At 60.4% G+C, this 113,991-nt stretch carries 110 protein-coding genes, 3 tRNA genes and 1 pseudogene (2 of these 114 cut by a window edge); 85 read left to right on the forward strand and 29 right to left on the reverse strand.

Annotated features, from left to right (window positions below; genetic code table 11):
* Window positions 1-243, reverse strand: the 5' portion of a protein-coding gene (locus tag R3E77_08460) for a DUF2891 domain-containing protein (GenBank protein ID MEZ5499444.1). Its footprint begins 909 nt before the window's first position; 243 of the gene's 1,152 nt are visible here — the first part of the coding sequence; its start codon is at window positions 241-243; its stop codon lies off the left edge, out of view.
* 44 nt (window positions 244-287) lie between these two features.
* Between R3E77_08460 and R3E77_08465 the strand changes: the two genes are divergently transcribed.
* On the forward strand, window positions 288-1,256 hold the full coding sequence (locus R3E77_08465) for an aldo/keto reductase (protein MEZ5499445.1): 969 nt from the start codon (window positions 288-290) through the stop codon (window positions 1,254-1,256).
* 16 nt (window positions 1,257-1,272) lie between these two features.
* Window positions 1,273-3,009, forward strand: coding sequence for a DUF885 domain-containing protein (locus R3E77_08470; GenBank protein MEZ5499446.1), 1,737 nt, complete (start codon window positions 1,273-1,275; stop codon window positions 3,007-3,009).
* An 82-nt stretch (window positions 3,010-3,091) separates the two neighbouring features.
* Here R3E77_08470 and R3E77_08475 read toward each other — a convergent pair whose 3' ends face one another.
* The gene (locus R3E77_08475) at window positions 3,092-3,454 is read right to left on the reverse strand and encodes a hypothetical protein (GenBank protein ID MEZ5499447.1); all 363 of its coding nucleotides are present in this window, start codon (window positions 3,452-3,454) and stop codon (window positions 3,092-3,094) included.
* 400 nt (window positions 3,455-3,854) lie between these two features.
* Here R3E77_08475 and rimP point away from each other — a divergent pair, with 400 nt between their 5' ends.
* The 13 genes from rimP to glgX all read left to right on the forward strand — a co-directional run bounded on the left by rimP (window position 3,855) and on the right by glgX (window position 23,394).
* Entirely contained in the window at window positions 3,855-4,304 is a 450-nt protein-coding gene (gene rimP, locus R3E77_08480) for a ribosome maturation factor RimP (protein ID MEZ5499448.1), read from the forward strand.
* A 28-nt stretch (window positions 4,305-4,332) separates the two neighbouring features.
* Window positions 4,333-5,835, forward strand: coding sequence for a transcription termination factor NusA (gene nusA / locus R3E77_08485; GenBank protein MEZ5499449.1), 1,503 nt, complete (start codon window positions 4,333-4,335; stop codon window positions 5,833-5,835).
* 19 nt (window positions 5,836-5,854) lie between these two features.
* Complete coding sequence (infB, locus tag R3E77_08490; GenBank protein MEZ5499450.1) at window positions 5,855-8,383, forward strand: translation initiation factor IF-2; 2,529 nt, start codon at window positions 5,855-5,857, stop codon at window positions 8,381-8,383.
* A 14-nt stretch (window positions 8,384-8,397) separates the two neighbouring features.
* A complete protein-coding gene (gene rbfA / locus R3E77_08495; GenBank protein MEZ5499451.1) occupies window positions 8,398-8,769 on the forward strand; it encodes a 30S ribosome-binding factor RbfA in 372 nt (123 codons plus the stop codon).
* Between the two features lie 31 nt (window positions 8,770-8,800).
* Window positions 8,801-9,703, forward strand: a complete 903-nt coding sequence (gene truB / locus R3E77_08500) for a tRNA pseudouridine(55) synthase TruB (protein MEZ5499452.1) — start codon at window positions 8,801-8,803, stop codon at window positions 9,701-9,703.
* A 79-nt stretch (window positions 9,704-9,782) separates the two neighbouring features.
* Window positions 9,783-10,052 (forward strand): 30S ribosomal protein S15, encoded by a 270-nt coding sequence (gene rpsO, locus R3E77_08505; GenBank protein MEZ5499453.1) that lies wholly within the window; start codon window positions 9,783-9,785, stop codon window positions 10,050-10,052.
* Between the two features lie 78 nt (window positions 10,053-10,130).
* Entirely contained in the window at window positions 10,131-12,221 is a 2,091-nt protein-coding gene (pnp, locus tag R3E77_08510; protein ID MEZ5499454.1) for a polyribonucleotide nucleotidyltransferase, read from the forward strand.
* Window positions 12,222-12,250: 29 nt separating this feature from the next.
* Window positions 12,251-13,780 carry a 4-alpha-glucanotransferase gene (gene malQ, locus R3E77_08515; GenBank protein ID MEZ5499455.1) on the forward strand — a complete coding sequence of 510 codons (1,530 nt, stop codon included), beginning with the start codon at window positions 12,251-12,253 and terminating at the stop codon, window positions 13,778-13,780.
* Window positions 13,781-13,805: 25 nt separating this feature from the next.
* Window positions 13,806-15,092 carry a glucose-1-phosphate adenylyltransferase gene (glgC, locus tag R3E77_08520; GenBank protein MEZ5499456.1) on the forward strand — a complete coding sequence of 429 codons (1,287 nt, stop codon included), beginning with the start codon at window positions 13,806-13,808 and terminating at the stop codon, window positions 15,090-15,092.
* A 34-nt stretch (window positions 15,093-15,126) separates the two neighbouring features.
* Window positions 15,127-16,674, forward strand: coding sequence for a glycogen/starch synthase (locus R3E77_08525; GenBank protein ID MEZ5499457.1), 1,548 nt, complete (start codon window positions 15,127-15,129; stop codon window positions 16,672-16,674).
* Between the two features lie 22 nt (window positions 16,675-16,696).
* Window positions 16,697-18,844 (forward strand): 1,4-alpha-glucan branching protein GlgB, encoded by a 2,148-nt coding sequence (gene glgB / locus R3E77_08530; GenBank protein MEZ5499458.1) that lies wholly within the window; start codon window positions 16,697-16,699, stop codon window positions 18,842-18,844.
* Window positions 18,845-21,349 (forward strand): glycogen/starch/alpha-glucan phosphorylase, encoded by a 2,505-nt coding sequence (locus tag R3E77_08535; GenBank protein MEZ5499459.1) that lies wholly within the window; start codon window positions 18,845-18,847, stop codon window positions 21,347-21,349.
* A complete protein-coding gene (gene glgX / locus R3E77_08540; protein MEZ5499460.1) occupies window positions 21,346-23,394 on the forward strand; it encodes a glycogen debranching protein GlgX in 2,049 nt (682 codons plus the stop codon). Before R3E77_08535 ends, glgX begins: the two co-directional genes overlap by 4 nt.
* Window positions 23,395-23,402: 8 nt before the next feature.
* On the opposite strand, the gene phaR is transcribed toward glgX, so the two are convergent.
* The 4 genes from phaR to queF all read right to left on the reverse strand — a co-directional run bounded on the left by phaR (window position 23,403) and on the right by queF (window position 26,195).
* The gene (gene phaR, locus R3E77_08545) at window positions 23,403-23,894 is read right to left on the reverse strand and encodes a polyhydroxyalkanoate synthesis repressor PhaR (protein ID MEZ5499461.1); all 492 of its coding nucleotides are present in this window, start codon (window positions 23,892-23,894) and stop codon (window positions 23,403-23,405) included.
* 62 nt (window positions 23,895-23,956) lie between these two features.
* The gene (gene gluQRS, locus R3E77_08550) at window positions 23,957-24,913 is read right to left on the reverse strand and encodes a tRNA glutamyl-Q(34) synthetase GluQRS (GenBank protein ID MEZ5499462.1); all 957 of its coding nucleotides are present in this window, start codon (window positions 24,911-24,913) and stop codon (window positions 23,957-23,959) included.
* Window positions 24,864-25,268 (reverse strand): RNA polymerase-binding protein DksA, encoded by a 405-nt coding sequence (dksA, locus tag R3E77_08555; protein ID MEZ5499463.1) that lies wholly within the window; start codon window positions 25,266-25,268, stop codon window positions 24,864-24,866. Before dksA ends, gluQRS begins: the two co-directional genes overlap by 50 nt.
* 534 nt (window positions 25,269-25,802) lie before the next feature.
* Entirely contained in the window at window positions 25,803-26,195 is a 393-nt protein-coding gene (gene queF / locus R3E77_08560) for a preQ(1) synthase (GenBank protein MEZ5499464.1), read from the reverse strand.
* Between the two features lie 63 nt (window positions 26,196-26,258).
* On the opposite strand from queF, the gene smc reads away from it, so the two are divergent.
* From smc to ligA, 3 genes are read left to right on the forward strand one after another with little or no spacing between them, the layout of a single operon-like run.
* Window positions 26,259-29,762: a chromosome segregation protein SMC gene (smc, locus tag R3E77_08565; protein MEZ5499465.1), complete on the forward strand. Its 3,504-nt coding sequence runs from the start codon at window positions 26,259-26,261 to the stop codon at window positions 29,760-29,762.
* 20 nt (window positions 29,763-29,782) lie between these two features.
* On the forward strand, window positions 29,783-30,673 hold the full coding sequence (locus R3E77_08570; protein MEZ5499466.1) for a cell division protein ZipA C-terminal FtsZ-binding domain-containing protein: 891 nt from the start codon (window positions 29,783-29,785) through the stop codon (window positions 30,671-30,673).
* A complete protein-coding gene (gene ligA / locus R3E77_08575; protein MEZ5499467.1) occupies window positions 30,670-32,685 on the forward strand; it encodes an NAD-dependent DNA ligase LigA in 2,016 nt (671 codons plus the stop codon). The genes R3E77_08570 and ligA overlap by 4 nt, the downstream gene beginning before the upstream one ends.
* Before the next feature lie 35 nt (window positions 32,686-32,720).
* Here the strand turns inward: ligA and R3E77_08580 are convergent, their stop codons facing one another.
* The 3 genes from R3E77_08580 to R3E77_08590 are packed head-to-tail and all read right to left on the reverse strand — an operon-like array spanning window position 32,721 to window position 34,518.
* Window positions 32,721-33,647: a peptidylprolyl isomerase gene (locus R3E77_08580; GenBank protein MEZ5499468.1), complete on the reverse strand. Its 927-nt coding sequence runs from the start codon at window positions 33,645-33,647 to the stop codon at window positions 32,721-32,723.
* A gap of 47 nt (window positions 33,648-33,694) precedes the next feature.
* The gene (locus tag R3E77_08585) at window positions 33,695-33,958 is read right to left on the reverse strand and encodes a BolA family protein (protein MEZ5499469.1); all 264 of its coding nucleotides are present in this window, start codon (window positions 33,956-33,958) and stop codon (window positions 33,695-33,697) included.
* Window positions 33,955-34,518, reverse strand: a complete 564-nt coding sequence (locus tag R3E77_08590; protein MEZ5499470.1) for an inner membrane-spanning protein YciB — start codon at window positions 34,516-34,518, stop codon at window positions 33,955-33,957. The genes R3E77_08585 and R3E77_08590 overlap by 4 nt, the downstream gene beginning before the upstream one ends.
* Window positions 34,519-34,594: 76 nt before the next feature.
* Here R3E77_08590 and R3E77_08595 point away from each other — a divergent pair, with 76 nt between their 5' ends.
* The 5 genes from R3E77_08595 to R3E77_08615 all read left to right on the forward strand — a co-directional run bounded on the left by R3E77_08595 (window position 34,595) and on the right by R3E77_08615 (window position 38,954).
* Entirely contained in the window at window positions 34,595-35,233 is a 639-nt protein-coding gene (locus tag R3E77_08595) for an L-threonylcarbamoyladenylate synthase (GenBank protein ID MEZ5499471.1), read from the forward strand.
* A gap of 65 nt (window positions 35,234-35,298) precedes the next feature.
* On the forward strand, window positions 35,299-36,513 hold the full coding sequence (locus tag R3E77_08600) for a tryptophan--tRNA ligase (protein MEZ5499472.1): 1,215 nt from the start codon (window positions 35,299-35,301) through the stop codon (window positions 36,511-36,513).
* An 11-nt stretch (window positions 36,514-36,524) separates the two neighbouring features.
* Window positions 36,525-37,430 carry a ScpA family protein gene (locus R3E77_08605; GenBank protein ID MEZ5499473.1) on the forward strand — a complete coding sequence of 302 codons (906 nt, stop codon included), beginning with the start codon at window positions 36,525-36,527 and terminating at the stop codon, window positions 37,428-37,430.
* The gene (scpB, locus tag R3E77_08610) at window positions 37,427-38,170 is read left to right on the forward strand and encodes an SMC-Scp complex subunit ScpB (protein ID MEZ5499474.1); all 744 of its coding nucleotides are present in this window, start codon (window positions 37,427-37,429) and stop codon (window positions 38,168-38,170) included. The genes R3E77_08605 and scpB overlap by 4 nt, the downstream gene beginning before the upstream one ends.
* Window positions 38,079-38,954: a S4 domain-containing protein gene (locus tag R3E77_08615; GenBank protein MEZ5499475.1), complete on the forward strand. Its 876-nt coding sequence runs from the start codon at window positions 38,079-38,081 to the stop codon at window positions 38,952-38,954. Before scpB ends, R3E77_08615 begins: the two co-directional genes overlap by 92 nt.
* Here the strand turns inward: R3E77_08615 and R3E77_08620 are convergent.
* Genes R3E77_08620 through ubiG form a run of 4 tightly spaced genes read right to left on the reverse strand, consistent with a single transcriptional unit; the run spans window position 38,878 to window position 42,395 of the window.
* A complete protein-coding gene (locus R3E77_08620; GenBank protein MEZ5499476.1) occupies window positions 38,878-39,681 on the reverse strand; it encodes a YciK family oxidoreductase in 804 nt (267 codons plus the stop codon). The genes R3E77_08615 and R3E77_08620 overlap by 77 nt on opposite strands.
* The gene (gene rmuC / locus R3E77_08625) at window positions 39,674-40,981 is read right to left on the reverse strand and encodes a DNA recombination protein RmuC (GenBank protein MEZ5499477.1); all 1,308 of its coding nucleotides are present in this window, start codon (window positions 40,979-40,981) and stop codon (window positions 39,674-39,676) included. Before rmuC ends, R3E77_08620 begins: the two co-directional genes overlap by 8 nt.
* On the reverse strand, window positions 40,978-41,679 hold the full coding sequence (locus tag R3E77_08630; GenBank protein MEZ5499478.1) for an HAD-IA family hydrolase: 702 nt from the start codon (window positions 41,677-41,679) through the stop codon (window positions 40,978-40,980). Before R3E77_08630 ends, rmuC begins: the two co-directional genes overlap by 4 nt.
* Complete coding sequence (ubiG, locus tag R3E77_08635; GenBank protein ID MEZ5499479.1) at window positions 41,676-42,395, reverse strand: bifunctional 2-polyprenyl-6-hydroxyphenol methylase/3-demethylubiquinol 3-O-methyltransferase UbiG; 720 nt, start codon at window positions 42,393-42,395, stop codon at window positions 41,676-41,678. The genes R3E77_08630 and ubiG overlap by 4 nt, the downstream gene beginning before the upstream one ends.
* A gap of 135 nt (window positions 42,396-42,530) precedes the next feature.
* Here ubiG and gyrA point away from each other — a divergent pair, with 135 nt between their 5' ends.
* The 10 genes from gyrA to galU all read left to right on the forward strand — a co-directional run bounded on the left by gyrA (window position 42,531) and on the right by galU (window position 54,284).
* Complete coding sequence (gene gyrA / locus R3E77_08640; GenBank protein ID MEZ5499480.1) at window positions 42,531-45,158, forward strand: DNA gyrase subunit A; 2,628 nt, start codon at window positions 42,531-42,533, stop codon at window positions 45,156-45,158.
* Between the two features lie 61 nt (window positions 45,159-45,219).
* Window positions 45,220-46,299 (forward strand): 3-phosphoserine/phosphohydroxythreonine transaminase, encoded by a 1,080-nt coding sequence (serC, locus tag R3E77_08645; protein ID MEZ5499481.1) that lies wholly within the window; start codon window positions 45,220-45,222, stop codon window positions 46,297-46,299.
* Between the two features lie 6 nt (window positions 46,300-46,305).
* A complete protein-coding gene (locus tag R3E77_08650) occupies window positions 46,306-47,475 on the forward strand; it encodes a phosphoglycerate dehydrogenase (protein ID MEZ5499482.1) in 1,170 nt (389 codons plus the stop codon).
* Window positions 47,476-47,507: 32 nt separating this feature from the next.
* Entirely contained in the window at window positions 47,508-48,656 is a 1,149-nt protein-coding gene (gene pheA, locus R3E77_08655) for a prephenate dehydratase (GenBank protein MEZ5499483.1), read from the forward strand.
* A complete protein-coding gene (gene aroA, locus R3E77_08660; GenBank protein ID MEZ5499484.1) occupies window positions 48,640-49,980 on the forward strand; it encodes a 3-phosphoshikimate 1-carboxyvinyltransferase in 1,341 nt (446 codons plus the stop codon). The genes pheA and aroA overlap by 17 nt, the downstream gene beginning before the upstream one ends.
* Window positions 49,971-50,663 carry a (d)CMP kinase gene (gene cmk, locus R3E77_08665; protein ID MEZ5499485.1) on the forward strand — a complete coding sequence of 231 codons (693 nt, stop codon included), beginning with the start codon at window positions 49,971-49,973 and terminating at the stop codon, window positions 50,661-50,663. The genes aroA and cmk overlap by 10 nt, the downstream gene beginning before the upstream one ends.
* Window positions 50,664-50,784: 121 nt before the next feature.
* On the forward strand, window positions 50,785-52,461 hold the full coding sequence (gene rpsA / locus R3E77_08670; protein ID MEZ5499486.1) for a 30S ribosomal protein S1: 1,677 nt from the start codon (window positions 50,785-50,787) through the stop codon (window positions 52,459-52,461).
* A 70-nt stretch (window positions 52,462-52,531) separates the two neighbouring features.
* Window positions 52,532-52,852, forward strand: a complete 321-nt coding sequence (locus R3E77_08675) for an integration host factor subunit beta (GenBank protein MEZ5499487.1) — start codon at window positions 52,532-52,534, stop codon at window positions 52,850-52,852.
* A gap of 110 nt (window positions 52,853-52,962) precedes the next feature.
* On the forward strand, window positions 52,963-53,268 hold the full coding sequence (locus R3E77_08680; GenBank protein MEZ5499488.1) for a helix-hairpin-helix domain-containing protein: 306 nt from the start codon (window positions 52,963-52,965) through the stop codon (window positions 53,266-53,268).
* A 116-nt stretch (window positions 53,269-53,384) separates the two neighbouring features.
* Complete coding sequence (gene galU / locus R3E77_08685) at window positions 53,385-54,284, forward strand: UTP--glucose-1-phosphate uridylyltransferase GalU (GenBank protein MEZ5499489.1); 900 nt, start codon at window positions 53,385-53,387, stop codon at window positions 54,282-54,284.
* Here the strand turns inward: galU and R3E77_08690 are convergent.
* Together R3E77_08690 and R3E77_08695 are read right to left on the reverse strand one after the other, a co-directional pair.
* Complete coding sequence (locus R3E77_08690; protein ID MEZ5499490.1) at window positions 54,281-55,045, reverse strand: molybdopterin-binding protein; 765 nt, start codon at window positions 55,043-55,045, stop codon at window positions 54,281-54,283. The two genes, galU and R3E77_08690, sit on opposite strands and share 4 nt — an antisense overlap.
* Window positions 55,042-55,869, reverse strand: a complete 828-nt coding sequence (locus R3E77_08695; GenBank protein ID MEZ5499491.1) for a cytochrome b/b6 domain-containing protein — start codon at window positions 55,867-55,869, stop codon at window positions 55,042-55,044. Before R3E77_08695 ends, R3E77_08690 begins: the two co-directional genes overlap by 4 nt.
* 159 nt (window positions 55,870-56,028) lie before the next feature.
* On the opposite strand from R3E77_08695, the gene R3E77_08700 reads away from it, so the two are divergent.
* From R3E77_08700 to R3E77_08710, 3 genes are read left to right on the forward strand one after another with little or no spacing between them, the layout of a single operon-like run.
* Window positions 56,029-56,556, forward strand: a complete 528-nt coding sequence (locus tag R3E77_08700) for a sigma-70 family RNA polymerase sigma factor (GenBank protein MEZ5499492.1) — start codon at window positions 56,029-56,031, stop codon at window positions 56,554-56,556.
* Between the two features lie 3 nt (window positions 56,557-56,559).
* Entirely contained in the window at window positions 56,560-56,937 is a 378-nt protein-coding gene (locus R3E77_08705; protein MEZ5499493.1) for a hypothetical protein, read from the forward strand.
* Window positions 56,934-57,377 carry a hypothetical protein gene (locus R3E77_08710; protein ID MEZ5499494.1) on the forward strand — a complete coding sequence of 148 codons (444 nt, stop codon included), beginning with the start codon at window positions 56,934-56,936 and terminating at the stop codon, window positions 57,375-57,377. Before R3E77_08705 ends, R3E77_08710 begins: the two co-directional genes overlap by 4 nt.
* A gap of 10 nt (window positions 57,378-57,387) precedes the next feature.
* Here R3E77_08710 and R3E77_08715 read toward each other — a convergent pair.
* Window positions 57,388-57,463: transfer RNA gene (locus R3E77_08715), tRNA-Asn, on the reverse strand.
* A 96-nt stretch (window positions 57,464-57,559) separates the two neighbouring features.
* On the opposite strand from R3E77_08715, the gene uvrB reads away from it, so the two are divergent.
* The 13 genes from uvrB to R3E77_08780 all read left to right on the forward strand — a co-directional run bounded on the left by uvrB (window position 57,560) and on the right by R3E77_08780 (window position 67,712).
* The gene (gene uvrB, locus R3E77_08720) at window positions 57,560-59,602 is read left to right on the forward strand and encodes an excinuclease ABC subunit UvrB (GenBank protein ID MEZ5499495.1); all 2,043 of its coding nucleotides are present in this window, start codon (window positions 57,560-57,562) and stop codon (window positions 59,600-59,602) included.
* Complete coding sequence (locus R3E77_08725; protein ID MEZ5499496.1) at window positions 59,592-59,840, forward strand: hypothetical protein; 249 nt, start codon at window positions 59,592-59,594, stop codon at window positions 59,838-59,840. The genes uvrB and R3E77_08725 overlap by 11 nt, the downstream gene beginning before the upstream one ends.
* Window positions 59,840-60,160 carry a YbjQ family protein gene (locus R3E77_08730; GenBank protein MEZ5499497.1) on the forward strand — a complete coding sequence of 107 codons (321 nt, stop codon included), beginning with the start codon at window positions 59,840-59,842 and terminating at the stop codon, window positions 60,158-60,160. Before R3E77_08725 ends, R3E77_08730 begins: the two co-directional genes overlap by 1 nt.
* A gap of 70 nt (window positions 60,161-60,230) precedes the next feature.
* A tRNA-Val gene (locus tag R3E77_08735) sits at window positions 60,231-60,305 on the forward strand.
* Window positions 60,306-60,325: 20 nt separating this feature from the next.
* Window positions 60,326-62,254: a threonine--tRNA ligase gene (gene thrS, locus R3E77_08740; GenBank protein MEZ5499498.1), complete on the forward strand. Its 1,929-nt coding sequence runs from the start codon at window positions 60,326-60,328 to the stop codon at window positions 62,252-62,254.
* A 3-nt stretch (window positions 62,255-62,257) separates the two neighbouring features.
* Entirely contained in the window at window positions 62,258-62,779 is a 522-nt protein-coding gene (infC, locus tag R3E77_08745) for a translation initiation factor IF-3 (protein ID MEZ5499499.1), read from the forward strand.
* Window positions 62,780-62,869: 90 nt separating this feature from the next.
* A complete protein-coding gene (gene rpmI / locus R3E77_08750) occupies window positions 62,870-63,070 on the forward strand; it encodes a 50S ribosomal protein L35 (GenBank protein ID MEZ5499500.1) in 201 nt (66 codons plus the stop codon).
* 23 nt (window positions 63,071-63,093) lie between these two features.
* The gene (rplT, locus tag R3E77_08755; GenBank protein ID MEZ5499501.1) at window positions 63,094-63,462 is read left to right on the forward strand and encodes a 50S ribosomal protein L20; all 369 of its coding nucleotides are present in this window, start codon (window positions 63,094-63,096) and stop codon (window positions 63,460-63,462) included.
* Window positions 63,463-63,520: 58 nt separating this feature from the next.
* The gene (pheS, locus tag R3E77_08760) at window positions 63,521-64,552 is read left to right on the forward strand and encodes a phenylalanine--tRNA ligase subunit alpha (protein ID MEZ5499502.1); all 1,032 of its coding nucleotides are present in this window, start codon (window positions 63,521-63,523) and stop codon (window positions 64,550-64,552) included.
* Between the two features lie 2 nt (window positions 64,553-64,554).
* On the forward strand, window positions 64,555-66,942 hold the full coding sequence (pheT, locus tag R3E77_08765) for a phenylalanine--tRNA ligase subunit beta (GenBank protein ID MEZ5499503.1): 2,388 nt from the start codon (window positions 64,555-64,557) through the stop codon (window positions 66,940-66,942).
* Between the two features lie 4 nt (window positions 66,943-66,946).
* On the forward strand, window positions 66,947-67,246 hold the full coding sequence (ihfA, locus tag R3E77_08770; protein ID MEZ5499504.1) for an integration host factor subunit alpha: 300 nt from the start codon (window positions 66,947-66,949) through the stop codon (window positions 67,244-67,246).
* Entirely contained in the window at window positions 67,227-67,583 is a 357-nt protein-coding gene (locus tag R3E77_08775; GenBank protein MEZ5499505.1) for a MerR family transcriptional regulator, read from the forward strand. The genes ihfA and R3E77_08775 overlap by 20 nt, the downstream gene beginning before the upstream one ends.
* A gap of 52 nt (window positions 67,584-67,635) precedes the next feature.
* Window positions 67,636-67,712 (forward strand) — tRNA-Pro (locus R3E77_08780).
* A gap of 40 nt (window positions 67,713-67,752) precedes the next feature.
* On the opposite strand, the gene R3E77_08785 is transcribed toward R3E77_08780, so the two are convergent.
* Window positions 67,753-68,328, reverse strand: a complete 576-nt coding sequence (locus R3E77_08785; GenBank protein MEZ5499506.1) for a pyridoxamine 5'-phosphate oxidase family protein — start codon at window positions 68,326-68,328, stop codon at window positions 67,753-67,755.
* A gap of 39 nt (window positions 68,329-68,367) precedes the next feature.
* On the opposite strand from R3E77_08785, the gene R3E77_08790 reads away from it, so the two are divergent.
* The 4 genes from R3E77_08790 to R3E77_08805 all read left to right on the forward strand — a co-directional run bounded on the left by R3E77_08790 (window position 68,368) and on the right by R3E77_08805 (window position 71,868).
* Window positions 68,368-68,634 (forward strand): hypothetical protein, encoded by a 267-nt coding sequence (locus R3E77_08790; GenBank protein MEZ5499507.1) that lies wholly within the window; start codon window positions 68,368-68,370, stop codon window positions 68,632-68,634.
* Window positions 68,635-68,690: 56 nt separating this feature from the next.
* Window positions 68,691-69,653: an ornithine cyclodeaminase family protein gene (locus R3E77_08795; protein ID MEZ5499508.1), complete on the forward strand. Its 963-nt coding sequence runs from the start codon at window positions 68,691-68,693 to the stop codon at window positions 69,651-69,653.
* Entirely contained in the window at window positions 69,650-70,693 is a 1,044-nt protein-coding gene (locus R3E77_08800; protein ID MEZ5499509.1) for a proline racemase family protein, read from the forward strand. Before R3E77_08795 ends, R3E77_08800 begins: the two co-directional genes overlap by 4 nt.
* 77 nt (window positions 70,694-70,770) lie before the next feature.
* Complete coding sequence (locus R3E77_08805) at window positions 70,771-71,868, forward strand: NAD(P)-dependent alcohol dehydrogenase (protein ID MEZ5499510.1); 1,098 nt, start codon at window positions 70,771-70,773, stop codon at window positions 71,866-71,868.
* A gap of 57 nt (window positions 71,869-71,925) precedes the next feature.
* Here the strand turns inward: R3E77_08805 and R3E77_08810 are convergent, their stop codons facing one another.
* The 3 genes from R3E77_08810 to R3E77_08820 are packed head-to-tail and all read right to left on the reverse strand — an operon-like array spanning window position 71,926 to window position 73,429.
* Window positions 71,926-72,306 carry a DUF423 domain-containing protein gene (locus R3E77_08810; GenBank protein MEZ5499511.1) on the reverse strand — a complete coding sequence of 127 codons (381 nt, stop codon included), beginning with the start codon at window positions 72,304-72,306 and terminating at the stop codon, window positions 71,926-71,928.
* Window positions 72,307-72,354: 48 nt separating this feature from the next.
* Entirely contained in the window at window positions 72,355-73,047 is a 693-nt protein-coding gene (locus R3E77_08815) for a protein phosphatase CheZ (protein MEZ5499512.1), read from the reverse strand.
* A gap of 1 nt (window position 73,048) precedes the next feature.
* On the reverse strand, window positions 73,049-73,429 hold the full coding sequence (locus R3E77_08820) for a chemotaxis response regulator CheY (GenBank protein MEZ5499513.1): 381 nt from the start codon (window positions 73,427-73,429) through the stop codon (window positions 73,049-73,051).
* A 232-nt stretch (window positions 73,430-73,661) separates the two neighbouring features.
* Between R3E77_08820 and fliG the strand changes: the two genes are divergently transcribed.
* The 4 genes from fliG to R3E77_08840 all read left to right on the forward strand — a co-directional run bounded on the left by fliG (window position 73,662) and on the right by R3E77_08840 (window position 77,091).
* Window positions 73,662-74,669 (forward strand): flagellar motor switch protein FliG, encoded by a 1,008-nt coding sequence (gene fliG / locus R3E77_08825; protein ID MEZ5499514.1) that lies wholly within the window; start codon window positions 73,662-73,664, stop codon window positions 74,667-74,669.
* 51 nt (window positions 74,670-74,720) lie between these two features.
* Complete coding sequence (gene fliM / locus R3E77_08830) at window positions 74,721-75,734, forward strand: flagellar motor switch protein FliM (protein MEZ5499515.1); 1,014 nt, start codon at window positions 74,721-74,723, stop codon at window positions 75,732-75,734.
* The gene (gene fliN / locus R3E77_08835; protein ID MEZ5499516.1) at window positions 75,731-76,075 is read left to right on the forward strand and encodes a flagellar motor switch protein FliN; all 345 of its coding nucleotides are present in this window, start codon (window positions 75,731-75,733) and stop codon (window positions 76,073-76,075) included. Before fliM ends, fliN begins: the two co-directional genes overlap by 4 nt.
* Window positions 76,076-76,197: 122 nt before the next feature.
* Window positions 76,198-77,091 carry an HDOD domain-containing protein gene (locus R3E77_08840; GenBank protein MEZ5499517.1) on the forward strand — a complete coding sequence of 298 codons (894 nt, stop codon included), beginning with the start codon at window positions 76,198-76,200 and terminating at the stop codon, window positions 77,089-77,091.
* Between the two features lie 13 nt (window positions 77,092-77,104).
* Here R3E77_08840 and R3E77_08845 read toward each other — a convergent pair whose 3' ends face one another.
* Window positions 77,105-78,667: a DUF3612 domain-containing protein gene (locus R3E77_08845; GenBank protein ID MEZ5499518.1), complete on the reverse strand. Its 1,563-nt coding sequence runs from the start codon at window positions 78,665-78,667 to the stop codon at window positions 77,105-77,107.
* Window positions 78,668-78,765: 98 nt separating this feature from the next.
* Here R3E77_08845 and aceA point away from each other — a divergent pair, with 98 nt between their 5' ends.
* The gene (aceA, locus tag R3E77_08850) at window positions 78,766-80,070 is read left to right on the forward strand and encodes an isocitrate lyase (protein MEZ5499519.1); all 1,305 of its coding nucleotides are present in this window, start codon (window positions 78,766-78,768) and stop codon (window positions 80,068-80,070) included.
* 7 nt (window positions 80,071-80,077) lie between these two features.
* On the opposite strand, the gene R3E77_08855 is transcribed toward aceA, so the two are convergent.
* Window positions 80,078-81,103 carry a hypothetical protein gene (locus R3E77_08855; protein ID MEZ5499520.1) on the reverse strand — a complete coding sequence of 342 codons (1,026 nt, stop codon included), beginning with the start codon at window positions 81,101-81,103 and terminating at the stop codon, window positions 80,078-80,080.
* 95 nt (window positions 81,104-81,198) lie between these two features.
* Here R3E77_08855 and R3E77_08860 point away from each other — a divergent pair, with 95 nt between their 5' ends.
* The 5 genes from R3E77_08860 to R3E77_08880 all read left to right on the forward strand — a co-directional run bounded on the left by R3E77_08860 (window position 81,199) and on the right by R3E77_08880 (window position 86,163).
* Complete coding sequence (locus R3E77_08860) at window positions 81,199-81,930, forward strand: ROK family protein (GenBank protein ID MEZ5499521.1); 732 nt, start codon at window positions 81,199-81,201, stop codon at window positions 81,928-81,930.
* Window positions 81,931-82,012: 82 nt separating this feature from the next.
* Window positions 82,013-83,422 carry a 3-isopropylmalate dehydratase large subunit gene (locus tag R3E77_08865; protein MEZ5499522.1) on the forward strand — a complete coding sequence of 470 codons (1,410 nt, stop codon included), beginning with the start codon at window positions 82,013-82,015 and terminating at the stop codon, window positions 83,420-83,422.
* 1 nt (window position 83,423) lies between these two features.
* Window positions 83,424-84,044 carry a 3-isopropylmalate dehydratase small subunit gene (leuD, locus tag R3E77_08870; protein MEZ5499523.1) on the forward strand — a complete coding sequence of 207 codons (621 nt, stop codon included), beginning with the start codon at window positions 83,424-83,426 and terminating at the stop codon, window positions 84,042-84,044.
* Window positions 84,041-84,964: a hydroxymethylglutaryl-CoA lyase gene (locus tag R3E77_08875; GenBank protein ID MEZ5499524.1), complete on the forward strand. Its 924-nt coding sequence runs from the start codon at window positions 84,041-84,043 to the stop codon at window positions 84,962-84,964. The genes leuD and R3E77_08875 overlap by 4 nt, the downstream gene beginning before the upstream one ends.
* Entirely contained in the window at window positions 84,961-86,163 is a 1,203-nt protein-coding gene (locus R3E77_08880) for a CaiB/BaiF CoA-transferase family protein (protein MEZ5499525.1), read from the forward strand. Before R3E77_08875 ends, R3E77_08880 begins: the two co-directional genes overlap by 4 nt.
* A gap of 13 nt (window positions 86,164-86,176) precedes the next feature.
* Here the strand turns inward: R3E77_08880 and fahA are convergent, their stop codons facing one another.
* Entirely contained in the window at window positions 86,177-87,505 is a 1,329-nt protein-coding gene (fahA, locus tag R3E77_08885; GenBank protein MEZ5499526.1) for a fumarylacetoacetase, read from the reverse strand.
* 5 nt (window positions 87,506-87,510) lie between these two features.
* Window positions 87,511-88,068: a YceI family protein gene (locus tag R3E77_08890; protein MEZ5499527.1), complete on the reverse strand. Its 558-nt coding sequence runs from the start codon at window positions 88,066-88,068 to the stop codon at window positions 87,511-87,513.
* A gap of 197 nt (window positions 88,069-88,265) precedes the next feature.
* Between R3E77_08890 and R3E77_08895 the strand changes: the two genes are divergently transcribed.
* The gene (locus R3E77_08895; protein MEZ5499528.1) at window positions 88,266-89,480 is read left to right on the forward strand and encodes a cation:proton antiporter; all 1,215 of its coding nucleotides are present in this window, start codon (window positions 88,266-88,268) and stop codon (window positions 89,478-89,480) included.
* Window positions 89,481-89,517: 37 nt separating this feature from the next.
* A complete protein-coding gene (locus R3E77_08900) occupies window positions 89,518-90,567 on the forward strand; it encodes a potassium channel family protein (GenBank protein ID MEZ5499529.1) in 1,050 nt (349 codons plus the stop codon).
* Here R3E77_08900 and R3E77_08905 read toward each other — a convergent pair.
* The 5 genes from R3E77_08905 to flgA all read right to left on the reverse strand — a co-directional run bounded on the left by R3E77_08905 (window position 90,564) and on the right by flgA (window position 95,044).
* A complete protein-coding gene (locus tag R3E77_08905; protein ID MEZ5499530.1) occupies window positions 90,564-91,490 on the reverse strand; it encodes a mechanosensitive ion channel in 927 nt (308 codons plus the stop codon). The genes R3E77_08900 and R3E77_08905 overlap by 4 nt on opposite strands.
* A gap of 35 nt (window positions 91,491-91,525) precedes the next feature.
* The gene (locus R3E77_08910) at window positions 91,526-93,379 is read right to left on the reverse strand and encodes an SLC13 family permease (GenBank protein ID MEZ5499531.1); all 1,854 of its coding nucleotides are present in this window, start codon (window positions 93,377-93,379) and stop codon (window positions 91,526-91,528) included.
* A gap of 78 nt (window positions 93,380-93,457) precedes the next feature.
* Window positions 93,458-93,937: a flagellar protein FlgN gene (locus R3E77_08915; GenBank protein MEZ5499532.1), complete on the reverse strand. Its 480-nt coding sequence runs from the start codon at window positions 93,935-93,937 to the stop codon at window positions 93,458-93,460.
* 4 nt (window positions 93,938-93,941) lie between these two features.
* Window positions 93,942-94,289, reverse strand: coding sequence for a flagellar biosynthesis anti-sigma factor FlgM (gene flgM / locus R3E77_08920; GenBank protein ID MEZ5499533.1), 348 nt, complete (start codon window positions 94,287-94,289; stop codon window positions 93,942-93,944).
* A 26-nt stretch (window positions 94,290-94,315) separates the two neighbouring features.
* Window positions 94,316-95,044, reverse strand: a complete 729-nt coding sequence (flgA, locus tag R3E77_08925) for a flagellar basal body P-ring formation chaperone FlgA (GenBank protein ID MEZ5499534.1) — start codon at window positions 95,042-95,044, stop codon at window positions 94,316-94,318.
* A gap of 193 nt (window positions 95,045-95,237) precedes the next feature.
* Here flgA and flgB point away from each other — a divergent pair, with 193 nt between their 5' ends.
* The 20 genes and pseudogenes from flgB to fliF all read left to right on the forward strand — a co-directional run.
* Window positions 95,238-95,642 (forward strand): flagellar basal body rod protein FlgB, encoded by a 405-nt coding sequence (gene flgB, locus R3E77_08930; protein ID MEZ5499535.1) that lies wholly within the window; start codon window positions 95,238-95,240, stop codon window positions 95,640-95,642.
* A gap of 22 nt (window positions 95,643-95,664) precedes the next feature.
* On the forward strand, window positions 95,665-96,081 hold the full coding sequence (gene flgC, locus R3E77_08935) for a flagellar basal body rod protein FlgC (protein ID MEZ5499536.1): 417 nt from the start codon (window positions 95,665-95,667) through the stop codon (window positions 96,079-96,081).
* A gap of 20 nt (window positions 96,082-96,101) precedes the next feature.
* On the forward strand, window positions 96,102-96,770 hold the full coding sequence (locus R3E77_08940) for a flagellar hook capping FlgD N-terminal domain-containing protein (protein ID MEZ5499537.1): 669 nt from the start codon (window positions 96,102-96,104) through the stop codon (window positions 96,768-96,770).
* 12 nt (window positions 96,771-96,782) lie between these two features.
* The gene (gene flgE, locus R3E77_08945; GenBank protein ID MEZ5499538.1) at window positions 96,783-98,000 is read left to right on the forward strand and encodes a flagellar hook protein FlgE; all 1,218 of its coding nucleotides are present in this window, start codon (window positions 96,783-96,785) and stop codon (window positions 97,998-98,000) included.
* Window positions 98,001-98,002: 2 nt separating this feature from the next.
* Window positions 98,003-98,743, forward strand: a complete 741-nt coding sequence (locus R3E77_08950) for a flagellar basal body rod protein FlgF (GenBank protein ID MEZ5499539.1) — start codon at window positions 98,003-98,005, stop codon at window positions 98,741-98,743.
* Window positions 98,744-98,766: 23 nt separating this feature from the next.
* Window positions 98,767-99,552 carry a flagellar basal-body rod protein FlgG gene (gene flgG / locus R3E77_08955; GenBank protein MEZ5499540.1) on the forward strand — a complete coding sequence of 262 codons (786 nt, stop codon included), beginning with the start codon at window positions 98,767-98,769 and terminating at the stop codon, window positions 99,550-99,552.
* Window positions 99,553-99,580: 28 nt separating this feature from the next.
* Entirely contained in the window at window positions 99,581-100,255 is a 675-nt protein-coding gene (flgH, locus tag R3E77_08960) for a flagellar basal body L-ring protein FlgH (GenBank protein MEZ5499541.1), read from the forward strand.
* Between the two features lie 8 nt (window positions 100,256-100,263).
* A complete protein-coding gene (locus R3E77_08965) occupies window positions 100,264-101,388 on the forward strand; it encodes a flagellar basal body P-ring protein FlgI (GenBank protein ID MEZ5499542.1) in 1,125 nt (374 codons plus the stop codon).
* Entirely contained in the window at window positions 101,385-102,317 is a 933-nt protein-coding gene (gene flgJ, locus R3E77_08970) for a flagellar assembly peptidoglycan hydrolase FlgJ (protein ID MEZ5499543.1), read from the forward strand. The genes R3E77_08965 and flgJ overlap by 4 nt, the downstream gene beginning before the upstream one ends.
* A 16-nt stretch (window positions 102,318-102,333) precedes the next feature.
* On the forward strand, window positions 102,334-104,217 hold the full coding sequence (gene flgK / locus R3E77_08975; GenBank protein MEZ5499544.1) for a flagellar hook-associated protein FlgK: 1,884 nt from the start codon (window positions 102,334-102,336) through the stop codon (window positions 104,215-104,217).
* Between the two features lie 3 nt (window positions 104,218-104,220).
* Entirely contained in the window at window positions 104,221-105,414 is a 1,194-nt protein-coding gene (gene flgL / locus R3E77_08980) for a flagellar hook-associated protein FlgL (GenBank protein ID MEZ5499545.1), read from the forward strand.
* Between the two features lie 185 nt (window positions 105,415-105,599).
* Complete coding sequence (locus R3E77_08985; GenBank protein ID MEZ5499546.1) at window positions 105,600-106,736, forward strand: flagellin; 1,137 nt, start codon at window positions 105,600-105,602, stop codon at window positions 106,734-106,736.
* Between the two features lie 66 nt (window positions 106,737-106,802).
* Complete coding sequence (locus tag R3E77_08990; protein MEZ5499547.1) at window positions 106,803-107,168, forward strand: flagellar protein FlaG; 366 nt, start codon at window positions 106,803-106,805, stop codon at window positions 107,166-107,168.
* Between the two features lie 4 nt (window positions 107,169-107,172).
* Window positions 107,173-108,546, forward strand: a complete 1,374-nt coding sequence (fliD, locus tag R3E77_08995) for a flagellar filament capping protein FliD (protein MEZ5499548.1) — start codon at window positions 107,173-107,175, stop codon at window positions 108,544-108,546.
* Window positions 108,547-108,601: 55 nt separating this feature from the next.
* Window positions 108,602-109,021, forward strand: coding sequence for a flagellar export chaperone FliS (gene fliS, locus R3E77_09000; protein MEZ5499549.1), 420 nt, complete (start codon window positions 108,602-108,604; stop codon window positions 109,019-109,021).
* A 35-nt stretch (window positions 109,022-109,056) separates the two neighbouring features.
* Entirely contained in the window at window positions 109,057-109,629 is a 573-nt protein-coding gene (locus R3E77_09005; GenBank protein MEZ5499550.1) for a PilZ domain-containing protein, read from the forward strand.
* 236 nt (window positions 109,630-109,865) lie between these two features.
* Window positions 109,866-110,930: pseudogene (locus R3E77_09010) on the forward strand (sigma-54 dependent transcriptional regulator).
* A 112-nt stretch (window positions 110,931-111,042) separates the two neighbouring features.
* The gene (locus R3E77_09015; GenBank protein MEZ5499551.1) at window positions 111,043-112,020 is read left to right on the forward strand and encodes a sigma-54 dependent transcriptional regulator; all 978 of its coding nucleotides are present in this window, start codon (window positions 111,043-111,045) and stop codon (window positions 112,018-112,020) included.
* Between the two features lie 16 nt (window positions 112,021-112,036).
* Window positions 112,037-112,381 (forward strand): flagellar hook-basal body complex protein FliE, encoded by a 345-nt coding sequence (gene fliE, locus R3E77_09020; protein ID MEZ5499552.1) that lies wholly within the window; start codon window positions 112,037-112,039, stop codon window positions 112,379-112,381.
* A 7-nt stretch (window positions 112,382-112,388) separates the two neighbouring features.
* Window positions 112,389-113,991, forward strand: partial view of a flagellar basal-body MS-ring/collar protein FliF gene (gene fliF / locus R3E77_09025; GenBank protein ID MEZ5499553.1) — the 5' portion only. It continues 26 nt past the right edge of the window; the window shows 1,603 of its 1,629 coding nt (coding positions 1-1,603); its start codon is at window positions 112,389-112,391; its stop codon lies off the right edge, out of view.

Raw genomic sequence — 113,991 nt, forward strand, 5'->3', positions numbered from 1 at the left:
GTTGGGGTATTCTGTGTGCACGCACGCAAGCGCGAGGTTCACGAATCGTGCCACCGCCGCCACATCCATGTTTTCGCTGCGCGCCAGGTTCGCAAACAGCGATAATACGAACATGGCGAGCCAAGGCGTCATGCCTCGTGCAAATACGCTGCATGATGACAATTCCATGGCCTTGCTCTCAACCGCGGTTGCGCCGAGCATAGCAAACTGCAATTCGGTCGAGCCCGATTCGCCGAGCGACACCGGGCTGGTTTCGTCTGGAGCGGGGGCGTAGCATGAACCCAATCATGAATACACGCACGACAATAGACCGACGGAGATTCCTCGGCGTGAGTACAGCAGGATTAGCGGCTGCGACGATTGCCATCGGCAGACCGCAGGGCGCCGGGGCTGCGAGCCGGGCCGCGGCGCGGGCTGGCCGAATTTCCTTGGGATCGGACCTCAGCGTTGCACGCATGGGTTATGGCGCGATGCGACTTACCGGGGATGGTATCTGGGGCGAGCCGGCCGATGCGCGCACTTGCCGTACCGTATTGCGCCGGGCGCTTGAACTCGGCGTTGATTTCATAGATACGGCCGATTCCTACGGCCCCTTCGTCAGCGAACGTCTGATTGCAGAGGCCCTGCATCCCTATCCGCGCCATCTTGTGATTGCCACCAAGGGTGGATTACTGCGCCCTGGTGCAAATCGCTGGGTACCCGATTGCAGGCCCGAGCATCTGCGCGAGGCCTGTGAAGGCAGCCTGAAACGACTGAAGGTCGAGCGGATCGATCTATATCAGCTCCACGTGCCGGATTCCAAGGTCCCTTATGAGGACTCGATCGGTGAATTGGCGCGACTGCGGAAGGAAGGAAAGATCCGTCACATCGGCGTATCGAACGTCAACATCGAGCAACTTGCAAAGGCAAGGGCCATCGTGCCCGTGGTTTCGGTCCAGAATCGTTACAACGTGGCGGATCGCGGATCCGACGCGGTTCTGGAGATTTGCGAGCGCGACGGAATTGCATTCATCCCCTGGGCACCACTCGGCAAATCGGGGCGGGATTCGACTGCGGATACAGGCGCCAAGGCAGCGCTCGAGCAGTTGGCCAGCGATCGTGCGATCAGCCTGCCGCAGGCACAGTTGGCATGGTTGTTGTCACGTTCGCCGGTGATGCTGCCGATACCAGGCACATCGTCGCTCGAGCACCTCGAGCAAAACGTAGCCGCCGCGAAGCTGCGGCTGACGGTCGCAGAAATGCGCCGCGTAGGATGAGATAGTGGAGTCGTTGATGGCCAAGAATCGCGGAACGCTGATTTCAATCTTGCTGGTATCCATCATCGCGGCGACTGGCTGCGCGCGCAAAACCGATACCGGCAGCGTGGCGGCGAAACCGCGGGAATCCGCGGAGTGGGAACAATTCAGCCACGATTTCATCGAAGGCTACTTTCGGCACAATCCGGCATTTGCGGTTTACCAGGGTCGTCACGAGTACGACGGCCAGGCTGCCGACTGGACGAACGCAGGGCTTGCAGCCCAGATCGCCTTCCTCAAGGAAAACCTGACACGGGCAAATGCCTTCCGCGCCGACTCGTTGTCGCCAGAGCAGAGATTCGAACGCGACTACCTCGGCCATGTGGCACGCAAGCAACTATTCTGGCTTGAAGATGCGGATGCGCCACACTCAAACGTTTCATGGTATTTCGACGCAGGGCTCGATCCCAATGTCTACATTGCCAGGCCTTATGCCGATCCGGCGACGCGAATGCGCGCGTTCATCAAGTACGCCAGGGCAATCCCGACCGTGCTTGCCCAGATCAAGGCAAATCTTCGCACCCCTATGCCCCTGAGTTTCGTGGACTACGCCGAGCCCGGGTTCCGCGGTTTCGCCAGCTATTACACAGGCGATGCCAAGGCGGCTTTTGCAACGGTTCAGGATCCGGCGCTGCAAAGCGAGTTCGATATGGCCGCGAAAGAGGCGTCCACGGCCATGACCGCCATGGCGGATTGGGTCGCCGCGCAGCGCAAGACGGCGACCCAGGATTTTGCACTGGGGGGCGAGCGGTTCCTGCGCATGCTACGGGAGACCGAGGCCGTCGATACCACGCTCGATGAGCTCGAGCGCATCGGGCGCGCGGATCTTGCGCGCAATCAGGAGGCGCTTGGCGACGCCTGCGCAAAATTTGCGCCCGGCGCCACATTGGGCGCCTGCATGCAGAAAATGAACGATAACAAAGGCGCGGGTGGGCCGGTCGCCGAGGCACGCAGGCAACTTCCCGGACTGCGCCAGTTCCTCGTCGATCATCAAATCGTCTCGATACCGGGCACGGAGGAGGCACTGGTCGAGGAGTCGCCGCCTTACAACCGACAGAACTCCGCCTATATCGACATTCCAGGCCCTTACGAGAAGGGCCTGCCATCGGTCTATTACATTTCGCCGCCCGATCCGACATGGTCGCCCGCCGAACGAGAGGCCTATGTCCCAGGACGCAAGGACCTGCTGTTCACGTCGGTCCATGAAGTCTGGCCGGGCCATTTCCTCAACTTCCTTCATGCCAATCGCGCCAAATCCATTTTTGGGAAAGTGTTCGTCGGCTACGCGTTTGCCGAAGGCTGGGCGCACTACACCGAGGAGATGATGTGGGATGCGGGTCTCGATAACGGCGATCCCGAGACCCACATCGGCCAACTGTCCAATGCCTTGCTGCGCAATTGCCGATTTCTTTCGGCAATCGGTTTGCATGCGCGAGGGATGTCAGCGAGTGAGTCCTTGCAGATGTTCCGCGAAGAGTGTTACCAGGACGAGGGCAATGCGCGACAGCAAGCTGCAAGAGGCACCTACGACCCGGCGTATCTCAACTACACCATGGGCAAGTTGCTGATTCGAAAGTTGCGCGACGACTGGACCGGCGGCGATCGCAGTCGGCTCAAGGAATTTCACGATCAGTTCCTGGGTTATGGCGGGCCGCCCATCCCGTTGGTGCGCGCCGCCATGATGCACGAGGAGCAGCCCCGGGCCGTGTTCTAGGCGCGAGGGTCTGGCCGCCTCAGACAGCCATCGATCAAGCCTTCCCGCCGTCCCGGATGGGACGGCGGGGACGACACTGCGGCTATTTGCCGTCGGTTGAATCGCCGTCGGTAGTGGCATCCGGAGATGCCGCGCCTTCGGGCGTTTTGATGGCATCGAATTCCGATTCGCTCAGATAGCCATCCTGATCGCTGTCGGCCGCGACAAAGGCACCGGCGGTCTTGGCATCGTGCTGGGCCTCAGTGGCCGAGATGCGCCCGTCGTGGTCGGCATCCAGGGTGGCGAATTGGCCGCTTTCCTTCACTTCACCCGCCACCGCGAATGCGGCCGCCGCGCTCGCGGCAATAAGGGCAAGCAATTTGTGCTGTTTCATCATCGCTCTCCTTGTCGATTCCATGTCATCAGGGCTCGCTGCCCAGGCAATGGAAAGCAACTCCCGTGCCATATGTTAAATAGACTGCGATTTCAATGGTTTAGCGGGAAAATGCGAAACAGGGCTACGAAACATGGCGCCATTTCTGTTACGAAACGGCGACTTTTTGCCTGGTTGCCCCCCGCAACCCGGAATTGGTAACCCCAAAAGTCAAATAAAACAGATAGTTACATGTCGGCCGCGGCCGACAATGAGGTGGCCAGCATCATTTGAGTGTTTCCCTCCTTTGGCCTAGAATGCCGGCCGCTGCCGCGCCACCTCGGAGCGGCGGCGTGCGGAACTCAGTGGAGTCATCGCACGATGTGCATGTGTGTACAGCCCCTCCGAGGGGCTTTTTTTATGCGCAGCGACAAATGGGCCATGGGCCCATTTTTTATTTGCGGCGTAGCGGCCGGAGTGCAATGTCCGATCGATGAATGGTCTGCGGGAAAAATTATTTGCCCTGTGCGAGAGCGCGTTGCGCGAGATTGACTATGAGCTGGTCGATCTCGAATACCAGGCAGGACGGCGCCACGCGACTTTGCGCGTTTTCATCGACAACGCGGCGGGGATTCGTGTCGAGGACTGCGAACGCGCGAGTCGGCACCTGTCGGCTCTGCTCGATGTCGAAGACCCTATTTCGATGCCATATTCGCTCGAGGTTTCATCGCCGGGATTCGACCGAGTTTTGCGCAAACCGGCGCATTTCGAGCGATTTGCGGGGTCGAGGGTGCTGGTGCAGCTGTTGACTCCACGCGACGGCCGTCGCCGCTATACCGGCACGCTCGCGCATGTGGATGCCGATGGCGTCCAGTTGCTGGTCGACGGCGAGAACGTCGCCATGCGTTACAACGAGATAGACAAAGCACGGCTCGCGCCGTGACGAGGACAGGTCAATTGAGGGTGCTGTCATGAACAAGGACATCCTGATGGTCGTCGACGCCGTTTCGAACGAAAAGGGCGTTGAAAAAGAAGTCATATTCGAAGCGCTCGAAGCTGCGCTGGCTTCTGCCACGCGCAAGAAGCATGGCGAGGAGTGGGATGTTCGCGTGGCGATCGATCGCAAGACCGGCGACTACGATACATTCCGACGCTGGAAGGTGTTCGCCGATGACTCCAATGAGCTCGAGGAGCCGGTGCGCGAACTGCGGCTGGAAGATGCGCTCGACATGAATCCGAAAGCGGAAGTGGGCGGCTATGTCGAGGAGCCCATGGAGTCGGTCGCCTTTGGGCGCATCGCGGCCCAGCAGGCGAAGCAGGTCATCGTGCAGAAGGTGCGCGAGGCGGAGCGCATCCAGGTTGTCGAGCAATACAAGGACCGGGTCAATACCCTGGTGTCCGGCGTGGTCAAGCGAGTCGACCGCAACGGCATCTATGTCGATCTCGGTGGAAATGCCGAGGGATTCGTCTCGCGCAGCGACATGATTCCGAGGGAAATCGTCAAGCCCCAGGATCGCATCAAGGCCTATTTGCGCGAAGTCAAATCCGAACCGCGCGGACCGCAGTTGTTTCTGACGCGCTCGGCGCCCGAGTTCCTCATCGAACTATTCAAACTCGAAGTTCCGGAGGTCGGGCAGGGTCTCATCAAGATCCTCGGCGCGGCCCGCGATCCGGGCGTGCGGGCGAAGATAGCAGTGCAGAGTGTCGACCCACGCATCGACCCGGTGGGTGCTTGCGTCGGTATGCGCGGTTCGCGCGTGCAGGCGGTTTCGAACGAAGTTGCAGGCGAGCGCGTCGACATCATCCCGTTCAACGAGAACGCCGCACAGTTCGTGATCAACGCGATGTCGCCAGCCGAGGTTCTGTCGATCGTCGTGGACGAGGAGTCGCACAGCATGGATATTGCTGTGGCCGAGGACAAGTTGTCGCAGGCGATCGGTCGGGGTGGCCAGAACATCCGGCTCGCCAGCCAGCTGAGCGGCTGGGATCTCAACGTCATGACCGAGTCCGATGCGGAAGCCAAGAGCGAATCCGAGGCCAAGGAACTCATCGAGAGTTTCATGAAGCAACTCGACGTCGATCAGGACGTCGCGACGATTCTGGTACAGGAGGGGTTCTCGACCATCGAGGAAATTGCCTATGTTCCGCAATCGGAGCTGATTGGCATCGAGGAGTTCGACGAATCGATCGTCAATGAGCTGCGCAACCGTGCGCGTGACGTGCTCCTGACCCAGGCCATCGCGAGCGAGGAAACGCTTGACCAGAATCTTCCAGCCGACGATCTGTTACTGCTCGAGGGCATGCAACCGGACCTTGCGCTCGCACTGGCCCGTCGTGGTGTGCGCACGCGCGAAGAGCTTGCTGAACAGGCGATTGACGATATTTCCGACATTGAAGGACTCAGCTCAGAGCAAGCGGGTTCTCTAATCATGAAGGCGCGCGAGCTGGAGAACTGGTTCGAGGCGGGACGCTAGAACGCTGGAGACTGCGCATATGGCAGAAGTAACGGTTGCACAATTTGCGGAAGTTCTCAAAGTGCCGGTTGACCGGCTGCTTGCGCAACTCGATCAGGCTGGAATCAAGGTGGCCGGACCGGACGCTCAGATCACCGAGGACGCCAAGCTCGAGCTGCTTACGCACCTGCGGCGCAGCCACGGTCTGGCGCCGGAAACGGGCTCAGCCGCTGCGCCGGCACGTATCACGCTCAAGCGACGCACTCAGAGCGAATTGAAGCTTGCGAGCACCCAGGGTCGTGCGCGCACCGTCAACGTCGAAGTGCGGCGCAAGCGCACCTACGTCAAGCGCGACCTGTTGGAGAAGCAGGCTGCCGAACAGCAGGAAGAGATCGAAAAGCAGCGCAAGGCGCAGGAAGATGCGGAGCGCGCTGAACGCGAACGACAGGAGGCCGAACGTCTCGAGCGCGAGCGGATCGATGAAGAAAACCGCCGGCGCATCGAGGAAGAGGCCGCGACCCGTCGGGCGCAGGAGGAAGCGAGACGCGCAGCTGAACAGGCGCCGGTCGAGCCGCCGCCGGCACCGGTGGTCGAGACGCCGCCGCCGGCACGCACCCGTGGCTCCGAACAGCCGCGCGGTCCCGAGCGCGGCCGCAAATCCGCTGCGGCCGGTGATAGCCGCACCAAATACGGCCGCGAACAGCTGCATGTCGCGGGCGATGTCAGTTCCCGCTACAAGAAGAAGAAACGCCAGCGTGATCGTTCGGTCGTTTCCGTCGAGGCCAAGCACGGTTTCGAGATGCCGACCGCTCCGGTCATTCGCGAGGTGGCGGTGCCCGAGACGATCACGGTTGCCGAGCTTGCGCAAAAGATGGCAGTAAAGGCGACGGAAGTCATAAAGGCCATGATGCAAATGGGAGTCATGGCGACGATCAATCAGGCCATCGATCAGGATACCGCGATTCTCGTGGTCGAGGAGATGGGCCACACGGCCAAGGCGCTGAAGGCCGATGAGCTCGAAGAAGATCTCCAGGGCGAGGAAATCAGCGTAGAGGACTGGGAGCCACGTCCTCCGGTGGTCACCGTCATGGGACATGTCGACCATGGCAAGACCTCTTTGCTCGACTATATTCGTCGCGCCAAGGTGGCGGCAGGCGAGGCAGGCGGTATTACCCAGCACATTGGTGCCTACCACGTGGAAACTCCGCGCGGAGTCGTTACCTTCATCGATACGCCGGGTCATGCGGCATTTACCGCAATGCGCGCCCGCGGCGCACAAGCGACGGATATCGTAGTGCTGGTGGTCGCAGCGGATGACGGCGTCATGCCGCAGACCATCGAAGCCATTCAACATGCCAAGGCAGCGGGTGTCCCACTGGTGGTTGCGGTCAACAAGATTGACAAGCCGGATGCTGACTTCGACCGCGTACGCACGGACCTGTCCAAGTACGAGGTCATATCCGAGGAATGGGGTGGTGACACGATATTCGTTCGCGTGTCCGCCAAGACCGGTGAGGGCATAGAGCAGCTGCTGGAATCGCTTCTGCTGCAGGCCGAGGTTCTCGAGTTGAAGGCGCCGCGGACAGGCCTTGCGAGTGGCAGCGTCATCGAGTCCAGCATAGAAAAAGGACGTGGCGCAGTCGCAACGGTCCTGGTGAAGAAAGGCACACTCAAACTCGGCGACCCGATCGTTGCCGGGCAGGAATTCGGTCGGGTCCGCGCCATGTTCAATGAAGTAGGCGACTCGGTAGAGCAGGCGCTGCCATCGATGCCCGTCGCGGTACTTGGCTTGTCGGGTGCGCCGAGCGCTGGCGAGGAACTGCTGGTGGTTGCAAGTGAGCGCAAAGCGCGCGAAGTTGCAATGCACAGGCAGGCGAAGCAGCGCGATGTCAAGCTCGCCAAGCAGACGACCAGTGTCGAGGACGTGTTCTCGCAATTGGGCGATGGCAAGCCCGGCGTCGTCAACATCGTCATCAAGGCGGATGTGCAGGGTAGCTCCGAGGCGCTGTCCGAGGCGATGACCAAACTTGCGCACGACGAGGTACATGCCAAAGTCATCGCGAGTGGCGTGGGTGGCATTACGGCGTCGGACGTGCAGTTGGCGGCTGCATCCAAGGCATTGCTTATCGGTTTCAATGTTCGCGCGGATGCCGCAGCGCGCGATGCACTGAAGGATACCGGAGTCGAAGTCCGCTACTTCAGCGTAATCTACGAAGCGATCGACGACGTCAAACAACGCATGACGGGAATGCTTGCGCCTGAAGTGAAGGAGCAGATCGTCGGCGTCGCCGAGGTTCGCGAAGTGTTCCGGTCAAGCAGTTTTGGCGTGGTCGCCGGTTGTCTGGTGCGCGAAGGGACCGTGCGCCGCAACAACCCGATTCGCGTACTACGGGACAACGTTGTCATATTCGAAGGCGCACTAGAGTCCTTGCGACGCTTCAAGGACGATGTAAACGAGGTTCGAGCTGGTACGGAATGCGGAATCGGCGTGAAGAACTACCAGGACGTTCGCGTTGGAGACCAGATCGAGTGCTTCGCACGCGTCGAGGTCGCCCGCGCTCTCGCCTGAGGCGGGCGTGACCAATGAGCTTTGGACAACAAGGCACGCGCCGCGAGCGCCTGGCGGAGGGTATCAAGCGAGCCCTCGCCGAAAAGCTGGGGCGGGGTCTGAGTGACCCGCGTATCAAGCAGGTGACTCTAACCGCTGTCGATATGGCGCCGGATCTCAAGTCGGCGCGTGTCTACTTCGTGCCATTCGGTGGCCACGAAGACGCGGCGCAGGTGGCGGCGGGCCTGAACAGCGCGGCGGGTCATCTGCGCGGCGAATTGGGCCGCGAAATGCGTATCAAGCACGCGCCGCGTCTGCACTTCGTGGTCGACGAGACTATCGATCGCGCTGACCGGCTTACGCGGCTCATCGCCGCCGCGACAGCGGCTGACCAACACGGTGGTTGACGGCGTATTGCTGCTGGATAAACCGGCGGGCATGTCCTCGGCGGCCGCAGTGGGCCGTGTCCGACATTTGCTTGGCAGGCCCAAGGTGGGTCACGCAGGCACATTGGATCCGCTGGCCACCGGCATGTTGCCATTGTGTGTGGGCGAGGCAACCAAGCTCGTTTCCTACCTGATGCAGGGCCGCAAGGGTTACGAGTTCTGTATTTCGCTGGGCTCACGGACCAGTACAGGGGACAACGAAGGCGAAGTCGTGGCGACTGCGCCGGTGCCGGCGCTCGACATGGATCGCGTGATTTCGGCGCTTCGGTCGTTCGAAGGCGCCGGCACACAAATCCCGCCGATGTATTCAGCGTTGAAGCACGAGGGGCAACGCCTTTACAAACTGGCCCGCGAAGGGCAGGTAATCGAGCGCAAGTCGCGGCCCATCGTCATCGATGCGCTTCAGTTGCGCGAGCTTGGGGCCTCGCATCTGCGCCTGCATGTACTATGCAGCAAAGGGACCTACGTCCGGGTACTCGCCGAAGACATCGCGAGTGCCCTGGGCACGGTGGGGCACTGCAGCTCGCTGCGGCGCAGCTACGTCGAGCCTTTTGCCGAGTCAGACATGATCAAAATCAATGAACTCGAGGATCGCATCGCGCGTGGTGAAGACCCGGGCCTGCTCGCGCCGGACGCGGCGCTCGGGCATCTTCCGGCCGCACTCCTGGCGGCAGAGGCCGCGCGCCGGATCATGCAGGGCCAGCCGATTGCCTGCCCGGCCGATCTCACGAGTAACTGCGATCCCTCGCTGGAGCGGGTCGTGCGGCTGTACGGGGCCGATGGCGGGTTTATAGGGCTTGGCAGCGGGCCCGACGCCGGCGGGCGGTTGCGGCCGCTGCGCCTGATTGCGAGTGCCGCAGGGGACCCAAAAGGCTCTTTTATTTCGCGGACTTAGCTTGAGCCGGCGGTTGGGCGCCTGTAGAATGCGCGCCCGAAAACAAGGGTAGCAATCCATATTCAACGAAGGTTTTGTAATGCCTCTATCAAGCGAAAAGAAAAGCGGGATCGTCGAACAGTTCCGCCGTGGCCCGAAAGACACAGGCTCCGCTGAAGTGCAAATCGCGTTGTTGTCCGAACGGATCAACGGCCTTGGCGAGCACTTTGCCGCGCACAAGCGCGATCACTCCTCCCGCCGCGGCCTCGTCAAGCTGGTTAACCAACGCCGCAAGCTCCTCGACTATTTGAAGAGCACTGAACCACAGCGATATCAGGACATAGTGACGCAGCTTGGGCTGCGCCGCTAACACGGATATCCCAAATAGCCGGCTAGCGGCCCCGCGCCCTGACCGGCTTCTTTCATTCGGAAGTCAAGGAATTCTCGCGTGAGCACGATCAAGAAGCGTTTCGATTACGGATCAGTCCCTGTCACCATTGAGACTGGCGAAATGGCCCGGCAGGCAAATGCATCGGTACTGGTATCGATGGGCGATACCCAGGTATTGGTGACGGCCTGCGTTGCAAAGAAGGCCGTCCCCGGCAGGGATTTCTTCCCGCTGACCGTCAACTATGTCGAGAAGACCTACGCGGCGGGCAAGATACCTGGTGGCTTTTTCAAGCGTGAGGGCCGACCCAGCGAGAAAGAGACCCTGACCTCCCGATTGATCGATCGGCCAATCCGACCGCTGTTCCCGGACGGTTTCTTCAATGACGTGCAGGTTGTCGCAACGGTCCTCTCGCTCGATCCGGATCTCGATGCGGATATTCCCGCAATGCTCGGTGCTTCCGCCTCGCTGGCGTTGTCCGGTGTGCCGTTCAACGGCCCGATCGGCGCCGCGCGAGTCGGGTACAGCGATGGCAAATACCTGTTGAATCCGACGGCCAAGGAGCTTGCGGCCTCGCAACTGCACCTGGTCGTCGCGGGCACCCAGCATGCGGTGCTGATGGTCGAGTCCGAGGCCAAGACGTTGCCGGAAGACGTCATGCTGGGTGCGGTCGTTTTCGGGCACGAACAGATGCAGGCGGCCATCAAGATCATCAACGAGCTGGTCGCGGAAGCTGGCAAGGCCCGCTGGGATTTCAAGCCCGCCAGCGCCGAGGAGTCCCTCGTTACGGCGGTTCGAGCCAAAGCGGAATCGGCGCTGGCCGATGCCTACCGCATCACCGAAAAGCAGGAGCGCTATGCGCGTGTTGGTGAGGTCAAGGCCGCGACGGTTGCAGCCCTTTGTGAAGGTGAAGATGCCAAATGGGCGTCCGATCAGGTTGACGACCAGTTGTTCACCCTCGAGAGCCAGATCGTCCGCCAGCGCATTCTGCGAGGTGAACCACGCATCGACGGTCGCGATACTCGCACTGTACGCCCGATCAGCATTCGCACGGGCGTGCTCCCTCGCACCCATGGTTCGGCGTTGTTCACCCGCGGGGAAACCCAGGCGATGGTGGTCACCACCTTGGGTACCGCCCGCGATGCTCAAATAATCGATGCCCTCGAGGGAGAGCGGCGCGAACCATTCATGCTGCACTACAATTTCCCGCCATTTTCGGTCGGTGAAACCGGCATGATGGGTTCGCCCAAGCGCCGCGAAATTGGTCACGGCAATCTGGCGCGGCGAGGCATCAACGCCGTAATGCCTGACATGGCTACATTTCCATACGTGATTCGAGTCGTTTCGGAAATCCTGGAATCGAACGGTTCGTCATCGATGGCCAGTGTCTGCGGTACGAGCCTGTCGCTGATGGACGCCGGAGTGCCCATCAAAGCGCCGGTTGCAGGCGTCGCCATGGGCCTCGTCCTTGAAGGGAGCAAGTATCAGGTCCTCACGGACATTCTCGGCGATGAAGATCACCTGGGTGACATGGATTTCAAGGTGGCAGGAACGGACAGCGGCGTCACTGCATTGCAGATGGACATCAAGGTCGAAGGTATCACGCCTGAGATCATGAAAGTCGCGCTGGCTCAGGCGCGTGAGGCGCGGCTGCACATATTGGGTGAGATGAACAAGGTCCTGTCGAAGTCGCGCGAAACCATGTCCGAGTTTGCGCCTTCGATCATCACCATCAAGATCGATCCGGAGAAGATCCGCGACGTGATCGGCAAAGGTGGCGCAGTGATTCGTCAGATCACCGAAGAGACCGGCACCACCATAGATATAGAAAACGACGGTACGGTCAAGATAGCCTCGGTCATTGGAGCCGCCGGAAAAGAAGCGCAGCGGCGCATCGAACTGATCACCGCCGATGTCGAAGTTGGCCGCATTTACGAAGGCAAGGTCGCGCGCCTCATGGATTTCGGCGCCTTCGTGACCATACTTCCGGGTCGGGATGGTCTGGTGCATATCTCGCAAATTTCCGAGGAACGCGTCGAGCGCGTGAGCGACAAGTTGCGCGAAGGCGATACGGTGCGTGTCAAGGTTCTGGAGATCGACCGCCAGGGCCGCATTCGCCTCTCAATGCGAAACGTCGACGCCGCAGCCTGACCGCCAGGGCGGCGCCGGGTGTAGCCGCGGTGCGCGACGATTTGACGGCTGCCGGCGCCGGAAGCTTGTTGGCGAGCCGCAAGGCAGGCGTGTGCCTGCATATTTCCTCGTTGCCGGGAGCCGGACCGATCGGCAATATCGGTCAGGACGCCCGCCGCTGGATCGATTTCCTCGCGGCGACCGGAGTGCGCTATTGGCAATTCCTGCCGATCAGTCCTACCGGATACGGCGATTCGCCTTACCAGCCGCTGTCGGTATTCGCCGGTAACCCGCTGTTCATCGACTGGCCAGGTCTGCAGCAGTACGGCCTGCTTCGATCGAGCCGATTCGACCACGAGGCCCCGTGTGCCGCGACGCACTACCCGGAAGCGCAGCGCCGTTGTGAGAGCCTGTCGCGACAAGTCGCCTGCGAGTTTTTCGACCGTGCCGGTGGTGAATTGCAGCAGGAATTCGAGGCGTTTCGCCTGCGCAACCGGGACTGGTTGCATGGCTACGTGCAATTTCGCCATTTGAAGTTGTTGCATGGTGAGCGTGCATGGGACGAATGGGCCCCGGAGTATCGCAATCGCGAAATTGCTCCGTTGCACCGATTCGTCAATCATTATCGCGCCGATCTCGAGCGTATCGAGCTCGAACAGTTCATATTTGCCTGGCAGTGGCGGCAACTGCGCGAACACGCGAAACGCCGTCAGGTGGCGCTGATCGGCGATGCGCCGATCTATCTAGCGCTGGATAGCGCTGACGCCTGGTTGCACCGCGAGTTACTGCAGTTGGACGGCGACGGAAGGCCGACGGCCGTTGCGGGAGTGCCACCCGATTACTTCAGCAGCAGCGGGCAGCTCTGGGGCAACCCGCTTTATGACTGGCCCTATCATTCGGCGAGTGGCTTTGACTGGTGGTGTGCGCGCATCGCGGCGTTGGCCCGGCAGGTTGACTATCTCAGGATGGATCACTTCCGTGGTTTTGTCGGCTATTGGTCGGTACCTGCCGGCGCCGAAACCGCGCGCGAGGGGTGTTGGCGCGAAGGACCGGGTGATGCGTTATTTCGGGCGTTGTCTGCACGTGTCGGCCGCCTGCCGTTGATCGCGGAAGACCTCGGTGTCATTACTGAAGACGTACGTCAGTTGCGCGAGCGGCTCGGTTTGCCCGGTATGGCGGTTCTTCAGTTCCTGCTTGCGGATCCGGAGTGGGACGCCGCTCGGCAGGGCACGGACACGATCTGCTACACAGGCACGCACGACAACGACACGAGCGTGGGATGGTATGAGGATTTGAGCAGAGCCGGGCGTGAGGCGGCGCAGCGCGTGAGCAACCGGCTTGCCCGGTTCGGTGATTCGATGCATGAACCACATTGGTGCATATTGCGCTGCGCACTCGATTCACCAAGTTGCCTGGCGGTGGCACCGATGCAGGACTTCCTCGGTCTGGGATCGGCCGCTAGGCTAAACTACCCCGGTCGGGCCGACGGAAATTGGCAATGGCGGCTCATGGAGGCGCAGCTGACAGACCGGTTGGGACGTCGCATTGCCGAGGAGCTGCGCCAGCGGGGGCGCGCTTGAGCGCTGATCGGAATTTGATGACCAGATGAGCATGATGGCCGAGAAGAACGCCGACAGCCGCTTCGTCAGCCGGCTGGCTCGAAACACACTGGCGCTCGTACTGGCGGGCGGCAAGGGTAGCCGGCTGCAGGAGCTGACCGAGTGGCGGGCGAAGCCAGCGGTACCATTCGGCGGCAAATTTCGCATTATCGATTTTCCCTTATCGAATTGTGTCAATTCCGGAATTCGACGTCTCGGCGTACTTACCCAGTACAAAGCCCATTCCCTGATACGCCATCTCGTGCAGGGATGGAGCAATTTCAGCGTCGACCGTGGCGAGTTCCTGGAAATCCTGCCGGCCTCACAGCGCACGGGCGGCGAGTGGTACCGGGGTACGGCAGATGCGGTGTATCAGAACCTGGATATCATCCGCACGCACGCACCGGAATTCGTGTTGGTGCTCGCCGGCGATCACATCTACAAGATGGACTACGGGCCACTGCTGGCCGCGCATGTCGAGCAACAGGCAGACATGAGTGTCTGTTGCATCGAGGTGCCGCGCTCGGAAGCGGCCGGCGCCTATGGAGTCATGACGGTCGACGACGCGGGTCGAATCATCGGCTTCGAAGAAAAACCGAGGGATCCGCACCCCATTCCTGGGCGACCGGACTTCTGCCTTGCGTCGATGGGCAACTACGTATTCAACACGATGTTCCTGTACGAACAAGTCATCCGCGACGCGGACACGAGCGCGAGCAGCCACGATTTCGGCAAGGACATCATTCCGCATGTCATCGGCAAATATCGAGTCATGTCGTTCCCGTTTCGTGCCGGCGATGCGACCGGCCGGGCCTATTGGCGTGACGTGGGCACGGTCGACGCCTACTACGAGGCCAATCTGGAGCTCACGCGTATCGATCCGGAACTCGACCTCTATGATCTCGAGTGGCCGATCGCCACGCACCAGGCACAGTTGCCGCCAGCCAAATTCGTGCACGATGTTGAAGGTCGACGCGGCATGGCCATCGACTCTATGGTATCCGGTGGCTGCATTGTGTCGGGGTCGGCGGTATTCCGATCATTGCTGTTCTCGAGCTGCCACGTGCACTCTTTCAGCACAATAACCGATTCGGTACTGCTGAACGGCGTCGAGATCGGCGAGCGCTGCAGGATCAATCGCGCAATCATCGATCGCGGCGCCCGGATTCCCCCCGGCAGCGAAATCGGCATCGATCATGCCAGGGATCGAGAGCAGGGGTTCCGGGTATCGCCTGGCGGCGTGGTGCTCGTGACGCCGACCATGCTCGGGCAACAGGTGAATTTTGCGCGCTGAGCATCTTTCGGACAATTCGGCGCACTCGTTACTGATGCTTGCGGCAGAAACCGCTGCTTTTCGGGGAGGCAAGATCGGCGGTGTGGCCGACGTAGTGCACGGCGCATCGCGAGCACTGCATGCACGCGGTTGGCGTGTCGATGTGCTCATACCGGGACACGCAGCGGTGCTCGATCACGTTGGGCAGAGGCGGTCGGAAGGGGTGGTGGCGATCGGCTCGTTTCGACCGACCGAGGTCGCGATCGAGTCGGTCCTGCTGCCCTGCAATAGCGGATCGATTCGCTATTTGCTGCTACGCCATCCCCTGTTCGAAGCGAATGGCATATACAGCGACGACGGTCCGATGAACCCATTTGCGACAGATGCCACGAAGTATGCGCTTTTCTGTCTGGCGGCCGGCGAGGCACTGTGCGACGGAGTGATCGCGCGACCCGAGGTATTGCATTTGCACGACTGGCATGCTGCGGCGTTCCTGGCGTTCCGCGGAATCCTCCCGCGTTGGCGTGGGTTGGCACGGTTGCATACGGTATTCACGATTCACAATCTTGCGATCCAGGGAATTCGTCCTTTTGCCGGCGTGCCGTCGTCGCTGGACAATTGGCTGCCACGGATTCGGTTCGATCGCAGTTCACTGGCCGATCCGAGGTGGCCGGACTGCTTCAATCCGATGGCAGCGGCGATTCGCAAGGCGGACCGTGTGCACACCGTATCGCCGAGTTACGCGCGTGAAATCATCCGGCCCAATAGCGATGGACCTGTGGTCAGCCACGGCGGCGAAGGTCTGGAGGCCGATCTGCAGTCCGCCGATGTCCAGGGGCGCCTGCATGGCATCCTGAATGGCTGCGACTATCCAGCGCGCCTGCCGCGGCGCACTTCCTGGGCAAATTTCCTTCGCATTGCGAACGACGCCGTACGAAGATGGGCGTCGCGTACTCGCGACCTGCGCTCGGCGCACTATTTTGCCGCACAACGCCTGGCAGCGCTTTCTCGAAAGCGGCCGCGGATGATACTCGACAGCGTAGGGCGGCTGGTTGCTCAGAAGGCGGAATTATTCCTGGGTCCCGCCAGCGGCGGCAAAGTGGCGATCCGGGCGTTGCTCGATGCGATGGCAGACAATGAGCTTCTGATCATTCTGGGAAGTGGCGATGTGGAGTTCGAGGCTCGCTTCACGGAATTCGCTGCAACTGAACAGCGCTTGCTGTTCCTGTGTGGTTACGATGAACTCCTGGCCGACGAACTGTATCGTCAGGGTGATCTGTTTCTCATGCCAAGCAGCTTCGAACCCTGCGGAATCAGCCAGATGTTGGCGATGCGTGCCGGACAACCCTGCGTCGCGCACGCGGTAGGGGGTCTTCGCGATACGATAAGCCACGAGGTCACAGGTTGGCTCTTCGACGGCAGCGACCTGACCGACCAGGCGGACAACTTTGTTGCGGCTGTCGCTGCGGCGCGAACCACATTTCACCGAAATCCAGACGGATTTCGCGCCATGCGCCGGGAAGCGGCGCGACAGCGATTTGACTGGGCAAGTACAGCGCAATCCTACGAGCGCCTGCTGTACTCGACACCGACAGTTGCCTGACCAGCTGCTACATAGCGATGCCTTGGAGCAGCTGGTAGCGGGGCGTTGGGCAGACCCCTTCGCGGTTCTCGGTGCGCACCAGACGCCGGTTGGCACGATTGTTCGCAGTTTGCAGCCGGGCGCCGTACAGGTCGATGTGATTTACGGCAATCGGGCGATATCGATGCGCATGGTCCATCCGGCCGGGCTGTTCGAGGCGGCCTGCCAGGGCGACTTGAATGACTATCAGCTCCGGATTCACAAGGCTGGCGGTGAGCAAATCTGCGACGATCCGTACAGGTTCCCATCACCCTTGGGAGAACTCGACCGGTATCTCGCTGCGCAAGGTCGACACTCGCGTTTGCAGGAATTGTTCGGCGCTCGCCCGATGAAGCTCATGGACGTCAGCGGAGTTTATTTTGCCGTATGGGCGCCGAATGCCGGACGTGTCAGCGTGGTCGGCGATTTCAACGACTGGGACGGAAGAGTCCATGTCATGCGCCACCATCCGGGCAGCGGCATATGGGATCTGTTCATTCCTGGGCTGAGCTGCGGTGCGCGATACAAGTTCGAACTGCTTGACAGCGTGATGCAGCTGTTGCCTTTGAAGAGCGATCCGTGGGCACGTTACATCGAGCAGCCGCCGGGCAACGCCTCCATCGTATTCCAGGATGCATACGAGTGGCGCGATGATCAGTGGATGCGGGGGCGGGACAGCAAAAGGCAATTCTTCGCCCCGATGTGCATTTACGAAGTACATCTTGGGTCGTGGGCACGAGTCCCGGAGCAGGACGGGCGTTCCCTTGGCTACGCGGAGCTCGCGCAGCGCTTGATTCCCTACGTGCGCGAACAGGGCTTCAGCCACATCGAGTTGCTGCCAGTGATGGAGCATCCATTCGGCGGTTCATGGGGCTATCAACCTACCGGACTGTTTGCACCAACGAGCCGGTTCGGTACGCCCGATGATTTCCGCAGGTTCGTCGATGCCTGCCATCGGGCGGGTATCGGCGTCATCCTCGATTGGGTACCGGGGCACTTTCCTCATGATGCCCATGGACTGGCACGATTCGACGGTACGGCGCTCTATGAGCACGAAGATCCCCGTCAGGGCCTGCATCCGGATTGGGGTACGGCGATTTACAATTTCGAACGCAACGAAGTCGTGAATTTTCTGCTCGCAAACGCAGCCTTCTGGATCAGTTCGTTTCATATCGATGCATTGCGGGTTGATGCTGTGGCATCGATGCTCTACCTGGACTACTCCCGCAAAGCAGGTGAATGGATACCGAATCGCGACGGGTCGAATCAGAATCTGGCCGCTATTGAATTTCTGCGACGATTGAACTGCGACGTGCATGCACTTGGCGCATTTACGATCGCCGAGGAATCGACGTCATGGCCTGGCGTCAGCCGCCCGGTCGAGAGCGGTGGGCTGGGATTCAGTTTCAAATGGAACATGGGCTGGATGAACGATACGCTGCGCTATGTCCGCGAAGACCCGGTGCATAGAAGGCATCACCACGAATTGCTCACGTTCGGAATGCTCTACGCCTATAGCGAGAACTTCATCCTGCCGGTCTCACATGACGAAGTTGTGCATGGCAAGGGTTCCTTGCTGAGTCGCATGCCAGGAGACGAATGGCAACAATTTGCAAACGTGCGGTCGTATCTCTCCTTCCAGTATGGTTTCCCGGGCAAGAAATTGCTGTTCATGGGTTGCGAATTTGCACAGCGTGCCGAATGGGCACACGATCGGTCGCTTGACTGGCATCTGCTGGCGGACTCGCGACATGCAGGCGTCCAGCGGCTGGTGCGCGATTTGAATCATTTATTGGTAAATCAGCCCGCACTGTATGCTGCGGACCATGAAGCATCCGGCTTTTGCTGGTTGAGCGTGGACGATAGGGACGCGAGCGTGCTCGCGTTTTTGCGCCTCGCCAATGAGGCGATGCCGGTCGTAGTTGCCGTCAATTTCACGCCCGTACCGAGGCGCGATTACCGCATCGGGCTTCCCCGTGCGGGCCAATACCACGAACTGCTCAACAGCGATGCCACGGAATATGGCGGTGGAGGCATCGGCAATCTGGGCTGCGTCCATGCTGAAGCAAGGCCCTGGGCCGGTTTTCCGGCAAGCGCCGCGTTGACCCTGCCGCCGCTCGCAGCGGTCTTTCTCGGTCTGGAGAGTCGCTAGATGGCAAAGTCCGGGAACGATGACGGCGCACGTCCGACGGAACCATATCTGCATCCACCGCCGCCAGCCCGTGATGCCGAGTCGATACGATTGTCGTTCATCCATGCCTACTGCCATGTCCTTGGCCGATATCGCCTGACAGACCGCATGCCGGACGTGTACCAGGCGACCGCAATGGCGGTGCGCGAGCGAATCATGCCCGCGTGGCAGCAGACGCGGATACGTACCGATCGGAAGCCGGTCCGCAGGGCATTCTACTTGTCCCTTGAGTATCTGCTTGGACGTCTGCTGCAATCCACCATGCACAACCTCGATATCGAGGCGGAGTGTGGCGACGCGCTGCACGCATTGGCCATAGAGATGGAAGAGGTGATTGCGGCGGAGCACGACGCTGGACTTGGTAATGGCGGTCTGGGTCGACTTGCTGCCTGCTTCCTTGACAGTTGCGCGTCGCTGGCGCTGCCCGTTTCCGGATACGGTATTCGTTATCGGTATGGAATATTCCGACAAAGAATCAGTGATGGACGCCAGATCGAAGATCCCGACTCGTGGTTGCGCGAAGGATATCCCTGGGAAATTGAGCGGATCGACGAGAGCCTCGTGGTGCAATTTGGCGGATGGACCGAATGCTATGCCGCGCAGGCGGAGACGGAGCCTCTGCGTTACCGATGGGTCGGCACGGAAGATGTATTGGCTGTGCCATTTGACATTCCCGTTCCCGGTTATCGCAATGGCATCGTTAACACGCTCCGACTCTGGTCGGCCATGGCAACCAGCGAATTCAATCTCGATGAATTCAACGCGGGAAGCTATACCGAGTCGGTGGCCGCGAAGAATGCGGCTGAGAACATCACCATGGTTCTCTACCCCAACGCCACGAGCGAGAACGGCAAGGAATTACGACTGCGGCAGCAATATTTCCTGGCCTCAGCGAGCCTGCAGGACGTGCTCCGTGAGTGGTGTCGCCATCATCCCGGTCAATTCGATAAGTTCGACGATTTCCATTGCTTCCAGCTCAATGACACGCATCCTGCGATTGCGGTCGCGGAGCTTATGCGTCTGCTTATGGATGTGCACGGCCTCGGTTGGGACCGAGCCTTTGCCATCACGCAAAAAAGCATGGCCTACACCAACCATACCCTGCTTCCGGAGGCCCTGGAGACCTGGCCTGTTGCGATGTTTCGCAGGCTGCTGCCACGCCTGCTCGACATCATCCTGGAAATCAATGCACGCATGCTCGCACAGATTGCAGACCGTTGGCCCGGTGACGAGGCACGTCAACGGCGGATGTCGCTGGTGGATGAGTCGCACGAGCCGATGCTGCGCATGGCGCATCTTGCAATTGCCGGCAGTTTCTCGGTGAACGGTGTTGCCGAACTGCATTCGCAATTACTGACCGAACGCCTGTTTCGCGATTTTCACGAACTCTGGCCGGAGAGATTCAACAACAAAACCAACGGCGTAACGCCGAGGCGCTGGCTTGGCATAGCCAACCCGGGCCTGTCCGCAGTCATCGATTCGGCCATCGGGCCACAGTGGCGCCGTGATCTGTGCTTGCTGCGCGAGCTTGAGTCGTTCGCTGACGATCCGGGCTTTCGCAAGCTTTGGCGGGACGCGCGGCAGCGGAATAAAACCCGCATGTTGGCGCAGGTAAACCATATCTGCCGTGCGCATATCGATGGCGACATGCTGATCGATGTTCAGGTCAAGCGGATTCACGAATACAAACGCCAGCTCCTGAACGCTCTGCATGCCATCCGGCTCTACGCCAGATTGTGCGCCGGAATGACCATCGGTCCAGCGAGGCGCTGTGTACTGATCGGCGGCAAGGCGGCGCCTGGTTACGTGATGGCCAAGACCATCATCAAACTGATCAACAATGTCGCGACGATCATCAATGGTGATGAGCGTACGAATGCACGACTGCAGATGCATTTTCTTCCGGACTACAACGTGACGATGATGGAAATGCTGGCGCCAGGCGCAGATCTTTCTGTGCAGATTTCGACGGCTGGAAAGGAAGCGTCCGGAACTGGCAACATGAAATTCATGTTGAACGGCGCCATGACAATTGGCACGTTGGATGGGGCGAATGTAGAGATCCTCGAAGCAGTCGGTGCTGATAATTTCTTCCTGTTCGGGCTGACGGTGGAGCAGATTGATGCACTGCGCCCCCACTACGACCCGAATACGATCATATCGGCATCAAGCGATTTCAGCGCCGTGATGCAGATGCTGGAGTCGGGGGTGTTCAATCGCAATGAGCCCGGTATTTTTGATTCCGTAGTGGCAAGTATTCGCGATCCGCACGACCCCTGGATGACCGCGGCCGATTTCGAGAGCTTTTCCGACGCACAGGATGCAGTTTCCGCTGCCTTCGTCGACCAGCAGCGTTGGACTCGAATGAGCATCGCCAATTGCGCGGCCGCAGGACGATTTTCCAGCGACCGGACTATTGCCGATTACAACAGCGAGATCTGGCGCCTGGCATCCCTGCAGACATGATCCGGGCAGGGCAGTCCTATCCGCTTGGCGCACATTGCATCGACGGTGGTGTCAATTTTGCAGTGTATTCGGGCGTCGCGACTCGCGTCGAACTATGTTTGTTCGATGCCAGTGGCCGTGAATCCCGGTTTGATTTGCCTGCATGCGACCATGGCGTCTGGCACGGATTTCTTGCTGATTGCCATGCCGGCCAGTTGTACGGGTATCGTGTCCACGGGCCCTTCGAGCCCACGCGAGGCCATTGGTGCAATCCGAGGAAACTTTTGATCGACCCTTATGCAAAGAAATTGTCCGGCGCGTTGCGATGGCATGTCACCCACCAGCCGTGCCAGGTCCCGAACCGCCCGTTCATCATGGATGCAACGGATAGTGGTCCGTATATGGCCAAGGCGATCGTCACTGACGATACCCTGGCAAATGCGGTCAGATCGACCCGCGCGCGCAACGAGCGGGTAGTCTACGAAATCCATCCACGCGGTTTTACGATGCTTCATCCCGATGTGCCCGTGGGTGATCGCGGCCTATTGCGCGGGCTGCGCAATGGGCAGGTCCTCGATTACCTGCGTGTGCTCGGAATCACCACGCTCGAGCTGATGCCGATCCAGGCGTTTTACGATGAAGAGTTCCTCGCCCGGCAGGGCATGCACAATTATTGGGGCTATAGTCCGCTCGCCTTCCAGGCTGTCGAGCCACGCTATCTCGGCCCGGACGGACCCGGCGAGCTCGGGGATCTCATTCGGGCCGCGCATGAGCGCAATCTCGAGGTCGTACTGGACGTGGTCTTGAATCACACGGCTGAAGGCGATTCACGCGGACCGTTGATTGGGTTACGCGGCTTCGATAACGCGGCGTATTACCGCCTGGACAGCCAGGACGGCTCGAAATACCTGAACTACACCGGTTGCGGGAATACGCTGAATGTGGATCACCCGCGTGTTGTGCAGCTACTGCTCGACAGCCTACGCCACTGGGTCCTGACTTACGGGGTCGACGGTTTCCGCTTCGATCTTGCGACGACTTTGGGGCGCAGCAATACGGCATTCGTTCCGACCGCGCCATTGCTGACGGCGCTCGACCAGGACCCAGTCCTCTGCAGATGTATTCGCATCGCCGAACCCTGGGACGTTGGACCGCAGGGCTATCGACTGGGCGGGTTCCCCGCCGCCTGGAGCGAATGGAATGACCGTTTTCGAGACAGCGTCCGTCGATTCTGGAGAGGCGATGCCGGCGAGGCGGCGGAGTTCGCCCGGCGCTTGCACGGTTCCGCGGATTTGTTCGAATCGAGCGGCAGGCAGCCGACCGCCAGCCTGAATTTCGTCACCTGCCACGATGGAATGACGGTGGCCGACCTCGTCAGCTACAACCACAAGCACAACGATGCGAATGGCGAGAACAATCGCGACGGGCACAACGAGAATTTCAGCCAAAACCATGGCATCGAGGGCGATACCGACGATCCAGTCATAGCCACGCTGAGGCGAAAGCAGCGGCTCAATCTGCTCTTCTCGACGATCCTCGCGAGCGGGACTCCGATGTTGCTCGCGGGCGATGAAATCGGGCACAGTCAGCGTGGCAACAACAATGCCTACGCGCAGGACAATGAGCTCGCGTGGATCAACTGGAGTCGACTCGGTGCGACGGGCGATCACGTTGCAGCTGTGTCAGCGGCGCTTGCGGTGCGCAAGGCTCACGCCGTGATTCGACGCGATTTCTACGCCCATGGCGGACCCAGCTGCCTCGATGGTTACCGCGACATCGACTGGTTGGGTGCCAATGCCGAACCCGTTGACGGCCAGTTCTGGCAAAGCACCAGGCAGCTGTTGCTGCTGTTGGCACCACAACGGCCGGAGGAAGGGGCCGCCGTGGCGATGGCATTCAACACGGGCGAGGCCGGTACGGTTCAGCGCCTTCCTCCCGCACCGCCAGCGTGCAAATGGCGCTGCCTCCTTTGCTCGGGAACCGAATTGCCGCAAATTGACCGCGATACCGGCCATTGGCCATTGGAGCCTCGCTCGACGACTGTGTGGGCTCTCGAACCGGACTGATGGCGCCGTTAGTCGTCTGTGCGATTCTCGCTGTCGTTGTCCGCGCGGCGGCCGCCACTGGCAATGTTGCGTAGAATGTCATCCTGCATGGCCCGCCATCGCTGCAGATTCTTCTGCGCAATGCCAGCAACCGACTCGACGGGATCCACACCGATGATGGACTTCACCCTGTCTCGCAGATCGCGTTGCTGCTGGGTGAAGAGTCGCAGGCTCTGTTCCAGATAATTTCCCAGTACTCCCTGCATCGCTCCGCCATAGGCACGGATAATCTGTGCAAGGAAATCGCGGCTCATCACCGGGTCGGCAGTCGTTTCCTGCTCGGCAATCACCTGCAGCAATATGCTGCGGGTGATGTCGGCAGAACTTTTCTTGTCGATGACGACGAAGTCAACGCGCTCCAGGACGAGGCGCCGGATGTCCCCCAGCGTGATGTATCGGCTCTCGCTGGTGTCGTAAAGGCGCCGGTTCGGATACTTCTTGATGATCCGCGGTTCGTTCATCTGCGCACCCCTTACGTTCCGCCTGTACCCATACAATAGTACAAGCGGGCGTCGATCCCAAATCAGGCTGGTGCGCGAATCTCACGTACGCCCGAAAGACGAGATATGCTCCAGTGCGCGGTAGCCCATTTCATTAGGTTCGCCGGCTTTTCGCGCTCGAGGCCCGGTGGAACGATCATACGGAGAAGCCCGAGGCACTGCGCGAGCAGCGCCGTGCCCGCGTCGTCGCGAACAGCAATGGCATGGTCGCGTTTCGACAGTTTACGCCCGTCCGCCTCTACAACGAGAGGTATGTGGGCGTAGCGCGGTTGTGAAAAACCGAGGCAGCGCTGCAATTGCACCTGCCAGGCGGTGCTCGGCAGCAAATCCGCGCCGCGTACCACATGGCGGACCCCGTCCAGCTCATCGTCGACTACAACTGCGAGCTGGTAGGCGATGACACTGTCGCGACGCTTGACGATCACATCGCCCAGTTCGCGAAGACTCCAGGACAGCCGACCGCTAACGCCATCGTCGATGACCACGACATCCGTATCCGTGACGCGAAACCTGGTGGCTGACTCTGTCGCGGGAAACGACTGTTCACGGCAGGTGCCGGGATAGGCTCCGGTGCTGGAACCAGGGTCCTGCGCGAGATCCTTGCGTGAACAATGGCAGTGGTACAACCGATTCAGCCGGGCGAGTTGATCGAGTGCGTCACGGTAGTGGGGCAGTCGTTTCGACTGGTACGTTACCGGGCCATCCCATTCGAGACCCAAGCGTTCGAGCAGCTGGATTATGGAGTCGCTGCAGCCAGGCTTGACCCGCGCCGTGTCCAGGTCATCGATGCGCAGGCGCCACTGTCCGCCGTGGGCGCGAGCCTCGAGATAGCTCGCGATGGCGACCACCAGGGAACCGAGATGGAGGTGCCCCGTCGGCGATGGCGCGAACCGCCCGTTCGCGGCCTGGCGCGAAGGTATGAGCGATCGCCTATCGGTAGCGATCGTCCCGTTCGCCGTACTGGCGTTCCCGTCGCTCACGTCTTTCCTGAGCTTCGATACTGAGTGTCGCCACCGGCCGTGCTTCGAGTCGCTTGATACCTATCTCTTCGCCGGTTTCAAGGCAGTAGCCATAGCTACCATCCTCAATGCGCTTGAGCGCCTCATCGATCTTGCGGATGAGCTTGCGTTCGCGATCCCGTGTGCGCAGCTCGAGGCTGAACTCTTCCTCCTGGGTCGCACGGTCGTTCGGATCCGGGAAATTTGCGGCCTCGTCCTTCATGTGCGAGACGGTCCGATCAACCTCCTCCATGAGGTCGCGCTTCCAGCTGTTGAGGATATTGCGAAAATGGTCGAGCTGCTCCTGGTTCATGTAGCGCTCGCCGCGCTTGGGCACATAAGGCTGGACGCCGCGCGGGCCGTAAAGAAGGCCATCGCTGTTATCCGATTCCTCGCCATCGGCGTTGTCCGTTTGCGCGAGCGCCGAAAGCAATTCCGCAGGCGGGGCCACTGCCACGGCGACTGCTTCGGCGACCGGAGCTGCATTGGAGCGCTTCTTGATTGGACTGACGGGCGCCGCCCGGGTTGGGGTCGCAATAGGTGTCACTTGAGGGGCAGCTGCGGTTTGTGCCGCAGGAGATTGTTTTCGCGCCGATTTCTTCGCTGCAGGCAGCTTGGCTCTTGCCACTTTGGCCGGCTGACTCGACTTGGTCATTTTCGGCTTCGCTTTTCGCGCCGTTGGCCGCGGTGCCGGACGGCTCCTGGTCGCGGCATGGGGTCGCTTCTTCGCGGCGGCTTTTTTCGCCGGCATCTTCAACTCCTTACAAGTCTGCGCATCGCTGCCCGGTAAAAAGGACGCGGGATTATACAGGGCGAATCCGGGCTGTACAGAGCCCGCGGGCACGGCACTTAACTTGTTGAAAAATATGGATTAAATTACTTCTGGCCGGCTGAGGTCGCCGCGCCATCCGCGCTTGCGGCGCACGACCCGCACCGAAGTATGGATGCCCCCACGGACGTTGAATTTCGCGGTCAGCTGCAGATAACGCGCACGCAGATGACGCTGCAGGTGATCCGCGATTTCGTTGGTGACGGCTTCATGGAACGCGCCACGATTGCGAAACGACCAAATGTAGAGTTTGAGTGACTTCAGTTCGACACAGAGCCGGTCCGGCACATAGCGCAAATCCAGCTCCGCGAAATCCGGCTGACCGGTCCTGGGGCACAGACAGGTGAACTCCGGGATGCGCATGTGGATAAGGTAGTCCTGCGCAATGGTCGGATTCGGAAATGTCTCGAGCGCGGTCGTCGGCTTGGTTGGCATGGGCGCTTACTTTACACTACCGCCGGCCCGTCGCGAGGCTGCACATCTGGTGAGTTCTGATCGATGCGTCTGACCAAGATCAAGCTTGCGGGCTTCAAGTCTTTCGTTGATCCAACAGCGGTCGGATTTCCCGGCAACCTGACTGGTGTCGTCGGCCCCAATGGCTGCGGCAAGTCGAACATCATCGACGCAGTCCGATGGGTGATGGGCGAACTATCTGCCAAGCACTTGCGCGGCGACAGCATGGCGGACGTCATTTTCAACGGCTCAGCAACCCGAAAGCCCGTCGGAGCTGCATCAGTCGAACTTATTTTCGACAACAGCGATGGCAAGATTGGTGGGCCGTATGCGAGCTATAGCGAAGTATCGCTGAAGCGCGTGGTGAGTCGCGACGGCCAGTCGCAGTACCTGATCAACGGCGCACGCTGCAGGCGCAAGGACATCACGCAGCTCTTCCTGGGCACAGGGCTCGGATCGCGGAGCTACGCAATCATCGAGCAGGGAATGATATCCCGCGTCATCGAGGCCAAGGCGGACGATATGCGCGCTTTCGTCGAGGAGGCAGCAGGCATCTCGCGTTACAAGGAGCGGCGCCGGGAGACCGAAGCCCGGATCAGTGATACCCGCGAAAATCTCGATCGCCTGAACGATGTCCGCGGCGAAATAGACAAGCAGATCCGACATCTGCAGCGCCAGGCGGGTGCTGCGCGCCGCTACCAGTCTTTCAAGGCCGATGAACGGCGACTCTGGGCGCAGCTGCTGGCATTCAAGCTGCGCGAGTTGGACAACGGTGTCGTATTGCACGATGACACCATGCGTGAACGCGAGCTGGCCATGCAGGCCGTGCTCGCCGAGCAGCGCTCCAGTGAGGCAGCCATCGCCACCCAGCGCAGTTTTCACGATGAACTGAGCGAACAGATTTCCGCGGTGCAGGGACGCTATTACGAGGCAGGCGCCCAGGTAAGTCGCCTCGAGCAGCAAATCCAGTTCACGCGCGAGAAACGCGAGCAGCAGCGCGTCGAGCTTGCGCGTTTGCAGCAGCAGACCGTCGAGGTCGAGGCACATTTGCAGAGAGATGCCGGCGAGCTCGAGAAAATACGCTCCGAGAAAGCGACATTGGCGCCAGACCACGAACGAGCGGTCATGGCGCAGACCGCGGCGCGTGGTGCCCATGATGATGCGGAAGTTGCAGTGCAGGCCTGGCAACAGCGCTGGGAGGATTTCAATCGCGAGCTTGGCGGCGCCCAACAGGCCGTTCAGGTCGAGGCAGCCCGCATCGAGCAACTGGAGGCGCAGCTGCGCAGGCTACAGGCGCACAAGGACCGCATCGCGATCGAGCGGGAAAAGCTGGTCTCGCCGCAGGACGCGGAACAGCTGCGGCGTTTTGATCTCGAGGAATCCGAATCGCGCGATCTCATTGCTGCGAACAACGCGGAGCTCGACCGGGGATTTTCCTTAATGCAAGCGCAGCGCGGCGCAATCGAATCGACCGAGGCGCAGCTCGAGACCGCTCGCAAGAATCGTGAAGCGCTGCAGGCCGAAATTGTAGCGCGCGAAGCATTGCAGAGGGCTTCCCAGCGCTCAGCCGTGCCGCCATCGGCGGAATTGTTGACGGATCTTGGCCTCGATCGGCGCACGCGACTGGCCGGATCTTTGCAGGTCGCAAGTGGGTGGGAAAGGGCGGTCGAGACCGTACTGGGCGACTGGCTCGAAGCAATCTGCATCGACGCGAGCGATGATCTGACGAACATCGTTGAGCGTCTGGCCTCGACCAGCACCTTTCTTGCAGTGCGCGATGTCGGGCGCGATATACGACCGCAGTTGGACAGCCTTGCGCAGCATGTCAGTGGCGCCGCGGCGGCGGAGCCCTGGTTGGCGGCGGTCAGGATCGCGCCCAGTGTGACAGCCGCATTGGCGCGCCGCAGCCAGTTGGGTCCGGGCGAGTCGCTCGTGACCCGCGACGGTGTGTGGGTCGGCCCCAACTGGATAAGAATTCCCGCCAACGAGGAAGCTCACTCGGGCGCGATCAGTCGCGAGAAAGAGCTGCGCCAATTGCGCGTTGACCTGCGTGGTGCGATGGACACGGTTGGAGAACTGGAGTCGAGGCTCGCCACGCAACGTGAACAATATGCGTCGGCCGACGCGACGCGGCAGCAGAGCATGCTGGCATTGGCGCAATTGCAGCAGTCGCATACGGCATTGGTCGGCAGGCATGCGGCGCTCAAGGCGGTCAGCGAGGAGGCAGCAGCGCGCCTGCAGAAAATCTCGGACGAAGCGCAGCTCGTCGAGCAGGAATTCGCGGACGCATCGCAGGCCCTGCGCATTGCACGGCAGCGTCACGACGCAGCGCGCGGCGAAACAACGACGCTGGATGCCCGCCAACCCGAGCTGCAAGCCGAGCGAGATCACCTGCGTGAACGGCTCGTGGAAATGCGTAATCAGCTGGACCACGCGCAGCTGCAGGTGCGCGAACTCGCGGTTCGCATGGATTCACGCAATGCCGCGGAAGACACGTTGGCTGCTAATTTGCAGCGCCAACAGGCGCAGTTGGCAACGGCCAGGCAGCAGATCGCGCAACTCGGGCAGGATCTGGAAGATGACGCCAACCCGGTTCCGGGGTTGGAGCGGGAGTTGGCCGGTCGGCTTGATGCACGCCTTGAACTGGAAGGCGAACTTGCCGAACGGCGCCGCGCCCTCGAGGAGGCCGAAGCGCAGCTTCGAGCACTCGACGAGCGGCGGCAGACGGCTGAACAAGCCGTCGGGCTCGCTCGCGAGGCAATGGAGGCGGCACGGCTCGCGGCTCAGGAGACGCGGGTGCGCCGCGAGGGCCTGGCCGAGCAATTCGCGCAAACAGACCAGGATCTAGGCGAGGTCATGGCGGGATTGCCGGCAGACTTCGAACTGCAGCACTATGAATCCGAGCTGGCGCAGGTGCGCGAAGCGATAGAAAAGCTCGGGCAGGTGAATCTGGCCGCAATCGACGAGCTCAAGGAGCACAGCGAGCGCAAGGAATACCTCGATCGGCAGCATGCCGATCTGACCGCCGCACTCGAAACACTGCAACAAGCCATGCGCAAGATCGAGAAAGAAACCCGGGCACGATTCAGCGACACCTTCGATCGCATCAATGCCGGCCTGAAAGAGAAATTCCCGCGCTTGTTCGGTGGCGGACACGCCTACCTCGAGTTGAGCGGCGAAGATGACCTGACAGCAGGAGTGACCGTCATGGCGCGTCCGCCCGGCAAGCGAAACTCCACGATCTCACAGCTTTCGGGTGGCGAGAAGGCGTTGACCGCGGTTGCGCTGGTGTTCGCAATATTCGAATTGAATCCTGCGCCTTTCTGTTTGCTGGATGAGGTTGACGCGCCGCTCGATGAGCATAATGTCGGTCGTTTCTGTGACATCGTTCGTGAGATGTCGCAACACGTGCAGTTCATCTTTATCACACACAACAAGGCCACGATGGAGCTTGCTGGGCAGCTGCTTGGCGTGACAATGCACGAAGCGGGCGTCTCGCGCCTGGTCAGCGTGGATGTAGACGAAGCAGTACGGATGGCGGCTGTCTAGACTTCGGAGGGCGTTGCTGGATGGAAGCGCAATTGCGATTGGTGCTGATACTGCTTGGCGTCATTGCATTCGCGCTTTTCGCGGTTCGCGAATTGCGCCGCTCGAGAGCCACGCCGAATGCGGGTCAGGGCCGAGATAACCTCGAGCGCGGCGCGGCGGCGATCACGGCAGATGGTCCGTCGGCGCGCGAGCCGAAGCTACGACAGCGCAGCGACCACCGTTCATTGCCGGTTGTCGAGATGCCGCCACCCGACATCACCTCCGCACCGGTCGATGACATCGTCGATGAAGACGACGCGCCTCTGCCGTCGATTCGAGTCGACCGAAGTGGCGAGTTGCTGCCCGAGGCAGCACCGAGCGAAGGAACCCTGTCACCGGATCTGCAATCCCAGTCGCCCGCTAATGACCTCGATCGACCGGCTGCCGAAACCGTAGCGGATAATCCTGTCGTTGAGCCGGCGCAGCAGCCGCGCATCATCTGCGACTGGCCGGAAGAGGGTAACCGCCGGGTGCTCAGCCTGCGGTTGGTGCGCCACGACGGCGCTGGTATTGCTGGCGGTGACTTGCGACGCGCGCTCGGTCGCGAAGGATTTCGACATGGCCCGATGAGTATCTTTCACCGCACCGATGCCGAGGGGCGCGTGCTGGTCTCGGCGGCGGACCTTCGCAATCCGGGAGCCTTTGAGATAGAGCAAATGGACGTCAGGAAGTATGCTGGGGTCAATCTGTTCAGCATAGTGCCATTGGACGGTGGCGCCGACACCAATACCGCCGAACTTTGCCGCTGCGCGATGACCCTGGCTGACGAACTGGGCGGTGCGCTCGAGGACAGCAAGGGACAAAGGCTGGACGCAAGTGACGGCGAATCCCTGGCGTGCCTGCTGCGGGAGCCCAGCCGCAGTCTGCAATGAAAGAGACACCTGCGGCGCGCGTGGCCAGGCTGCGCGAACTCATCGAGTATCACAACTACCGATACCACGCGTTGGATGACCCCGAAATCCCCGATGCGCAGTTCGATAAGCTGTTCCGCGAACTTCGTGAACTCGAGGACAAGAACCCGCAACTGATAACACCGCAGTCCCCAACCCGGCGGGTCGGTTCGCAGCCGCTCGATGAGTTCGCGCAAGTGCTGCATGCCTTGCCGATGTTGTCACTTGACAATGCGTTCTCCGAACAGGATGTGGAGGATTTCGACCGGCGCGCCAGGGAGCGACTCGGATCGGCGGCTGCCCTCGAATATGCCGCCGAGCCCAAGCTGGACGGCCTCGCGGTGAGCATCACTTATCGTGACGGTCTGCTGATCCAGGCGGCAACCCGAGGTGACGGTATGCGCGGCGAGGACATCACCAGCAACGTGCGCACGATCAAGTCCGTTCCGCTGCGCCTGCGCAAAGGTTATCCACCGCTACTGGAAGTGCGCGGCGAGATCTACATGCCGCTCGCCGGGTTCCGGCAGTTCAACAGCCGGGCCCGGGAACTTGGCCAGAAGGAGTTCAAGAACCCGCGCAATGCCGCGGCGGGTAGCGTGCGCCAGCTCGATCCGTCGATCACGGCATCTCGTCCATTGGCGATGTTCGTGTACGGACTGGGGGAAGTCTCTGCAGACGTGACACCGCAGCAACAAAGCGCATTGTGGCCGTGGTTGCGTGAACTTGGCCTGCGAGTGTCCCCGGAAGTACGCCGCGTCGTTGGCGTCCAGGGCTGTCTGGACTATTTCCGGAATATGGCTTCGCGAAGGCCCGGCCTGCCTTATGAGATCGATGGTGTGGTGTACAAAGTCGACGATATGCGTCTGCAGGAACGGCTTGGTTTTGTATCGCGCGCACCGCGCTGGGCGGTTGCACACAAGTTCCCGGCGGACGAGGTAGTGACCCTGCTGAAGGATGTCGAATTCCAGGTCGGGCGCACCGGCGCAGTGACACCTGTGGCGCGGCTCGAACCGGTCGATGTTGGCGGTGTTACGGTAAGCAATGCGACTCTGCACAACATGGATGAAATCGCGCGCAAGGATGTCAGGATCGGTGATCGGGTTGTCGTTCGCCGTGCCGGGGACGTCATACCGGAAATAGTCCGTGTACTCGTTGGCGAGCGACCGCCCCATGCACGCAAGGTATCGTTGCCACGCAGTTGCCCGGTTTGCGGCTCTGCCGTATTGCGCACCGAGGACGAAGCGGTCGCCCGGTGTAGCGGCGGATTTGCCTGTCCTGCGCAGCGCAAGGAGATGCTGCGTCATTTCGCATCGCGTCGCGCGCTGGATATCGACGGACTTGGCGATAAGCTGATCGAGCAGCTAGTCGATGCCGGCCATGTCAATACGCCTGCCGACCTCTATCGTCTCGACCAGGAAACGCTGGCCGCATTGCCACGGATGGCGGAGAAATCGGCGGGCAATGTGCTCGCCTCGCTGGACAAGAGCAGGACCACGACACTCGCTCGCCTGCTTTACGCGCTCGGTATTCGCGATGTGGGCGAGGCGACCGCCACGGCTTTGGCCGTGCATTTCGGCTCACTGGAAGCGCTCGCGTGTGCGACCGAAGAGCAATTCACGGCGGTGCCCGACATTGGCCCGGTGGTAGCGGGCAGTCTGCGGCGCTGGTTTGCCGTCGAGGCGAATCGACGATTACTGGATGACCTGCAGGCGCTCGGCGTGCATTGGCCCGCGGTGAAGCCCGCGGGGGCGAAAGGCACGGTTCTCGCAGGTAAGACGTTCGTGCTCACCGGCACGCTGCCCGGCATGACTCGCGACCAGGCGCGGGATTTGCTGCAGGCCAATGGGGCGAAGGTTGCCGGTTCGGTTTCGAAGCGCACCGATTACGTCGTCGCAGGCTCCGATGCGGGTTCCAAGCTCGCCAAGGCGCGCGAGCTGGGCATCAAGGTCATAGACGAAGAGGCGTTACGGCAAATCCTCGGCCCTGCGAAATAGCGGGGCCGAGGTACCGTGGAATATACCTGCCGGCGCTATTGGGTTTCCTTGCCCTGGGTGTCGCTGGCCTGTGCGGAGTCGGCCGAGCTTTCCGCACTGCCCGCGGCAGCTGGCGCGGCGACGGCCTCGTTGACGGGCGCCTTGTCGACCTTGGCAGCGCCGATCAGGGTATCGACATAGCTGCGGAAGCGTTTTGCCTGCACCAGCGGCCCCAATTGTTCCTTGACCGCGTCAAAAGGCGGTGGCGTTGTCTCGCGAGTGTCATCTAGCCGAATGATGTGCCAGCCGAACTGGGACTGAACGGGTGTGTGGGTATATTCACCCTTTTTCAGAGCTGCTACCGCATCGGAGAATGGCTTCACCATGCGATCGGGCGTGAACCAGCCGAGATCGCCGCCCTGCTGTTTGGATGGATCCATGGACTCACGTTGCGCCAACTGCTCGAAGCGCGCTCCTTTCTCCAACTGCGCGATCACCTGCTTGGCATAACTCTCCGTGGCAACGAGTATGTGCCGCGCCCGATACTCGATCTTGGGCATCGCAGCGACCTGCGTCTCGTATTCGGTACGGATCTCCTGCTCGGTCGGATCCTTGCCTTCGAGATAGCGCTGCTGGGCGCGTCGCTGCAGCACGTCAAGCCGGGCAAGATAGAGCAGGGCCGCCGTTTCGGGGTCCTTGTCATCGCCGTCGGCGATCGCCTTCTGCGCCACGACTTCGGCGCGCACCAGATTGTCCAGCACCTTCTGTCGTTGTTCGGCGCTGATATCCGCGGCCTCTTTGCCGCTCACCGCCTTGACGTAGTAGCCGAAGAGTTCCTTCGTGAGCGGCTCGCCGTTGACAACCGCGACCTGACTCGATGGATCGAGCTTGGCGGCCGCGGGTGCGGTGGCGGTAGGTTTGCCACCCTGGCAGCCGACCACCAGAGCGAGAGTCGCCGTCGGCAGGATCAAGAATTTTTTCATTTTGTTTCTCAGCAAGTTAGTACATATTCTACAAGTATATTCTAAACTCAGTCAGGCGCCCTTGCCTCGATGGCCAAGGCATGGATTTCCGTACCGAACAAGTGGCCAAGCGCCGCATTGACCAGGCGATGCATGGCAATGCGCGATTGCCCGCGGAACCGTTCAGACACAATGATGACGCGAAAGTGCCCCGCGCCGCCAGCGCCGGCATGACCCACGTGCGCCGCACCCTCGTCTGTGACCACGAGCTCGGTCGGCCCAAGTCGTTCGCGAAGGACCATTTCGATCATTTTGCAGCGCTCGGCGGTCATGTTTCTCCCCGGGCGTCTGCGAGATCAGCAGTCTGACGCTGCAACCATAACACCTGCGCGGCGATGAACACGAAAGTGGCCGCGGTGAGTCCAAACACCTTGAAATTGACCCAGGTTGCTTCCGCAGTATTTCGCGCGACCAACAGATTCGCCCATCCGGCTGCTCCGTAGAACAATGCCCAGGCGATGTCAGCCTGCCACCATTTGCGCACAGGTAGTCGCCCCTCAGGGTCGACGGCGGCACCCAGCAGCCGGCGGCTCAGCGGCGCGTCGACGAAGAGGCGCGCCGCCAGGAACACCACTGCCAGGAGCCATAGGAGAACGGTCGGCTTCCACTGGATGTAGGTTGGACTTCTCAGCAACAGCGTGGCGCTGCCGAAGACCAGCACGAGCACGCAGCCGAGGCCGTGCATGAACGGCACGTGGCGGGTTCGCAGCCAGTCGTAGAGCGCGAGCAGTGGCATGGCGATCATCAATGCACCGGTCGCCCAGTAGATGCCGGCGACGTAGTAGGTGACGAGGAATGCCGCAAGCGGCAGCAGTTCGATCAGGCTTTGCATCGTTCAAGGAGTACGCGCAATGCGGGCGCGGGCGCGGGTCGATCGGCCTATCATAACCGAATTGGATGGTGTCCAGATGAGCCAGTTTTTCGCAATTCACCCGCAGAATCCCCAGCAGCGCCTGATTCGGCGGGCCGTGCAGATCGTCAAGGATGGCGGGCTCATCGCCTATCCCACCGACTCGTGTTATGCGCTTGGCTGTCATATCGGCGACAAGTCGGCGCTCGAGCGCATCCGCAGGATTCGCGCTGCCGATCGACACCACCATTTCACGTTGGTGTGTCGCGACCTGGCCGAAATCAGTCGCTATGCGCGAATCGACACAAGCCAGTTTCGCCTTCTGCGCCACGCTTCACCCGGGCCGTATACCTTTATCATGCAGGCAACGCGCGAGACGCCGAGGCGCCTGCAGCATGAACAGAGGCGCACGATTGGCGTGCGCGTACCTGATCATCCGGTTCCACAGGCGTTGCTTTCGGCTCTTGGCGAACCATTGATGACCTCGACCCTGCTACTGCCGGGCGAAGCGTTGCCCTTGACGGATGCCGCGGAAATTCGCCAGCGCCTGGAACATGTGCTGGACGCTGTCCTCGATGGCGGGCACTGCGGTATTGAGCCGACGACGGTGATCGACCTGACCACGACGCCGCCGCAGGTCATTCGCGTGGGCAAAGGCGCGATAGATGCACTCGGATTGGCGGTCGCTTCGGTATAATCGCTGTCCGTGGCTTGTCTGTTCCCGATTCTCTCAATGACCGACCAATCCCTGGCGCGACCGCGGTGAGTGCCGGGGCCAACACGCGCCGGGCAGTCTCCGGCATGCGCCCCACGGGTCAATTGCACCTCGGCAATTACCATGGCGCGCTCAAGAACTGGGTTGCGCTCCAGTACGAGTACCAGTGCCTGTTCTTCGTCGCCGATTGGCACGCGCTGACGACCGGCTACGATAGCACTGCCGATCTGCAGGCCAACACATTCGAAATGGTCGTCGACTGGCTGGCCGCGGGGCTCAATCCAGGTGTGGCGACCTTTTTCGTGCAATCGCGCGTGCCAGAGCACGCGGAGTTGCACCTGCTGCTGTCGATGGTGACACCGCTCAGCTGGCTGGAGAGGGTTCCAACATTCAAGGATCAGCAGGAGCAAATGCGCGAACGCGATCTCGCCACATACGGATTCCTGGGATATCCGTTGCTGCAAAGTGCAGATGTGCTCGTGTACCGGACCAACTTTGTCCCGGTGGGCGAAGACCAGGTTGCGCATATCGAAATCGCGCGTGAAGTCGCCCGGCGGTTCAACAACATTTACGGCACGGAGCCTGATTTCATCGAGCGTGCCGAGGCGGCCATCAAGGGCCTGGGTACGCGCAACGCCAAACTATACAGGCAGTTGCGCAAGAATTTTCAGGAATCGGGTGACCAGGAAGCCTTGGCCAAGGCGCAGGCGATGGTGCAGTCGAATACCCGCATCAGCCTCGCGGACCGCGAACGCCTTCTCGGGTATCTCGAGGGCGGCTACATCAGCATACTCACGGAGCCACAGGCGCTGCTCACTGCGACCCCGAAAGTGCCAGGACTGGATGGCAGGAAGATGTCGAAATCGTACGAGAACACGATTTCGATGCGCGAGGATCCCGATAGCGCCGCACGCAAGCTGAAGGCAATGCAGACCGATCCGGCGAGGGTGCGCCGCACCGATCCCGGCGATCCCGCCAAATGCCCGGTGTTCGACCTGCACCGCATCTACTCGGACGCCGAGGTTCAGCAATGGGCGCAGCAAGGGTGCCGCAGTGCTGCGATCGGCTGTCTGCAATGCAAGCAGCCGCTGATCGACAAGGTCGTGGAAGAAGTAACCGGCAACCGCCGCAGGGCCCAGGAATTCATCGATAATCCCGATGTGGTACGAAACATACTCAACGAAGGGTCGGAAAAGGCCCGCGATCTTGCGCGAGAGACGCTCGACGACGTCCGTCGGGTCATGCATTTGCGTGACGAGTAGGGTGCAGTGCATTGGCTAAACCAAAGCTCAAGCTCATAGTCGGCAGACCGGCGCAGGTTGCGCCGGCCGCAGTCCAGCCGGCGCAGGTCGAGATGCCATTTGCCGTGGTGCAAGGCGAGCAGATCACCGAGTTGCCTCGCGACCTGTACATACCGCCTCAGGCGCTCGAGGTCTTTCTCGAGGCATTCGAGGGTCCGCTCGACCTGCTGCTTTATCTCATCCGGCGCCAGAACCTCGACATTCTGGACATACCCATCGCGGAAATTACCAGCCAGTACGTCAAGTACATCGATCTCATGCAGAACCTGGAGCTCGAATTGGCAGGCGAGTATCTGCTGATGGCTGCGACGCTCGCGGAAATCAAATCGAGGATGCTGCTGCCACGCAGTTCCGATGCCGACTCCAATGAGTCCGACGATCCGCGCGCCGAGCTGGTCCGTCGGCTGCAGGAGTACGAACGATTCAAGCAGGCGGCGGAGAACATCGACAGACTGCCGCGTCTCGAGCGCGACGTATGGACGGCAGAGGCAGTGTCGCCCGATCTGCCGCGCAGCAAACCCCTGCCGGTGGTCACGCTGCGCGAGATGATCCTGGCGTTTCGGGATGTGGTCGCGCGCGCCGAGCATTTCAGTCATCACCACATTGCGCGCGAGCCGTTGTCCGTCCGCGAGAGAATGAGCGCGATTCTCGAAGCGCTGGGCGGCAGCAGCTACCTGGAATTCCAGCAGCTTTTCGATGTCCAGGAAGGCCGCATGGGTATTGCTGTAACATTCGTTGCGGTGCTGGAACTGATGCGCGAGGGCCTGATCGACGTCGTGCAAACCGAGTTCTGCGGGCCGCTGCATGTGCGCGGTGCCGCGGCCCGAAACAATCTGCGACTGGTGGAAGACAGTGACAATGCGGAGCCTGGCCAATGAGTGAGGATCGTCTGCGCAATATGGTCGAGGCTGCATTGCTGGCCGCCGGTCGACCCTTGCAGATCAGCGACCTTGTGGCAATCGCCGACGAGGCAGAGCGGCCATCAGCAGCTGAAGTGCGGTCGGCGTTGCAGTCGCTCGCCCTGCAATTCGAGGGGCGCGGCATAGAGCTTGCCCAGGTGGCCGGTGGCTATCGCATACAGGTGCGCAGTGAGTGGGCGACGCAGATTGCGCGACTGTGGCCGGAAAAAGCACCGCGCTTCTCGCGCGCGATGCTCGAGACGATCGCCCTGATCGCTTATCGCCAGCCCATCACCCGGGCCGAGATCGAAGCCGTACGCGGCGTTGCCGTCAACCCGAATATCGTGCGGACGCTTGTTGAACGAGGCTGGGTCAAGGTCGTTGGGCATCGCGACGTACCCGGTCACCCGGAACTGCTAGGTACGACAAGGGATTTCCTCGACTACTTTGGCCTTGCGCGGATCGACGAGCTGCCGCCGCTCGCCGAAATTCGTTCCATGCTGGAGCTCGATCCGCAGTTGGACCTGCCAGGCACGGAAATCGCGGACCCCGGCCCGGATGCCGGGGATTCGGTTGGGGAGCTGGCGGTCGAAGGCACAGAGCTGTGTGAGGCGACCGACGATGGCAATGACGAAGAATCGACGGAAGACCAACTCTGCGCCGAAGTCGAGGCGAGCAGCAGCGGTTTGGTCGCGTCCGGTTCGGAAAATCACGACTGACAGCCCGCACGCAGCCGCTACGCGCAAGGCGGAGCGACTGCAGAAATACCTCGCTGCCCGTGGTTTTGGTTCACGTCGCGAAGTCGACCGCTGGATCGAAGCCGGACGGGTCACCATCAATGGCCGCAAGGCTGCGCCAGGGGATCGGGCAGCGCCGGGCGATCGCATCGAACTGGACGGTCGCGAACTCAGGCGACAGCTCGGCCAGCAATCCCTTCCCGTCCTGCTCTGCAACCGCTCACCGGGCCAATGGTTGCTTTCCGGGGCCGGCCACGAAGACAGTCTCGCTGCGACATTGCCGCGCCGCAGCGGACGCCGATTCATCGCGGTCAGTCCGTTGCCGCGAATAGACGGAGGCCTCGAGATCATCACGGCCGATGGCGAAATTGCGAGCCGATTGCAACGCGCCAGTGCCACGTGGCAGAGCACATTCAGCGTGCGGATTCGCGGCGAGTTGAACGAGGCGCACCGAGCCTCAATTCTGGGCGGGCAGCTCGACTCGGGAAAACGTATCGATGTGCTGGCATTGCAGGAAGTGGGCGGAGAAGGCAGCAACCGCTGGTATGAAATCGAGGCGCGTGATGCCAGCGGACACGAATTGCGCCAACTCCTCGAGCGACAGGGAGCGACCGTCAGTCGCGTCCTGCGCATCCGTTTTGGGGCTCTCGCGCTCGGTCGCGACCTGGCCCGCGGCCGCAGCCGCGAGCTTACGGCTGTTGAGCTCCAGCAGCTGCTGAAGGCGCAGCCGCAGCACCCCGCTGACAGTCGAAACTCCGGCCATTGATGCCGCGGGCCGCAGGCCCCAACAGACCGATATACGGTGCGATGACATCCTCCGGCGCCGGCAGGCTGCCCAGGTCTTCGGAGGGGTATGCCTGGCGACGCATGCGAGTGCGCGTTCGCCCCGGATTGACGGCATTGACCCTGATGCGGGTCGAACCGCCCAGTTCCTCGGCAAGCAGCTGGGTCAAAGCCTCGACGCCGAATTTCGAGACGGCATACGCGCCCCAGAATGCCCTTGCCTTGCGTCCGACCGAACTCGTGGTGAACACCACCGAGGCGTCGTCCGAGCGGCGCAACAGCGGCAGCATGACCTGGGTCAGCGCAAATGCCGCGGTCAGATTGACCTGCAGAACCCGGCACCATGTGGGGACGTCGTAGTGTTCGACAGGGGCGAGAATGCCGAGCAACGCAGCCATGTGTACGAGGCCGTCCAGGCGACCATAGCGCGTTTGGATCGCCCCCGCGGTTTCGTCATATTGCGCGGCAAGCGCGTTCTCGAGATCAAGGACGGCGATCGAAGGCGCGACGCCACCCGCATCTTCGATCCGGTCGGCCAGGCTGTTCAAGGCTTTGCCGTCTCGCCCAAGCAGGACCAGCTCGGCCCCATGGCGCGCGCAACTCAAGGCAAGCGCTGTGCCTATGCCGCCATTGGCGCCTGTAATCGCTATAACCCTGCCGCGCAACTCATCAGCGCCGGGTCGGTAAGCCGACCAGTCGAATTCAGTCATCAGCGGACTCGTCTCCACGCACAGCGCGCGCATCGTCTGCGGCGAGGCGTGGGGCGCGGACCTGTTTGTCGATTTGTGCCGGCTCATCGAGCGCAGACTCGGCGGTTGCGCCAAGCTCGCTGAATCGCCGCGCCTGTGGCAGTACCTTGCGTTCGAGTGAGCCGACGGCACGGTTGTAACTGTCCACTGCGGCTTGCAGCCTGTCGCCCACGCTGGAGAGATTCTGGGTGAACTTGCCGAGTCGCGCGTAGAGTTCCTGGCCGAGTTGACGGATTGTTTCGGCATTTTTTGCAACGTCGACCTGGCGCCAGCCGAACGCAACTGCCTTGAGCAGCGCTATCAATGTCGAGGGAGTCGCCAGCACGACATTGCGGCGCATGGCATCTTCGATCAATTCCGGGCGCACGGTCAACGCGGCCGACAGAAACTGATCTCCCGGCAGAAACAATACGACGAACTCCGGACTGCGCTCGAAGCTCGCCCAGTATCGCTTGGCACCAAGTTCCGATACCCGCTGCGCGACCTGGCTCGCATGGCGCTGCAGCGCTCCGCGGCGCTGGTCGTCATCTTCGCATTCGAGCGCTTCGAGATAGGCATCGAGCGGTGTCTTGGCATCAATCACAAGTTCGCGTGCATCCGGCATGTGCACGACAAGATCGGGGCGCAGGGTGGAGTCATCATCGCTGCGCTGGACCTGCACGGAAAAATCGTAATGTTCGGTAAGGCCGGCGAGTTCGACCACGCGTCGCAGCGTCACTTCGCCCCATCGCCCGCGCACTTCCGGGCGGCGCAATGCAGTGACGAGATTGCGCGTCTCGCGACCCAGCTGCGCCTGACCGCTCGCCAGCGATTCGATTTGCGTCCGCAGTTGCGTGAATGCGTCGCGCCGCTCCCTTTCGAGGCTCGCCACCTGGGCTTCCGTCTTCTCGAGTGCGCTGCGTATCGGATCGAGCATGGCCTGTACAGCGGCTTCGCGTTCTCGCAGTGTACCGCTCGCGGCCTGCTGCTGGGTCGTGAGCGTTTCGCGGGCCATGCGCAGGAACAGTTCGCTGTTGTTCCGCAAGGTATCACTGGCGAGATCATCGAATGCCACGCGCAGTCGCTGCTCGCTTTGTTCGAGCAACGCCAGTTGCGCCTGTTCGCTTTGCAGCTGCGCCTCGAGCCGCGCGCGGGCGGCCTCGAGCTCGCCGCGCATTCGTTCGACACGACTCGCCTCGCGCAGGCGCCCACCCAGGAAACCGAGTGCTCCAGCAAATAATGCCGTCAGAGAAAACGCGATGAGAAGCCAGGTATCGGTCATGGCGGCGACGACGCATCGAGGCTCGCTGCATCGCGCAGCCAGTGGATCAGTTCAAAGGGTCTGCCGAGCCAGCCGTCGGCCGGCCAGCTGCGCGGGTTCTCGCCCGCGTGGTAATAACCATAGGCCGCGATCAGGCAACGCATACCGGCGGCCCTTGCAGCCAGGGCGTCCCGTTCCGCATCGCCGATGTATACGCATTGCGCCGGATCGACGCCGAGCTGGCCGGCCGCATGCAGGAGCGGCGCAGGATGCGGTTTGCTGTGGGCCGTTGTGTCTCCACAGACAAGGCATCCGGGGCGGTCCCGCAAACCTATGCCTTGCAACAATGGCTCGGTCAACCAGGTCGCCTTGTTGGTGACGATGCCCCACCGCAGGCGGTTCGCTTCGATATAGCCCAGGACCTGATCGCAATCGGCGAACATCTGCGTTCGCTCGTGAAGATTCGCGCGATAGTGCTCGAGAAAGCGCCGGCGCAAATCGTCGAATCGCGCTCCATTGACTCCAGGGAATCCCTGCGCGACCAACGCGGAGCCACCGTGGGAGACCCAGCCGCGCAACTGCGTGACCGGCAGTGCCGGCAGCTGCTCCTCGGCGCGCAGGCGATTGACTGCAGACGCCAAGTCGTCCGCTGTATCGAGCAGGGTACCGTCGAGGTCGAAAAGGACGGCGCGTACCGGGGGCAATCGGTTGCGGGTCATGAGTCTTGCAATCGCAGCGCGGCGATGTAGTTGATATCGATGTCTTCGCCGAGCGCGCATTGCATCGTCAGGGGGTTGAAGGTGAGCCCGGCGACGGCTGAAATCTCCAGGCCCGTTTTCCGCGCTGCTCGGGCGAGTTCCGAGGGTTTGATGAAGCGGCGATAGTCGTGGGTGCCGCGCGGCACCAGGCCGAGGACATACTCGGCTGCGACGACCGCCAGGGCGAAGGATTTCGGATTGCGATTGATGGTCGAGACGAACAGCGAACCGCCCGGCGCGAGTAGTTGCCCTAGCGTGAGCAGCAATTGCTCCGGGTCGGGCACGTGTTCGAGCAATTCCATGCAGCACACGATGTCGAAATGAGCAGGGTGGCTGCTCGCCAAGTCGGTAGCGGAAATCCGCTGGTAATCGATCGCCAACCCGGCCTGCGCGGCATGGAGCCTTGCGACCTCGACCATGGCAATGGACAGGTCGATGCCGACCACCGTCGCGTTGCGCCGGCGCAATGATTCGGCGAGGAGTCCGCCGCCGCAGCCGACGTCGAGCGCCCGGCGATTGGACAGGTTTTCATGTCTCTGGATGAATTCCATGCGCGCCGCGTTCATGGCGTGCAGGCCGCGAAACGGTCCCTCTGTATCCCAGAACTGATGTGCGCTGCGGTCGAATTTGTCGATTTCCGCGGGGTCGACGTTGGCATTTTGAGACGCTTGCGGCACCGGTGAAGTATATCGGCTGGGGACGGCGCATTGCGCGGTCATTGCGCGCGTTGCCGCACCCGGGCGACCACCTGTTTTGATCCTGGTTGTGATAGAATTTCGCATGCAGATTCCTGTGCAGAAACCCCAGCACGAATGACCGAAATCGCCCGTGAAGTGCTGCCGGTCAATCTCGAAGACGAGATGCGGCAGTCGTACCTCGACTATGCCATGAGCGTAATCGTTGGGCGTGCCTTGCCCGACGCCCGCGATGGCCTGAAACCCGTTCACCGGCGTGTGCTCTATGCCATGCGCGAGCTGGGCAACGACTACAACAAGCCGTACAAGAAATCGGCGCGCGTAGTCGGCGATGTGATCGGCAAATACCATCCGCACGGCGATTCCGCGGTCTACGACGCAATCGTGCGCATGGCGCAACCCTTTTCCATGCGCTACCTGCTGGTGGACGGCCAGGGCAATTTCGGTTCGGTCGATGGCGACGCACCGGCCGCCATGCGTTACACCGAAGTGCGCATGTCGCGGATCGCGGCGGAGTTGCTGGCGGATATCGACCACGAAACGGTCGATTTCGTGCCCAATTACGACGAGTCCGAGCACGAACCGGCGGTCCTGCCGTCACGCGTGCCGAACCTGCTGGTCAACGGCTCCTCGGGTATCGCCGTTGGCATGGCGACGAACATTCCGCCGCATAACCTGACCGAAATCGTCAATGCCTGCATTGCCGTCATCGACGATCCGGAGATTTCCCTTGCTGGCCTGATGCAGCATGTCCCCGGCCCGGATTTTCCGACTGCGGGAATCATCAACGGCGCCCAGGAAATCGTCACTGCCTACAAGAGCGGCCGCGGTCGCCTGTCGATTCGTGCGCGCGCCCATATCGAGGAAATCGGCCGCGGTGATCGGCAGGCCATTATCGTCACCGAGCTACCCTACCAGGTCAACAAGGCACGCCTGCTGGAGCGCATCGCTGACCTGGTTCGCGGCAAGAATATCGAGGGTATCTCCGAGCTGCGCGACGAGTCGGACAAGGACGGCATGCGCGTAGTCATCGAGCTGCGGCGCGGTGAGGTTGCCGACATCGTGCTGAACAATCTCTATGCGCAGACGCCCATGGAGACAGTGTTCGGCATCAACATGGTCGCTCTCGTCGATGGTCAACCACGACTGTTGTCGCTGAAGGATATTCTCGACTGCTTCCTGCGCCATCGCCGCGAGGTCGTTACACGCCGCACCATTTACGATCTCGGCAAAGCCCGCGAGCGGGCGCACATACTCGAAGGACTGGCCGTTGCGCTGTCGAACATCGACGAGATCATCGCGACCATCAAGGCTGCCGCCTCGCCTGCGGATGCCAGGTCGGCGCTGCTGGCGCGAGCCTGGGGAGCAGGTTCGGTGCCCGAGATGTTGGCGCGGGCCGGCACAATTTCCACGCGCCCAAAGGAGACCGCGGGTGATGTCGGCCTTGCTACGGACGGTGCGACCTATCGGCTCTCGGAGGCTCAGGCGCAGGCCATTCTCGACATGCGCCTCAATCGGCTCACCGGTCTCGAGCAGGAGCGCATTCTCGGCGAATATCGCGAATTGCTCGCGAAGATAGGGGACCTCGGCGACATCCTGGCGCGCAGTGAGCGCCTCACCGAGGTCGTGCGCGCTGAGCTGATGGAAATCCGTGACACCTACGGCGATGCGCGTCGCACCGAGATCAACCGCGACCACATCAATCTCGCCACCGAGGACCTTATCGAGCCGCAGGACGTCGTGGTCACGATGTCCCATGCAGGCTATGCCAAGTCGCAGCCCTTGACCGAGTACCAGACGCAGCGCCGTGGTGGCCGAGGCAAGTCGGCAACCGCCGTCAAGGACGAGGATTTCGTCGAGAAGCTTTTCGTAGCGCATACCCATGACACGTTGCTGTGTTTCTCGAATCACGGCAAGGTGTATTGGGTACGGGTTTTCGAACTGCCTCAGGCTGGCCGAAATGCGCGCGGCAAACCCATGGTCAACCTGTTGCCGCTCGTGGACGGTGAGCGCATCAACGCAGTCCTGCCGATCAAGCAATTCGACGATGAACACTTCGTGTTCATGGTCACCAGCAACGGCACCGTCAAGAAGACACCGCTGTCTGCGTTTTCCAGGCCGCGTGCGAGCGGCATCATTGCCGTCGACCTGCGCGAAGGCGATCGCCTCGTCGGGGTTGCGCTCACCGACGGTCGTCGCGACATCATCCTGTGCAGCAGCGGTGGCAAGGCTATCCGCTTCCATGAGCAGGAAGTGCGCGCCATGGGGCGCGATGCGACCGGCGTGCGGGGCATACGGCTCGCGACCGGACAGAGCGTCATCGGGCTCATTGTCGTTGATCAGGGCTACGTGCTGACCGCATCCGAGAACGGCTTCGGCAAGCTCACGCCGCTCGATGACTTTCCAGTGCACGGTCGCGGCGGGCAGGGTGTCATCGCCCTTCAGACCACGGACCGCAATGGTGCCATGGTCGCTGGATTGCTGGTCGCGCCGGAGCAGGAAATCATGCTGATCAGCTCTGCCGGCACGCTGGTGCGTACGGCGGTCGGGGAGATTTCGGTCGTCGGCCGCAATACCCAGGGGGTGCGATTGATCCGGTTGGGCGATGGTGAACGACTGTCGGGAATCGAATCCATCGACCGGCTCGCTGGGGATGATGACCTGGTCGAGATTGACGAAGGCAGCGCCGAGGTGGCTCCAGGCGAAGCCGGCGACGAGGTGCGCGGCACCGACACGCCGGACTGACCGTTTCTTCGGTGGCTGCTACAATAACCCGGTCCCACCCGTTCGAGTCCTGAGGAACTCCGTGCGCGTCTACAACTTCGCCGCCGGGCCGGCAGTCCTGCCGCTGGAAGTGCTGCAGGAAGCCCAAGAGCAGTTGCCCGACTGGCAGGGTCGCGGTATGTCGGTCATGGAAGTCAGCCATCGCAGCAAGGAGTTCATTGCAGTGGCTGCCGAGGCGGAGCAGGACCTGCGTGATCTGCTCGATATCCCGGCGAACTACCGGGTCCTCTTCCTGCAAGGCGGTGCGACCGCACAGTTTGCCGCAGTACCCATGAACCTGACCGAACCCGGTGCCGTGGTCGACTACGTCAACACGGGCGCGTGGTCCAAGAAGGCCATCGGCGAAGCGCGCCAGTTCTGCAAGGTGAATGTGGTCGCAGACGAGAAGGCCAGCAACTACTCGACCATTCCGGCGGCTCAGGATCTGTCGGCGAGCGACGGTGCCGTATATTTTCACTACACGCCGAACGAAACCATCGGCGGCGTTGAATTCCCGTACATTCCCGATACCGGCGCGGTACCGCTGGTGGCGGACATGTCCTCCAATATCCTGTCGCAGCCGCTCGAGATTGATCGCTACGGACTGATTTACGCAGGTGCGCAGAAGAATATCGGGCCGTCCGGCTTGTGTGTGGTGATCGTGCGGGACGACCTGCTAGGGCGGGGGCGCTCCGCGACGCCGCTCGTGCTCGATTACAAACAGATGGCCGAAGCGGGTTCAATGTTGAACACGCCGCCGACCTTTGCCTGGTATGTTGCCGGTCTCGTGTTCAAGTGGCTGAAGCGCCGTGGTGGTCTTGCGCAGGTCGCGCGCGACAATGCGCAAAAATCGAAACTTCTTTATGACTACATCGATGCTTCCGGCTTTTATGCGAACCCTGTTCACCACGATTGCCGTTCGCGCATGAATGTCCCGTTCACCATTGCGCGAGACGGTCTGGACGGCAAGTTCCTCGGCGAGGCCAAAGCGGCAGGCCTGGTGAATCTCGAGGGCCATCGCTCCGTCGGTGGCATGAGGGCGAGCATCTACAACGCCATGCCGCAGGACGGCGTCAGGGCGCTTGTTGCCTTCATGACTGAATTTGCGCGCCGCAACGGTTGAATGCCCATGTCGTTCCGTATCCGTACCCTCAACAACATCAGTGAAAAAGGCCTGTCGCGCTTGCCCGCCGGGAACTATGCGGTCGGCAACGACACGGCCGATCCGCACGCCATCCTGGTGCGCTCGGCCGATATGCATACGCAGACCATTCCGGCCTCGCTCCTTGCGGTGGCTCGCGCGGGCGCGGGCGTGAACAATATTCCGGTCGCCGCGCTCGCGGCGCGGGGCATACCGGTTTTCAACGCGCCTGGCGCCAATGCCAATGCGGTAAAGGAGCTGGTCGTGGCTGGCCTGTTCCTTGCAGCGCGCAATATCTGCCAGGCCTGGGATTTTGCCCGCAAACTCGAGGGCGACGACAAGACGATCGATGCGGCCACCGAAAAGGGCAAGAAGAATTTCGTCGGGTTCGAGCTGCCTGGTCGAGTGCTGGGCGTCATAGGGCTCGGTGCGATTGGCGTGGAAGTGGCCAATACCGCGTTGGCCCTCGGCATGAAGGTCCTGGGCTACGACCCGCAGATTACGGTACAACGCGCCTGGCAGCTGTCGTCGAACGTCGAGCAGGCAATTTCGCTCGAAGACCTGTTCAATAGGGCCGATATCGTCACCGTTCACGTTCCACTTGCGGACGGTACCCGAAATCTCGTCAATGCGCCCCGCCTGGCCCTGATGAAGCCGGACGGCGTCGTGTTGAATTTTTCCCGCGCGCCCATTGTTGACGATGCCGCCATGATCGCTGCCCTCGATGCCGCGCGCCTGCACGCCTATGTTTGCGATTTTCCGAAGAATGGCCTCAAGGACCATCCGCGTGTCGTGACTTTGCCTCATCTTGGCGCTTCGACGGGCGAAGCCGAGGACAACTGTGCGGTGATGGTGGTCGACACGCTTCGCGATTATCTGGAGAACGGCAATATCCGCAATTGCGTGAATTTTCCTGAGGCCGTTTTGCCGCGCGCACCAGGCACGTCACGTCTGGCAGTCGCGAATAGCAACGTGCCGAACATGGTTGGCCAGGTCTCGACCTGCCTGGCCGAGGCGGGGTTGAATATCGCCGAGCTACTCAACAAGTCGCGCGGCGAGTTCGCATACACACTGATCGACGCTGAAGGCAGGATCTCTGCGGCCACGCTCGCCGCCGTGCGCGCCATAGACGGCGTCCTCGCGGCGCGCATCGTCTGATTGTCGTGATCCGGTAATTTCGGGGAACATGCATGGCGCGACCGCCAAAATCGAAGTCAACGACTCGCGCCCGGGTGGGCACGGGTGGCGGATCGAACAATTCCCTCGACAATATTCGTGAGCAGATCGATACCATCGACGAAGCCATCCACAAACTGCTGAACGACCGCGCACGTCTCGCCCAGTCCGTCGGAATCTCCAAGCACGCGGCGGGGCACACCGTCGACTTCTACCGACCGGAACGCGAGGCCCAGGTGTTGCGCAAGGCCATAGCGCGCAATCGCGGACCGCTGCGCAACGAGGAGATTTCCCGCCTGTTCCGGGAAATCATGTCGGCATGCCTCGCGCAGCAGGAACCGCTGAAAGTTGCATTCCTCGGTCCCGAAGGCACGTTTACCCAGGCCGCGGTTTTCAAGCATTTCGGCCACTCGGTGCGGGCGTTGCCGCTCGACTCCATCGACGAGGTCTTTCACGAAGTCGAGGCCGGGAGCGCCGAGTTCGGCGTCGTGCCAATCGAGAACTCGACCGAGGGTACCGTCAATCATACGCTTGACCGTTTCCTGTCCTCGCCCCTCAAGATTTGTGGCGAAGTTGAACTTCGCGTGCACCATCATCTGATGGGATGCATGCAGGACCTGCAAAGTATCAAGCGCATCTGTGCTCATGCCCAGGCGCTGGCACAATGCCGCAACTGGCTCAACGAGTATGTCCCGGATGTCGAGCAGGTCTCCGTCGCCAGCAACGCCGAAGGAGCGCGACGAGCGCGTGATGAACGCGGTACCGCAGCAATCGCCGGGGATACGGCCGCCGAGATCTACGGCCTGAAGTTGCTGGCGAACGAAATCGAAGATAGGGCAGACAACACGACCCGATTTTTCGTCATCGGGCGCAAACTGTTCTCGCCAAGCGGTGACGATCGAACAACTCTGTTGCTTTCCGCCGGGGACACTCGCTCGCCCGGCGCCCTACACGAGCTGCTCGCGCCGCTCGCCCGAAACCGCGTCACCATGACACGTATCGAGTCCCGGCCATCGCGGCGGCGCAAATGGGACTATGTCTTTTTTATCGACATCGAGGGTCATGCCGCAGACCGTCACGTTGCGAAGGCTCTCGAGCAGCTCAAGTCGCGGGCGTCGCTGTTTCGAATTCTCGGCTCCTACCCGCGTGCAATTCTCGTCTGATGCCGGAACTGCGATGGGCAGCGGCCCGAATTGGCTGGTAACGCCGGCCACCGAAATATCCGGCTCACTGAGCGTCCCCGGTGACAAGTCCATATCGCACCGTGCACTGATGCTTGGTGGCATTGCCGATGGCTGCAGCACCATTACCGGGCTGCTGCGGGGCGAAGACGTGCTGGCAACGATGAAGGCAATGCGCGCCATGGGCGTTCGCATCGATGAGCTCGATCCGCAAAGCCTGCGCGTGCATGGGTCGGGATACGCCGCACTGAATGCAGCGACGGAACCGCTCGATCTTGGCAACTCCGGCACTGCAATGCGTCTTTTCATGGGGTTGCTGTGCGGACTGCCTTTTCCCACGATCTTGACTGGCGACGAATCCCTGCGCAGCCGACCAATGGAACGCGTGGCGAAGCCTTTGCGCGCAATGGGGGCGGGCATATCCACAACGGAAGGCCATGCGCCGGTTACTTTGCACGGCGGCAGGCGCCTGGCAGGCATCGACTACGAAATGCCGGTTGCGAGCGCCCAGGTCAAGTCGGCCATATTGCTCGCCGCAATCCCCGCCGGTGGCATCACTCGGCTGATCGAACCCCATCCGAGTCGCGACCATACCGAGATCATGCTCCAGCAGTTCGGGGTACGGCTCGAGCGCAATGGCAACGCCGTGAGTCTTGCCGGGGGTCAGTCCCTTCGCGGAACCGAGGTTGCAATCCCGGGCGATATTTCATCTGCAGCGTTTCTGATCGTTGCGGCATTGCTGGCACGCAAGGGCCGATTGCTGCTGCGGAATGTCGGCATCAATCCGACGCGTACTGCAGTCCTCGATGTGCTTCGCGCCATGGGCGGCAAAATCGAGGTCAAATTGCTTGCGGGTCGCGATGCCGAACCACGCGGCGATATCGTTGTGTTTCCGAGCGAGTTGCGTGCGATCCGAATTGACGCGGCGATGGTACCGCGGCTGATCGACGAACTGCCGGTGATTTTTGTTGCAGCTGCAGCCGCTCAAGGCACGACACACGTAGACGGTGCGGCCGAGCTGCGGGTGAAAGAGTCGGATCGCCTGGCAAGCATGTCTGCGGGGCTTGCAAATCTTGGGGTCGAACATCACCTTGCAGGCGATTCCATTGCGATTACAGGCGGCGAAATCAACGGTGGTCGGGTTGAGTCATTCGGCGATCACCGGATCGCCATGGCATTCGCCGTCGCAGCCATGCGCGCGTCGGGCCCGATCCACATTGCTGATGTGCGAAATGTCGCAACCTCCTTCCCCGACTTTGCCTCGCTCGCGCGCCATTCGGGCCTTCCGGTGCAGGAATGCAGTTGACCCGACACCCGCCCATCGTTGCAATCGATGGACCGTCTGGTTCCGGCAAAGGCACGATCAGCCGTCGGCTGGCCGCTGCAACCGGTTGGCACTTGCTCGATAGCGGGGCCCTGTATCGCCTGGTCGCACTCGCCGGGCAGCAGGCTGGTCTCGATCGCGAGGATGAGCCGGGCCATGCGCTTGTCGCGCGCACGATGCTGGTCGAGTTCGGCTCGACGGCTTCGGGGGCGGAAAAGGTGCTTCTGGAAGGCAGCGATGTCACCGCCGCGATCCGGACCGAGACCGCAGGCGAGGGCGCATCCCGGGTGGCCGCCTGGCCATCCGTGCGCGAAGCCCTGTTGGGTCGCCAACGGCGATTCGTCGAGCCGCCGGGACTCGTAGCGGATGGCCGCGACATGGGCACTACCGTCTTTCCGGCCGCAGAGCTCAAGGTCTTCCTCACCGCGAGCTCGACCGAGAGAGCCGCGAGGCGCTATAAGCAGTTGAAAGACAAAGGGTTAGATGTTAGCCTTGCCGCCCTTTCGCGCGAGATAGCGCTCCGTGACGAGCGCGATACGAGCCGGAAGGTGTCGCCCCTGGCGGCGGCGCCCGACGCCAGGATAATCGATTCGACAGGATTGACCATCGATCAAGTGGTCGCTGCCGTTCTCGATCTGGGGCGTCAGCGGGCGTTGTGGGAGTAATTTTGGCGGTCGTCAACACGGAGCGTTGCGACATTTTCAACAGAACCGGCTGTCCGCTGGATGCGGAAGCGGCCCTAAACCAATAGAGCGCGTTCCCCGCGCCAGCACAAGTAAATCCATCATGACAGAAAGTTTCGCTCAGCTATTCGAGCAGAGTCTTGCCAACCAGCGCATTCGCCCCGGCATGATTCTGACGGGCCTGGTCGTCGATGTGACGGATGACGTCGTCATCGTCAATGTCGGATTGAAATCCGAGGCCGTAATTCCAATCGACCAATTCAAGAACGAAAGTGGCACCGTCGAGGTGGCCGCGGGTGATCAGGTCGAGGTCGCCCTGGATGCCGTCGAGGACGGCACGGGTGAAACCCGCTTGTCGCGGGAAAAAGCCAAGCGAGCGCGCACCTGGACGCGGCTCGAAGAGGCTTACAACAATGCCGAAATCGTCACCGGCGTCATCACGGGCCGCGTGAAGGGCGGTTTCACCGTCGAAATAGACAACGTGCGCGCATTCCTCCCGGGCTCGCTCGTGGATGTGAGGCCGGTGCGCGACACCGCCTACCTCGAGAACAAACCTCTCGAGTTCAAGGTGATCAAACTCGACCAGAAGCGCAACAATGTCGTGGTCTCACGTCGCGCGGTGGTCGAGGCCGAGTTCTCGGCAGAGCGCAGCGCGCTCATGGAGAATCTCGAGGAAGGCGCCGTGGTACGCGGTACGGTCAAGAACCTGACCGATTACGGCGCGTTTGTCGATCTCGGTGGTATCGATGGCCTGTTGCACATAACGGACATGGCCTGGAAGCGTGTCAAACACCCATCCGAAGTCGTAGCAGTCGGCCAGGAAGTGGAAGTCCGCATTCTCAAGTTCGATCGGGAGCGCTCGCGTGTTTCGCTGGGCCTGAAGCAACTCGGTCCGGATCCATGGGAAAACATTGCCAGGCGCTACCCGCCGAACACGCGCGTTTTCGGAAAGGTCACGAATATTGCCGACTATGGCGCATTCGTTGAGGTCGAGGACGGTGTGGAGGGGTTGGTCCACGTGTCCGAAATGGACTGGACCAACAAGAACGTAAGCCCGGCGAAGGTCGTACATGTCGGTCAGGAAGTCGAGGTGATGGTACTCGACGTCGATGAGGAGCGTCGTCGCATCTCCTTGGGTCTCAAGCAGTGCCAGTCGAACCCGTGGAAGGAATTCGCCGAGAATCATGCGCGCGGCGACCATGTTTCCGGCCAGATCAAGAGCATCACGGACTTTGGAATATTCATCGGGTTGCCTGGCAACATCGACGGTCTTGTGCACCTGTCGGATATCTCCTGGGACGGCACCGGTGAGGAAGAGGTGCGCAATTACCAGAAAGGCCAGCAGATCGAGGCTGTCGTTCTGTCCATAGACCCCGAAAGGGAGCGCATTTCGCTCGGCATCAAGCAGCTCGCCCAGGATCCATTCTCGAGCTACATAGCCGAGCACCCCAAGGGCAGCATCGTCAAAGGTACGGTCAAGGAAGTCGACATGCGTGGTGCCGTAATCGACCTCGGAGAGGGAATCGAAGGCCAGCTGCGCGCCTCCGAACTGGGTCGCGATCGAGTCGATGATGCTCGAACCGTGCTCAAGGTTGGCGATGAAGTAGAAGCCAAGTTTACCGGCGTCGACCGAAAGACGCGTAGCATCACCTTGTCCATTCGCGCGCGCGAGGTTCATGAGGAAGCCGAGGCGGTCGAGAGCTACCGTTCGGAGACTGCAGCTTCGGGTGGTGCCACGCTCGGTGATCTGCTCAAGGAGCAAATCGGCGACCGGAACTGACGGGCTTCGATAACAACAACCAGGGGCTCGGCGCCACGCAGGTGGCGCCGACTCCCACTCGATCAAGCGCTTGGGGGCGGGGGGCGAGATGACCAAATCGGAACTCATCGAGATTGTCGCGGCGAAGCAGAAGCATCTGCCGACCAAAGACGTTGAGCTCGCGCTCAAGCAGATACTGGAAATCATGAGCGATGCGTTGTCTACTGGCCAGCGCATCGAGATACGCGGATTTGGCAGTTTCTCCCTGCACTTTCGCCCGCCGCGGCAGGGTCGCAATCCAAAGACCGGCGAAGCGGTCGCCCTGTCCGGCAAATATGTCCCGCATTTCAAGCCTGGCAAGGACTTGCGCGAACGCGTCAACGATGGCGCAGATCGACCTATCCGCGACTGACGCATTTCTAGCGGTTTGCGCCAAGTTCGACCGCTGCATCTCCTGGCGACCCGGCTTAGATTGATCCTGCCGGTACCGGTGCCGGACCATTACGCACGGAGGCGTATGTCATGCGACGACTCATCCTGTCTTCACTGCTTTGTATTGGTGCTGCGCTCGCAAGTGCCGAACCAGTCGATATCAACAGCGCGGACGCGCCAACGATCGCGCGCGCACTTCGCGGGATCGGCACCACTCGAGCCCAGGCCATCGTGGAGTACCGCAAGAAGAATGGTCCGTTCCGTACGGCAGATGACCTGGCACTAGTGCGTGGCATTGGCCAGAAAGTCATCGACCAGAATCGCAAGGACATATTGCTCGGCCGCAGCTCCAAGCCCGCGAGTTCCGCAAGGCCAGCTCCCAAGCGCGAGAACTAGGCCTTTTCGCATATTGGCCGAGGCCCGCCCAGCATTTTTCGGGCCTCGGTCGCTTGCGGTGCAGAATGCGACCCTTGGCACATGCGCCTGCGCCAGAACTGCATTAAAGTCACCGCATGAAAAAGAAAACCCCCGTCGATGTCGCGGTGTTTCCGGTGGCTGGGCGCGGAACGCGCTTTCTCCCAGCGACCAAGGCGAGTCCGAAGGAGATGTTGCCCATTGTCGACAAGCCGCTGATTCAGTACGCGGTCGAAGAGGCGGTCGCGGCCGGCGCACGCCGCCTCATATTCGTCACCGGTTCATCCAAGCGCGCAATCGAAGATCACTTCGATGTCGACCAACAGCTCGAAGACGCGCTGCTGGCACAGGGCAAGCACGATCTCGTTGCGCAGGTGCGTAGTGTGCTGCCAAGAGATGTGACCTGCATTTATATTCGCCAACCCGCGCCTTTGGGTCTGGGGCACGCGGTGCTTTGCGCACGGCCGGCTGTTGGCGATGCCCCATTTTTTGTGCACCTCGCCGACGACCTGATCGACTCACGCGTCTCCTGCTTGAAGCAAATGGCCGCCCTCCATGCAAGGGTAGGCGGAAGCGTGCTCGGAGTCGAAGATGTCCCGCGCAGCAGTACCGACAAGTACGGCATCGTGGCGACCGGTCGAGTGAAGGGTAGCGCGGCACGAGTCGAACGTATCGTCGAAAAGCCCAGGCCCAAGGATGCCCCGTCGACGCTTGCGGTTGTCGGTCGCTATCTGCTCGCGCCGCGAGTCTTTCATCATCTTGCCAAGATCGGCAAAGGCGCAGGTGGCGAGATTCAGCTCACGGATGGTATCGCTGCGCTCATGGCGGAGCAGGATGTCTGGGCATACCGATTCAAAGGCAAGCGCTACGACTGTGGCAGCAAGCTCGGCTACCTGCAGGCAACCGTCGAGTATGGACTCAAGCACGCCTCGCTAGGCCGGGATTTTGCCGGCTATCTCGATCAGCTGACACATAAACGCAGATCATCCGCGCGCTAGATGCCTGCGTACCACTCATAGCCAATCTTGTCCTCCCAATAGCCGCCACGACCCGCTCCGATGTCCTTGAGACTGTCGACCAGCTGCAGGCGCATGACATACTTCGCCTGCTTGTAGCCAAGCTGGCGCTCAACGCGCAATCGCAGCGGCGCGCCATTGCCAACCGGCAGACGCTGACCATTCAGGCTGTGGGCCAATATCGTTTGCGGATGGTAGGCATCGACCATGTCGATGCTCTCGTAGTACATGGTGCCGCGAAAGTCGTCGGCGCAATGTAAAACGACGTACCGGGCGCTTGGCCGAGGGCGTGCGGCGTCGAGAAGAACCTTCATGGCTACGCCCGTCCATTGACCGATTGCGCTCCAACCTTCCACGCAGTCATGACGCGTTATCTGCGTGCGCTGCGGCAACCGGAGAAGATCCGCAAGGCTGACACGGACGGGCGCGTCTACCGAACCGTCGACAACCAGACGCCAATTGACGAAGCGCTCACTGAGGTGGCGTTGATATTCGGGCGCAGCTGGCATGGTATTGCCATTGGTGCGAAATACGGGCGACAAATCCGACAACGAAAATTCGCGGGCAAGCGCATTGCGATTTGTGATCAGCCGCTGTGCACGGTAGGTGAGTCCCTCTGCGGAATACAGTAGCGTTCTGCCTGCCGACGAATTGCCAATACGATCGCAGCCCGCGACGGCCAGACTGCTGGCTCCCGCAATCATGGACCGAACGAGCGTACGCCGGGAGTACAAGCGGTTCATGGTTTTCGCTCCTTTGGCAAGCGGTAATTCCCGGTGATCATCGAGCGAATCTCGTTGAACGGACCAGCGAGTAAGACCATCAGTAGATGCACCACCACGAACAGAACCATCAAGAGCGCTCCCATGAAATGCAGACTACGGGCACTCTGGCGCCCGCCAAATACGTCGAGCAACCAGGGCCACGCCGCATTCAACCCCGGCGACATGGTCATGCCGGTCAGCACCAGAACGGGCAAAAGCAGCACCAGCACTGCCAGGTAGGCGAGTTTTTGCAGTATGTTGTAACGCAGGGCCGCCGCACCGGTGGGAAAGCGTAGCAACGCGTGTTGTTTGATGTCGTGCCAGAGGTGGCGCGGATGCAATTCGCTGGCTCGCGGTGACAGGTCGCGAATCATGTGACGGTTTGCGAGGCTCCACGCGAGATACGCGGCAAGTGAGATTCCCAGCAACCACGCAAAGAAAATATGCCACCGTCGAGCGAGCGCAAGATTGTACCTGGACGGAATAGTCGCCCAGCCCGGGAATGCGCGTCGTTGAACGTTGCCGTCTGAATCGCGCCAATTACCGAGCAAGCCCGTGGTTTCGATGCGCCAGTCGCCGATGCGCAGATTGCCCGATGTGGGGCTGCTCGAGATTTCCAGGAAGGCGGCATCCTGATTCGCTCCGAACTGACCCCAGTAAAGGCGCGGATGGGCGTTGAAAATCGTGAGACCGCTCATCAGCAGGATGACGACGGCGAAGGCGTTCAGCCAGTGCCATAGTCTCGTCGAACGGCGGTGCCGCTTGGCCAGTTCTCCGCCGCGCGATGTCGACTCGGGCGTCACGGACTCACTCCTGCACGCAGTTGCAACTGCCGCTTGATGGCGCTAGGAAGTTACATATTGTAGGGTCAGCGGACGGCAAACTCCAGCGAGCTGGCGCCTTGGCGCCGTGAATGTCATATACGAGGGCATTGCCGGACACCAAGGTTTCATGGAGACCCCGTGCGCGAGGAACAACCGCTCGCTGCCAATCCGTTGCTGACGCTGCGCGATCTGCGTGCCCTGCACGCAGCGGCATACGGTTGGGCCAGGCGCTGCTGTCATGGTGATGCGGAGGATGCTGCCGATGTTCTGCAGACGACTTATTTGTATATCCTGGACGGTCGGGCGCGATTTTCCGGTCGATCGAGTCTGCGCACCTGGCTATTCGGCGTCCTGCGCAACATTGCCCGGCAATCGCTGCGTCGAAGATTGCGCGCCGCCGCGATCGGCTGGCGCATGCCGGCAGAATCAATCGAGGAAGGTCCGGACAGCTGCGCGGATGCATCCGACGCGCGCCACGTGTGGCGCCATTGGATGCGATTGCCCCGGCGACAACGCGAGGTATTGGAACTGGTCTTCTATCGGGACTTCACGCTCGACGAAGTCGCAGCCATTATCGGTATCTCGCCCGGTAGTGCCCGTGTGCACTACGAACGAGGCAAGGCGCGATTGCGGCGTCTCCTGGCGCAGCGCAATGGCGAGGGCTAGCCAATGGGCGAACCAATGACCGACATGCAGCTTGGCGCGAGAATTCGTGCCGCCTTGGCTGCGTCTGAGCGCGGGATCAGGACGCCAGGTTTCGACGCCATGCTTGCCGATGCCCGCCCCGAGCGTCCGCCCGTGTCGCGCAAGGTTGCATGGGCAGCCGCTGCACTGCTCGCGGTAGCACTGGGATGGCTGCTGTTGCCCGGAACCCGCGCCGATCGGGTCGCGATCGAGCTGCGCGATCCCATGCTGGCGCAAACCCGATCGCCCATGGATTTGTGGAGGGCGCCCACCGATTCATTGCTCGACGTGTACGCCTATCAACCGCCTTCGCCACTAGATCTCGGAGCCATTCCGAACCCATTCCTGGAGTCAGTATTGTGAAGCCAACTCAAGTGATTCTCTATCTGGTAACGCCATGCATCCTTACGGCACTCGCCGCAATTGCGGTGGCTGCGGACACGCCAAAAGACGACTGGATGCTCGGTCGTTTGTTCGCGCCGGACTTCATCCTGCAACATCGCGGCGAGCTGCACCTGACGGATGCCCAACGCAGTGCGCTGCGCAAAAAACTGATCGCAGTACAGGCCAAATCCTCGGAGATCGATTTCGAACTCCTTGACAGTGGCACGGAATTGCAGGCCAGCCTCGAGAAGCATCCAGTCGATTCAGCCTTGGCACTTGCCCAGGCGGACAAGGTGGTGACTGCGGAGAATCGCAAGAAACTTCTCTATCTCGAGATGCTGATCGAAATCAAGAACATGCTGACCGATGAGCAGGTGCGGGCGGCGCGCGATCTTACGCTGGCGCAGTCAGGGAAATAACGCGACACGGTGGCTCCCCGGGTTGGACTCGAACCAACGACCAACGGATTAACAGTCCGACGCTCTACCGACTGAGCTACCGGGGAACTAGGCGGGAAAGGCGCGGATTTTCAGCAATGCGCCGCCGCGAGTCAAGCGACAGGCGCAGCAATGTGATGAATGCGCGTACTATTCCACTCTAAGTGAAAGAACAGCGCACATTCCAGTTGCAGTCGAATTACTCCCCGGCCGGCGACCAGCCGCAGGCGATTGCAGCGCTGATCGAGGGCCTGGCGAGTGGTCTCGCCCACCAGACACTCCTCGGTGTCACCGGGTCGGGCAAGACCTACACCATTGCGAATGTTATTGCTGCGGTGCAGAGGCCGGCGCTCGTTCTGGCGCACAACAAGACACTGGCTGCGCAATTGTACGGAGAGTTTCGCGAATTCTTTCCCAACAACGCCGTCGAGTATTTCGTTTCCTATTACGACTACTACCAACCCGAAGCCTATGTGCCGGCGAGCGACACCTATATCGAGAAGGATGCGTCGATAAACGATCACATCGAGCAAATGCGACTGTCGGCAACCAAGTCCCTGCTCGAGCGTTCCGACTCCATTATCGTCGCCACAGTGTCTTCCATCTACGGATTGGGCGACCCCCAGGCCTATTTGGCCATGGTCCTGCATCTGCAGAGGGGCGAGGCCCTGGATCAGCGCCGACTGTTACGTCGCCTGGCCGACATGCAATACACGCGCAATGAACTTGACCTGACAGCCGGTTGTTATCGTGTGCGGGGCGATGTCATCGACATCTTTCCGGCGGAGTCCGAACGGGAGGGCGTCCGGGTGGAGCTGTTCGACGACACCATCGAAACGCTGTCTCTTTTCGATCCGTTGACCGGCGAAGTGTTGCGCAAGTTGCCCCGTTACACGGTCTATCCCGGATCGCATTACGTGACTCCGCGCGAGCGCATTCTTCAGGCGGTCGAGCAGATCAAGGGTGAGTTGGCGGTTCGTTTGAAGGAGTTGCGCGCTGCGAGCAAGTTGGTCGAGGCGCAGCGCCTTGAGCAGCGTACGCTGTTCGATATGGAGATGATGCAGGAAGTCGGTTATTGCGCGGGCATCGAGAACTATTCGCGCTACCTGTCCGGACGCGAATCCGGTGAGCCGCCACCCTGTTTGTTCGACTATCTGCCGCAGAACGCGTTGCTGGTGGTCGACGAGAGCCACCAGACGATCCCGCAACTTGGCGCAATGTACCGGGGCGATCGTTCGCGCAAGGAAACGCTGGTGGAGTATGGCTTTCGACTGCCGTCGGCCCTTGACAATCGCCCCCTGAAATTCGAAGAGTGGGAATCCCTGGCGCCGCAGATGATTTTTGTCTCTGCAACCCCGGGTGGCTACGAAGCGCGTCATGCCGGACAGGTGGTCGAGCTGGTGGCCCGGCCGACCGGACTGCTCGATCCGCAGGTCAGCGTTCGACCGGTGGCAACTCAGGTCGACGATGTGCTCTCGGAGATCAACCACTGCGTCAATCGCGGCGAACGTGTGCTCATAACTACACTGACCAAGCGCATGGCCGAGGATCTGACCGAGTACCTGCACGATCACGGCATTCGAGTTCGCTATCTTCACTCTGACGTCGAGACCGTGGAGCGAGTGGAAATCATCCGCGACCTGCGACTGGGCCGGTTCGATGTACTGGTGGGTATCAATCTCCTGCGCGAGGGACTGGACATGCCCGAGGTGGCATTGGTTGCCATTCTCGATGCCGACAAGGAAGGCTTTCTGCGCTCGGACAATTCCCTCATCCAGACGATCGGGCGCGCGGCCCGCAATATTCACGGCCGTGCCATCCTGTACGCGGATCGAATCACCGGTTCGATGAAAAGGGCGATCGAAGAGACAGAGCGTCGACGCAGCAAGCAGCAGCAGTTCAACGAGGCTCACGGGATCGAGCCGCGCGGAATCGTCAAGGCGGTCACGGACGTCATGGAAGGGGCGCGCTCGGAGGGCAAGCGCGGCCGGGATAGTGCAGCCAGTCGTTCGCGAAAGTCGGGCGATTCGACTGGCACGGTCGCGCACCTTGGGCCGGAGCAGGTCGCGCGACGCGTCAAGGAGCTGGAATCGGCGATGCTCAAGGCGGCGCGCAACCTCGAGTTCGAGCGTGCGGCGCAATTGCGGGACGAAATCGCGGCGCTGAAACGCTCGGGTTTCGGCCCAGACGGGCGGCTTGCCGGCTGACGTTCGCTACGCCAAACTGTCCGCCATGGATGTATTCGAGAAAATCAGCTATACGATCCTGGGCATATTGGCGCTGCTTTGGTTGGCAGCGATCGTGGCCGGCATGGTGGCTGCATTGCCGTTTGGCCTGATCGGCCTCGCTGTCCTGCTTGCGGTCGGACTGCTTCTCATCAAGGTCATCAAGGAGCGCCTCAGCAATAGCGAGGACAACTACTACGACAAAGAAGTGGACAAGTAATGCTAGTGACGACCCAGGATCTTTTTGCAGACTATCAAATCACTGCGACGCTGGGATTAGTGCGAGGCAACACCGTGCGCTCGCGCCACATTGGCAAGGACATCGTGGCGGGTCTGCGCAGCATCGTGGGTGGCGAGATCCCCGAATACACCAAAATGCTCGCCGAGGCGCGCGAACAGGCGCTCGACCGCATGCAGGCCCAGGCCCGCAAACTCGGGGCAGATGGTATTGTCACTGTGCGCTTTGTAACGTCGACTATTCTGGGTGGTGCCGCCGAATTGCTGGCTTTCGGCACGGCGGTCAAACTGGCGAGGCGCTAACCCTTTGTTTTTCTGTGGAATACCTTGCCACCTGCGGCAGCCTCTAGTATCTTTCGCGGCCCTCGGGGACAGGCGCGTAGCTCAGTGGTAGAGCACTTCCTTGACATGGAAGTGGTCGGTGGTTCGATCCCACTCGCGCCTACCAATTTCGCGACAGCCTGACCCATGCCTACTGTGACGCTGCCTGATGGCAGCCAACGCCAGTTTCCGAGTCCACCGACGGTTGCCGAAGTCGCTGCCGCCATCGGCGCAGGGCTTGCCAAGGCCGCGATCGCCGGCCGAGTCGATGGTCAGCTGGTCGACACCAGCCACGCCATCGATCGGGATGCGCATGTCGAGATTGTCACCGCGAAGGATCCGGTGGCGCTTGAAATCATTCGGCATTCCACGGCACATCTTCTCGCCCAGGCGGTTCAGCAGTTGTTCCCCAAAGCGCAGGTAACTATCGGCCCTGTGATCGAAGACGGATTCTATTACGACTTTGCCTTCGAACGGCCGTTCACGCCCGAAGACCTCGAGGCCATCGAGAAGCGCATGCAGGAGCTGGCTGCGGCCGACCTCGTAGTCATGCGCACGGAGATGGCGCGCGATGCCGCCGTGCAGTTCTTCCGCGACAAAGGCGAAATCTATAAAGCCGAGATCATCGCGGCGATTCCCTCGGGCGAACCGATCAGCCTGTACGGGCAGGGCGACTGGGTCGATCTGTGCCGCGGTCCTCACGTGCCCTCGACCGGATTTCTGAAGGCATTCAAGTTGATGAAGGTCGCCGGCGCGTATTGGCGCGGCGATTCACGCAACGAAATGCTGCAACGCATCTACGGTACGGCCTGGCTCGACAAAAAGCAGCTCGAGGCCTATCTGCATCGGCTCGCGGAGGCGGAAAAGCGTGACCATCGGCGCATCGGCCGCGAACTCGACTTGTTCCATATGCAGGAAGAGGCTCCGGGTGCGGTTTTCTGGCATCCGAAGGGATGGCAGGTCTTCCAGCGCCTGGTCGCGTTCATGCGCGACCGTCAAACTGCGGCCGCCTTCCAGGAGGTCAATGCGCCGGAACTCATGGACGCGAGCCTGTGGCAGCAATCCGGTCACCTCGAGAAGTTTGGCGAGAACATGTATCTCACCCAGACACCCGACGAGCGCAAGTACGCGATCAAACCGATGAATTGCCCGGGGCATGTGCAGATATTCCGTCACGGCCTGCGTAGCTACCGCGACCTGCCCATTCGTTTTGCCGAGTTCGGCAAGGTGCATCGCTACGAGCCGTCAGGTGCCTTGCATGGCTTGATGCGCGTTCGTGCATTCACCCAGGATGACGCGCACGTGTTTTGCACCGAGGACCAAATCACGGACGAGTCGGTCGCGGTGACCCGACTTATCCTCGATATCTACCGCGACTTTGGCTTCGACGACGTGGCGATCAAATTCTCCGATCGGCCACCACAGCGGGTGGGCGACGATGCTATCTGGGACCGCGCGGAGGCCGCCCTGAAGCAGGCCGCGCGGGCAGCAGGTATCGAATACAGCCACAACCCGGGCGAGGGCGCGTTCTATGGACCGAAGCTCGAGTTCGTCCTGCGGGACGCAATTGGCCGCGACTGGCAATGCGGTACCTTGCAGGTCGATTTCAACATGCCTGGGCGCCTCGGGGCCTATTACATCGATGAGGCGAGCCAGAAGCGCACGCCCGTCATGCTGCACCGGGCGATATTCGGCTCGCTGGAGCGGTTCCTGGGCATTCTGATCGAGCATCATGCCGGGCGCTTGCCAGCCTGGCTGGCGCCGGTGCAGGTCGTCGTCATGAACATCACCGACCGGCAGCAGGGTTACGTCGAAAAAATCTCAGATTTTCTTAAAAATCAGGGAGTTCGGGTCGAATCCGACTTGCGTAACGAAAAGGTGGGCTATAAGATTCGCGAACACACGTTGATGCGGGTTCCGTATCTCGTGATCGCGGGCGACAAGGAAGTGTCTGCCAATCAGGTTTCTGTGCGCTCCCGCAGTGGCAAGGATTTAGGTGCCATGAGTCCCGAAGCATTCGCTGCGGGACTCAAGGCAGAGGTCGATAGCCGCGGGCGCACGCTTTTGGAGGGTTGATTTATCGCCATAGCAGCCAAGCGCGTCCGTCGCAATGAGGAAATCACTGCGCCGAAAGTGCGCGTGATAGGAGCCGACGGATCGCAGGCCGGTGTCATGAGTCGGTTTGAGGCACTTGATCTCGCATACAACGCGAGCCTGGATCTGGTCGAAGTGTCGCCGACCGCTGAGCCGCCCGTAGTGCGCATCATGGACTACGGAAAGTTCCTGTTCGAGCAGAACAAGAAAGCGCATTCGGCAAAGCGCAAGCAGAAACAGATCCAGGTGAAGGAAATCAAGTTCCGTCCCGGGACGGAGGAAGCGGACTACCAGGTGAAATTGCGTAACCTGATTCGCTTCCTGACAGAGGGCGACAAGGCCAAGGTAACGTTACGCTACCGCGGCCGCGAGATGGCGCACCAGGAAATTGGTCGTAAACTTCTCGGTCGCGTCGAGACGGATTTGGCACCGCATGCGGTGGTTGAACAGACTCCGTCCATGGAGGGGCGGCAGATGGTCATGGTGTTCGCACCCAAGAAGAAGTAGTCGATACAAGCTGCTCCTTTGCAGCAAAACCCGCCCGTAGCGAGCACATATGTGCTTTGTGATCGGAGCATACGAAGTGGAGTTGAAGAAATGCCCAAGTTGAAGACCAACCGGGCCGCGGCCAAGCGTTTTCGCAAGACGGCCAAAGGCTACAAACGGTACGCGTCGAATCGCCGCCACAATCTCGGCCACAAGGATTCCAAGCGCAAGCGACATTTGCGCTCGGGTGGGTCCTCGCTGGTCCATGAGAGCGACGTCGGTCGTCTCGATCAGCTGCTACCAAACGCCTGAGAAACCGCCGGGAGTAAACGACAATGGCAAGAGTCAAACGTGGTGTCACGGCGGGTCGCCGTCACAAGAAGGTCCTCGGCAAAGCCAAGGGCTACTACAACGCGCGACGCAAGGTATTTCGCGCGGCAAAACAGGCCGTCATCAAGGCGGGGCAGTACGCCTACCGCGACCGGCGAGCCAAGAAGCGCGATTTTCGCGCCCTGTGGATCGCCCGCATCAATGCTGCGGCGCGTGAACACGGTCTATCCTACAGCCGTATCATCAATGGCCTGAAGAAAGCGGGCATCGAGATCGACCGCAAGATGCTCGCCGACATCGCAGTGAACGATGCCGAGGCTTTTGGTGCCATCGCGGCACAAGCCAAGGCGGCGCTGGGTGCGTCTGCAGGTTGAGTAATGGGCAGTGGCGCCGCGGGCCACCGTGCCGGCGGCGCTTCCCTGCCAAATGCAGATGACTTCAGGGAGCAACGTAACGCGGTTGCAGGGTGAGGCACTTGCTGCTGTTGCGGCCAGTGCGGATGCGGCTGCACTCGAGCAGGTGCGGGTTGAGTGGCTCGGCAAGAAAGGGCGGTTGACCGAACAGCTCAAAGCGCTGGGCGAACTTCCCGCCGAGCAACGACCCTCGGCCGGACAGGCCATCAACGAGGCCAAAGCCAAGGTTCAGGCGGCCATCGAAACCCGGCGTGAGCAGCTGCGGCGGACCGAAATGGCCGCCGCACTGGCGGCGGATCGATTCGACATCAGCCAGGCGGGGCGGGGTGACAAGCCAGGCAGTATCCATCCAATTACCCGTGCGCGTCTGCGCATCGAGCGCATTTTTCGCAGCGCCGGATTCCAGATTGCCACAGGCCCGGAGATCGAAGACGACTTCCACAATTTTGAAGCCCTGAATATTCCGGCGGAACATCCGGCGCGCGCCATGCACGATACCTTCTATTTTGCAGATGGGCGTCTGTTGCGCACGCACACCTCGCCAGTGCAGATTCGCGCGCTGCGTGATGCGCAATTGCCGGTCGCGCTCATTGCACCGGGCCGTGTCTACCGGTGCGACAACGACATGACGCACTCGCCAATGTTCCACCAGGTCGAGGGTCTAGTCGTCGGCGATGGTGTCAGCTTCGCCAATCTGAAAGCCTGTCTGCACGGCTTCGTGCAGGCTTTCTTCGAGAAGGACCTGCGGATTCGCCTGCGGCCATCGTATTTTCCTTTCACGGAGCCGTCCGCTGAACTCGATATGTCCTGCCTGTTCTGCGACGGTAGCGGCTGCCGTGTTTGCAAGCACACGGGATGGATCGAAGTCGCAGGTTGCGGCATGGTCCATCCCGCAGTTCTGCAAGCCTGCGCGGTCGATTCTGAACGCTACACCGGATATGCATTCGGGATGGGCATCGAGCGCTTGGCCATGCTGCGCTATGGCGTCGATGACCTGCGGTTGTTCTTCGAAAACGATCTGCGCGTTCTCGATCAGTTCGGAGTCTGGTGACTATGCGGGTGCCCCTCGACTGGCTGCGTGAATGGGTCGAGATCGGGCTGCCGGCGGCCGATCTGGGTGCGCGCCTGTCCATGATCGGATTCGAACTCGAAGCGCTGGATCTGGCCGCGCCGGCGTTCACGGGCGTAGTCGTGGCGCAAATCACCAATACCGCCAATCATCCGAATGCCGACAAGCTGAAAATCTGCGAGGTCGACAGTGGCGATGGTAGTGCACTGCATATCGTTTGCGGTGCGGCCAACGCCAGGGCGGGGCTCAAGGTTGCGCTCGCACGAGTGGGGGCGCAATTGCCGGGAGGCGTGCAAATCAAGTCGGCAAAGCTTCGTGGTTCGCCTTCCGAGGGCATGCTTTGCTCCCCTCGCGAGTTGGGGCTTGGTGACAAACCGGACGGGATCATCGAGCTCGATGCCGAAGCGCCGCTCGGCATGGACCTACGTCAATTCCTGGGTCTGGATGAATCGATACTGGAATTGGCAATCACGCCCAACCGAGGTGATGCCATGTCCGTGCTTGGCGTGGCACGCGAAGTTGCCGCCATGCTGGATGCGACTCTGCGCGGACCCAGCCTGGGCAAGATTCGCCCGACCTCAGATGAGCGCCTCGACATCAGACTGTCGGTGCCTGAGGCAGCACCACGTTTCGTAGGGCGATTATTTCGCGGATTGGACAATTCGCGACCCTCCCCAGGTTGGCTCAGGGAGCGGCTGCGACGTGCAGGGCTACGCAGTGTTAGCCCAATCGTCGATGTCACGAACTATGTGCTACTCGAGCTCGGTCAGCCCATGCATGCCTATGATCGACGCAAGCTTACCGGTGGCGTCGACGTGCGGATGGCTCGCGCGGGCGAGAAACTCGAGCTTTTGAATGGTCAGACGGTCGAGCTCGCTGCGGACATGACGGTCATCGCCGATCAAGCCGGTGCAGTGGGTCTTGCGGGCATCATGGGCGGAGCTCGCACCGCAGTGTCGTCCAGCACAACCGACGTCTTAATCGAGGTGGCGTATTTTTCGCCGCAGGCGATTGCAGGCCGTGGCCGCCGGCTGGGGCTGGTCACAGATGCCAGCCAGCGGTTCGAACGTGGTGTCGATCCGACGGGCCAGGAACGTGCAATAGAGCGCGCGAGCGGACTTCTGCTCGCGATTGCGGGTGGAGAATGTGGTCCGGTGCTGTGCGCTGAGAGCATCGAACACCTGCCTAGACGCCCCGCTGTGCCGTTGCGGCGCAGCAGGCTGCGCCGCCTGCTTGGCGCCGAGATTGATGATCGGGATGTAACGCGCATTCTTGCGGCACTGGGCATGCAGGTGGTCGAAAGCGGGGACGGCTGGCAGGTCGCTCCTCCAGCGCATCGATTCGACGTAACCATCGAAGCCGATCTGATCGAGGAGTGTGCGCGCCTGCGTGGTTACGAGCGAATCGCCGAGGAGGCGCGTCTGGCGCCGCAGGTCTTCGCGCGAGTACCGGAAGACCGGCCCGGAGAGAGTGCGATTCTCCAGGCGCTGGCTGCACGCGGATACCACGAATGCGTTACCTACGCTTTTGTCGACTCGACCCGACAGAGCGATTTGTTCCCTGACGGCAACCCGATTCGATTGGTCAATCCCATCGCAAGCGATCTCGACGTCATGAGGGGTTCGCTCTGGCCTGGCTTGCTCACCACAGCACTCAGCAATCTGCGCAGGCAGATTGCGAGCATCCGGCTATTCGAAAAAGGCATTACGTTCAAACGCGACAACTCCGGTGGTGTGATCGAAACCGAGACCCTGGCGTTGCTTCTGACCGGTCCGCGGCACGATGAACGTTGGGATCTCGGCACCGATCGGGCAGTGGCGGATTTCTTTGACATCAAGGCCGAATACGAATGGCTGGCGCAACAAAGCGGCGAACTGGACTCGTTCTCGATCGAACCGGCAGGGCTTGCCTGCCTGCATCCGCATCGTAGTGCGCGCATTCTGCGTGCTGGCGCGGAAATTGGCTGGATCGGTGAGCTACACCCGAATGTCGCAGTGTCGACGGAATTTACACATCCAGTACTGCTGCTCGAGGTCGATTTTGACGCCATGACGCGCAGTGTTTTGCCGAAATTCACTGCCGTATCGCGTTATCCACAGGTCCGCCGCGATCTTGCTGTGGTCGTGGATGAAACTACTCCTATGAGCAAGTTGCGCGAAGGTGTAATCTCGGCATCTTCAAGCCTGCTGCGAGATCTCCGCGTTTTCGACATTTATCGAGGCCCAGGCATCGAAAAAGGTCGAAAAAGCGTCGCTTTCGGCTTGATTTTTCAGGATAATTCTCGCACGCTCACAGACGAGGATGTTGACGCTGCCATCGCCGCCATCCGACACGAGCTGTGTGCAAAATTCGGTGCGAAAATAAGAGAATAACGAAATGGCATTGACGAAAGCTGAGATGGCCGAAGCGTTGTTCAATCAGCTTGGATTGAACAAACGCGAAGCGCGCGAACTGGTAGATATGTTTTTCGAGGAAGTGCGCACGGCGTTGTCGAACGGGGAGCAGGTCAAATTGTCCGGGTTTGGAAACTTCGATCTGCGAGACAAGAATCAGCGGCCTGGCCGCAATCCGAAGACGGGTGAGGAAATTCCAATCAGCGCAAGACGCGTGGTGACTTTCCGTCCGGGCCAGAAGCTGAAAGCGCGGGTCGAGGCGTATGCTGGAAGCAAAGAATAACGACGAATTACCACCGATTCCGGGCAAACGCTACTTCACCATCGGAGAAGTGAGCGACTTGTGCGGTGTGAAGCCGCACGTATTGCGCTATTGGGAGCAGGAATTCCCGCAGCTCAAACCGGTAAAACGTCGCGGCAATCGCCGCTACTATCAGCGCCAGGACGTGATTGTCATCCGGCAGATCCGCAGTCTGCTGTACGAACAGGGGTTCACCATTGGCGGCGCTCGCAACAAGCTCAATGGCGACGACGCCCGCACAGACGTAACGCAAGCCCAGCAGATCGTGCGCCAGGTTCGCACGGAACTCGACGATATCCTCAAGATCCTGCGTCGTTGACGTTACTGCCGACGCTTGGTGTCGGCGGATTGGGAGTACTATGTCCATCGGTCGGAGCGTGGCGCAGCCTGGTAGCGCACTTGCATGGGGTGCAAGGGGTCCCGAGTTCGAATCTCGGCGCTCCGACCAAATATCCAAACGCAGGTAAATCCGCACGGAATTCCTGCCGTTATCTGTAAACAACGACGTTATCGATTTCGCTCTCAGTCAGACCGGGCAAGCCATCAATGCTGGTGAGATTGTTGCGTTTCAAATAGGACCGCAGCGCCGCGTCGGACGTGCGCGATAAGTATGTGTCGCTGTCCTCGCGCGACTGCAGAAAATTCATCAATGGCACGCCGTATCCGCAGGAGCTGGCCACGCGCTCCACCTGAATACGCATGACGGCCCTGGTGGTGCCACTGCGGGGAAATAGCTCCAGATAGGACCGGAATTCCCGATGTGTCGGTTCCAGTACCTCACCTCGACCATGTACGCGCACGATTAGGGGCGACCCTTCAAAGGCACACGCCATGATGACGATGCGATGGTTTTCGCGCACGTGTGCGATCGTCTCGACGCCAGAGCCTGCGCCATCGCGATAGATGACCTGTCGCGGACTGACCACACGCAGGGAATTGCCACCCTTCGGCGACAGGTTGACGAAGCCGTCAGCGGCGAGCGGCGCGCTGGCTACGAAAAAAAGTGGCTGAATCTCAAGCCAAGCTCGCAAACCGTCGTCAATTTCCTGCAATACCTGTCCCATGGCATACCCTCGCTTGTCTGGTTTCCATATAATCTGCCGATGCCAACCTACGAATACCACTGTTCTGCCAACGACCGCACCGTGGAAGTGCGGCACGCGATGGCCGAGATCCTCACCAATTGGGGAGCACTCTGTGAGCGCGCCGGCCTGGATCCGGGTCCGACACCTGCCGCCGCGCCGGTGGTCAAATTGATCAGCGCAAGCGCGGTTCTGTGCGGTGCAGGAGCATCGAATGGCAGTCTGCCAGCGTCCTGCGACATGGGGCAGGCATGTTGTGGTGGCGGCTGCGGCCAGCCAGCGAACTGACCTCTCGCGCACCTGCATAGCTGCAAACCAGGCCGACGTCGGCAGTTGTAATGCATATGCGACTGCTGCGCTCGAAGGACCTAGCCGGATTGTTGTCGCCAACCGAGCTGGTCGCGGCGGTCGAGCGGGCGGCCCGTGCCGCAGTCGGCCACAACGCCGTCGTGCCGAGGCGGCAACACTTTTCGTTTGGCGATAACTCATTGCTGTGCATGCCGGCCGCGTGGGCGGATCGCATTGGGGTCAAACTGGTGACGGTGGCGCCTGGCAATGTGGCGCGCGCCGAACCACTTGTAACCGGTGTAATGATCTTCAACGATGCCAAGAGTGGCCATCCGCTCGCTTTGCTGGATGCAGGGCAACTGACGGCGTTGCGCACAGGCGCGGTTGGCGCTCTGGCAATACGCGAGACCACCCCTGCAGACCTTGTCCGCGTGGGTGTGATCGGGGCCGGCGTGCAGGCGATCTCGCATGCCATCTTCGCGACCTGCGTGCGATCGGTGAGGCAATTGGCGTTCTATGCGCGCTCGCATGCGTCGGCCGAACGGTTCGTAGCCGGCGTCGAGGGTCACCTCGAGGGCATCGAGCTGATTCGCTGTGCCAGCGCTCACGAGGTCATTTCCAATTCGGAACTCATAATCACCGCAACGAATGCAAGCAAGCCTGTACTGCCGGACGATCCCCGATTACTGGCTGGGCGTCATTACCTTGCCGTAGGTTCATTCAAGCCACAAATGCGCGAACTGCCAGCGGGACTTTTCCAGCACGCGCAAAACATCGTGGTCGACTCCGACGCAGCCTGCGAGGAAAGTGGTGATCTCGTCGGACCGCTTGCCGAGTCCCTTCTGCCCAAAAATGCGGTTATTCATCTCGGTGAATTGCTCGAGGGTCGGCGGGAAATCGACCGATCCGGGACTACGGTCGCCAAGACGGTTGGTCATGCGTTGTACGATCTGGCCGTCGCGAAGGCGCTGGTCGAGGCCGCCGAGAACACTCATGTCGGCCTGGAATTTGAAATGTGAGTGATTTTTCAAAGCCCGATCCGCAGCAGATCGCCGCAAGCTGGCGGGCACCCATGGGCTGGCTGCGCATTACGTCGATCGACATGCATACGGCAGGTGAGCCGCTGCGGGTTTTCACGTCTGGACTACCGCACCTGGAAGGGCGAACCGTCCTGGAAAAGAGACGTGACTTTCGCGAACGTTTCGACTCGCTGCGCGCGTCGCTCATGTGGGAGCCGCGTGGTCACGCCGATATGTACGGTGCCGTCCTGAGTACCTCGGAGGATGCGGATCTCGATGTATTTTTCATTCACAACGAGGGCTATAGCACGATGTGCGGTCACGCCATCCTCGCGCTTGCCAAGCTCGCCGTCGAATGCAAGATCGTGACAGGCCCGGTCGTGACATTCAGCACGCCGGCCGGGCAGATCACCGCCAACGCTACCGCACAGAATGGACAAGTGATGGAGGCGTCGTTTCGAAATGTCCCGTCTTTCGTGCTGTTGCGTGATATCCCAGTGGAATTACCGGGATTTTCTTCGGTAACGATCGATGTCGCCTACGGTGGGGCGTTCTATGCCGTCGTGCCGGCAGCGAATCTTGGCCTTGCACTCGACGTCGGCAATTATTCGAACATCATCGCGATGGGCAGGCGCATCAAGCAAGCCGTCATGTCCCGTTACCAGATCCTGCACCCGATTGAACCCGAATTAGGGTTCCTCTATGGCACGATTTTCACCGGCCCGGCAGCGCAAGCGGGTCATCACAGCAGGAATGTCTGTGTTTTTGCGGACGGCGAGGTCGATCGCTCCCCGACTGGAACCGGTATCAGCGCGCGCGTGGCGCTCGGTATTGCACGCGGCGAACTCGAGCTGAACGAGCGGATAACCGTCGAGAGCATTCTGGGCAGCACAATGACCGTCGCGGCCGTGGAGGAGGTTACCTACGAAGGACGTAATGCCATTGTCCCGGAGGTCAGCGGCAGCGCCTACTTCACCGGCCGACACGAGTTTTACATTGACCCGACAGATCCATTGCGAGGCGGATTTCTGCTGCGATGAACGCGCCGCACGCTTGAATCGGTGATGCACAGTGTACTGTCAGTGAGCAAGTCCATTACGTCCCTACGGATTCAACAATGAAGATCCAAGCCGCCGTATGTCGCGACGCCAGTCGCCCACCAGGCATTGAAACGCTGCATCTGGACACGCCCCGACCCGACGAAGTGTTGGTGCGCATCCTGGCCTGCGGCGTCTGCCACACGGATCTATTCGCACCTCACCGGTTTTTGCTGCCTGCCGTATTCGGCCACGAAGGCGCAGGAGTCGTCGAGAAGGTTGGTGCAGCCGTAACGAAGGTGCGGCCCGGTGATCGGGTCGTATTGACGTTTGGGTCCTGCGGCGCCTGCCGGCGGTGTGGTGCGGGCGATGTTGCGTACTGCGAACGCGGGCACGATCTGCAATTTGGTGGCTGCCGCCCCGACGGCAGCCCGACAATGCACGACGCCAATGGCCTGGCTGTGCACGGCGCTTTCTTCCAGCAATCATCGTTTGCAAGCCACGCCTTGGCGACGGAACGCAACGTGGTCAGGATTCCGGACGAGCTTTGCTTCGAGCAGGCGGCCCCCCTTGGGTGCGGGATACAGACAGGCGTCGGCGCGGTCCTTAATACGCTACGGGCCGTCAGCGGCAGCAGCATTGCGGTTTTCGGTACTGGTAGTGTCGGGTTGTCGGCGATTCTGGGCGCGGTACTCGCCGAGTGCGAGACGATCATTGCGGTGGATATTCGCGACAACCGATTGGATCTTGCAAGTGAGCTCGGCGCGACCCATGTGATCAATGGCCGGGAAGGGGATTTGGAAGCCCGCGTCCGAGCCATCACGGGCGGTCGCGGCGTCGATTACAGCCTCGAATCGGCGGGCCAAACCGAAACCTTCAAAGCCGCGATCGCCGCGTTGGCCCGAAAAGGCCATTGCGCCATGGTCACGGTCCCGAAGCTGGGTGCGCCGTTCGAGTGGTCTCCGCTCGACCTGTTATTGCGGGCAGGGCGCCTGGTGGCATGCATCGAGGGAGACAGCGTGCCGGATCGATTCATTCCACAGCTCGCGGCGTGGCACCTGGACGGCAAGCTACCCTACGATCGATTCTGTCGAAACTATTGCTTCCGTGACATTCAGGCGGCGTGGTCCGATGCCGAGAGTGGCGCTTGCATCAAGCCCATCATTTGCATGTCATGATCACAGCCCCGGAACGTGACAGCAGCGCCCAATTCCAGAGGTGGCGAACCGAGCGTGCTAGCGTCTCGCGAATCCGATGGCGGCACAAAGCCATGCGAGCATCAGCGACGACCCGCCGAAAGGCGCCATCATGCCGATTGCGCGCGGCGCTCCAAGAGTCGTGGCGTAGATGCTGCCGCTGAACATCACCATCCCGGCGAGCAGCAAGGCCGAGGCCACGGTCAGCCAGCCGTTTGAACGCGTCAGTCGTTCTCGAATGAGTGCGACCAATGCAAGCCCTAGGGAATGGACGAACTGGATCTGAACGGCAGATTCATAGGCCGCGTAGCGAGCCTCGGACACAGCTTCCTTGAGGCCATGAACGCCATAGGCACCGAGCGCCGTCGCAATGCCGAGCGACAGTGCCGCTGCTACCAATAACCAGCGTGGCGCGAGCATCCGCCGAGTATAGCTCAAGCAACCCCGTATACCAGTGCGATATGGCGCTCACAGTCCGAGGCTGCCAAGCAAATCGTCGACACCGGACTGGTCGCTGACGCTTGCCTCGTCGTTGACCCCGGGAATTGCGGGTCCGGCGAGTTTTCTTTCCGCATCGGCCTGACCGGATCGCGGGCGGGTCTTGAGGCCACTGATCTCAACGAGATCGCGCAATGCGCATTCGAGTTGTTCCACAAGTGTCATGACGCTGCGAATAATCTGGCCTGTCAGGTCCTGATAGCTCTGCGCAAGCAACAATTCGGAATGAGTCTGGCGCAGCTCGTTCATCGCATCGACGGTTCGCATCAGGAACCCCTTTGCCGCAGATGCCTCATCCATCGCAGCGAGTTGGCTCGCCTCGTGCGCAACGGCTTCCACACGCGGCGCGCATCGCTCCACAAGGTCCAGCGTTCGATGTGCCGCTTCGTCGGTGAGCTTGATGACCTGGGCAAGTCGATGACGCGCATTCGGAACTTCTTTCTCGGCGAGGTCGACGAGTCGGGAATCATCACAAAATTTCTTCAGCGCTCTTGCGATATCCGTGGCCACTTCGCGCACACCACGATTGAAGTGAAGGTCCTGGGCTTCATTGAAACTCGCAAGTGCGTCGACGAAGTCCTGCGGGTTTTCGCTTGCGCGCGCAGCGCAAAGCGAATCCAGGAAAGGCGACAGCGAGCTGCGCGGATCCCTGTCGTTTTTCATGTCACTTGGCCGGGGCGCGTGAGGCGAAGATCTTGTCGATCTTCTCCTTGAGGATGGCGCCGGTGAAGGGTTTGATAACATACCCGCTGACGCCCGCCTGTGCGGCTTCAATTATCTGCTCGCGTTTCGCCTCCGCGGTCAACATGAGCACGGGCAGATCCTTGAGCGCACTGTCAGCGCGTACCTTGCGCAATAGATCGACGCCCGGCATTCCGGGCATGTTCCAGTCCGTTATCAGAAAATCGAATTTGCCGCCCTGGAGCATGGGCAGCGCGGTCAAGCCGTCGTCTGCCTCCGAGACATTGTTATAGCCGAGGTCATTGAGCAGCCCTTTGATGATACGGCGCATTGTCGAAAAATCGTCGACAACCAGGATGTTCATTTTCGGAGAGGCAGCCACTCGATTCCTCGCTTTCTAGCATCTGCCGCCGCTGCTCACGGCGCGTCTCGGGTATCGGCTTTGCCAGCTCGTATCTTGAGGTAAATGCCGAGCGCGGTAGGCAATGCGTCAAAAGTACGGCGCCTGGCCTGCCGGTCGCTTTGAAAGCGTGACCGCTGTCACAGGTTGGGGCGGCACGCCATTTGCAACCCGACACGCAGGAAGATCCCAGGCCATGTCAGAAAATCCACAAAGATCCGGCGTCGAACGCGCCGCAATTCTGCTCATGACGCTCGGCGAGCAGGATGCCGCGTCGGTGCTCAAACAGCTCGACCCCAAGGAAGTGCAGCGCGTCGGGGCGGCCATGGCGCAGCTGGCCGCGGTATCGCGTCAGGAAGTCAGCGCCGTTCTCGATCAGTTCAGTGGAGAACTTGGCCAGCAGTCCAATGTCGGACTCGATTCGAACAATTACCTGCGTAAAGTCCTCAACGAAGCTCTTGGCGAGGACAAGGCCAATTCGGTGGTCGACCGGATTCTGGGCAAGCGAAGTAGCAGCGGTCTCGAGGCGCTCAAGTGGATGGAAGCCAAGTCGGTCGCGGAGATGCTTCGTTTCGAACACCCGCAGATCATCGCAACGGTGCTGTCGTACCTTGATTCCGACCACTCGGCCGAAATACTGAACGGCCTTCAGGAGACTACCCGCGCAGATGTCATTACGCGCATTGCAACCTTGGACGGGGTACACCCCTCGGCACTGAGCGAACTCGATCAGGTGCTCGAACGGCAGTTCTCCGGCTCGAACGCGACCAAATCCTCGGGATTTGGCGGGCCCAAGGTGGCCGCCGACATCCTCAATCTTGTTGGGGCGGCAAGCGAGGGGAAGATCATCGAGGCAATAACGCAGGTGGACGAGCAACTTGCGCAGAAACTGCAGGATCTCATGTTCGTATTCACCGATCTGGTCAGCATCGATGATAGAGGAATGCAGGAACTTCTTCGCGAGGTCCCCGGTGACAAGCTGGTCCTGGCCCTGAAGGGTGCGGACGAGGACGTGAAACAGAAATTCTTCAAGAACATGTCGGAACGAGCCGCCGGAATGTTGAAAGATGACCTCGAGTCCAAAGGCCCGGTCAAATTGAGCGAAGTCGAAGGCGCGCAGAAGGAGATCCTGCTGTCAGCTCGCAAGCTTGCCGAAGAGGGTCGAATCCAGCTGGGCGGCAAGGGCGGAGAGGAATATGTCTGACCCTCATCCTTGCGAACTTCTTCTTGCGCCGCAGTCACAGGGGAACAGGCCATGACAGGCGACGCAGAGGTACTCAATCAGGACGAAATCGACGCTCTCCTCAAGGGCGTCAACAACAACGAGGTGCCCGTCGAGACGGGCACCACCGTCGAAGGCGAAGTTCAGCCTTACGATATCGCGACGCAAGTGCGAATTGTGCGTGGTCGCATGCCGACGCTCGAGATGATCAACGATCGATTCGCGCGGTTGCTCCGTATAGGCTTGTTCAACATGATGCGTCGCGCGCCGGAGATCGCCGTTGCTCCGGTTACGGTCGTCAAATTCAGCGAGTACATCCAGACGCTCCACGTCCCGGCGAGTCTCAACCTCGTGAAATTGCAACCATTGCGGGGTACAGGGTTGTTCATGCTCGACGCGAGACTCGTATTCACATTGGTGGACAACTTCTTCGGCGGCACAGGCAGGCATGCGAAGATCGAGGGGCGTGACTTCACGAGCACGGAAAGTCGCATTATTCAAATGGTGCTGCGCCAGGCGTTTGCGAATCTGCAGGACGCGTGGGCGCCCGTGAACCCACTGAAGATCGAATTCATGAATTCCGAGATGAATCCGCGATTCGCCAACATCGTCAGTCCGTCGGAAGTGGTCGTGGTTACGTCTTTCAATATCGATCTCGAAGGAGCAGGCGGTGAGCTGCACGTTGTCATGCCCTATTCGATGCTGGAGCCGATACGTGAGATTCTCGACTCCGGGATTCAAAGCGATCGCACGGACGGCAATGACAATTGGAGCAGGGCACTGCATGAGGAAATCGAAGACGTCACGGTCAAGTTGGTGCCGCTGCTGGGCCATACAACCGTGACCGTCGAGGAATTGCTTTCGCTTAATCCGGGAGACGTCGTTCCCTGCACGTTTGATGGCCAGGTGACGCTGCTCGCGGAAGGCTTGCCCATCGTCTCAGGCACCTATGGTGTCTCGCGCGGCCAACAGGCCGTCAAGGTACAGAATTGCCTGATCAGGCGTTCGCCAACGGATTCGTTATCTGCAACCGGGAGCGCCAAATGAACGCTCGCACCGCGACCAGGACCCCCGATCTTGAACGGCTGTCCGCCGACCATGGACGCCAGGGCAGCGAGCGATTCGTCGAGATGAAGGATGTGCTCGATCTTCCGGTCACGGTGACCATGGAGGTCGGGCGCACCCGTCTGACGATACGCGAATTCCTGCAATTGGCCGTCGGTTCGGTTGTTCCGCTCAACAAGGACACGTCCGATGCCTTTGATGTACTCGTCAACGGCGCGCTACTGGCGCACGGCGAGGTGGTCCTCGTGAACGAAAAGTGCGGCATACGTCTCACTGACGTCATCTCGCCGACAGAGCGCCTGCGGCGATGCAGCACTGACTGAATCCGCGTTCTCTCGCCAAGCACGGAACCATCCTCAAGATCCATTTTGTGACGCCGTTACATAAGCGGTACGCCCTCGATGGTGGGCGGCTCGTGTCACATTGGACGAGGCAGGAATACTAGATGGCAATGCAGCAGGTGGAAGCCATGGGTACGGCAGTCGCACTGTCGAATGAGCAGGCTTTGATTGCCGATGCTCTGCAGCAGGACCTCGATGCCGAGTCGGTCGAGATACTCGGGTACCCCGAGATCGCGATGCGTATTCACCGCGCGCTAGCCAAGGAGCATATCAACACCAATGAAATCGTGCGCCAGGTAGCGACCGAGCCCGTCCTGGCCGCCCGAATCCTGCAGATAGCAAACTCCGCGGCACTGAACCCGCGCGGCGAATCAATTGTCGACCTGCGTACGGCGGTGTCCCGGGTAGGAGTCAACTTGTTGCGAGGTGCGGTGGCGGCACATGCCATGCGTCAGCTGCGATCGAACAAGGAGCTCGTTGCCGTTCGCGGGAATATTCGCGATGTCTGGCAGAAAAGCGTCGTTGTCGCGGCGATCAGCGATGCCATCGCGCGGCACGTGGGCGGGATCAACCCCGATACGGCACTGCTGGCGGGTCTATTGCACAACGTGGGTGAACTCTACGTGCTCGTGAAGTGCGCGAAGCATCCCGAAGTGATTCTCGACAAGACCGCATACGGTACTTTCGTGTCGAACTATGGCGCGCCGTTGTCGGTGAAATTGCTGCAGGGTTGGAAGATCCCGGATTCCCTGGTGGAAGCTGTTCAGCAACACGTCGATCTCGGGCGCAGCGTAGTGGGAAGTGTACCCAGTCTCGCCGATGTATTGGCTCTCGCTGTTACGATCAATACGTATTCGCAGGATGTAGAGCAGCTCGACCTGGCGCTTGCGACCATGCCTGTCCTGCAGCGATTCAAGTTCGAAGCGGGCTATTGCCGGGCACTGGTTTGCCACTCCGAAAGTTCGATCGGCGAGATTATCGACGCACTGGGCATGTAGCCTCGCCGCGGGCTCAATCGTCGGGCTGGTCGCGATCGCGGTGCAGTATTTCGGCCCGTACGTCCGTGATTTGCCTGGCTCGCGATGGTCTCGCTCCGGCACAGCGATTGTCACGGGGGCAGCTGTTGCTGCGCGGACAGATGATTCTGGCGGGGTGCTCCAGCGCATCGAGTATCCAATCGATGTTCAGCACCTTCGCTGCGCCCTGCAGCGCTGCCACGGTTCCGGCGCGCAAGGGCGCTTCGCCATGGTGTTTCTGGCAGTCCGTCAGGACCTCCTTGACCATCGCGTCCGTGTCGATGCCATTCGAGTGCAGCACGGGCAGGCAATCGACGCCGACCGAGAGGACGTGCGGATTGCCGGCCATGTCGCGGGTCCGCATGGAGTGACAACAGTAGAGCAGGGACCGCTCGCCGTCGCGCAATACGGAAATCTGGGAACCACTTTGCTTGCGGTGATCATCGATCATCCTGAACACCGCCCAATGCGGGCAGGGATCGGTGACCTGCGCCATGTTTCCCCATGGCAGTGGGATGCCGTTGCCCCGATACACCGCGCGCAAGTATCCGGGAGGATAGGCATCGAAGAAATGCCAATAGGGGTAGGGCGACACCTTGGTCATGCGGCGCATGACGACCGCTGGGGTCAGTCCAAGCTTGACGCCCTCGTCTATCCGGTAACCGACACTCGCGAGATAACGTCGAAAGGGCACCTTGGGACACAATAATGCGCCAGCGAAAAACGTGCATTCGAAATCCCGCCAGGCATGCAGCACATCGTTGGCATCCAGGCCGCCCGAGTGCACCGAACTCTCCGGACTTCCACCCATCTCGCCGCCGGTGGCATGGGCCGATTTCAAGCCGTCGCCGCCGTGCAGGATCTTGTGGCCGATATGTGCCGCAATGTCGAATTTGAGGCGCGCGGGATCGGAGCGCAGCGCCTTGTTGATATAGATGTCATTCGGTGCTTCGTAAAACGACCGCACCATGCTGCGAACTTCCCTGGACTCATCCCGCACGAGTACGGGCTTTCGTTCGAACCAATGCAAGTTCAGTCCGTGTCGGCTGGCGAGCTCGAGCAGGTCGTCCACTGAAAGCGGAAACCGTCTCTCGCCAATGCTCTCAGCCGCCCGTTCCAGGTCAGGAAAGTCATTATGTGACAACTCCTGGTGCGAGCGAATGAGCAGATGAGCAAACTGGCGACCTGACGTGCCCGTCTGGGCCAGGAGCTCCGGCAGAGCCGCTTGCAGCAGTTCCTTGGAGAACAAGAACCCCGGCTGGAGGGGCAGGGCCGATACCGGTCCCGAGCGCCCGTCACGCGGGATCTCCGGTACGGCACTCTCATCCAGGAACCAGCCGCGATCACGCTGCAATACGGCTGCGAGCAGATCCAGGACGGCCTCAGAGGGTACACGACGGCCCGTCTCGATCATGCTGAGGTAGGACACCGAGGGCGCCTGGGATGCGTCATGATGGACACATCGTGCCGAGAGTTCTTCGAGTGTCAGGCCATGCAGTTTGCGCACTGCCCGCAACTTGGTGCCGAGAAAATGGCCTTTTCTAAGTAAGGCTGACATTTGTGAAATTTACAATGTGAAATTTTTGTTGTCAAATTTCACCCAATTTGGCGCTATGCTGACCTCACTCGCAGGACGCAGGAATCGGAACGACCACCATGAGCAACAATCGTAGTCATCCTGGCGCTGCTGATCTCGACCGGGTCTGGGCGGAAAGCCCGCGCTGGCGCGGTATACGGCGGGGTTATCAGGGCAAGGACGTCGTGCGTCTGCGCGGCACCATTCCGGTCGAATATTCAATCGCGCGCTTCACCGCCGAAAAACTCTGGCGCTACGTCAACGAGAAACCATTCGTGAACGCCCTTGGCGCACTGACCGGCAACCAGGCCATGCAGCAGGTAAGAGCGGGGCTTGACGCAATCTATCTTTCGGGCTGGCAGGTAGCGGGTGATGCGAATCTCGCCGGACAGATGTACCCGGACCAGTCGCTGTATCCTGCTGATTCGGTTCCGGCAGTGGTGCGTCGCATCAACAATACTTTGCGGCGGGCGGACGAGCTGACCCACGCCGAGGGTGACGATTCCGTCGACTGGCTGAAGCCGATCGTCGCCGACGCGGAGGCCGGATTCGGCGGTGTATTGAACGCCTTCGAGTTGATGAAGCAGATGATCGATGCCGGTGCAGCTGGCGTGCACTTCGAGGATCAGTTGTCGTCTGCCAAGAAATGCGGCCATATGGGTGGCAAGGTGCTGGTGCCGAGCCAGGAGGCCGTGAACAAGTTGATCGCTGCGCGCCTTGCGGCGGACGTGTGCAATGTACCGTCAGTGCTCATTGCACGCACGGATGCCGAATCGGCGAATCTTCTCACTTCCGACGTCGACGAGCGCGATCGACCGTTCATCGATGCGAGCAAGGGTCGCACGGCGGAAGGTTTCTTCCACGTCAAAGCGGGGCTCGACCAGGCAATTGCCCGCGGCCTCGCATATGCCCCCTACGCGGACATGATCTGGTGCGAGACCGGGCATCCCGATCTCGAGGAGGCACGCTATTTTGCCGAAGGCATCCACCGACAGTATCCGGGCAAGTTGCTGGCCTACAATTGTTCGCCGTCGTTCAATTGGAAACGCAAGCTCGACGATGCCACGATCGCGAAATTTCAACGCGAGCTCGGCGCGATGGGCTACAGGTTCCAATTCATCACGCTGGCAGGATTCCACGCGCTCAATTACTCCATGTTCGAGCTCGCGCGTGGTTACCGCGACTCGCAGATGACTGCCTATGTGGCGTTGCAGCAGCAGGAATTTGCGGCGGAAAGCGTCGGGTACACGGCGACAAAACACCAGCGCGAGGTCGGTGCAGGTTATTTCGACGACGTTACTCAGACCGTCACGGCAGGCACATCCTCGCTGTCGGCCCTCAGCGGTAGCACCGAAGAGGAGCAGTTCGCCAAACAACGCGCCTGAGGCGGCATCAATTCGCCCATTGTGAAGGGCGTCGCCGCTCTTGTGCCGCCAAGTCATCGATCAGGCGTTCGAGCAGGGCCCGATGTGCGGCGACGCGCGTAGTTAGCGGCAAGGCGCGCGCCGGTGTCTCGAATACCAGAACCGTTCCGGCATTCGGTCCGGCAATGCTGTGACCGTCGCGAACCAGCGACCCCGCGCTCATCAATTCGTCGATCGAGCTGTCGACGACCGGACCGATGAGCCCACCGCTTATCGCTTCTCCGAAGCGTGTCGTACCACTCTGGCGGATGGGAATGCCTTTGTCGCGAAGCACGGCGACAGCAGCCTGCGCAAGCGGATCGACCTGCCCCAGGCGACCCTGCGAATAGACGTAGCCCTCGTCGATCAAATTGTCCTCGTGCAGGTCGATGCTGACACGCGGCGGGTAGCGGGCAGCGGTGGTTACGACATACTGCGTAAGTGCTGCCGCCTCCAGGCTCGACGGTGCCACTTCGCGAGGCCGGGTCAGCTCATCAGCGCGTGCGAGCCAGTGCGAGGAGTCGCCGACACTTTGGCCGGCAATGGCAGGATCATACTGGGCCATGTTCAGGTAACGCCAGCTGCGCACATAGCCGTGTGGATTGCAAAGCGGAACGATGACCACCGGCTGGCGCCTGCCAAGGGATGCAAGGCGCTGCACGACGCCCGCCATGGCGTTGGGACCCGCAGGCTCTTCACCGTGGATGCCCGTGAAGAACCAGGTCGCTGGCCCGCTTCGTGGCGTGCGCAGCGCAATGATGGGCAACGCAGCGGTCGTGCCCTCGGGATGAGACCAGGCGATGATATCGAGTTGCCATCCTTGGTCGAGCAATGGTTGATACGCACCGAAAAGCGAATGGATTTCCCGACGCCCGTCGCTCGCCAGCATGACCACATCGGCAGGCGCAAGGCTACGCAGGTGCTGCCGTCCGACGGTGCCGCACGCGCCTAGCGCGAAGAGCGATATCGCCACGATCAGCCGTGGCTGCAGATATGCATTTTTCCGATACATCATGACGAGTCGCCTCGCTGAGCGTATCCAATCGGCCGCGCTGCCGATTATAGTGCGAGTGCGGCCCCTGGCCGAATACGCATGAGGAGACCTGGACAATGTTGACCTGGGGTATCGACATTGGTGGTTCCGGCATCAAAGCTGCATTGGTTGACACGCTCACCGGTCGCCTGATGACACTGCGGCAGGAAGCCCCGCTGGCGCCCGGCATGAGCTGGGAAGAACTGCTTGGCGTTTTGGCGCGATTAACAGAGGAGCAGCACGCAAGCCCGATCGGCATCGCATTTCCAGGCGTCATCCAGAACGGGCGCATCCTGACGACGGCACATGTGAATCGATCGTGGTTTGGCAGGGACTTGGCTGCCGCGTTGGCAGCCGATCACGCCGGGCCGGTAACCGTGCTGAATGACGCCGACGCCGCCGCACTGGCCGAGATTCGATTGGGTGCCGCCAAGGGTCGCAACGGGTCTGTCCTCGTCCTCACCCTGGGAACGGGAATCGGGAGCGCACTGATTCGCGATGGTGTCCTGTGGCCGAATACCGAACTCGGTCACCTGCAGGTCGACGGTATGGAAGCCGAGGCGCGCGCGTCGGGGCGGAGCTTGCGCGAGAAACGTCTCGAATTGTCGGCTTGGGCAGCCGAATTGAACAAGGTGCTTCGCGAATATCACCGTCTCATGTGGCCGGACACGATCGTGCTGTGCGGCGGCATCACCGAGCGCGCACAAGACTTCGTGGCGGCACTGGACGTGACCGCAACCGTCCTGACTGGCCGATTTCGTGCTGATGCCGGAATCGTGGGTGCCGCGCTCGCCGCAGCGGCGCAATGAACCGGGCGGTGGCCACAGTTCAGTTGCGTATTACGACAGTCGCGAACGAGCGTCCGAGTTTCGGTAGAGTGCGTCGGACAGCATGACCCCCAAGACGCTTTTCGAGAAAATATGGCAGCAGCATGTGGTCCGGCAGCTCGACGGCGATGCATTCCTGCTGGCCATCGACCGGGTTTTTCTGCACGAGAGAACCGGGTCTGTCGCGCTCAACGAACTCGAGCGCGCGGGACGACGCGTGCTCGACCCGAAGCGCGTGTTCTGCACGATGGATCACATCGTCGATACGTTGCCCGGGCGTTCTGACCACACACTGGTACCCGGTGGCGACGTGTTCATCCGAAGCACGCGCGCCGCAGCGCGAGCTGCCGGAATCAGACTGTTCGATGTCAATGACAGCGACCAGGGAATCGTGCATGTGATTTCACCCGAACTGGGCGTGGTGTTACCGGGGTTGACGCTGGTGTGCCCGGACAGTCACACCTGCACGCAGGGTGCACTGGGTGCCTTCGCCTGGGGTATCGGTTCTACGGAGGCCGAGCACGCACTGGCGACAGGCACGTTGCGTGTCAGCAAACCACGCACAATGCGTGTTTGGGTGACTGGACAGCTGCGAGCCGGCGTCAATGCGAAAGACCTTAGCCTGTTGCTGTTATCGCGCCACGGTGCAGCTGGCGGGCAGGGATACGTCGTCGAATATGCCGGTAGTGCCATCACCGGCATGAACATGGAGTCGCGACTGACGCTATGCAACATGGCGACCGAGTTCGCAGCCGTCAGCGGGATTATTGCGCCGGACGATACCACCTATGAATACCTGGCTGGGCGACGTTATGCGCCGCGCGACGCGCAATTTGCGCAAGCCGTGGCTGCGTGGCACAAGTTGCCTGGCGATGACGCGGCAGGTTTCGACAAGGAGCTGACCGTCGATGCATCGGATCTCGCTCCCATGGTGACCTGGGGTACGAGTCCGCAGCACGCCGTACCCATCGGTGCTGCGGTGCCTGATCTGGCTCACAGCAGGGCGACGCCGGAGAGTTTTCGACGAGCCCTCGAGTACATGGGCGTAGCACCCGGCACGGCGATGAGCGAACTGACGGTGAATGCCGCATTCATAGGCTCATGCACCAATAGTCGATTGCCGGATCTGCGCGCGGCGGCGCGCCTGCTCGCGGGTCGCAAAGTGGCCAAGGGAGTCAAGGCGATATGCGTGCCAGGATCGTCTCACGTCAAGCGTGCCGCAGAGGCCGAGGGGTTGCATCGCGTTTTCCAGGAAGCCGGTTTTGAATGGCGCGAGTCGGGTTGCTCCATGTGTTTCTTCGCAGGCGGCGAGAGTTTCGGCCCGAAGGCACGCGTAATCTCGACGACCAATCGAAATTTCGAGAGCCGCCAGGGACCAGGTACGAGGACTCACATCGCGAGTCCAGAGACCGTAGCAGCGAGTGCCGTAACTGGCCATATCACCGATCCAACGACGTTTGCGGTTGAGAATTGACATGGAACCCTTGCGACAATTGCGCGCAATAGCCGCACCGTTGCTGCGCGACAATGTCGATACCGATGCAATCATCCCGTCACGTGAGATGAAGACCGTCGGCAAGACTGGCCTCGCCGAGGGACTGTTCGCCGGTTGGCGTTACAGGTCCATTGGTGGCCGCGATTCCGATCCCGATTTTGTCCTCAACAAGCCGGAATTCAGCGGAGCCAGGATCATCCTGGCTGGCGAGAATTTCGGTTGCGGATCGAGTCGCGAGCATGCTGTCTGGGCGTTGCATGAATACGGTATACGCGCTGTGATCGCCGCAAGTTTCGCGCCAATCTTCTTCTCCAACTGTGTACGCAATGGCATCGCGCCCGTGCGCATGAACGGGGAGGCTATCGCGCTGATCGCTTCGTGGGTAGAGCAGGATCCCAGTGGCAATCTCATCGGCGTGGATGTCGAAGGATTGCAAGTTCACGCTGCCGGGAAGATTTTCGATTTTCAATTGACGAAGGAAGAACATTCGATGTTGACCGAGGGACTCGATGCGATTGACTTGACACTCAAGGCATCCCGCGAGATTGATGATTTCATTGCCGCGGACCGCCTCGTGCGACCATGGGTATATCTCCCGTGAGAAGGCGGGTTCTCATCAGCGAGGTGGGTCCTCGCGACGGTCTGCAGAGTATCCAGCCTGTCCTGCCCCTGGCAGCCAAGCTGCGGTGGATACGCGCCGAGGCGGCTGCCGGTGTGCGCGAAATCGAAGTGGGAAGTTTTGTTCCGGCAAAACTGCTGCCGCAACTTGCAGATACTTCCGAAGTCGTGCGACAGGCAAGGGAAATTCCGGGTTTGACGGTCGCCGTGCTGGTTCCGAATTTGCGCGGCGCTGAGGCGGCCCTGGCTGCCGGTGCGCACAAGATCACGTTGCCGGTTTCGGTGTCGGAGACACATAGCCTGCGAAACGTCCGCCGCACGCATGAGCAAATGCTGGGTGCCGCTGCGGAAATAGCGCAGCTGTTGAAGACGGTGCCAGCCGGCCAGCGACCGCATTTCGAAGGCGGCCTGTCGACTGCATTCGGGTGCACCATCGAAGGCCTGGTACCCGAGGTGAAGGTCGTGGACCTGGCAGAAAGACTGATGGCGGCAGGATGTGACGAGGTCGGCTTGGCAGACACCAGTGGCTATGCCAATCCCGCGCAGGTTCGGTCCTTGGTGCGCGCGGTACGCGCTGCCGTGGGACGCGAAGCGCTGACGGGCTTGCATCTGCACAATACCCGCGGGCTGGGTCTCGCCAATGTGCTTGCTGGTCTCGAAGAAGATATCGACACCTTTGACAGTTCACTTGGAGGACTTGGTGGCTGCCCATTTGCCCCCGGCGCTTCCGGGAATATCGTGACTGAAGATCTCGTTTTCATGCTCGAAGCGATGGGTCTTGATACTGGTGTCGATCTCGATGCATTGCTCAAGGTACGGGACATCCTGCGCGAAAATCTTCCGGACGAACCGCTTTATGGATTTACTCCCGATGCAGGTCTACCACTGGGATTTACGCAATGACGAACACCGGTGCGACGGGTCCCTTGACGGGTATTCGCGTGATTGAGTTCACTCACATGGTAATGGGCCCCGCCGTGGGTGCGATACTCGCTGATCTCGGCGCTGATGTAATCAAGGTCGAACCACCGGGTGGCGATGCCACGCGCAGGCTGCTCGGTTCCGGCGCCGGCTACTTCCCCATGTACAACCGTGGCAAACGCAGTATATGCATCGACCTGAAGTCGCCCGCTGGGCGTGAGTTGGCATTGCAGCTCGCGTCCGGCGCCGACGTCGTGATCGAGAATTTTCGTGCGGGTGCCATGGACAAGCTCGGTCTCGATTATGAGCATCTTCGGGCACGGAATCCGCGGCTCATTTATTGCGCAGAGAAAGGATTTCTCGCAGGTCCCTACGAACACCGCACCGCACTCGATGAAGTAGCACAGATGATGGGTGGGCTTGCCTACATGACCGGGCCACCCGGGCGCCCGTTGCGTGCTGGCGCTTCGGTCATTGATGTCACCGGCGGCATGTTCGGCGTCATCGCAATTCTGGCTGCGATCGAGGAACGGCATCGCACGGGCAAAGGGCAGAAGGTCAGCAGCGCGCTGTTTGAAACAACCGTCTATCTCGTTGGTCAGCATATGGCGCAGAAGGCCGTGACCGGCGAAGCGGCGCGTCCCATGCCCGTGCGAATATCGGCCTGGGCTATTTATGATGTATTCGAAACGGCGGACCACCAGCATGTATTCGTTGGCGTCGTGTCGGACGGGTTGTGGCGCAAGTTCTGCGAAGTTTTCGACCAGCCTTCGCTCGCTGCGGACGAGTCACTTAGCACCAATTCACAACGCGTAAAGGCGCGCGAGCATCTGTTTCCCAAGATTAAGGCGATACTCGGTGGCTATACCATGGGGCAACTGATTTCACGGCTGGAACACAGCGGTATTCCATTCGCGCCGATCGGTCGTCCGGAAGACCTGTTCGATGATCCGCATTTGAATGGCAGCGGTGGCCTCGCGCCGATCCACCTGCAGGATGGCAGTAGTTCGCGCCTGCCGGTTCTGCCGGTCGAAATGGCCGGTCACAGGCCGATTGCCGAAGGTGGGCTGCCACGGGTCGGTGAGCACGGCAGACAAATCCTGCTCGAACTGGGCAAGACGGAGCAAGAGATCGCCGATCTTGGACGGGCTGGTGCGGTGGTATTTGCTGCGCGAAGCTAGTCGGCCAATTGGATCAGGACTGCGCTTGTGGATCCGGTGTCTTTGCCACAGAACTCACACACTCGCCGAATCCGATGCGCGTATGGCCGGGTGCTTCGCACCAGCCGCGCAACGTGATGCGATCGCCGTCCTCGACAAAACATCGCGTCTCGCCATTGCCGATATCTACCGGTTGTTTGCCACCTTTGCTCAGTTCGAGCAGGGAACCGGCCTCTTCGGGTTCCGGGCCCGACTGTGTGCCCGTTCCGAGCATGTCGCCCGGTCGCAGATTGCAGCCGTTGACCGTATGGTGCGCAACCAGTTGCGCGATACTCCAATAGCTATGGCGGAAATTGCTGCGTGCGAGCACATGCGGTCGTGTTCGCGCGGCCCGCATTTTCGCAGTTTCGATCGCAGCCTCCAGAGTGATATTCATCGCTCCGCGCTGGCGCAGGTCCGTGCTGTCCAGATAGGGCAAAGGTTGCGGATCCAAAGCGGCCCTGGTCCAAGGCACGCGAAACGGTTCGAGTGCATCCAGCGTGACGATCCATGGTGATATCGTCGTCGCAAAATTCTTTGCTAGGAATGGTCCCAGCGGCTGGTACTCCCAGGCCTGAATATCCCGGGCAGACCAGTCATTCAGCAGACACAGACCAAAGATCCGATCCTCAGCTTCTTCGATGCGGACGGATTGACCCAGCGGATTTCCAACGCCAACGAATGCAGCGAGTTCCACTTCGTAGTCGAGCCGCGCGCAAGGTGCAAGTTTCGGTTGCTCGGAGTCGGACGGACGGATCTGCCCGCTCGGCCGGTGGAATATCTGTCCGGAGACGGCGATCGACGAGCTGCGTCCGTGGTAACCGATAGGGACCCACTTGTAGTTCGGAAGCAGGGGATTGTCAGGTCGAAAAAGTCTGCCAACCTCCGTCGCGTGGTATATCGACGTGTAGAAGTCCGTGTAATCACCAATGCGGGCGGGAACGGCATATTGCGCCTTCGACTGCGGCAGGAGGCACTTGACGAGGTCGGAACGAGCACTCGCGCCCTCGCTCAACAAATCGGCAACTCCATGACGCAGCGCCCGCCATGCCGGGCGTCCCATTTCCATGAAAGCATTTAGCCAGGAATTGCCCAGCGCGATGGCCGACTGTTGCGCGAGGTCGCGCAAGATTCCCAATTCGGACAATGCGGCCGCGTCGAGTATCTGATCGCCGATGGCGATGCCGCCACGCCATCGCGTGTCGCTGCCGGCGCGGCGAAAAACGCCGAATGGCAGGTTTTGGATCGGGAAGTCGCAATTGCGGATATTGGCAGCCTCGACCCAACTGCGGCGGTCCGGATCATGCGTACTATCGAGCGCCATTCGATTTATTCCGCGAGTGCTTCGATTTGTATGCGCAATGTGACGGTCTGATCAAAACCCCAGGCAACACCGTAATCGAGCCCGTAGGAGTCACGTTTGAACGTGGCGGTCGCATCGGCGCCGCACACTGGTTTGTGCGCCATGGGGTGGGTCTTGCACTGGAATTTCGTGATCTGTAATTCGAGTGGCTGGGTGACACCCCGCAACGTCAGTTCGCCCTGCACGCGGGTTGGTGCACCATCCACGAACGCATCGAGCCTGCCTGTGTAGTGCGCCGTTGGATACTTGTCGACCGCGAACATCTCGGCGCCCTGTGCGTGCTCGTTCAGGGCATCGTTGCCGAAATCGATCGAGGATGTGTCGACGACGATATCGACTGACCCGGTCTGTTTGTCGAGGTCGAGGGTGACCGTGCCACTCGAGCGATTGAACTTGCCACGCCAGACGGACAGGCCACCCATGTGATCGGCCTCGAAGCTCGGGTAGGTGTGCTCTGGATCGACGTGATAAAGCTGTTCGGTCGCACGCGCAGCCGACGCGACTGTGACAAGCAGGCATGACAACAATAAATATTTATTTATCATATAATTACCTTGACAACTGAAAGTTAAATAGAATTGCCACAGAGCCTTTGCAAGCCGCTGGCGATTCTAGCAGCTGCCGGCACGACAACGTAGTCGGGCTAGAATGCGTGCTGTTTCGTCGCCGGCATTTCAGACTGCACTTGGATGGGGCGGCAGTAGCAGGCGAGGAGCGTCCCATGAGCAGCTTGTTGTCGGGCGAAATGGCGTATATCGCGTTGCTGTTTGCCCTGTTCATCGTGCCGCGCATCATTCAGCGCTGGGGCGTTCCATCGGCGATCAGCAGCTTCGCACTCGGCGTTGCGATCGGCGCCGGCAGTGGCCTTTTTCACGATGATACGACGATTGCGCTTCTTTCGACGTTCGGCATCGTATCGCTGTTCCTGTTTGCCGGCCTCGAAGTGGACTGGCACGAGTTGCGCAGCGGCGCGGCGGTATTGGTTCAGCACCTGACCATCCGGCTCGTCATGATCGCAATCGCCACCTACGCCGTCGCTTGGCTGCTGGGTTTGTCCATTCGGCCGGCCGTCCTGGTCGCGCTCGCGCTGCTGACACCCTCCACAGGCTTCATTCTCTCGGCGCTTGACTCGATGGGAGGCACGGAGCAAGAGCGATTCTGGATACGTTCCAAAGCGGTCGCTACGGAAATAGTTGCGTTGATCGTATTGTTCATTGCGCTTCAGTCCAATACCGCGGTGCATTTTGCGTCATCGACAGCCATCCTGCTGCTGATGATAGCCTTGTTACCGTTGGCCTTCCGGTTGTTTGCAAGGGTTGTCCTGCCATTTGCACCGAAATCGGACTTCGCGTTTCTCGTGATCGTGGCGGTCGCCTGCGCAGTGCTGACCAAGCAGCTCGGCGTGTATTACCTTGTGGGCGCATTCGTTGTCGGTGTCGTGGCGCAACGATTCAGGTCACGAATGCCCAGCATGCGGACCGATCAAATGCTCCATGCCGTAGAGTCCCTGGCGTCGCTTTTTATCCCGTTCTATTTCTTCCATGCCGGACTCGAACTGCGCGCATCCGATTTCAGCTGGCTGGCCCTTGGGTATGGACTGGCTTTCCTGCTGGTTGCGGTGCCGTTTCGATTCCTGTTCGTGGTAGCTCACCGTCGGCTGGCGCTTCGCGAGCGAGCGCGAAGCGGTGTTCGCATCGCCACCGCCATGATGCCGACGCTGGTTTTTACGCTGGTGATTGCGACCATATTGCGGGAGGAATTCCAGATCGCCCCACCGATATTCGGCGGGCTCATCCTCTATGCGGTAGTCAATACACTGCTGCCGGGATTGATGCTGCAGGCGCCTGTCGCAGAGTTTGACACGCTGATCCCTCACACGGTATTGGTCGGTCGCAACAGCGGCAACGTGACTCAGAGCGGGACTGATGGCGACTAGGCGCTCGAGTCCGACAGCCGTCCTGAAATTGCTGCGGATGAAGCGAGGTCCTTCGCGTCGCCGAATTCTCTTCACCAAGAGCCCTTTGAACCCGGAAGCAACGCTGTTGCTTCGGTTCGTGCTGATATTTGCGCTATTTGCCCTGACATTCACCGTTTTCTGGTGGGATCGCGCCGGACTTGCAGATCACCACGATGGCGTCGTAAGTTTCACGGACGTGATCTATTTCACGATGGTGACGATCACCACGGTCGGCTACGGCGATATTGTGCCGGTAACGGACCGCGCGCGGCTCATAGACGCGATTTTTGTTACGCCAATCCGGATCTTCGTCTGGTTCATCTTTCTTGGAACCGCGTACCAACTCGTAATTCAAAAAGTCATCGAGGATTTCCGAATGACCATGTTGCAACGGAGACTGACGCGCCACGTAATCATCCTCGGCTTCGGCGGCCGCGGGTCGACGGCAGCGCAGGAACTCGTTGCGCAAGGCGTGCCCGCAGGCGAGATCGTCATCATCGACCACGAGCAGTCGCGTATCGAACAAGCGGCGGAACAGGGGTTCGTGGCACTTCACGGTGAAGCGGCGCGCGAAGAGTTACTGCGCGTCGCGGGAGCGGAGCGGGCGCGGGCCGCTGTGCTCGCCCTCGACCGCGATGACACCACGGTCCTGGCAGTCCTTACTTTACGCAGCCTCAACTCGACAATGCGTATCGTGGCAACAGTCCACGAAGATGAAAATATCAAGCTGGTTCGTGGTAGCGGCGCCGATATGACGCTGTCGGCCGCGCGGCTGGGAGGTTTCCTGCTCGCCGATTCGCTGGCAGGCAAACATACGGTGGATTTGTTGGGCGACATGATGTCCCGCGGCGGGAGTGTTGCCCTGTTCGAACGTGATGCTTTGCCGCAGGACATCGACCGAAGCGTTCGCGAGCTCGGCGATGAGTTGGTCATCAAGCTCATTAGGGACGGAAAGAGTTACCCGTTCTGGCATGCGCCGCAACTGCGCATCAAAGCGGGCGACCGGTTGGTCGGGATTCGCCGTGACTCGGATGCCCAGCGCCTCGACGTGTTGAACGAATCCTAGTCGGATTTGCCGTCGGTTTCGGCGCGCTCGACCTTGACGCGCAGGCTGCCACTGCGCACATGGAGGTCACGCTGCGGGAACGGAATTTCGAGTTTGCGTGCCGCAAGCTCGCTCTCGATTGCCCATAGCAGCCGCGCGCTGGTAGCGGCCGGGCGAACCGTGAGCCGATGGTCCACCCAGACAACGAGTTCGAAGTTCAATGAGCTGTCGCCAAAACCAACCAGCCATACGTCCGGGCGACGTGATTCATCATCGAGTATGATTCCGGGCAGATTACCGGCCGCCGCGATACCGGCTTCCTTTACCAGTTGTTTGTCCGACCCATAGGCGACGCCAAACGGAACATGAATCCGGCGCGCTGCATCGTCGAATGTCCAGTTGGTGACACGGCCGTTGATGAATTCGGAGTTCGGGACGAGGATATCTACAGAATCGTTGGTCGTAACCCGCGTGTATCGCATTGCTATCGCTCGCACCTGGCCGGTAACGCCGGATTCCAGCTCGACGAAATCGCCGACCTTGAGGCTCTGATCGAGCAACAGGACGATGCCCGAGACGAAGTTGGCGACCATATTCTGCAGGCCAAAACCAACGCCAATGCCGAGTGCTCCGCCAACGACGGTTAGGCTTGTCAGGTCATAGCCGATCATTGAAAGACCGATCAGCAGAACGATGACGGCGAGCAGGTATCGGGTCAAACGCCCGAGCGCGAACGCCGTGGATTGAGATACATGCTGGCTACGTCGCTGGGTCAGTCTTATGACCGCTCTTTCCGCAATGCGTGATATCCACCAGGCCGCGATCACGACCAGAAGACTGCCCGCAATCAGTAGCGGTGTGACGCGCGTGTCGCCTATTTCGAACCAGCTGGTATTCAGGAATCTGCCGATATCGTGATCAACGATCGATTCAATCGTCTTCATGGGTTCGTCCTGCATCCCCTGGTTCTCACAGTGAATCAAAGGCCATAGTGCCGTACGAGCAGGTAGGCCAGCACCGAAATCATCAGCAACGCAAGCGGCAATCCGGCTCGCACAAAATCGCGAAACTGGTAACGCGCGGCACTCATGATGAGCATGTTCGTCTGGTACGCGACTGGAGTCACATAGCACAGGTTGCAGCCAAATAGCACCGCTATTACGAAGGGTTCGGCGTTCAGGTGTAATTGGCTCGCAAGGCTCACTGCTAGTGGCGTGCCGACAGCGGCAGCAGCAGCGTTCGATACGAAATTGGTCAATACCGTAACCAGTAACATCAATGCCGCGATAATCGCTGCAGGCGGCAAGGATTGCAGCGCTATGGCGGCAGTAATTCCGAGCCAGTTCGCGGCGCCTGTCTCGACCAAGGCCCGCCCCAAGGCAATGCTCGCGGCGACGAGGACAATCACTTCGAGACTGAGTGCGCGACCGAGACCTTCGAATTTCACGCATCCGGCGGCCAGCATGGCGATGGTACCGGCCAGGGCCGCAATAGCAATGGGCAATGTCTTGGTCGCCGCGATGATTACCACGGCGGCCATGATCAGCAGTGCTGTCAGGGCTTTGCTCGTGCGCGGGAGCTCTATGCCTCCCTCCAGTGCCATGACGCCCTCACCGATTTCGAGGTCCGCGAGGTGTTCCGAAGTGCCCTGCACCAGCAGCACATCCCCGACATCAATAGGCGAACGATCAGGGCTGCGTCGCAGTGCCGGCAAGCGGTCCGCAGCATGCATCGTGCCAAGAACCGCGACCTGGTACCTGTCGGCAATGCGCGCGCTTCGAACGGTCCTGCCAAGCAAGGTCGACTCGGAACCAACTACGACCTGGGCGATGCGTATGTCGGCATTGCTATGGCCAGATGCCACAGCCTGCAGCACGTGGGATTCCGCGAGGAGTATCTTTTCGCTCGATTGCAGTTCGCGCAACGCCTCGGCCGTCCCTGTGACGAGGATGCGGTCACCTGCTTCAAGCAGTGCCTGGCCGTCACCATCGGCGAGCGTCTGGTTGCCGCGCAATACCGCATGTACCCGGACATTACTGCCGATACGGCGGAGAAAATCAGCAGCAGGTTTGCCATGCCCGGAACTGGAGGCCGTAATGTGCAACGTCGACTCGAAATCGCGTGGCGCGCGGCTCTCGGTCTCACCTGTGTCTGGCAGCAGCCGGGGCATGATGAACCACAGATAGGGCAGCGCCACGGCGGCGGCAATCGCGACGATCGGCGCGAACTGAAAGACACCAAGCGGTGGCAGACCCATGTCGCGCGCGATCGATACGACAAGGATATTGGTGGATGTGCCAATCGTGGTTGCCATGCCTCCGATCAGGATCGCGCAATTTACGGGCATCAGCGTCTTTGATGCCGCCGCACCGATGCGCGTTCCGAGCGTAAGCAGGATCGGCAATACAAGCACCAGTACCGGCGTGTCATTGACAAACATGCTCAGAATGGCGGCTATAAGCAAGGTACAAAGCAGGCCGAGCAGGCGGCTGAATCGCCATAGCCGGGTGAGCGCTGCGGCGGCGGGCTCAAGCGCGCCGGTCACCACGAGGCCACGACCCAGAATCATCAGACAGCTGATGGCGACCAGAGCCTCATGCCCGAATCCTCCGAAGGCTACTTCCATTCCAGTCAGTGACCCGGCCTGCTCGAACGGAAACAGATAGAAGCCAAGGGCGAGTACGGCGATCAGCCCCAGGCAAATGAATTCGATTCGCACCCTTGCGGTTGCAAACATGACGAACGTCATTATTGTCAGCAGCAGCGCCGCTACCGCGTGCGGCGAGGGAATCATGCGCAACATCGCGCGCTCCGGTCCATGAAACGCGCTCATGATAACGCAACGATCGGGTTGCGACGCACTTGGCCGCGACACGCATCCAATCGCTCGAGTGGAATTATGGAATCGGCACTAGAGCTGGGTGGAGAGAAGTTGCCCGCGGCTCGACTGCCTCTCGGCGAGCGGGTCGTATTGGCCCGAGGCGCTGCCTGTGGTCATATAGGCAAGCTGACGCTCGAGCCGCTGCATGCGTGCAGCAACCAATGCGCCATTTCGCGTATTGTAATCGCGGCATTTCTCCGCAAGTGTCGCGCAGCGCTGCAACGAAGGCGTCAGAGTTCGAAGTGGGTCACACCAACGAAGAACCTGCATGAGTCCATTGCGGCTTTCATCGCGCCCTAACGCGCGAACCAACGCCCAGCGGTCGCGTTGCAGGAGCAATAGTCTCGTCATCGCGGATTCGCGCGCTGCCGTAACTTGCTGCAGCGCCTCAGCGCGCCCCAGCTCGAGCAGCCGGTGCTCGTCTTCGAGCAGCTCGGACAAGTTTGCAAGAGCGTCCAGCTCCTCGCTCACGAACTGCTCAAATTGCTGCAGACAGGCCTTGGCCTCCATGCATTCAATCGTCGGCTTTGCGCGCGGTCGCGAGGTCAGCGTCGAAGCGCAGAATTTGTTCGGCCACCTTGGCCGAGTCAACGCTATAGCGGCCGTCGCTGATTTCGCTGCGAATCGCCGCCACACGCTGCTCATCGACGACCGGCGCTTGGGCGAGCGCCGCTTCGAGCGAGGCGAGGGCACGCGCGCGTTGGGTAATTTCGACATTGGCGGTCTGAGCCGTGTCGCTACCAGATCCCGCGGCGGCATCTTTGCTGCGGCGTGGTGCATCCCCCGATGTCACCGTGGCCGAGACACTGTTTAACCCATTGATTTTATTGGTCATAATCAATTTTCCTGTGACCGTTAGCAATTATATCGACCGCGCCTGGCAATTCTTTAATAGCCCGCGCCGGCGCGAACCAGGCCCGGTCCGGCGACTACGCCGTCGACAACCCGCTGCGAGGAAATACTGCGCACGGCGACCGGTCCGCCTTGCCGCCCATCCGCCAATGCGATCGCATCGGAGCGCACCAACACGCCCGGCATCTCGCTCAGCAAGGTGACCGACTGCCCACGTCGCACGAGTACTGCTGCTTCCAGGTCGCTGGAAGTCAGCACGGATCCTGCGGAAACTGATCGGCGTAGTTGCAGGGCCGTGAGATCCTCACCCTCGCGAAGATAATCACCTGGAGGCCCGTCCCGCCATTCGCGTTCTATAGTGACATCAGCGTCCGACAGTTGTGTGCCGCGCGGCAGAGTCCGTTTCGCGACCAATGCATTGATCCGTGATCGCAGGGCGAGTTGCGTGTATATGCTCCAGCGGGGCGCATCGCAACTGATCATTACGGTCGCCTGACGCGATATTGTCGTATGAGTTGGAATCCGCCCGTGCAATGCCTGCTTGCACGCCGGCAGGCGCAATCGTCGATCCAGGTTGTCCTGGATAACCTGCACTTCTTCGTGTGGGAATTGAGCCATCAACGTGCGTTCGGCTACCACACGAATTGCATCGAGACTTTGCAATGAGCCGGTTGGTGCTGCGGCAGCCAACTGGCTACAGGCAAGCAAAACGAACAGCGGCGCTGGATTTCTGGCAGTCGGACTATTGACGGTTGTTCTGCTCATGAGCATGACGAAGCAAATGCCGTGCCATTGGCAAACCACATTTGGCCGCAGGTGCGGCAATGCGTTGCCGTCAATGTGCGCGAGATCGCATATTGCCTGTGCCGGCCTTCACAAAAGCGGCTCCAGGGTGAATCGGGATCGGCTGGCACGCATGTTGCTTTAGCTTCGGCATGATTCATCGAGGAACAATGTGATGCCAATCTCGCTTGACGACTATCTCGCAGTTCACACGGCATCGCTTCGGGCGCGCTCTGCGCGAAACGAGATACTGGCGAGCAACATCGCCAATGCCGACACGCCCAATTACAAGGCGCGCGATCTGGATTTCGCGACACTGATGGACAGCGCCTCGCCGCGGGCGCCGAATGCCGCACTGGCGAGCACCGACCCTCGGCATATTTCATCGACCTCCAGCAACCCTGATTTGAACAGCGTACTGCGCTACCGCGTCCCGTTGGCGCCGTCTCTGGACGGGAACACGGTGGACCCGCAGCTCGAACAGGCGGCCTACGCAGAAAACGTGGTGCGCTACCAGGCGTCGTTGACATTCCTTGGATCGAAACTGCGCGGCCTGATTACAGCCATCACGGGTCAATAGAGCACAACGTACAGGAGCTGAAATGGGTTCGTTCAAGATTTTCGACATCGCGGGCTCTGGGCTCAGTGCCCAGTCCGTGCGCCTGAATACGGTCGCGAGCAATATTGCGAATGCAAACAGTGTCAGTGGAACAAAGGAAGGCGTATACCGGGCGCGCTCGCCCGTGTTCCAGGCTGTGGCGGATCCGGCGTCCAGCGACGGCAGCACAGCCAGTGTGGCTGTTCGGGGCGTTGTCGATAGTAACGCCCCGGCGCTGGCCCGTTACGAACCGGGTAACCCGCTCGCCGACGCCGAAGGGTACGTATATGCCGCCAATGTAAACGTCGTAGAGCAGATGGTCGACATGATTTCCGCATCTCGCAGTTACCAGAACAATGTTGAGGTGATGAACACCACCAAGGATCTCCTGCTCGCGACATTGCGGCTTGGCCAATCCTGAGAATACGGAGACGACCTCTCATGATCGACAGCATCGGCAGTGCAGCAGCCACCAGTTTGACGACGCCCACGTCGCCATCGGACGGCACGTCGCGCACCGCGCTCGGCCAAAACGAATTCCTTACGCTGATGATTACGCAGCTCCGCAACCAGGATCCCTTCAAACCGCTCGAGCCAACCGAGTTCCTCGGGCAGCTCGCCCAATTTGGCACGGTGAGCGGCATCGAAGGGGTCAAAGCGTCACTAGGGGATCTGTCCGCATCGCTGCAGGGAACGCAGCTGCTTAACGGCGCATCCCTGATTGGGCATTCGGCACTTCTGCGAGCGAATTCGGCGCCGGTCCGTGACTCCGGTGGTATCGCCGGCGGCGTTGACGTGCCAGGCGGCTACAACAGCGTCGAAATCACGGTCGCCGACATCGCAGGCACGGAAATTCGGCGTTTTCAGATACCGGCACAGTCGGGTTGGACGCGATTCGAGTGGGATGGCCGCGATGCAACCGGCGAAAAGGCCGTGCCCGGACAATATGTAATTCGCGCAACAGCGGGTACGGGCAACAGTTCCAGTGCACTTGCGACCTGGTTGGAGGCACGCATCGATAGCGTTGCTGTCGACCCGACGAATGCTTCATTGCTGGTCAATACATCCATGGGTGCTGTGCCGCTCACCGCGCTGCGGCAGATTCAATAGAAGGAGCAGAAGATGTCTTTCCGTCTTGCGTTATCCGGTCTCAATGCGGCATCCGCCGACCTGAGCGTAACGGCCAACAATATTGCGAACACGGGTACAGTCGGTTTCAAGGAGTCTCGTGCAGAATTCGCAGAGCTGTTCTCCGTGTCACCGCAGGGAGTCTCGAGCATTGCGATTGGCAATGGTGTCCGCGTATCCGATGTAGCCCAGCAGTTCACGCAGGGGAATATCGACTTCACGGACAACAGCCTGGACATGGCCGTTTCAGGCCAGGGATTCTTTGTGCTGTCGGACAATGGAGCGTTGAATTACACACGTGCCGGCGCATTCAAGGTCGATCGGGATGGCTACGTCGTCAACAGCCAGGCACAACGCCTGCAGGTTTTTCCGCCCAACTCCGGCGGGACATTCAACACCGGCGCGTTGGCTGATTTGCGTATCGTGACGACCGAGAGTCCGCCGGAGGCTACGAATAACGCGGAAATGATCGTCAACTTGCCGGGCAACGCATCACCGCCGCCGGTCGCTGGATTCGATCCGGCTGACCCGGACACGTATAACCAGGCCACATCGCTTACGGTGTATGACTCCCTCGGCGCATCTCACACCGCAACGGTCTATTTTTCCCGCACGGCAACCCCCAATCAATGGGAGACACGCCTCTATATTGACGGTTCCGCGGTTGGTGGAGCACAGACGCTCGATTATTCGCCGACTGGAACACTGCTGTCGCCCGCCAACGGACAACTTACCTTTCCGGCGTTCAACCCGGGCACGGGCGCTCTTGATCTCGCACTCACCTTCGACTACGGGCGTTCCACGCAGTATGGCTCGGCATTCAATGTCAATGCGATTACCCAGGACGGCTTCACGACCGGCCGCCTCATCGGAATAGATACGGACTCCACAGGAGTCGTGCAGGCGAGATTCACCAACGGTCGGTCACTTCCGCTTGGGCAGATTGCGCTGGCCAACTTCTCCAATCCACAGGGGTTACAACAGCTGGGTGACACTAACTGGGCCGAAACCTTTGCTTCTGGACAGGCTCTGCGTGGACAGGCTGGTAACTCGGGTCTGGGACTGATCCAGTCGGGCGCCCTTGAGGCGTCTACGGTCGATATTACGGAACAGTTGGTCAACATGATCACTGCGCAGCGTAATTTTCAGGCGAATGCGCAGATGATCTCGACCTCCGACGCAATTACGCAAACCATCATCAATATCCGTTAGTGATGGACAAATTACTCTACATTGCCATGTCGGGTGCGAAGGAGTCGCTTCGCGCGCAGACTGCGGTAAGTCACAACCTCGCCAATGCAACGACGACCGCGTTCAAGGCCGACCTAAATGCATTCATGGCCCGCGACATTGCCGGACCCGGCTATCACAGCCGCGCCTATGCCACGACCTCCACGACAGGCTGGAATCTCGATGCCGGCGCGCTGGAGGCAACTGGCCGCGATCTCGACGTCGCAATCAATGGTTCCGGTTGGATCGCAGTTCAGGCACAGGACGGATCGGAAGCCTATACCCGGGCCGGCGACCTGCGCATTCAGGCAAGTGGCCTGCTGACCAACGGTGCCGGACACGTGATTCTTGGTGACGGCGGGCCGATCACCATCCCGCCGTCAAGTTCACTGCTCATTGGTCGTGACGGAACCATTTCGGCGGTCGCACTGGGGCAGTCACCGCAAAGCGCTGCGCCAGTTGCCCGCATCAAGTTGGTCGATCCGCCGCCAGACACACTGCAACGCGGCGCCGACGGGCTGTTTCGAATGCGTGATGGCTCGACCGCCGAGGCCAGTGCGAGCGTCGCTGTCAGCAGCGGTGCCCTCGAGACGAGCAACGTCAACACCGCCCAGGCTTTGGTTGACATGATAGAAATTTCGAGACGCTACGATTTGCAGGTTCGAATGATTCGCAACGCGGAAGAAAATGCAACCAGCAGCGCACGTCTGCTGCAAATGGGTTAGACCGGTACTATGAGGATCTTTCAATGAATACAGCATTATGGGCAGCCAAGACCGGACTCGATGCGCAGCAAACGCGCATGAGTGTCACCGCACACAATCTAGCCAACGTCAATACCAATGGCTTCAAAAAGGGTCGCGCAGTATTCGAGGATCTCCTTTATCAAAACGTTCGGCAGGTTGGTGCTGCGACATCGCAAGATACCCAGGCGCCGACAGGTCTGTCATTGGGCACCGGCGCGAGGGTCGTCGCGACGGAAAAGTCGTACACCCAGGGCGGGCTGACGACAACCGGCAACGCATTGGACGTCGCTATCAACGGTCGTGGCTTTTTGCAGATCCAGCTCCCGGATGGAACGTCGGCCTATACGCGTGATGGCTCGTTGCAAATCAACTCGCAGGGTCAGCTGGTGACCGCGAGCGGCTACATCGTTCAGCCGGGCATAAGTATTCCTGACGGCGCGCAGAGCGTGAGCATCTCGACAGATGGCGTTGTAAGCGCGCAGATCGCCGGCCAGGCAGCACCGGTACAGGTGGGCCAGCTGCAGCTCGTCGATTTCATCAACCCGGCTGGATTGCAACCGCGAGGCGAGAACCTGCTGATGGAATCAGCGGCAAGCGGAACAGCACAGGCAAGCACTCCGGGACTGAACGGTCTCGGCACAGTCGTCCAGGGCGCGCTCGAGGCTTCCAATGTCAATGTGGTCGAGGAGCTCGTCGCAATGATCGAGACGCAAAGAGCCTACGAGATGAACTCAAAGGCGATCTCAACGACGGACCAGATGCTCGAGTACCTGACCAACAGGCTGTGAGAGAACGACAGTGCACGATAGAGATCACTTGAGCCTGCTGCTGCAGCTGTTCGCTGCAACCAGCATCACGCTGTTGCTCGCTTCATGCAGTCTGGGGCGTGCACCAGAACCCGACGACCCGGATTGGGTCGAGCCGATTGAGACGCCGGCCGCGGCCGCCGGTACGATTTATCGCGCTGGGATGGACCAGCAACTGTTCGAAAACATGACCGCGCGGCGCGTCGGCGATATTCTGACCGTGCGACTGCAGGAGCGCACCAACGCCAGTAAGAGCGCGGAAACTTCGACTGAAAAGTCCACCAATATCGACTTGCCTGGTATGGAACTGGCCGGTCGGCCGGTCACCGTCAACGGCACTCCGATTCTGGATGCCAACCTCGGGCACAGCAGCGACTTTGCCGGCAAAGGCAGCAGCACGCAGAGCAACAGGCTGGACGGTGACGTCACCGTTACGGTAGTTCGCCGCCTATCCAACGGCAATCTGCTGATCCGTGGCCAAAAATGGCTGGCGCTCAATCAGGGGCGCGAATTCGTTCGATTGCAGGGCGTGATTCGCCCATACGATATCGAACCGGATAACAGCGTACCTTCCTACAAGGTGGCAAGCGCCCGCATTGGATACGGGGGCCGTGGTGCAATTGCAAGCGCCAATGCGCCTAGCTGGCTGGCACGATTCTTCAATTCGCCGTTGACGCCATTCTAGGAGTGAAGGTGATACATCCGAAATTTCATGGCGACTTGCTACGTGTAATCTTCGCATTTGTCTGTGTCGCTGGCGCCCCATTTGCATTCGCAGATCGCGTAAAGGATCTGGCGTCGGTAGCTGGAGTGCGCGGAAATCAACTCGTGGGGTATGGTCTGGTGGTGGGACTCGATGGAACGGGCGATCAGACCAGCCAGGCACCTTTCACCGTACAAAGCATCAAGAACATGTTGACGCGCTTCGGAGTGACAATTCCGCCAAACGTCAATCCTCAGCTCAAGAATGTCGCCGCCGTCACTGTCCACGCAGAGCTTCCCGCGTTTGCCAAAGTAGGACAAACCATCGATGTTACCGTGTCATCAATCGGAAATGCCGGCAGCTTGCTCGGAGGCAGTCTGTTGATGACGCCATTGAAAGGCCTGGATGGCGAGGTATACGCGATGGCTCAGGGAAGCCTGCTTGTCGGCGGCTTCGGCGTGTCCGGCAAGGATGGCTCGCGTATCGCCGTCAATGTGCCAAGTGGCGGGCGCATTCCCGACGGCGCCACCGTAGAACGCGAAGTACCGATGTCGATTTCGACACTGCCGAATGTCACGTTGAACCTCAATACGGCTGACTTTGCGACAGCTTCACGTTTGGTGGACAAGATCAATTCCACGTTTGGGGAAGCGACGGCGCAGGCTTTGGACGCGGTGTCGATCAGCGTTGAGGCACCGGTGGTGCCTGCACAACGTGTCGCATTTCTCGCCGCGCTCGAGGCACTCGAAATCGAGCCCGACGATGCACCGGCGCGGGTCATCGTGAACTCCAGGACTGGAACCATCGTAATCGGATCCAATGTGCGCGTGCAACCAGCTGCGGTCACTCATGGCTCGCTCGCTGTCACTATTACAGAGCGAGTGGAGGTGTCCCAGCCTAATGCACTCGCCCAGGGCGACACGGTCGCCGCTCGGGCATCGAGCGTGGACGTGACGCAACCGGAGGCGCGCATGTTTCTCCTCGAAAAGGGCGTGAATCTTGACGAGATCGTACGCGCCGTGAACCAGGTTGGCGCAGCACCCGGTGATCTCGTCGCTATTCTCGAGGCACTCAAGCAAGCCGGCGCTCTACGCGCGGAGTTGGTTGTGATATGAGCGCACCGCCAGCAATCTCCTTGGCCACGCCAGGCATTCCGGTAACGACGAATGCAAAACCAGTCGAGACGCTGCCGCCCAATCGAACCTCGGATCTCAAGCAGGCAGCACGTGAATTCGAAAGCCTGTTCGTCAACATGATGCTCAGATCGATGCGCGAGGCCAGCTTCGGAGATCCCAATTTCGACAGTTCCGGGGGCGATCTATATCGGGATATGTTCGATGAGCAAATCGCCAGGAGCATGTCCCGCCGCGGTGGCCTGGGAATCGCAGAAATACTGATACGCCAACTCGATACGAACCTTCAGACCGGGGCGACGCAAGATCACGCCACGGTGCCGTCAGCGCAAGCGGCGATTCGCTCCCCAATAGCAGCCGCAATGGCCGTGCAGGGCGGCAACAGTGGCGACTATCGGCAGGATTTCGTCGCGCGAATTCTTCCAGCGGCCAAACAGGCCGCGAAAGCGCTCGGCTCGGATGTGCGATCCGTCATAGCCCATGCCGCATTGGAAACAGGATGGGGACGCTCGATGCCAATGGCGGCCAATGGCACCAGCAGCAACAATCTGTTTGGAATCAAGACAGGCAAGGGATGGAACGGCGAGGCGGCAAGGGCAGCGACTGTCGAACACGTCAACGGTAAGGACGTGCAGAAAATTCAGGAATTTCGCTCTTATCCGTCTTTGGAGAGAAGCATCGCCGATTATGTGCACTTGCTGACCGGCAGTAAGCGCTACCGCGAAGCACTCGGTACCGCGGATGATACTCACGCGTTTGCTCGAGCCTTGCAGGCCGGGGGCTATGCCACCGACCCAAATTATGCGGGCAAGCTCTCACGCGTGGCCGCAACGGTTGACGCATTGCTCGCAAACACCGATCTAAAGTTGCGAACTGCGACGCCGTTAACGTCTTCGACAGAAGTCGGCTAACCTCCCGGGAGCCATTGTGCCGGATATTCTCAGAACTGGTCTTTCCGGCTTGCTGGCATTCCAGCGGGCCCTGGATACGACGAGCCATAACATCGCCAATGCGAACACTCCCGGCTATTCGCGCCAGCGGGTGGAATTCGCAACCCGCCCCGCATTCCCAGCCGGAAACGGTTTTATCGGTGCCGGGGTTGAGGTGAGTACCGTGCGCCGCTTGACCAGTGAATATCTGGTGCAGCAAGCCCGGACATCGGGAACCGACCTCAGCGAACTTGATACGTTGGCGGCACGCGCCGAGCAGTTGAGCAATCTGCTGGGCGACTCGAGCTCCGGGCTGTCTGCTGCCATCCAGCGATTCACGAACGCGACGCGGGAACTTGCGGCGCAACCAACATCTGAGGCCGCGCGCGCTGCGATGTTGGGCGAAGCTGCATCGATGATCGACCGCTTGAAGAGTTTCGACCGGCGAATCGAAGACCTGGACCGGAGCTCTGGTGTAACCATCAACGCTGACGTCAACGAAATCAATACTCTTGCGCGCAGTATCGCAACGCTGAATTCGAAGATTGTTTCCTCCGGCGCCCAGGCCGGGCAGCCGCCGAACGACTTGCTAGACGAACGGGACCGAAAACTGGACGAACTGGCAAAGCATATTGCCATCAGTACGGTGGTCCAGGACGGCAATAGTGTCAGTGTTTTCATCGCCAATGGTCAGCCACTGGTGCTAAATACCTCGGTCAATGAAATGGTTGTCACGGCGGACAACTTCGACCCATCGCGAAGCCGCCTTAGTATGGGTGCCACTGACGTTGATATCACCGACTTTGTAGAAGGTGGTTCTCTGGGCGGCATGCTTGAGTTTCAACAGGGCATGCTGGACGACGTACGAACCGAACTGGGACGCGTGGCTTTTACGATCACACAGTCGGTCAATTCCGTACAGCAACGCGGTCTCGATCTTGACGGTAATCTGGGTCAATCGCTCTTCAACATCAGCTCGGCCAGAGCGCTGTCAGGGTCCGCCAACGCCGGCACTGCGAGCGTGACCGTCGATCGGGTTGATATCGGTCAGTTGGAGGCCAGTGATTTCCGTCTCGAATTCGACGGTAGCAGCTGGTCGTTGCGCCGATGGCCGGATGGTACCACTACGCCCCTGACTGGCAGCGGAACGGCTGCGGATCCGCTGCTGGGTGCGGGACTGTCAATGCTCGTGAGCGGCGCTCCGGTTGCAGGCGATCAGTTTCTCGTCAGGCCCTATGATGGGGTCATTTCGCAGCTAGGCGTGGGATTGTCGAGCGGCAGGCAACTCGCAGCCGCATCCGCGTTGCGGGCGGATTCGGGACCCGGTAACAGTGGCGCCGCCACGGCCGGCGTTCCGTCGGTGACGGATCCGGCCAATCCGGCATTGCTTACGGATGTCGCCATTGCTTTCATTGACGGCACGAGCTACTCCATCAACGGATCGGGCAGTTTTGCATACACGCCAGGGCAACCCATTCAGGTCAACGGTTGGACGCTCGAGATCAATGGCGCCCCCATAGCGGGGGACAGTTTCACAGTTCGCCGCAACGCAGGTGCGGTCGGCGACAACAGTAACGCGGCCCTGATGGCAAGCAGTATCGACGAGCCGGTACTGAACGGCGGGAGGATATCCGCTGTTGGTGCAATCGACAGTTTCGTCAGTCGCTTGGCTTCGGACACTCGACGATACCAGGCCGCGCACGATGCACAGCAGCTGCTCTTCGATGAAGACATGGGGGCACGCGATGCGGTTTCCGGCGTCAATCTCGATGAAGAAGCCGCCAACATGCTGCGCATGCAACAAGCTTATCAGGCGGCTGCGCAGGTCATCCGGGTTGCCGATACGTTGTTCGAATCGCTACTGGCGGCGACGAGGAGATAGACAGTGCGTATTTCCACCCGGGCATTCCACGAGTCCGCAATCGAGGCCATGAATCGCCAACAGGCCCGTCTGGCACAGACCCAGAATCAAATCGCAACAGGATTGCGATTCTCCTCGCCTGCGGACGATCCCGTTGCGGCCGTACAGGCGGCGGGCATCGAACGCGAACTGTCGGCTCAGGACCAGTATCGGCGCAACGCCAATCTGGTCAGTATCCGGCTTAGCTACGAAGAGGCAGCGCTCGCGGATATCGGCAGTCTTGTGCAGCGCGCCCGCGAGCTTGCCGTTCAGGGCAACAACTCGGTCCTCGATTCCCGCTCCAGGCAGATGCTTGCCACCGAAATTCGAGGCATCCGCAACGAACTGATGGCCGTCGCCAATCGCAGAGATCCTGCCGGAGAATATCTATTTGCGGGGCTGGCGTCGTTGACGCAACCATTTGCCGATGTCAACGGTTCGGTCATCTATAGTGGCGCCGACTCATCGCGCACCGTTCAAATTTCTGCCGAACGCTCCGTGTCAGATGGACATAGCGGCGCTCGCGTTTTCGAGCAGATCCCTGCCGGCAATGGCAACTTCTCAGTCAGTGCGGCGCCGACGAACAACGGCACTGGCTACGCCAGCGCGGGTGCGGTGATCGACCCGGCAACATGGACGGGAAGCGATTATCAAATCGATTTTGTCGCGGCCGATTCGTGGCAGGTAAGTGATGCAGCCGGTACGATCGTAGCGAGCGGCTCCTACACTCCCGGCTCGGCGATAGGCTTCGATGGAGCCGAGATCGAGATCAACGGACAGCCGGCAGCCGGCGACAGTTTCGAGATCGCCGGTGCAGGATCGGTCAGCGCATTTGTCGCCCTGGACGATCTCGCGACAGCGCTCGAGGATCCATTGCCGGATTCGGCTGCGCTGGCCCGCGCGACAACGGCTATTACCCGCTCAATTGCCCAGCTCGACGAACTTGTAGACAACACATTGACAGTTCGAGCAGAAGTCGGTGTTCGACTTTCCGCGGCCCAGCTTGCGGAAGACTCCCAGGCGCAGCGGGGCGTCGATCTGGAGCAAGGCCTGTCCCGGATAAGGGACCTGGACTATGCGGCAGCGGTAAGCCACATGAATCAGCAATTACTTACGCTGCAGGCCGCACAGCAGTCCTATACGCGAATGACACAGTTATCGCTTTTCAACTATCTCTGAAACCTTTGAAACATCGTTCGTGACGAGGCCCGCAATTTGAGTCGTCGACGGCCGAACGGTTCAAGTCGGCTCAGGGATGCACCGATACAGTCATCGAAGTCGTCGAGGATGCTTGCCGAGACGCTTCAAGTATGGCTCCGGGCGGTTCCGGAGCAAGCCATCAAAAGTTTGTGAGGAGACGCTCCATGCCCCAAGTCATCAACACTAACGTGATGTCGTTGAATGCCCAGCGCAATCTGACGATGTCCGGTAGCCAGCTCGCAACGGCGTTGCAGCGGTTGTCATCGGGTTTGCGCATCAACAGCGCAAAAGACGATGCCGCCGGTCTCGCCATTTCCGAGCGGTTCAGCACCCAGATCCGCGGCCTGAATCAGGCCGTGCGAAACTCCAGCGACGGTATCTCCCTTGCCCAGACGGCGGAAGGTGCCTTGCAGGAAATCACCAACAACCTGCAGCGCATTCGTGAACTGGCCGTGCAGTCGCGTAACGCTACCAATAGCGCGTCGGATCGCGCAGCTCTGGATGCGGAAGCCCAGCAGCTGTCGAAAGAAATCCAGCGCGTTGCCGACCAGACTTCGTTCAACGGCGTCAAGCTGCTGGACGGTACGTTTGCCACGCAGGTGTTTCAGGTCGGCGCGAATGCCGGCGAAACAATCGCAGTGTCCGCGTCGGTCAACGCCAATGTGGCCTCGCTCGGCACGCGCGATGAAGCGACCGTCTCAGGCGCTGCTGCGACTGCGTTCGACGATCTCGCCGCTGGCGACGTCACAATCAATGGCGTAGATCTTGCTGCGATTTCCGGAGACACTACCGACGCAGAGCGTGCACAAAGCCTGCTGGCAGCGATCAATGACGTGTCCAACCAGACGGGCGTCATTGGCTACCTGAACACCGCAGGCACGGGCATTGACCTCGTCGGCACCGGTGACATCGACATCGCCCTTTCGGGTGCCGCCACGACCGCCAATACCGGTCTGACCGCGGCAACGACAAACGCGGCCGCTGTGACCGGTTTTGCCACGCTGGCACTAACCTCCCAGCAGGGGGCGGACACAGCCATCAAGGCAATGGATGCAGCCCTTAACGACGTCAATACCGGTCGCGCGGAACTCGGTGCCATCCAGAACCGTTTCACTTCGGTAATCGCCAACCTCAATACGGCTGTCGAGAACCTGAGCGCTTCGCGTAGCCGCATCCTCGATGCGGATTTCGCGGCAGAAACCGCTGCCCTCACGCGGGCGCAGATTCTGCAGCAGGCGGGAACGGCCATTCTGGCCCAGGCCAATGCAGTGCCGCAGAACGTGTTGACGCTCTTGCGTTAAGCGTTTAGCAGCCAATGAGTGGAGGACGGCCGCATCGGGCGGCCGTCCTTCCGGGTGGAGAGGTCAATGGCTACACCAGTGGAGCTGGCCGGCAATGCCCGCCAGCTGACGGTCAGTGACGCTACCAGGAGTGCAGGCGAGAAGCCCGCGCAGGACGCCCGTACGGGCATTTCGGCCGTTGAGCGGCCAGCAGACGACCGACGCTCCGTCGCAGAGGCCGCGCGAAAGTTGCAGGAAGAGTTGGCGAGCCGCGGCCATGCCGTGCAATTCAGCATCGACAAGACCTCGGGCCATGTCGTTGTTAGCGTACGTGATACCAGTACCGGCGAGCTCATCCGGCAGATACCGAGTGAAGAAGCATTGCGCATCGCTGCGCACTTGACCGAAATGACCGATCAGTCGGCCGCGCTCATTCTCGATACGACGGCCTGAGACGATGATCCGCTCTCCGGGCATAACTTCGGGACTTGATGTCAACGCAATTGTGGAGCAGCTGGTTGCCGCCGAGCGTGCGCCTGTGGCAACGCGCCTCGATCAGCAAAAGGCGGATGCAGAGGCAACCATTTCTGCCCTGGGCAAGCTGAAAGGCGTTTTGGGCGCACTCCAGTCAATTGCCAAGAAATTCGACTCGATCGAAAACTTCACGCCCTTTACGGCTGTGAGCGGCAACGAGAACATATTTACCGCCATTGCCGCGCCGACGGTCAGCGCGGGCAGCTATGCAATCGAAGTCACGCAAATCGCGGCCGCACAGAAGCTCGCCAGTGGTTCATTTGCTGGCGGTGCCCCGGCCGTCGTAGGCACGGGAAACCTGCAATTGTCGCTGGGGAGTAAAACCTTTCAAGTGACTATTGACCAGGGCAACTCGACGCTGCAGGGCATACGCGACGCCATCAATTCCGCAACAGACAATCCGGGCATCGCCGCGACGATCGTGAACACTACGGCGGGCGCCCGTCTGATATTCACATCAACGGTTACCGGCGCGGCGAACACGATTTCAATAGTGCCATCGGGCGGCGACGGTGGCCTTGCCGCCCTCGAGCACAACCCGCCTGGTGGCCAGTCACTGACGGAAATCCAGGGTGCCCAGGACGCATTGCTCAAAGTCGATGGATTCGATGTACAAAGCAGCGGCAATGCACTGGACGACGTCATCGATGGCGTAACGATCAACCTGACCAACGCTGATCCGGGCACCACATATGCCCTTGACATCGCAGCCGACAAAAAAGCCGTCGTCGATCAAATAAAGAACTTCGCGACGACGCTTAGCGCGGTGTTTCTGACCAGCGCGCAGCTACGAAGTTTCGACCCTGACACCAAGGCTGCGGGGCCGTTACTCGGCGACTCCATGCTTCGTGGCCTGGAATTGCAGTTGCGCCGCACAATGACCAGCGAGCTGTCGACGAACCCGCAGGCTTTGAGCTCGTTGTCGGCAATCGGCATAACAACGAACGCTGACGGTAGTATTGCGGTCGACGACGCCAAATTGCAGTCCGCAGTCGACGCCGGCTTTGACTCCGTAGCCGCCTTGTTCGCCGGCGAAAACGGTATCGGCGCTCAAATGTTGACGCAACTCGATGCCATCCTGGGAAGTGACGCGCCAATCGACGTACGGACCAAGGCGCTCCAGAGCAAACAAAGGCGGCTCGATGCGGCTTACGAGCAATTGGACAGGCGGATGCAGGCGGTCGAGACGACGTATCGCGCGCAATTTACCGCATTGGATACGCTGTTGGCAGGTCTGCAGTCGACGTCGGCCTTTCTGACCCAGCAACTCGCGTCATTGCCGACGACCAGGAACTAGCTCCCAGATCCGGGACTTTCTCAAGTAGGTTGTCTACGCGCCGTTAAAGGCGCATATGTTGCCTCACTCGAAATCCTCGCGCGTGGAGTTCTACCAGTCGGTCGCAGCGCATGGTGGCGTTGCCGCGGCGGATCCGCAGCAGCTGATATTGATGTTACTCGATGGCGCCCTGGAGCGCATCGCAGCGGCTCGTGGGGCGATAGAGCGCGGTCAGGTTGCCGACAAGGCCCGCCTGGTGCACCGCGTAATTGCGATTCTTGACGAGCTCAAGGCGTCCTTGAATCACGATGCGGGTGGCGCGCTGTCGCAAAATCTCGACCAGTTATACGGCTACGTACAGCGCCAACTGTTACGGGGCAGCGCCGAGAACCGGCAGGAACTCCTCGCCGAATCGATTGCCCTGCTACAGGAGATCCGGGCGGCCTGGATCGCGTTGCCCCGTGACTCGGCCCCAGTGCAAAACACCGCTCGCTGAGTTCGTGACACCTGTGCAACGACCCGGGATCAGCAATGTTTGACGGCGCAGACACCGTTGTCCTTTGCGACGAGTTGGCTTACACGGACATCGTACCGGCACGCGCCCGGGTATTGGCCGGAGCACCAGCACGAAGTGAAATGCTCGCCCTCGCCGAACGAAACGTTCGCCTGTTGCAGGTCTCATCGACCATCGACGAGCACGGGCAGATGGAAAAATCCGAAGAAACCTCCAAGGTTGCCGGTGACCTGCTGCGTATCGAGACGAAACTGAACCTGGCGCTGGACCTGCTGGGACAGCTCCTTGCCGCTTACGCTCCAAGACCGGCGGCTGTGCCCGTACGCTTCAATACCGTGGCGGCATGCTGGAGCCAGCCGGATCTGCAGACCAGAGTCGGCGATGTGGCCCAGCTCGACATTTTTCTAAGGGAATGCCTTATACAGCCCCTGTCACTTGTGGGTACCGTTGACTCAGTCGATTCGAGTGGTGAGATCAGCATGCAACTTCAGGGAAATCCCGAAGCGGTAAATGACCTTATCGAAAAGATCGTGTTTCGGAATCATCGTCGACTCGTTGCCGGCTCAAGAAACACACGGCGAAACCCTTGAGACAAATCCTGAAATAAAATTGTGATAGCCGCGCGGCAAACCTCTGCCACTCGGGCAGTTGTGTCACATCATTGACGCGCGCTGATCAAGATAATCATTGTCGTCAAGGCTTAGGACGATGAATGCCAATGATTACCTCAGAAGCGACCGAAACCCGTCGTGACGGATTCAGGGAATTTCGCAGAGCATTGAACCAGCCCTCATCGGATATCGATGACGAGCGGCTTCTCCCTACGGGAACTTCCGATGCGGTGCGCCGCCTTCGTCGCCAGATAGGTCAGGTCGCTCCGTTCGAATCCACGGTGCTTCTGTTGGGCGAGTCAGGTACCGGAAAGGAGGTAGCGGCGCGTGCGATCCACAATCAAAGCCCCCGCGCCGCCCGCCCATTCGTGGCTGTCAATTGCGGAGCGATTCCAGCTGATTTGCTCGAAAGCGAACTGTTCGGTCACGAAAAAGGCGCGTTCACTGGCGCTATCGTATCGCGCCGCGGTCGGTTTGAGCTGGCCCAGGGTGGCACTCTGTTCCTCGACGAGATTGGCGATATGAGCCCAGGCATGCAAGTAAAGCTTCTTCGCGTTCTCCAGGAGCGTACGTTCGAAAAAGTCGGCAGCGCCGATCCCATTCGCGCCGATGTGCGTATTATCGCTGCGACCCATCGCGACCTCGAGAGCGCCATTGAGAACGGCAGTTTTCGCGGCGACCTTTTCTATCGCTTGAATGTATTTCCAATAGAAATGCCCGCGCTGCGCGAGAGGCAGGACGATATTCCTGAGTTGCTGGCGCAATTTTCGCGCAAGTTCGCTCGACAGGACGGCACGGTACTCGATTTTGCCCCCGCGGCGATTCAGCGGCTAAGGGAATACTCCTGGCCAGGGAACGTACGCGAACTCGAGAATCTGGTCGAGCGCCTGGCGATCGTTTGCGCTGGCTCTGTGGTAGGCGGCAGCGATCTTCCGCAGCGCTATGTGTCCACGACGCAGGCTGAAGAGCGGGCGGCAGTGGCGGGGCTGTTCAGCATTGGTGACCACGGCACAAACCTGCCCATAGGGACTCAGTCCGCACTTGTCGAAACCGAGCAAGCGCTGGATGTGACGAGAGACCCAGCCGTGTTGCCGCAGGCCGGGCTGGACCTGCGGCAGCACCTTCACGACATTGAACGCGAGTTGATCCGGCAAGCTTTGGACCGGGCAGAAGGAACCGTTGCTGAAGCAGCTCGGACCCTTGGTTTGCGTCGGACAACGCTAGTCGAGAAGCTCAGAAAGTTCGGCATGGGCTCTGTGTTGTGCGAGACGGGCAATTGATGCGTCACCTAATTGACGAATTGGCGTGGCCGTTTCACATGAACTGGGTAGCAAGTCCCGGCACGTATCTTGCAATGCATTGCCCTGGAGAATCTCAACCCGGTATGGGGCGATGAAACAAGCTGAACGTCTCTCGACACTGACCCCGGTCATGGCGTCGGCGCCTTCGCAGCGTCTCTTTGAGATGGCCCGACGCGTCGCGGCCACGGACTGCACTGTGCTGATCACCGGTGAGTCTGGAACCGGAAAAGAGATCGTTGCGAGATACATTCACGAGAATTCATCGCGACGTACCGGACCTTTCGTGGCGATCAACTGTGCAGCAATTCCGGAAAACATGCTGGAGGCGCTCTTGTTCGGCTACGAAAAAGGCGCGTTTACCGGTGCGTCCGCAAGTCATCAGGGGAAATTCGAGCAGGCCCAAAGCGGTACCTTATTGCTCGACGAAGTAAGTGAAATGCCCTTGGGTCTGCAGGCCAAACTGTTGCGTGTGCTGCAGGAGCGCGAAGTCGAGCGACTGGGCGCCGCGACCTCATTCTGCCTCGATGTTCGCGTGCTGGCGACAAGCAACCGGAATCTGCAGGAAGAAGTGCGCGCAGGACACTTTCGCGAAGATCTGTTTTATCGCCTGAATGTTTTTCCGCTCAAAGTCGTCCCGTTGCGGGAGCGGCGCGAAGACATTCTGCCACTTGCAATGCGCCTTTTGCATCGTAGTTGCGCCGATATCGGTCGTGTTCCGGCCATCGAGCCCGACGCTGCCCTTGAGCTGTTGCGAGCGCAATGGCGGGGCAACGTGCGTGAGCTGGACAACGTACTGCAACGCGCTGCGATATTGGCGGACGGCGCGAATATCCAGCAACACCACATAAGACTGGATGCAAACGAGCCAGCCGGTTCTGCAAGCTTCAGTGGCGCAGCATCATTGAATACATCGCTGCGCGAAACAGAAAACAACCTCATCCTGGCCACGTTACGCTCCGCCAATGGAGATCGACGGCGGGTAGCGGAGCAGCTCGGCATCAGTCCGAGAACCCTGCGCTACAAGATCGCCCGACTGCGAACGGAAGGCCTTGAAGTGCCACTGGCATGATTGCGCGTGAGTGAACATGAGCAGCGTCGAAATCGACAGGGTCCTATCCAGCATACGTGCGCTGCAATCCACGATTGGCGCAAATGGGCCTGCTGCGCCAGCCGTACGCCCACATGCCGCCCCTCAAGGAAGTGCAGCAAACGAATTTGGTGCGTTGCTTCGACAGGGCATCGACGCGGTTAATCGCGCCCAGGACTCAGCCGGCAAGTTGGCCACTGCATTTGAGAAGGGCGTCCCGGGAGTCGACCTGCCAGCGGTCATGGTGGAAATGCAAAAGGCGTCCATCTCATTCCGTGCAGTCGCGGAGGTGCGCAACAGATTCATCAACGCCTATCAAGAAATCATGAACATGCCGCTGTAGTCAATCCATGCCAGAAACCATGCCGAATCCATACACACCCTATCGCGTGCTCGTAACTCTCAAGCCGCTCTTGCTGCTTTTTGGTATTGCGGCCGCAGCGGCCGCTGGCGTCGGCATTGTGCTGTGGCTGAGGGGACCGTCGTACAGTCTGCTCTACACAGATCTGGCGGACAGCGATCTTGCGACCGTCACGCAAAGCCTGGAGGCATCAGGCATACGTTACCGACTCGAGCCTGGCAGCAAGGGCATTTCCGTGCCCGCAGCTCAACTTGATGAGGCGCGGCTCAAACTTGCAGCGCGCGGTACGATAGCAAGCGGCAATGCAGTGGCCGCAATGGCTGGAGATACCGGATTTGGCAGCAGCCAGCTGCTCGACAACGCGAGATATCAGTCGGCGCTTGAGACGGAGCTCGGCAGAACGATAGCCAGTCTGCAGGCCATCTCGGCTGCCCGGGTGCATCTTGCCATTCCCGCCAGCACAAGCTTCGTCCGGGGGCGCCAGTCACCGCGTGCTTCGGTCGTCGTACAGGTACGTCCAGGCCGCGGACTGAGCTCGGATCAGGTGTTGGCCATCGTGAATCTGGTTGCATCCAGCATCCCCGATCTGAGTCCCGAATCGGTCTCGGTGATCGACCAAAGCGGTCGGCTGCTGTCGGTACCGGATTCGAAAGACGAATTCGCCCTGCGCGATCAGCAATTCGAGTTCGCCCGCCGCATGGAAGAGCAATATGCCAAGCGAATCGAGGACTTGCTGGCGCCAATTGTGGGAGCCGGTCGGGTACGCGCGCAGGTCGTTGCCCAGCTTGACATGACCAGCACGGAGGAGGCCCGCGAGCAATATGGTCCGCAAAGCCAGGTGGTTCGTAGCGAGCAACTCTCCGAGCAGTCCTCGAACACGGGCGCGGATGCCGGAGGAGTGCCAGGATCGCTGACAAACCAGCCACCCGAAAGCGGCGTAGCCCTGCCGCCCGGATCTGAAGCAGCGACGACAGCCACCAGTCCCGGCGCGAACGGTTCCCAGTCACGCGAGTCGACAAGAAACTACGAAATAGATCGAACACTCGCCTATACACGCAATCCGGCAGGGAAACTGCGGCGCCTCAGCGTCGCCGTCCTCGTCGATAACATTCGCAAAGCGGATTCCGAAGGAAAGATCACCGAGGAGACACTGCCGCCCGAGGAGCTGGATCGGCTCACTGCTTTGGTACGAGATGCAGTCGGGTTCGACGCTCAACGAGGCGACAGCGTAAGCGTGATCAATGCACCTTTCAGTGGCGAACCGCTGCCCGCACTCGATGACGCCATAGAAGCACTGCCGATCTGGAAGCAACCATGGATTCTGGAAATCGCCAAGCTTGTGCTCGGTGTTGTGCTCGCTCTGGTGCTGATGTTTGCCGTGATCCGGCCGATGCTGCGCGCCGTGTTTGCGCCACCTCCAGCGCTGGCCACAGCCGGCTCGGGTGGCGCAACCAACGCTGAATTGGTAGGCGCCAGCGCAACTGGTGGCGCCATGGCGAGCCAGCCAACCCCGGCATTGGCCTACGATCAACAGGTCGCTGAAGCGAAAACAGCGGTGGGGCAGGACCCAAAACGCGTTGCCCAGGTAGTCA

This window comes from Steroidobacteraceae bacterium (assembly GCA_041395505.1).
Classification (GTDB): Bacteria; Pseudomonadota; Gammaproteobacteria; order Steroidobacterales; family Steroidobacteraceae; genus JAWLAG01.

What these genes read in the sequence shown, in the direction of transcription:
- R3E77_08465 (MEZ5499445.1), top strand. Translation starts at nt 288, where the DNA reads ATGAATACACGCACGACAATAGACCGACGGAGATTCCTCGGCGTGAGT.
- R3E77_08470 (MEZ5499446.1), top strand. Translation starts at nt 1,273, where the DNA reads ATGGCCAAGAATCGCGGAACGCTGATTTCAATCTTGCTGGTATCCATC.
- R3E77_08475 (MEZ5499447.1), bottom strand. Translation starts at nt 3,454, where the DNA reads ATGGCACGGGAGTTGCTTTCCATTGCCTGGGCAGCGAGCCCTGATGAC.
- rimP (MEZ5499448.1), top strand. Translation starts at nt 3,855, where the DNA reads ATGAATGGTCTGCGGGAAAAATTATTTGCCCTGTGCGAGAGCGCGTTG.
- nusA (MEZ5499449.1), top strand. Translation starts at nt 4,333, where the DNA reads ATGAACAAGGACATCCTGATGGTCGTCGACGCCGTTTCGAACGAAAAG.
- infB (MEZ5499450.1), top strand. Translation starts at nt 5,855, where the DNA reads ATGGCAGAAGTAACGGTTGCACAATTTGCGGAAGTTCTCAAAGTGCCG.
- rbfA (MEZ5499451.1), top strand. Translation starts at nt 8,398, where the DNA reads ATGAGCTTTGGACAACAAGGCACGCGCCGCGAGCGCCTGGCGGAGGGT.
- truB (MEZ5499452.1), top strand. Translation starts at nt 8,801, where the DNA reads ATGTCCTCGGCGGCCGCAGTGGGCCGTGTCCGACATTTGCTTGGCAGG.
- rpsO (MEZ5499453.1), top strand. Translation starts at nt 9,783, where the DNA reads ATGCCTCTATCAAGCGAAAAGAAAAGCGGGATCGTCGAACAGTTCCGC.
- glgC (MEZ5499456.1), top strand. Translation starts at nt 13,806, where the DNA reads ATGAGCATGATGGCCGAGAAGAACGCCGACAGCCGCTTCGTCAGCCGG.
- R3E77_08525 (MEZ5499457.1), top strand. Translation starts at nt 15,127, where the DNA reads ATGCTTGCGGCAGAAACCGCTGCTTTTCGGGGAGGCAAGATCGGCGGT.
- R3E77_08535 (MEZ5499459.1), top strand. Translation starts at nt 18,845, where the DNA reads ATGGCAAAGTCCGGGAACGATGACGGCGCACGTCCGACGGAACCATAT.
- glgX (MEZ5499460.1), top strand. Translation starts at nt 21,346, where the DNA reads ATGATCCGGGCAGGGCAGTCCTATCCGCTTGGCGCACATTGCATCGAC.
- phaR (MEZ5499461.1), bottom strand. Translation starts at nt 23,894, where the DNA reads ATGAACGAACCGCGGATCATCAAGAAGTATCCGAACCGGCGCCTTTAC.
- queF (MEZ5499464.1), bottom strand. Translation starts at nt 26,195, where the DNA reads ATGCCAACCAAGCCGACGACCGCGCTCGAGACATTTCCGAATCCGACC.
- smc (MEZ5499465.1), top strand. Translation starts at nt 26,259, where the DNA reads ATGCGTCTGACCAAGATCAAGCTTGCGGGCTTCAAGTCTTTCGTTGAT.
- R3E77_08570 (MEZ5499466.1), top strand. Translation starts at nt 29,783, where the DNA reads ATGGAAGCGCAATTGCGATTGGTGCTGATACTGCTTGGCGTCATTGCA.
- ligA (MEZ5499467.1), top strand. Translation starts at nt 30,670, where the DNA reads ATGAAAGAGACACCTGCGGCGCGCGTGGCCAGGCTGCGCGAACTCATC.
- R3E77_08580 (MEZ5499468.1), bottom strand. Translation starts at nt 33,647, where the DNA reads ATGAAAAAATTCTTGATCCTGCCGACGGCGACTCTCGCTCTGGTGGTC.
- R3E77_08585 (MEZ5499469.1), bottom strand. Translation starts at nt 33,958, where the DNA reads ATGACCGCCGAGCGCTGCAAAATGATCGAAATGGTCCTTCGCGAACGA.
- R3E77_08590 (MEZ5499470.1), bottom strand. Translation starts at nt 34,518, where the DNA reads ATGCAAAGCCTGATCGAACTGCTGCCGCTTGCGGCATTCCTCGTCACC.
- R3E77_08595 (MEZ5499471.1), top strand. Translation starts at nt 34,595, where the DNA reads ATGAGCCAGTTTTTCGCAATTCACCCGCAGAATCCCCAGCAGCGCCTG.
- scpB (MEZ5499474.1), top strand. Translation starts at nt 37,427, where the DNA reads ATGAGTGAGGATCGTCTGCGCAATATGGTCGAGGCTGCATTGCTGGCC.
- R3E77_08615 (MEZ5499475.1), top strand. Translation starts at nt 38,079, where the DNA reads ATGACGAAGAATCGACGGAAGACCAACTCTGCGCCGAAGTCGAGGCGA.
- R3E77_08620 (MEZ5499476.1), bottom strand. Translation starts at nt 39,681, where the DNA reads ATGACTGAATTCGACTGGTCGGCTTACCGACCCGGCGCTGATGAGTTG.
- rmuC (MEZ5499477.1), bottom strand. Translation starts at nt 40,981, where the DNA reads ATGACCGATACCTGGCTTCTCATCGCGTTTTCTCTGACGGCATTATTT.
- R3E77_08630 (MEZ5499478.1), bottom strand. Translation starts at nt 41,679, where the DNA reads ATGACCCGCAACCGATTGCCCCCGGTACGCGCCGTCCTTTTCGACCTC.
- gyrA (MEZ5499480.1), top strand. Translation starts at nt 42,531, where the DNA reads ATGACCGAAATCGCCCGTGAAGTGCTGCCGGTCAATCTCGAAGACGAG.
- R3E77_08650 (MEZ5499482.1), top strand. Translation starts at nt 46,306, where the DNA reads ATGTCGTTCCGTATCCGTACCCTCAACAACATCAGTGAAAAAGGCCTG.
- pheA (MEZ5499483.1), top strand. Translation starts at nt 47,508, where the DNA reads ATGGCGCGACCGCCAAAATCGAAGTCAACGACTCGCGCCCGGGTGGGC.
- cmk (MEZ5499485.1), top strand. Translation starts at nt 49,971, where the DNA reads ATGCAGTTGACCCGACACCCGCCCATCGTTGCAATCGATGGACCGTCT.
- rpsA (MEZ5499486.1), top strand. Translation starts at nt 50,785, where the DNA reads ATGACAGAAAGTTTCGCTCAGCTATTCGAGCAGAGTCTTGCCAACCAG.
- R3E77_08680 (MEZ5499488.1), top strand. Translation starts at nt 52,963, where the DNA reads ATGCGACGACTCATCCTGTCTTCACTGCTTTGTATTGGTGCTGCGCTC.
- galU (MEZ5499489.1), top strand. Translation starts at nt 53,385, where the DNA reads ATGAAAAAGAAAACCCCCGTCGATGTCGCGGTGTTTCCGGTGGCTGGG.
- R3E77_08690 (MEZ5499490.1), bottom strand. Translation starts at nt 55,045, where the DNA reads ATGAACCGCTTGTACTCCCGGCGTACGCTCGTTCGGTCCATGATTGCG.
- R3E77_08705 (MEZ5499493.1), top strand. Translation starts at nt 56,560, where the DNA reads ATGGGCGAACCAATGACCGACATGCAGCTTGGCGCGAGAATTCGTGCC.
- R3E77_08730 (MEZ5499497.1), top strand. Translation starts at nt 59,840, where the DNA reads ATGCTAGTGACGACCCAGGATCTTTTTGCAGACTATCAAATCACTGCG.
- thrS (MEZ5499498.1), top strand. Translation starts at nt 60,326, where the DNA reads ATGCCTACTGTGACGCTGCCTGATGGCAGCCAACGCCAGTTTCCGAGT.
- rpmI (MEZ5499500.1), top strand. Translation starts at nt 62,870, where the DNA reads ATGCCCAAGTTGAAGACCAACCGGGCCGCGGCCAAGCGTTTTCGCAAG.
- rplT (MEZ5499501.1), top strand. Translation starts at nt 63,094, where the DNA reads ATGGCAAGAGTCAAACGTGGTGTCACGGCGGGTCGCCGTCACAAGAAG.
- pheS (MEZ5499502.1), top strand. Translation starts at nt 63,521, where the DNA reads ATGACTTCAGGGAGCAACGTAACGCGGTTGCAGGGTGAGGCACTTGCT.
- pheT (MEZ5499503.1), top strand. Translation starts at nt 64,555, where the DNA reads ATGCGGGTGCCCCTCGACTGGCTGCGTGAATGGGTCGAGATCGGGCTG.
- ihfA (MEZ5499504.1), top strand. Translation starts at nt 66,947, where the DNA reads ATGGCATTGACGAAAGCTGAGATGGCCGAAGCGTTGTTCAATCAGCTT.
- R3E77_08775 (MEZ5499505.1), top strand. Translation starts at nt 67,227, where the DNA reads ATGCTGGAAGCAAAGAATAACGACGAATTACCACCGATTCCGGGCAAA.
- R3E77_08785 (MEZ5499506.1), bottom strand. Translation starts at nt 68,328, where the DNA reads ATGGGACAGGTATTGCAGGAAATTGACGACGGTTTGCGAGCTTGGCTT.
- R3E77_08790 (MEZ5499507.1), top strand. Translation starts at nt 68,368, where the DNA reads ATGCCAACCTACGAATACCACTGTTCTGCCAACGACCGCACCGTGGAA.
- R3E77_08795 (MEZ5499508.1), top strand. Translation starts at nt 68,691, where the DNA reads ATGCGACTGCTGCGCTCGAAGGACCTAGCCGGATTGTTGTCGCCAACC.
- R3E77_08805 (MEZ5499510.1), top strand. Translation starts at nt 70,771, where the DNA reads ATGAAGATCCAAGCCGCCGTATGTCGCGACGCCAGTCGCCCACCAGGC.
- R3E77_08810 (MEZ5499511.1), bottom strand. Translation starts at nt 72,306, where the DNA reads ATGCTCGCGCCACGCTGGTTATTGGTAGCAGCGGCACTGTCGCTCGGC.
- R3E77_08815 (MEZ5499512.1), bottom strand. Translation starts at nt 73,047, where the DNA reads ATGAAAAACGACAGGGATCCGCGCAGCTCGCTGTCGCCTTTCCTGGAT.
- R3E77_08820 (MEZ5499513.1), bottom strand. Translation starts at nt 73,429, where the DNA reads ATGAACATCCTGGTTGTCGACGATTTTTCGACAATGCGCCGTATCATC.
- fliG (MEZ5499514.1), top strand. Translation starts at nt 73,662, where the DNA reads ATGTCAGAAAATCCACAAAGATCCGGCGTCGAACGCGCCGCAATTCTG.
- fliM (MEZ5499515.1), top strand. Translation starts at nt 74,721, where the DNA reads ATGACAGGCGACGCAGAGGTACTCAATCAGGACGAAATCGACGCTCTC.
- fliN (MEZ5499516.1), top strand. Translation starts at nt 75,731, where the DNA reads ATGAACGCTCGCACCGCGACCAGGACCCCCGATCTTGAACGGCTGTCC.
- R3E77_08840 (MEZ5499517.1), top strand. Translation starts at nt 76,198, where the DNA reads ATGGCAATGCAGCAGGTGGAAGCCATGGGTACGGCAGTCGCACTGTCG.
- R3E77_08845 (MEZ5499518.1), bottom strand. Translation starts at nt 78,667, where the DNA reads ATGTCAGCCTTACTTAGAAAAGGCCATTTTCTCGGCACCAAGTTGCGG.
- aceA (MEZ5499519.1), top strand. Translation starts at nt 78,766, where the DNA reads ATGAGCAACAATCGTAGTCATCCTGGCGCTGCTGATCTCGACCGGGTC.
- R3E77_08855 (MEZ5499520.1), bottom strand. Translation starts at nt 81,103, where the DNA reads ATGATGTATCGGAAAAATGCATATCTGCAGCCACGGCTGATCGTGGCG.
- R3E77_08860 (MEZ5499521.1), top strand. Translation starts at nt 81,199, where the DNA reads ATGTTGACCTGGGGTATCGACATTGGTGGTTCCGGCATCAAAGCTGCA.
- R3E77_08865 (MEZ5499522.1), top strand. Translation starts at nt 82,013, where the DNA reads ATGACCCCCAAGACGCTTTTCGAGAAAATATGGCAGCAGCATGTGGTC.
- leuD (MEZ5499523.1), top strand. Translation starts at nt 83,424, where the DNA reads ATGGAACCCTTGCGACAATTGCGCGCAATAGCCGCACCGTTGCTGCGC.
- R3E77_08880 (MEZ5499525.1), top strand. Translation starts at nt 84,961, where the DNA reads ATGACGAACACCGGTGCGACGGGTCCCTTGACGGGTATTCGCGTGATT.
- fahA (MEZ5499526.1), bottom strand. Translation starts at nt 87,505, where the DNA reads ATGGCGCTCGATAGTACGCATGATCCGGACCGCCGCAGTTGGGTCGAG.
- R3E77_08895 (MEZ5499528.1), top strand. Translation starts at nt 88,266, where the DNA reads ATGAGCAGCTTGTTGTCGGGCGAAATGGCGTATATCGCGTTGCTGTTT.
- R3E77_08900 (MEZ5499529.1), top strand. Translation starts at nt 89,518, where the DNA reads ATGAAGCGAGGTCCTTCGCGTCGCCGAATTCTCTTCACCAAGAGCCCT.
- R3E77_08905 (MEZ5499530.1), bottom strand. Translation starts at nt 91,490, where the DNA reads ATGAAGACGATTGAATCGATCGTTGATCACGATATCGGCAGATTCCTG.
- R3E77_08910 (MEZ5499531.1), bottom strand. Translation starts at nt 93,379, where the DNA reads ATGAGCGCGTTTCATGGACCGGAGCGCGCGATGTTGCGCATGATTCCC.
- R3E77_08915 (MEZ5499532.1), bottom strand. Translation starts at nt 93,937, where the DNA reads ATGGAGGCCAAGGCCTGTCTGCAGCAATTTGAGCAGTTCGTGAGCGAG.
- flgA (MEZ5499534.1), bottom strand. Translation starts at nt 95,044, where the DNA reads ATGAGCAGAACAACCGTCAATAGTCCGACTGCCAGAAATCCAGCGCCG.
- flgB (MEZ5499535.1), top strand. Translation starts at nt 95,238, where the DNA reads ATGCCAATCTCGCTTGACGACTATCTCGCAGTTCACACGGCATCGCTT.
- flgC (MEZ5499536.1), top strand. Translation starts at nt 95,665, where the DNA reads ATGGGTTCGTTCAAGATTTTCGACATCGCGGGCTCTGGGCTCAGTGCC.
- R3E77_08940 (MEZ5499537.1), top strand. Translation starts at nt 96,102, where the DNA reads ATGATCGACAGCATCGGCAGTGCAGCAGCCACCAGTTTGACGACGCCC.
- flgE (MEZ5499538.1), top strand. Translation starts at nt 96,783, where the DNA reads ATGTCTTTCCGTCTTGCGTTATCCGGTCTCAATGCGGCATCCGCCGAC.
- R3E77_08950 (MEZ5499539.1), top strand. Translation starts at nt 98,003, where the DNA reads ATGGACAAATTACTCTACATTGCCATGTCGGGTGCGAAGGAGTCGCTT.
- flgG (MEZ5499540.1), top strand. Translation starts at nt 98,767, where the DNA reads ATGAATACAGCATTATGGGCAGCCAAGACCGGACTCGATGCGCAGCAA.
- flgJ (MEZ5499543.1), top strand. Translation starts at nt 101,385, where the DNA reads ATGAGCGCACCGCCAGCAATCTCCTTGGCCACGCCAGGCATTCCGGTA.
- R3E77_08985 (MEZ5499546.1), top strand. Translation starts at nt 105,600, where the DNA reads ATGCCCCAAGTCATCAACACTAACGTGATGTCGTTGAATGCCCAGCGC.
- R3E77_08990 (MEZ5499547.1), top strand. Translation starts at nt 106,803, where the DNA reads ATGGCTACACCAGTGGAGCTGGCCGGCAATGCCCGCCAGCTGACGGTC.
- fliD (MEZ5499548.1), top strand. Translation starts at nt 107,173, where the DNA reads ATGATCCGCTCTCCGGGCATAACTTCGGGACTTGATGTCAACGCAATT.
- fliS (MEZ5499549.1), top strand. Translation starts at nt 108,602, where the DNA reads ATGTTGCCTCACTCGAAATCCTCGCGCGTGGAGTTCTACCAGTCGGTC.
- R3E77_09005 (MEZ5499550.1), top strand. Translation starts at nt 109,057, where the DNA reads ATGTTTGACGGCGCAGACACCGTTGTCCTTTGCGACGAGTTGGCTTAC.
- R3E77_09015 (MEZ5499551.1), top strand. Translation starts at nt 111,043, where the DNA reads ATGAAACAAGCTGAACGTCTCTCGACACTGACCCCGGTCATGGCGTCG.
- fliE (MEZ5499552.1), top strand. Translation starts at nt 112,037, where the DNA reads ATGAGCAGCGTCGAAATCGACAGGGTCCTATCCAGCATACGTGCGCTG.